Annotated in this window: 79 protein-coding genes; 45 read left to right on the plus strand and 34 right to left on the minus strand. The window is 46.1% G+C overall.

All coding sequences use genetic code 11. The annotated features are described in order from the left end of the window. Positions 1 to 224: 224 nt before the first annotated feature. Positions 225 to 10340 (plus strand): LPD38 domain-containing protein, encoded by a 10116-nt coding sequence (locus tag L5M28_RS13605; protein WP_263203611.1) that lies wholly within the window; start codon positions 225 to 227, stop codon positions 10338 to 10340. Between the two features lie 78 nt (positions 10341 to 10418). Here the strand turns inward: L5M28_RS13605 and L5M28_RS13610 are convergent, their stop codons facing one another. Beyond that, the gene (locus L5M28_RS13610; protein ID WP_263203612.1) at positions 10419 to 10640 is read right to left on the minus strand and encodes a hypothetical protein; all 222 of its coding nucleotides are present in this window, start codon (positions 10638 to 10640) and stop codon (positions 10419 to 10421) included. Positions 10641 to 11223: 583 nt separating this feature from the next. Between L5M28_RS13610 and prfC the strand changes: the two genes are divergently transcribed. The 9 genes from prfC to deoD all read left to right on the plus strand — a co-directional run bounded on the left by prfC (position 11224) and on the right by deoD (position 21258). Continuing rightward, entirely contained in the window at positions 11224 to 12795 is a 1572-nt protein-coding gene (prfC, locus tag L5M28_RS13615; protein ID WP_263203613.1) for a peptide chain release factor 3, read from the plus strand. 91 nt (positions 12796 to 12886) lie between these two features. Further along, positions 12887 to 13090 (plus strand): hypothetical protein, encoded by a 204-nt coding sequence (locus tag L5M28_RS13620; RefSeq protein ID WP_317630014.1) that lies wholly within the window; start codon positions 12887 to 12889, stop codon positions 13088 to 13090. Positions 13091 to 13100: 10 nt separating this feature from the next. Beyond that, positions 13101 to 13865, plus strand: a complete 765-nt coding sequence (locus L5M28_RS13625) for a TatD family hydrolase (protein WP_263203616.1) — start codon at positions 13101 to 13103, stop codon at positions 13863 to 13865. Positions 13866 to 14041: 176 nt separating this feature from the next. Beyond that, the gene (locus L5M28_RS13630) at positions 14042 to 15337 is read left to right on the plus strand and encodes a NupC/NupG family nucleoside CNT transporter (RefSeq protein WP_131523244.1); all 1296 of its coding nucleotides are present in this window, start codon (positions 14042 to 14044) and stop codon (positions 15335 to 15337) included. A gap of 347 nt (positions 15338 to 15684) precedes the next feature. Beyond that, positions 15685 to 16524, plus strand: a complete 840-nt coding sequence (locus L5M28_RS13635) for an outer membrane protein OmpK (RefSeq protein WP_113939307.1) — start codon at positions 15685 to 15687, stop codon at positions 16522 to 16524. A gap of 421 nt (positions 16525 to 16945) precedes the next feature. Continuing rightward, positions 16946 to 17716, plus strand: a complete 771-nt coding sequence (gene deoC, locus L5M28_RS13640) for a deoxyribose-phosphate aldolase (RefSeq protein ID WP_219234627.1) — start codon at positions 16946 to 16948, stop codon at positions 17714 to 17716. A 184-nt stretch (positions 17717 to 17900) separates the two neighbouring features. Further along, positions 17901 to 19232, plus strand: coding sequence for a thymidine phosphorylase (gene deoA, locus L5M28_RS13645; protein ID WP_263195675.1), 1332 nt, complete (start codon positions 17901 to 17903; stop codon positions 19230 to 19232). Positions 19233 to 19241: 9 nt separating this feature from the next. Next, entirely contained in the window at positions 19242 to 20456 is a 1215-nt protein-coding gene (locus L5M28_RS13650; protein ID WP_212599321.1) for a phosphopentomutase, read from the plus strand. Between the two features lie 91 nt (positions 20457 to 20547). Beyond that, positions 20548 to 21258: a purine-nucleoside phosphorylase gene (deoD, locus tag L5M28_RS13655; RefSeq protein WP_113939310.1), complete on the plus strand. Its 711-nt coding sequence runs from the start codon at positions 20548 to 20550 to the stop codon at positions 21256 to 21258. A 189-nt stretch (positions 21259 to 21447) separates the two neighbouring features. Here deoD and L5M28_RS13660 read toward each other — a convergent pair whose 3' ends face one another. Further along, positions 21448 to 22482: a YtjB family periplasmic protein gene (locus tag L5M28_RS13660; RefSeq protein ID WP_263203618.1), complete on the minus strand. Its 1035-nt coding sequence runs from the start codon at positions 22480 to 22482 to the stop codon at positions 21448 to 21450. Between the two features lie 79 nt (positions 22483 to 22561). On the opposite strand from L5M28_RS13660, the gene serB reads away from it, so the two are divergent. Then, on the plus strand, positions 22562 to 23542 hold the full coding sequence (serB, locus tag L5M28_RS13665) for a phosphoserine phosphatase SerB (protein WP_263195677.1): 981 nt from the start codon (positions 22562 to 22564) through the stop codon (positions 23540 to 23542). A gap of 115 nt (positions 23543 to 23657) precedes the next feature. Beyond that, on the plus strand, positions 23658 to 24644 hold the full coding sequence (locus tag L5M28_RS13670; RefSeq protein WP_263195678.1) for an alpha/beta fold hydrolase: 987 nt from the start codon (positions 23658 to 23660) through the stop codon (positions 24642 to 24644). Here the strand turns inward: L5M28_RS13670 and L5M28_RS13675 are convergent. Continuing rightward, positions 24641 to 27022, minus strand: a complete 2382-nt coding sequence (locus L5M28_RS13675; RefSeq protein WP_263203619.1) for a PilZ domain-containing protein — start codon at positions 27020 to 27022, stop codon at positions 24641 to 24643. The genes L5M28_RS13670 and L5M28_RS13675 overlap by 4 nt on opposite strands. 100 nt (positions 27023 to 27122) lie before the next feature. Here L5M28_RS13675 and radA point away from each other — a divergent pair, with 100 nt between their 5' ends. Then, entirely contained in the window at positions 27123 to 28487 is a 1365-nt protein-coding gene (gene radA, locus L5M28_RS13680; RefSeq protein ID WP_006082696.1) for a DNA repair protein RadA, read from the plus strand. Between the two features lie 75 nt (positions 28488 to 28562). Here radA and L5M28_RS13685 read toward each other — a convergent pair whose 3' ends face one another. Then, entirely contained in the window at positions 28563 to 28934 is a 372-nt protein-coding gene (locus L5M28_RS13685) for a PilZ domain-containing protein (protein WP_173243387.1), read from the minus strand. Between the two features lie 697 nt (positions 28935 to 29631). Between L5M28_RS13685 and L5M28_RS13690 the strand changes: the two genes are divergently transcribed. Further along, positions 29632 to 30984, plus strand: coding sequence for an NCS2 family permease (locus tag L5M28_RS13690; RefSeq protein ID WP_131523249.1), 1353 nt, complete (start codon positions 29632 to 29634; stop codon positions 30982 to 30984). 62 nt (positions 30985 to 31046) lie between these two features. Here L5M28_RS13690 and L5M28_RS13695 read toward each other — a convergent pair whose 3' ends face one another. From L5M28_RS13695 to L5M28_RS13705, 3 genes are all read right to left on the minus strand, one after another. Then, a complete protein-coding gene (locus tag L5M28_RS13695; protein ID WP_028761428.1) occupies positions 31047 to 31478 on the minus strand; it encodes a CBS domain-containing protein in 432 nt (143 codons plus the stop codon). 115 nt (positions 31479 to 31593) lie between these two features. Next, on the minus strand, positions 31594 to 33480 hold the full coding sequence (locus tag L5M28_RS13700; protein WP_263203620.1) for a lysophospholipid acyltransferase family protein: 1887 nt from the start codon (positions 33478 to 33480) through the stop codon (positions 31594 to 31596). Next, positions 33470 to 34567 carry a UDP-2,3-diacylglucosamine diphosphatase gene (locus L5M28_RS13705; protein ID WP_263203621.1) on the minus strand — a complete coding sequence of 366 codons (1098 nt, stop codon included), beginning with the start codon at positions 34565 to 34567 and terminating at the stop codon, positions 33470 to 33472. The genes L5M28_RS13700 and L5M28_RS13705 overlap by 11 nt, the downstream gene beginning before the upstream one ends. Before the next feature lie 647 nt (positions 34568 to 35214). Between L5M28_RS13705 and L5M28_RS13710 the strand changes: the two genes are divergently transcribed. Next, a complete protein-coding gene (locus tag L5M28_RS13710) occupies positions 35215 to 35871 on the plus strand; it encodes a hypothetical protein (protein ID WP_263180342.1) in 657 nt (218 codons plus the stop codon). A gap of 440 nt (positions 35872 to 36311) precedes the next feature. Beyond that, positions 36312 to 38204 carry a hypothetical protein gene (locus L5M28_RS13715; RefSeq protein ID WP_263180340.1) on the plus strand — a complete coding sequence of 631 codons (1893 nt, stop codon included), beginning with the start codon at positions 36312 to 36314 and terminating at the stop codon, positions 38202 to 38204. A gap of 516 nt (positions 38205 to 38720) precedes the next feature. Here the strand turns inward: L5M28_RS13715 and L5M28_RS13720 are convergent. Next, complete coding sequence (locus L5M28_RS13720) at positions 38721 to 40079, minus strand: YjiH family protein (RefSeq protein WP_173243401.1); 1359 nt, start codon at positions 40077 to 40079, stop codon at positions 38721 to 38723. Positions 40080 to 40785: 706 nt separating this feature from the next. On the opposite strand from L5M28_RS13720, the gene L5M28_RS13725 reads away from it, so the two are divergent. Continuing rightward, entirely contained in the window at positions 40786 to 41499 is a 714-nt protein-coding gene (locus tag L5M28_RS13725) for a hypothetical protein (RefSeq protein WP_263203622.1), read from the plus strand. A gap of 36 nt (positions 41500 to 41535) precedes the next feature. Here the strand turns inward: L5M28_RS13725 and L5M28_RS13730 are convergent, their stop codons facing one another. Both L5M28_RS13730 and L5M28_RS13735 read right to left on the minus strand, forming a co-directional pair. Further along, complete coding sequence (locus L5M28_RS13730) at positions 41536 to 42423, minus strand: U32 family peptidase (protein ID WP_173243404.1); 888 nt, start codon at positions 42421 to 42423, stop codon at positions 41536 to 41538. A 37-nt stretch (positions 42424 to 42460) separates the two neighbouring features. After that, positions 42461 to 43471 carry a peptidase U32 family protein gene (locus L5M28_RS13735; RefSeq protein WP_263203623.1) on the minus strand — a complete coding sequence of 337 codons (1011 nt, stop codon included), beginning with the start codon at positions 43469 to 43471 and terminating at the stop codon, positions 42461 to 42463. A 138-nt stretch (positions 43472 to 43609) separates the two neighbouring features. On the opposite strand from L5M28_RS13735, the gene L5M28_RS13740 reads away from it, so the two are divergent. Beyond that, positions 43610 to 44143: an SCP2 domain-containing protein gene (locus L5M28_RS13740; RefSeq protein WP_219234640.1), complete on the plus strand. Its 534-nt coding sequence runs from the start codon at positions 43610 to 43612 to the stop codon at positions 44141 to 44143. A 109-nt stretch (positions 44144 to 44252) separates the two neighbouring features. Here L5M28_RS13740 and L5M28_RS13745 read toward each other — a convergent pair whose 3' ends face one another. From L5M28_RS13745 to yegQ, 3 genes are all read right to left on the minus strand, one after another. Further along, on the minus strand, positions 44253 to 46142 hold the full coding sequence (locus L5M28_RS13745) for a S8 family peptidase (protein ID WP_263203624.1): 1890 nt from the start codon (positions 46140 to 46142) through the stop codon (positions 44253 to 44255). A gap of 521 nt (positions 46143 to 46663) precedes the next feature. Further along, positions 46664 to 46915, minus strand: coding sequence for a YfhL family 4Fe-4S dicluster ferredoxin (locus L5M28_RS13750; RefSeq protein ID WP_006082676.1), 252 nt, complete (start codon positions 46913 to 46915; stop codon positions 46664 to 46666). A 4-nt stretch (positions 46916 to 46919) separates the two neighbouring features. Then, positions 46920 to 48287: a tRNA 5-hydroxyuridine modification protein YegQ gene (gene yegQ / locus L5M28_RS13755; RefSeq protein ID WP_263203625.1), complete on the minus strand. Its 1368-nt coding sequence runs from the start codon at positions 48285 to 48287 to the stop codon at positions 46920 to 46922. A gap of 328 nt (positions 48288 to 48615) precedes the next feature. Here yegQ and L5M28_RS13760 point away from each other — a divergent pair, with 328 nt between their 5' ends. Both L5M28_RS13760 and L5M28_RS13765 read left to right on the plus strand, forming a co-directional pair. Next, on the plus strand, positions 48616 to 49458 hold the full coding sequence (locus L5M28_RS13760) for an HDOD domain-containing protein (RefSeq protein WP_131523262.1): 843 nt from the start codon (positions 48616 to 48618) through the stop codon (positions 49456 to 49458). A 90-nt stretch (positions 49459 to 49548) separates the two neighbouring features. Beyond that, on the plus strand, positions 49549 to 51042 hold the full coding sequence (locus tag L5M28_RS13765; RefSeq protein WP_263203648.1) for a putative bifunctional diguanylate cyclase/phosphodiesterase: 1494 nt from the start codon (positions 49549 to 49551) through the stop codon (positions 51040 to 51042). A 180-nt stretch (positions 51043 to 51222) separates the two neighbouring features. On the opposite strand, the gene L5M28_RS13770 is transcribed toward L5M28_RS13765, so the two are convergent. After that, on the minus strand, positions 51223 to 51648 hold the full coding sequence (locus L5M28_RS13770) for a thioesterase family protein (protein ID WP_113939326.1): 426 nt from the start codon (positions 51646 to 51648) through the stop codon (positions 51223 to 51225). 351 nt (positions 51649 to 51999) lie between these two features. Between L5M28_RS13770 and L5M28_RS13775 the strand changes: the two genes are divergently transcribed. After that, positions 52000 to 52980 carry a chemotaxis protein gene (locus L5M28_RS13775; RefSeq protein WP_028761419.1) on the plus strand — a complete coding sequence of 327 codons (981 nt, stop codon included), beginning with the start codon at positions 52000 to 52002 and terminating at the stop codon, positions 52978 to 52980. Positions 52981 to 53132: 152 nt separating this feature from the next. Here L5M28_RS13775 and L5M28_RS13780 read toward each other — a convergent pair whose 3' ends face one another. Further along, on the minus strand, positions 53133 to 54389 hold the full coding sequence (locus tag L5M28_RS13780) for an adenylosuccinate synthase (protein WP_173497522.1): 1257 nt from the start codon (positions 54387 to 54389) through the stop codon (positions 53133 to 53135). Between the two features lie 140 nt (positions 54390 to 54529). Between L5M28_RS13780 and L5M28_RS13785 the strand changes: the two genes are divergently transcribed. Then, complete coding sequence (locus L5M28_RS13785; RefSeq protein ID WP_028761417.1) at positions 54530 to 55420, plus strand: LysR family transcriptional regulator; 891 nt, start codon at positions 54530 to 54532, stop codon at positions 55418 to 55420. 28 nt (positions 55421 to 55448) lie between these two features. Here the strand turns inward: L5M28_RS13785 and L5M28_RS13790 are convergent, their stop codons facing one another. Both L5M28_RS13790 and L5M28_RS13795 read right to left on the minus strand, forming a co-directional pair. Beyond that, positions 55449 to 56273 (minus strand): substrate-binding periplasmic protein, encoded by an 825-nt coding sequence (locus tag L5M28_RS13790; protein ID WP_263178740.1) that lies wholly within the window; start codon positions 56271 to 56273, stop codon positions 55449 to 55451. Between the two features lie 327 nt (positions 56274 to 56600). After that, entirely contained in the window at positions 56601 to 57035 is a 435-nt protein-coding gene (locus tag L5M28_RS13795; RefSeq protein ID WP_006086899.1) for a PACE efflux transporter, read from the minus strand. Between the two features lie 90 nt (positions 57036 to 57125). Here L5M28_RS13795 and L5M28_RS13800 point away from each other — a divergent pair, with 90 nt between their 5' ends. After that, positions 57126 to 58013, plus strand: a complete 888-nt coding sequence (locus L5M28_RS13800) for a LysR family transcriptional regulator (protein ID WP_105251732.1) — start codon at positions 57126 to 57128, stop codon at positions 58011 to 58013. A 99-nt stretch (positions 58014 to 58112) separates the two neighbouring features. Here the strand turns inward: L5M28_RS13800 and L5M28_RS13805 are convergent, their stop codons facing one another. Next, positions 58113 to 58730 carry a TetR/AcrR family transcriptional regulator gene (locus L5M28_RS13805; protein WP_198572928.1) on the minus strand — a complete coding sequence of 206 codons (618 nt, stop codon included), beginning with the start codon at positions 58728 to 58730 and terminating at the stop codon, positions 58113 to 58115. Positions 58731 to 59148: 418 nt separating this feature from the next. On the opposite strand from L5M28_RS13805, the gene L5M28_RS13810 reads away from it, so the two are divergent. From L5M28_RS13810 to L5M28_RS13835, 6 genes are all read left to right on the plus strand, one after another. Next, the gene (locus tag L5M28_RS13810) at positions 59149 to 60387 is read left to right on the plus strand and encodes an efflux RND transporter periplasmic adaptor subunit (RefSeq protein WP_263203628.1); all 1239 of its coding nucleotides are present in this window, start codon (positions 59149 to 59151) and stop codon (positions 60385 to 60387) included. A gap of 13 nt (positions 60388 to 60400) precedes the next feature. Beyond that, a complete protein-coding gene (locus L5M28_RS13815; protein WP_263203630.1) occupies positions 60401 to 63559 on the plus strand; it encodes an efflux RND transporter permease subunit in 3159 nt (1052 codons plus the stop codon). A 443-nt stretch (positions 63560 to 64002) separates the two neighbouring features. After that, complete coding sequence (locus L5M28_RS13820) at positions 64003 to 64680, plus strand: methylamine utilization protein (protein WP_263203631.1); 678 nt, start codon at positions 64003 to 64005, stop codon at positions 64678 to 64680. Continuing rightward, a complete protein-coding gene (locus L5M28_RS13825; RefSeq protein ID WP_263203632.1) occupies positions 64670 to 66976 on the plus strand; it encodes a GGDEF domain-containing phosphodiesterase in 2307 nt (768 codons plus the stop codon). Before L5M28_RS13820 ends, L5M28_RS13825 begins: the two co-directional genes overlap by 11 nt. Positions 66977 to 67052: 76 nt before the next feature. After that, entirely contained in the window at positions 67053 to 67934 is an 882-nt protein-coding gene (locus L5M28_RS13830) for a DUF3034 family protein (protein ID WP_263203633.1), read from the plus strand. After that, entirely contained in the window at positions 67931 to 68407 is a 477-nt protein-coding gene (locus L5M28_RS13835; RefSeq protein ID WP_263203634.1) for a group I truncated hemoglobin, read from the plus strand. Before L5M28_RS13830 ends, L5M28_RS13835 begins: the two co-directional genes overlap by 4 nt. 93 nt (positions 68408 to 68500) lie before the next feature. Here the strand turns inward: L5M28_RS13835 and L5M28_RS13840 are convergent, their stop codons facing one another. After that, positions 68501 to 68974, minus strand: a complete 474-nt coding sequence (locus tag L5M28_RS13840; RefSeq protein ID WP_006082658.1) for an NYN domain-containing protein — start codon at positions 68972 to 68974, stop codon at positions 68501 to 68503. 115 nt (positions 68975 to 69089) lie between these two features. Continuing rightward, a complete protein-coding gene (locus L5M28_RS13845) occupies positions 69090 to 69950 on the minus strand; it encodes an AraC family transcriptional regulator (protein ID WP_028761405.1) in 861 nt (286 codons plus the stop codon). A gap of 193 nt (positions 69951 to 70143) precedes the next feature. Between L5M28_RS13845 and L5M28_RS13850 the strand changes: the two genes are divergently transcribed. Further along, positions 70144 to 71067 carry a DMT family transporter gene (locus tag L5M28_RS13850; RefSeq protein WP_263203635.1) on the plus strand — a complete coding sequence of 308 codons (924 nt, stop codon included), beginning with the start codon at positions 70144 to 70146 and terminating at the stop codon, positions 71065 to 71067. A 77-nt stretch (positions 71068 to 71144) separates the two neighbouring features. On the opposite strand, the gene L5M28_RS13855 is transcribed toward L5M28_RS13850, so the two are convergent. From L5M28_RS13855 to L5M28_RS13885, 7 genes are all read right to left on the minus strand, one after another. After that, entirely contained in the window at positions 71145 to 74285 is a 3141-nt protein-coding gene (locus tag L5M28_RS13855) for a multidrug efflux RND transporter permease subunit (protein ID WP_263203636.1), read from the minus strand. Continuing rightward, positions 74285 to 75394 carry an efflux RND transporter periplasmic adaptor subunit gene (locus tag L5M28_RS13860; protein WP_028761398.1) on the minus strand — a complete coding sequence of 370 codons (1110 nt, stop codon included), beginning with the start codon at positions 75392 to 75394 and terminating at the stop codon, positions 74285 to 74287. Before L5M28_RS13860 ends, L5M28_RS13855 begins: the two co-directional genes overlap by 1 nt. 211 nt (positions 75395 to 75605) lie before the next feature. Beyond that, positions 75606 to 76400 carry a substrate-binding periplasmic protein gene (locus L5M28_RS13865; RefSeq protein WP_263203637.1) on the minus strand — a complete coding sequence of 265 codons (795 nt, stop codon included), beginning with the start codon at positions 76398 to 76400 and terminating at the stop codon, positions 75606 to 75608. A gap of 246 nt (positions 76401 to 76646) precedes the next feature. Continuing rightward, positions 76647 to 77849 (minus strand): metallophosphoesterase, encoded by a 1203-nt coding sequence (locus L5M28_RS13870; protein WP_263203638.1) that lies wholly within the window; start codon positions 77847 to 77849, stop codon positions 76647 to 76649. Between the two features lie 296 nt (positions 77850 to 78145). Beyond that, positions 78146 to 78616, minus strand: a complete 471-nt coding sequence (locus tag L5M28_RS13875; protein ID WP_263203639.1) for a nuclear transport factor 2 family protein — start codon at positions 78614 to 78616, stop codon at positions 78146 to 78148. Positions 78617 to 78618: 2 nt separating this feature from the next. Next, positions 78619 to 79311: a DsbA family protein gene (locus L5M28_RS13880; RefSeq protein WP_263203640.1), complete on the minus strand. Its 693-nt coding sequence runs from the start codon at positions 79309 to 79311 to the stop codon at positions 78619 to 78621. Between the two features lie 220 nt (positions 79312 to 79531). After that, on the minus strand, positions 79532 to 80455 hold the full coding sequence (locus L5M28_RS13885) for an MBL fold metallo-hydrolase (RefSeq protein ID WP_263195703.1): 924 nt from the start codon (positions 80453 to 80455) through the stop codon (positions 79532 to 79534). 274 nt (positions 80456 to 80729) lie between these two features. Between L5M28_RS13885 and L5M28_RS13890 the strand changes: the two genes are divergently transcribed. Beyond that, entirely contained in the window at positions 80730 to 81671 is a 942-nt protein-coding gene (locus L5M28_RS13890) for a LysR family transcriptional regulator (RefSeq protein ID WP_263203641.1), read from the plus strand. 138 nt (positions 81672 to 81809) lie between these two features. Here the strand turns inward: L5M28_RS13890 and ettA are convergent, their stop codons facing one another. Beyond that, positions 81810 to 83477: an energy-dependent translational throttle protein EttA gene (gene ettA / locus L5M28_RS13895; RefSeq protein ID WP_028761391.1), complete on the minus strand. Its 1668-nt coding sequence runs from the start codon at positions 83475 to 83477 to the stop codon at positions 81810 to 81812. 189 nt (positions 83478 to 83666) lie between these two features. Here ettA and glyA point away from each other — a divergent pair, with 189 nt between their 5' ends. The 9 genes from glyA (at position 83667) to L5M28_RS13940 (ending at position 91427) form a co-directional block, all read left to right on the plus strand. Next, a complete protein-coding gene (glyA, locus tag L5M28_RS13900) occupies positions 83667 to 84920 on the plus strand; it encodes a serine hydroxymethyltransferase (RefSeq protein WP_105251747.1) in 1254 nt (417 codons plus the stop codon). Between the two features lie 288 nt (positions 84921 to 85208). Continuing rightward, positions 85209 to 85658: a transcriptional regulator NrdR gene (gene nrdR, locus L5M28_RS13905; protein WP_006082643.1), complete on the plus strand. Its 450-nt coding sequence runs from the start codon at positions 85209 to 85211 to the stop codon at positions 85656 to 85658. Between the two features lie 119 nt (positions 85659 to 85777). Then, positions 85778 to 86932 (plus strand): bifunctional diaminohydroxyphosphoribosylaminopyrimidine deaminase/5-amino-6-(5-phosphoribosylamino)uracil reductase RibD, encoded by a 1155-nt coding sequence (ribD, locus tag L5M28_RS13910; protein WP_263203642.1) that lies wholly within the window; start codon positions 85778 to 85780, stop codon positions 86930 to 86932. Between the two features lie 68 nt (positions 86933 to 87000). After that, positions 87001 to 87657 (plus strand): riboflavin synthase, encoded by a 657-nt coding sequence (locus L5M28_RS13915; protein ID WP_263203643.1) that lies wholly within the window; start codon positions 87001 to 87003, stop codon positions 87655 to 87657. 95 nt (positions 87658 to 87752) lie between these two features. Beyond that, complete coding sequence (gene ribBA, locus L5M28_RS13920; RefSeq protein WP_028761388.1) at positions 87753 to 88856, plus strand: bifunctional 3,4-dihydroxy-2-butanone-4-phosphate synthase/GTP cyclohydrolase II; 1104 nt, start codon at positions 87753 to 87755, stop codon at positions 88854 to 88856. A 130-nt stretch (positions 88857 to 88986) separates the two neighbouring features. Continuing rightward, positions 88987 to 89466, plus strand: a complete 480-nt coding sequence (gene ribE / locus L5M28_RS13925; RefSeq protein ID WP_006082639.1) for a 6,7-dimethyl-8-ribityllumazine synthase — start codon at positions 88987 to 88989, stop codon at positions 89464 to 89466. Between the two features lie 11 nt (positions 89467 to 89477). After that, positions 89478 to 89882, plus strand: coding sequence for a transcription antitermination factor NusB (nusB, locus tag L5M28_RS13930; RefSeq protein ID WP_006082638.1), 405 nt, complete (start codon positions 89478 to 89480; stop codon positions 89880 to 89882). 78 nt (positions 89883 to 89960) lie between these two features. Continuing rightward, positions 89961 to 90917 carry a thiamine-phosphate kinase gene (gene thiL, locus L5M28_RS13935; RefSeq protein WP_037392620.1) on the plus strand — a complete coding sequence of 319 codons (957 nt, stop codon included), beginning with the start codon at positions 89961 to 89963 and terminating at the stop codon, positions 90915 to 90917. 15 nt (positions 90918 to 90932) lie between these two features. Then, a complete protein-coding gene (locus L5M28_RS13940; protein ID WP_263140216.1) occupies positions 90933 to 91427 on the plus strand; it encodes a phosphatidylglycerophosphatase A in 495 nt (164 codons plus the stop codon). A gap of 152 nt (positions 91428 to 91579) precedes the next feature. Here the strand turns inward: L5M28_RS13940 and recN are convergent, their stop codons facing one another. Together recN and L5M28_RS13950 are read right to left on the minus strand one after the other, a co-directional pair. Further along, entirely contained in the window at positions 91580 to 93238 is a 1659-nt protein-coding gene (gene recN, locus L5M28_RS13945; protein ID WP_131523581.1) for a DNA repair protein RecN, read from the minus strand. A gap of 128 nt (positions 93239 to 93366) precedes the next feature. Next, positions 93367 to 94329 (minus strand): AEC family transporter, encoded by a 963-nt coding sequence (locus L5M28_RS13950; protein WP_263203646.1) that lies wholly within the window; start codon positions 94327 to 94329, stop codon positions 93367 to 93369. 290 nt (positions 94330 to 94619) lie between these two features. Here L5M28_RS13950 and lldR point away from each other — a divergent pair, with 290 nt between their 5' ends. After that, positions 94620 to 95519 (plus strand): LysR family transcriptional regulator LldR, encoded by a 900-nt coding sequence (gene lldR, locus L5M28_RS13955; RefSeq protein WP_105251752.1) that lies wholly within the window; start codon positions 94620 to 94622, stop codon positions 95517 to 95519. 21 nt (positions 95520 to 95540) lie between these two features. On the opposite strand, the gene L5M28_RS13960 is transcribed toward lldR, so the two are convergent. From L5M28_RS13960 to barA, 3 genes are all read right to left on the minus strand, one after another. After that, complete coding sequence (locus L5M28_RS13960; protein WP_131523583.1) at positions 95541 to 95774, minus strand: DUF3319 domain-containing protein; 234 nt, start codon at positions 95772 to 95774, stop codon at positions 95541 to 95543. A gap of 142 nt (positions 95775 to 95916) precedes the next feature. Next, positions 95917 to 96516, minus strand: a complete 600-nt coding sequence (locus L5M28_RS13965) for a YjaG family protein (protein ID WP_028761381.1) — start codon at positions 96514 to 96516, stop codon at positions 95917 to 95919. Further along, entirely contained in the window at positions 96491 to 99292 is a 2802-nt protein-coding gene (gene barA / locus L5M28_RS13970) for a two-component sensor histidine kinase BarA (protein WP_105251754.1), read from the minus strand. Before barA ends, L5M28_RS13965 begins: the two co-directional genes overlap by 26 nt. Positions 99293 to 99392: 100 nt before the next feature. On the opposite strand from barA, the gene rlmD reads away from it, so the two are divergent. Both rlmD and relA read left to right on the plus strand, forming a co-directional pair. Beyond that, positions 99393 to 100745 carry a 23S rRNA (uracil(1939)-C(5))-methyltransferase RlmD gene (rlmD, locus tag L5M28_RS13975; protein ID WP_028761379.1) on the plus strand — a complete coding sequence of 451 codons (1353 nt, stop codon included), beginning with the start codon at positions 99393 to 99395 and terminating at the stop codon, positions 100743 to 100745. Between the two features lie 152 nt (positions 100746 to 100897). Further along, positions 100898 to 103105 carry a GTP diphosphokinase gene (gene relA / locus L5M28_RS13980; protein WP_263167089.1) on the plus strand — a complete coding sequence of 736 codons (2208 nt, stop codon included), beginning with the start codon at positions 100898 to 100900 and terminating at the stop codon, positions 103103 to 103105. Positions 103106 to 103539: 434 nt separating this feature from the next. Here the strand turns inward: relA and L5M28_RS13985 are convergent, their stop codons facing one another. Then, positions 103540 to 104412 carry a LysR family transcriptional regulator gene (locus tag L5M28_RS13985; protein ID WP_198572906.1) on the minus strand — a complete coding sequence of 291 codons (873 nt, stop codon included), beginning with the start codon at positions 104410 to 104412 and terminating at the stop codon, positions 103540 to 103542. A gap of 99 nt (positions 104413 to 104511) precedes the next feature. Between L5M28_RS13985 and L5M28_RS13990 the strand changes: the two genes are divergently transcribed. Together L5M28_RS13990 and L5M28_RS13995 are read left to right on the plus strand one after the other, a co-directional pair. Then, on the plus strand, positions 104512 to 105123 hold the full coding sequence (locus tag L5M28_RS13990) for a LysE family translocator (RefSeq protein ID WP_198572905.1): 612 nt from the start codon (positions 104512 to 104514) through the stop codon (positions 105121 to 105123). A 409-nt stretch (positions 105124 to 105532) separates the two neighbouring features. After that, positions 105533 to 105673 (plus strand): transposase family protein (locus L5M28_RS13995; protein WP_263203650.1); only part of this gene is annotated, 141 nt, incomplete at its 3' end.

A 105673-nucleotide genomic window follows, 5' to 3' on the forward strand; every position in this document is an offset into this window, starting at 1 on the left:
GCGGTTGATTATTTACTTAATGCTTAATGATCGTGGTGATACCACTCGTAAGCCCGGGCTTCTTTCTCCTGAAACCATAGCTCAACAGCAGGAACGCTTAAAGCAATTAAGAGAAAGTGGCGTGCAGTCAGCTTATGGCGCGGCAATGATGCCGCGTTAAGCCGCTACCCGTATTCAATTAACCCAGCCATCGCGCTGGGTTTTCTTTTTTTGGAGCTTCACAAATGTCACTACTCGGGTTTGATCCAAACAAATATAAAACCGCATCGACTGCACAACCAAAGCCAAACGAACAAGGCCGCTTCGGTGATGTGGTGGATTCATTCCAAGCGGGGGCAGCGTCAGGGCTCGGTGGCATCTTCGACTTTTTAGGTGCAGAGGGTGTTGCTAAATCTCTCTATGGCATTGCAGATGATCAATACGGACAAATGTCTAGCCGTGGTCAAGAAGCCATGTCTAAGCAGATGTTCACTGAAAACGCGCAAGGCGAAACCGAGCTAGGCGACGGTATGACAGACCTCGACACTTGGCTATTACAAATGGCGAACGTGGCGGGGCAGTTTGTACCTACGGCAGTGCCAGGTGCAGGCGCTGCAGGCATGGCAACTAAGGCACTAAGTCTAGGTTCAAAAGGTGCGAAGGTCGCGCAAGCTATCAGCATGGGCGCAACGGGTGGCAGCGCGGCCACAGGCCAAGCGATGGACCAAGCGCGCCAAGAAGTATTAAAGATGCCAGATAAAGTGCTGGCAGAATCTGATTTATTCAAACGCACATTTTTAGAGATTGACGCTCAATCACCTGAGCTTGACGACTTAGGCAAGTGGAACAAAGCGAAAAACCAATTAGCTGAACGTGTAGCCAGTGAAGTGCGTAGCGATCCTAAGGCGTTAATGGCGAACTTTGCAGCCTCTGCGATTGGTGATCCGATTATTGGGCGCGCATTAACGGGCGTTCGCTTGGCTAAGTCTGGTGCATTTCGCAGTGCATTAGCGGGTGGTGTTACCGAAGGTGCCACCGAAGCGGCACAAGCAGGAGTTAGCCAATATGCAGTTGATAACGTGCTATCGCAAATTGACCAACGTGATCCAATGGCTGGCGTTAAATTGGCCGCGCTTAATGAGGGGATTATTGGTGCTGGCTTTGGTGCCGGTGCTGGCGGTATCGGTGGCCTTGCTAATCGCAATGTTGCTGACCGTGAACCTGCTAAAAACCCTGCTGCCGATCCTATTCGCGAAACCAACCCAACCGTAGCCGGTGCTATGGATGCAGACGCACAGCAAGCCGCTGATCGCCGTGCTGATGTTGATAATATGGCACAAGCTAGCCAGCAACCTAATTATGACCAACCCACAGCCGCCCGTCGCGCTGGCATGGGCGACTCGATGAATGCTGGCCGCTTTGGTGATGATGTTATCGCTCGTGACAACGCCATGAAGGGCCGCAGCTTTCCTACTGTGCCAGGACAATTCAATCAAAGCCCATTAGCGCAGGCAATGGATAACGTGCAGGGGCTTACCGACAATCGCCGCGAAGGTGAATGGTTACCGCCAGAAGGACAAGGCCGCAGCCCTGTTACTGGGCTATTAGCAGCGCCATTTATCGACGGAGAAAACCTCAACCGCCAGCGCACGCGCGATACAATGGCAGCGCAGCCAACCAACCTTATCGGTAAGTCAGATACTATTTTTGGTACAGACGGCAGACCTATGCAAGCAGCACAGCAATTTGCCGACCAAGTCACCCGCGATAACGCCAAAAAGCCGCTTGTCATAGAGGACAAGGGTATTATCTTTGCGCCTGATAACTTCTCACCTCAATCGCAGGGCGTTAATGTTAAAACCAATAACACGCCATTTGCGTCAGCTAAAGAGGCGTTGGCCAGCAAGAATGCGCGCATTGCTAAGCGAGAAGGTGCGCAGGTTGAAGCGGTTAAGCTAGATAGCGGCTTTGGTTGGCGCGTAGTGCCAAAGCGTGATTCTCAGAATGCAGATCAGGCAGCTAATAAGGAATACGACGGTGCAAGTCCTGAACCTGTTACGGCCTCGCCAGTGGCAACGGACGCCAAGGTGCAGCCAGCAAAAAAGCCTGACGCCGATACCCCTGACGCCGATACCGAAGAATCACCAACCAAGCGCAAGGTGTTGGGGTTGGCCGTGGATGAAGCCAGCATTGATGAATTGACCATTAGTGATGATGTGCCACAATTTAAATCAGGCGCAAACAGCAATGGTGTGGTTGAGCCGCTTGGTGGTAAGTTTGAGCGTACCGGTGTGGCGCCTATTCAAGTATGGGTGCGCAGCGATGGCCGCAAAGAGGTGATCAGTGGTCGGCATCGTTTGGACTTAGCGCGTCGCAGTGGTGAAAAAACCATTCCGGCGCAGTATCACTATGAAGCGGACGGCTTTAGTCAACTGCAAGCTGCAGCGCTAGATGCCACACTTAACATTAGAGAAGGTCAAGGCAAGGTAAAAGATTATGTCGACTTCATTCAAGCAACAACCCCCACTCAAGAAGAAGCAAACGCACAAGGACTTTTGGCGCGAGCAACGGGAAAAAGGGCTTACTCAATCGCAACTAAAGGATCTGATGCGCTCATTACCGCCCACCGAAACGATGTAATCACTGATGAAGCAGCTACGCGCATTGCCGACGCTGCTCCAAACAATGAAGCCCTGCAAGCCGTAGGCATTAAATCTATTCAAGAAGGTCGCAGCATAGGTGTGGCTGAAAACATGGTGAAAGCGGTCAAATCAATGACTAGCGAAACCCAGCAGCAAAGCGGCGACTTGTTTGGATTCGATGATAGCGCAATGCGTGAAGCAGAAGCTCTCGCCCGTAAAGCCAACAGTAAGCAATCTGATATTCAGCGTACCTTGAGCGCCGTACAAGGTGCCGCAAAACGTCCCGATCTCGCCGCGAAAGAAGGGGTTGATGTTAAAGACCCGAAAGCTGTTAACGCGCGCATTGAGCAGCTTAAGCAACAAAAACAGCAATGGGATAACTGGCACACCAATCCCGCATTGGTGGCCGAGCTCAAGGGTGAGTCATTTGATTTAGCGCAAGAAACCGAAAGCGATCGAGCGCAGCGTGAGTCCGAATCTCAGAAAGAGGCAGAGACTAAACGCCAACGCGACAATGCCAGAACACAGATGTTTGAGGCTGATCGGCAGGTGGATAGTTTTACGCTCACCGGCTCAAATCGTGACGCTGATGTAGCGATGGCTGCTGGCCAAAATGATATGTTTAGCCAGCCGACGGTCAAGCCAACCAAGCCAGAAAGCAAGCTTGATAACTTAGCCGACTCTATCAGCGATAAACAACGTGCTGCAGCAGAAAAGCTAAAAGCATTGCTCGCTAAAAAGAAAGGCACTCTGAATAGTGGCATCGACCCTGAAATCATGGTGGCCGTTGCAGAAGTTGGCGCGTTATCGCTGGCCAATGGCGCGGTTAAGTTTGCACAGTGGGTACGTGATATTCTAAACGTGACACGCGCAATTGGTATACAAGACGAAGATGTTACACCATTTTTAAAAGAAGCTTATGGCGCAATCGCTTACAACCCTGATCGCTATGAGATTAGTGATAATATTGCTGATAATATGGACAGCCCGAGAGCTGTTGCTAAACTTGAATTAAGCCAGATTTTGGCAGAGGTTAACCAAGATGCTGAACGTACCGCAGGAAATCCGCAATCAAATCGCCTTAATAGGTCCGATGCAGACCAGCGCAATGACCAAGATCTTCAACGAGAAGGACGAGGACAAAGCAGATCAGATGTTAATGACCCTAGCACAGCAACAGGCAGGGGAGAAGCTGGCGCCAGCGTGGGCGACAGTGTACCCACTGTTAACCGAAAATCCAGCAATCAGTCGGTTCGCCATGACAAACCCAGAGTATCAGATGCTGTTACCGGAAGTATTGACAGTGCAGCAAGCCTGCCAGATAGCACAGGTGGACTTTTCGCTGAACAAAATCGACATGAAGCGCCTAGCGTTAAGCTTAGCAGCGCGCCTTCCCTAACCAAAAAAGTTAGCCTTAACGCCTTTCAAACCATCACCTCAGCCGATAAGTCACAAATTAAAAACCAAATGCCGTTTTTATCAGACGGCCAAGTTGACGATGTAGTGTTTGCAGAAAAGCGCCTCAGCAAAGAAGATGGCTATGGCGTGCTGTTTACCAACGGCACAGGCACAGGGAAAACCTTTACTGGGCTTGGGGTGGTAAAGCGTGCCGTTGAAAGCGGTAAGGGCCGAATTTTAATTGCAGTGCCAAAGCAAGCCATTGCCGATGCCTGGGTAAAAGCCGGTAAACAATTTTTTGATTTGACGGTTAACCCATTAGAGAGCACCAAGGATGCAGGCCAAGATGTAGTTGTGACTACCTTTGCCAACTTGAGCGCCAATGACGCATTGCTACACCATGACTTTGACATGATTGTGCTCGATGAAGCGCATTATCTATCATCAAGTGCTGACGGCAAAGTGACTGGCGTACTCACGCGGATCAGAGCGTTAGCGAAAAAGCCAGGTTACGGGTCCACCATTGTAAAGGCCACGAATCCAGACAGCATTATGGACCGATTAAACGAGGCGCGTGAAGAACGCGAACGTATTAAGGGCCTGATTGATAGCGGTCGTGCCGATGGCAATATGGTGAGCAGCCAAGATAAAATTATCGATAAGTTATGGCAAGAGTTCTACGCCCACGTTAAAGAAGTCGATGCACGCCTTGCTAACACTGCGCCCAAAGATATGCCGCGCGCATTAATGCTAAGCGCGACCCCATTTGCCTATGAAAAGAACGTCACATTAGGCCAAGGTTTTTTGTTTGACTGGAACGAGGGTAAGGGCGACAACAGCGGCAGCGGTTATAACAGTGGCGATAACTTTGATCAGTTTATGATGCAGCACTTTGGTTATCGCATGCGTTATAACAAGTTGACAGAACCCGACGCGAAAGTAGACCGCTCGTTAATGCAACGCGCCTTTAATGCTTGGCTTAAGAAGCAAGGCGTGCTTTCAGGGCGTGCGCTTGATAGCGATTTTGATTATGACCGCAAGTTTATCTTGGCCGAGAGTCGTATCGGGCAGCGTGTTGATGAAGCTATTGAATGGCTATGGGACAAGGCCGCTAACATGCAGGTTGACTCGCCAGACGATGACAGCTCAGGCAAGTTTCGCGATCTCATTATCGGCAAAAACTTCCACTACCAATCCCGCATGTACTTTCTTGAAGCCATTAAAGCAAGAGAGGCCATTGCGACCATTCAGGCGAATTTAGATCTTGGTCGTAAAGTCGTCGTCATGCACGACTTTAACAAAGGCGGCGCAGTTAACCCGTTTAGAGTGAATGTGCCAGAAGAAATGCGTGCCATTCATAATGAGTTCAAGCAGCAATTTGCAGATCTTATTAATGCCTTTGACTCTTTGCCGTCGGCTATCGAAACCTTAACAGCCGCATTCCCTGATGCGTCAGTGTATAACGGCAGCGTATCAGCAAAAAATCGCATTAAGATGCAAGACGACTTTAACCGTGACACAGCAGATAGCGCCAAGCTATTGATTGCTCAAGGGGATGCAATGCGCGAGGGGGTATCTATTCACGATACCAGCGGCAAGCACCAGCGCGTGTTGATTCATTTAGGTATGCCAACAAAGCCAACCGCCGCCATTCAGCAAGAGGGCCGCATTTATCGGACAGGTCAGGCGAGTGACGCGCTGTTTAGATACTTAACCATTGGCACAAACTGGGAGCGGTTTGCGTTTGCGAGCAAGATTGCCACACGCGCGTCGACTGCAGAAAACTTGGCAATGGGTGACGGAGCTCGCGGATTGAAACAGGCATTTATTAGTGCTTACGAAGAAGCTGATGCTTACCCGCCAAGCGTTGATGAAGGTAAGGGAGGGAAAGCCGCCGATGCAGCAATGGCTAATGTGTTAACTCCATGGGATTTAGCTAAGGCGCTATATTTTGGTACTAAAAAGTATGGTAGCGGACGCAGTTCAGCGCGTGAAGGGACGGATTACTTTGCGACGCCTGAGCCGGTTGGCCTGAAAATGGTGGCATTTTTGGATCCAAGAGGGGGCGATAAACTGCTAGAGCCTAGCGGCGGCCATGGGGCAATAGCACGCTGGTTCCCTGAAAATACCGAAAACCGATCAATTGAACAGTCCTCTGAGTTGGCAAGTCGATTGTCACTAAACTTTGACGGCGATGTGATAACCGGCAGCTTTGAAAATCACAACATCATTAACAAATACGATGGTATTGCCATGAACCCGCCGTATGGCGTGGGTGGCAAAACGGCGGCAGAACACGTTGAGAAAGCCATGAACCATTTGCGCAATGGTGGCCGCATTGTCGCGCTGATCCCAACCGGACCCGCTGCAGATAAAAAGTTTGATAAGCTGCTGTATGAGTCAGACGCCGCCAAAGATATTTATCAAGTCGCTAATATCATCTTACCAAAAAGCACTTTTGAGCGTGCAGGCACCAGCGTTGCTACACGTATTCTTGTGCTTGAGAAGCAAACCGATCCAGACAAAGTAAACAAGATACACACTCATAGCACGATGGATTACTCGAACCTAGAAAGTAACGAGGCATTGTTTAGCAGGCTAGAGGATCTTGATCTAGGCGAGCGTACTGCACCGCGCGCAGAGGAAGTTTTTGCAAGCACTAATGATACCTTGAGTGCTGACAAGCAAAAAACCATTATCGCGCCAGGCGACGCAGTGGCAAACGATAGTGTGCATAAGATGAACTCGAAGCATACTAAGTCAGGTGATGATCTGTTTGTGGTGAACTTTGACGCCGACATGGGGGATAACTACAACGCTTACAGTGAGCTGGCAAAAGCGAATGGTGGCTTTTATGTGCGCGCCATGATGCGCCATTATTATAAGCCCGCAGACGGTAAATCTGTGCCAGGTAAGCCGACATTTGTATTTAAGAGCGATTTGGATCGTGAGGCGTTTATGCAGGCTATCGCACCCGCGAGTGAAAGCAACGCTAAGCCAGACAGCGATATTACCGATGGTTTACTGTTTAGCAAAACCAACAGCAAGGGTAAAAACAAAGGTGCGCGCTTATTCAGCCAAGCCGAAGCCCAACGCGCGGTTGATGATGTGCTAAAACGCTTATCCGGTGCTGCTGGGATCAGGGTAAACCTGTTCACCTCACAGGATGAATTTTTATCACGCTTCAACGTGCCAGCCATGGCAATGGAGGGACAAACCATTTACGGCGCCTATGATGACAGGCGCAACTCAGCGTATTTAATTTTAGATAACTTCAGCTCGATTGATGAATTACGTTCAACGCTAGTGCACGAGGTTTTAGCGCACGGTGGCTTGCATACCGTGATCGGCGCGCAAAAGTACCAGCAGTTTATTAATAAGCTTAACTCTAGCCGCAGCCGCAAAGAGTTTAAGGAGCTTTGGGCCCGTATCGATAAAGATTACGCTGGCGCAAGTGATGCCGTGAAAGCAGAAGAAGTTTTTGCCAACTTTGTGCAGAACCAACCGGAGCGCGGAACGGCTAAAGCGTGGTGGTTCGAGTTAACCAAATGGCTGCGCCGTCAGCTTGAAGGCTTTGGGATCATCAAGTCCAATATCACCCGCAATGAAATGGAAGATATGATGGCCTCGATTGTGCGTGGCTTCAAGAATCGCAAATCACGTATGGATAGGGCAAATAAAGTGCTTGATGCACGCGATGAGGCACCTACTGATATTCTATTTAGTAAAACTACCACGGCACCAGATGATCGCACCGCTAAGCAAAAGCTGGGACTAGAGGAAGAAGCAGCGCAAACGCTCAAAGAGAAGATCACCGAGAACTACCGCAATACCGCCGACACGCTTAAGCAATCCAGCTTTTGGAGCCGCTTAAATGAGGGCGTTTTTGACGGGCTACACGGTATCAAAAAAGCCGAGGAAGCGGCAGGCATTACCGATCCAAATAAGATGGGTTATGTGTCTGCCCGTTTAGCGTCTGGCTTATCGGATGTGCTGCATGGCGTATTTCACTACGGCGCGCCCATGTGGAAAGACGGCATCATTCAGCGCAAGAAGGACACTAAGGGCTTGCTTGAAGTGTTCGGCATGTTGCCAGATGGCGAGCTTAATAACTGGCTTGCATGGATGGGTGCTAACCGCGCCAAGCAACTTAAAGCGCAGGGTCGCGAGAATAACCTATCTCAAGCCGACATTGACGAACTGCTAGCCCTTGCCGATGGTAAAGAAAAGCTATTCGAAGAAGTGCGCACCGAATACAACAAGATTAACAGCGCTGTGCTCGATGTGGCTCAAGGCGCGGGATTAATCAGTGAGGCCCAGCGCAGTGGCTTTGATGAAGAATATTATGTGCCGTTCTTCCGCGAGCAAGATGTTGATCCAGAAATGCAAGATATTGCCTCGATGGTAACTGCGCCATTCACCAAGAAAGGCATTGCCGGCCAGAGCGCGAAAATCAAAACGCTCAAAGGAGGCAGTCAGTCCACTAAAGACTTGCTCGAAAACATTATCTTGCGCCAATCAACTATGCTCGACGCTGCCCTTAAAAATAAGGCAATGCTTGAAGTGTCTGACAATTTAGACGGCACTCAGTTTATGACGCAAGTGGATAGCCCTGAGTTTGCCAAGCTTTCGCAACGCGAGCTTAACAGTATTCAGCGAGTTAAAGTGATGCGCGACGGCCAAGCTGTGGCCTATGCCGTTACTGATCCGGCATTATTGCGCGGGTTAATTGCGGTGAATGATGTGGGTAGCCAAGCGTTATTTAATCGCATGGGCCGGAGCGCCAAGCGTTTCTTAACTACTGGCGTTACGCTGTCGCCAGACTTCATCTTTAAAAACTTTATCCGCGACGCGGCGCATGCGTGGATGATCAACAAGGATGATTTTAAGTTTGGCACAGACTCAATCAAAGGTTTAAAGAAAGCCTTTAAAGAAGATGAAGCCTATCGGGACTTGATATTCAGCGGCGCAGCGTTCCAAGGCGGGTATGTTCACGGCGCGGATCCAGAAGCAGCAGCACAGCAAATACGCCGCGCACTGAGCAAGAAGGGCTTAAGTGATAAGCAAATCAACAGCTATATGGGAACATTGGTAACGAGCGGCAAAGCGCTGATTGAAAAGTACCGCAACGCCAGTGATAAAGTAGAGAACGCCAACCGGCTATCAACTTACGAGGCGAGTTTAGCCGCGGGCAAGTCGCGCCGCCAAGCCGCCTTTGAAGCCAAAGATTTAATGGACTACGCGATGAAGGGCAACTTTGCCTTAATCAGTACCATGATCGACTTTTTACCCTTCTTCAATGCACGCTTGCAAGGTATGTACAAATTAGCCAGGGCATCGGCTGCTGGTGAAAATGACAAAGTGCTTAAAGTGCTATCGGCAAATTTGGCGATGAAAGGCATTAAGGTGGCCGCGTTCTCGCTGGCACTTGCTGCGATGAATGATGACGATGACCGTTATAAAGAGTTACCGGACTGGGACAAGGACGCTAACTGGCATTTCTGGGTAGGTGAAGATCACTTCCGTATTCCTAAGCCGTTTGAACTCGGCGTGGTATTCGGGACTTTACCGGAACGTTTATTCGGCTTTGGCACTGGCTCGCAAACGGGCAGCGACCTAGGCCGAGCCACAGCTCACGCCGTGTTTAATACCATGGCGTTAAACCCCATACCGCAAATCGCTTTGCCAGTCGTTGAGGTAATGACAAATAAGTCATTCTTTAAAGATGCACCTATTGAGGGAATGGGCGACGAGCAGCGTATGCCAGGTGATCGCTATAACGCTTACACCAGTGATATTGCTCGCGAGTTGGGCCAACTGTTCAATGTTAGCCCTAAGAAGATTGAACATTTGGTTAATGGCTATGCCGGTACGCTCGGCGGCTATGTGCTGGCTATGTCAGACATGATGGCGCGCCAAATGCTTGGCATTGAAAAAGCAGAAACGCCTATTAGCCGTTACCCTGTGATCAAGGCATTTTACGGTGGCGATGCGCCGGCTGGTAGCACTTATTATCAAGCTGAGTTTTACAAGGCGCTCGATGCCGCTAACCAAGCCTATGGCAGTTATAAGCGCGCAGCCGAAGAACGAGACTCAAGCAGGATCATGGGCGTTCTTGAAGATAACCGCGATAAGCTGGGTGTGCGCATTGCGCTTAACCGCGTGCAGCGCCAAGTTTCGGCGCTGGGTAAGCAAGCTGAAATGGTCAATAACTCGAGTATGAGTGCCAGCGAAAAACGCGAAAAACTGGATGCCATTACCCGCCAGAAGAACGCGATTTATCAAAGAGCGTACATTGGTTTTAATTTAAGGGAATGGTAAAACAAAAAAGCCGGCACGCTATTTAGGCATGCCGGCTTTTTATTTGCAGATGGAAAAAAAGAAAAGTTTTGTTCCACATTACCAGCCTAGTGCCGTTCCTATAACGAGCAGCACAAGTGCAAGCAGTCCAATCCCTGCAAATAAACCTTCCTGATCCTGCCTCCATCCCCGCGCTTTCTTACCGCCCACATCAAACATATAAAGCCCGATGCAGATGATCGGCAGGCCAAGCAGCCAGCTAATATTCTCGCCAGCGGCATAACCTATGATAACTAAAACTAGCATGGCGATTAGGTGCATAGAGTCCCTTAAAAATAAAACCCGCCTAGAGTATAGGCGGGGATCGGTTGGTTATGTGCCGCCATCGTCTAGGCCAATTACTCGCTGACGGGGGAGTTTACCCCCTTTGTGGCTTTCGCCAGACACATTCGGTTGGTTACTTATGAGCCATGGTTTCGAACCATGAGATAGCTTCTATGGTCTGCTAGGCTATCCTCTGCATATTTCCCGAGTCCATTTACCCACAATGGCAGTATCACTCATAAATAACCATGCGAATGCTTGCAGACCTTCCAGCCTGCGTGGTGATTTCGTGTTGCTAGGAATCAACCTTAAATCACTAGGCGGGATCGACTGCTACGGAGCCGCCTCATTATTCCGTAACAATCAGACCGATTCACTCCGTCACCGAGTCACGCCGACATATGTACAATAACAAGTTTGCCTTTACGAAAATCTATTGCAAGGTGATTTTTGCGCGCGATTTTTTTAGAGTGATTCTGCTATACTCCGCGCCAAGCAGTTAAATGAAAAATCATTACTTTTAGTTTTGTGTACAAGCCTGTGTACAAACTATCTGAATCACGAGTAAGACGAACTAAATATGTCTAATGAAATCAATAAGCGCCGCACTTTTGCAATCATATCGCACCCCGACGCGGGTAAAACAACCATTACCGAAAAAGTGCTGTTATTCGGAAACGCTTTGCAGAAAGCGGGTACGGTTAAAGGCAAAAAATCGGGTCAGCATGCTAAGTCTGACTGGATGGAAATGGAGAAAGACCGTGGTATTTCTATTACTACGTCTGTCATGCAATTCCCCTATGGTGGCGCCCTTGTTAACCTACTCGATACGCCTGGTCACGAAGACTTCTCTGAAGATACTTATCGTACTCTGACGGCTGTAGACTCCTGTCTGATGGTCATTGACTCTGCAAAGGGTGTAGAAGACCGTACCATTAAGTTGATGGAAGTGACACGTCTGCGTGATACGCCGATTGTGACCTTTATGAACAAACTCGACCGCGATATCCGTGATCCTATTGATCTAATGGATGAAGTCGAAAGCGTGCTGAATATTGCCTGTGCACCTATTACTTGGCCTATTGGCAGCGGTAAAGAGTTCAAAGGTATTTACCACATACTGCGTGATGAAGTGGTCTTGTATCAAGGCGGTATGGGACACACGATCCAAGAGCGTCGTGTAATTAAAGGCATTAATAATCCTGATCTTGAGAAAGCGATTGGCAGTTATGCCGCTGATTTGCGCAATGAGATGGAATTAGTGCGCGGCGCGTCGCATGAATTTGACCATGCGGCTTTTTTGAAAGGTGAGTTGACCCCAGTATTTTTTGGTACTGCTTTAGGTAACTTCGGTGTGGACCATATTCTTGACGGTATCGTTGAGTGGGCACCTAAGCCACTTCCTCGCGAAAGCGATGTGCGAGTGATCATGCCTGACGAAGAAAAATTCACCGGTTTTGTATTTAAGATCCAAGCAAACATGGATCCTAAACACCGTGACCGTGTCGCCTTTATGCGTGTTTGTTCAGGCCGTTACGAGCAAGGCATGAAAATGCACCATGTGCGTATTGGTAAAGATGTTAACGTTAGCGATGCATTGACCTTTATGGCGGGCGATCGTGAGCGTGCTGAAGAAGCTTACCCTGGCGATATCATCGGTTTACATAACCATGGCACTATCCGTATTGGCGATACGTTTACCCAAGGTGAAAAATTCCGTTTCACTGGCGTACCTAACTTCGCCCCTGAAATGTTCCGCCGTATTCGTCTGCGCGATCCGCTTAAACAGAAGCAGCTCTTAAAAGGCTTAGTACAGTTATCTGAAGAAGGTGCTGTACAAGTATTCCGCCCAATTGATACTAACGATTTGATTGTTGGCGCTGTGGGTGTACTGCAGTTTGAAGTGGTTGTTGGTCGTCTGAAGAGTGAATATAACGTCGAAGCTATTTACGAAGGTATTAGCGTGTCGACAGCTCGCTGGGTTTATTGTAAGGATGAGCGTAAGCTTGAAGAGTTCCGCCGTAAGTGTAGTCAAAACTTAGCACTCGATGGTGGCGATAACCTAACCTATATTGCACCAACTATGGTTAACCTTAATCTTTCGATGGAAAGATATCCTGATATTGAGTTTGCGAAAACCCGCGAACACTAATAGGGTTCGGTTTAGAATAGTTGTTGAAATGGCGGTGAATTCACCGCCATTTTTGTATCTAATGAAAACTAAAAATCGGTTCTGGATGTAAATGATGGCGAATTGGATCACAAAAACATGGCAGGCTTATATTCATTGGTGCGACCGAATGGGGCTGACACCTGAAAATCGTCGCTGTTGCATGCCGCGCCTTGAAGATCCTCCATTAGCGGTAAAATGCGCTAAAGCTTTGGTGGTTGACGCAACGGTATCACCACCCGAACTTCATTCAATTGGTAAATCGACCGCAGAGTGAGGAATTTGCTGTGATTGATACCCACGCCCATTTGGATTTTGCTGAGTTTGATGTTGACCGCGACAATGTGGTGTTGCGAATGCACAGTGTTGGCGTAGATAATCTGATTATTCCTGGTGTGTCCCCGCGGCACTGGCACAAACAGCTTGCCGTTGCAGAACAATACCAAACTTATTTTGCCCTCGGTATTCATCCTTGGTTTTGTCCAGAGGATGTTGATGCTGGGATCTTAGCATTAACATCTCAAGTTTCGGCGTTACTAGAATGTCCTCGCTTTGTTGCTATTGGTGAATGTGGCTTAGATAAGCTCTATTCCTCAACCTGGTCTCAGCAGCTCGCATTTTTTGAGGCACAATTAGCTTTAGCTAAGTCCGTTAATCTGCCAGTTATTATTCATAGCGTAAAAGCACATTTAGAGGTTTTAGGGTGTTTGAAAAAGTATCAATTGCCTAGAGGCGGTGTGATACATGCTTTTTCTGGCAGTACTGAAATTGCACTGGAATATATCAAATTAGGTTTTAAGCTGGGAATTGGTGGTTTGATTATGAACCCTAATGCCAAAAAATTGCTCAAAACTGTCAGCGAATTACCACTTCAGCACTTCATACTTGAGACTGACTCTCCTGCAATGACACCGATAAATGTTACTGAAAAACGTAACCAGCCTGCTAACCTTGTTCTTTTTATAGACAAAATTGCCAATTTGCAAAAAAAATCAAGTGTTCTAATATCAGAACACTTGGTGTCGAATGCAATGCAACTGTTTGACCTTTAGCTGTTTTTAAATAAACAGGTGTAGGTCGCACTAGCATTCTGCACTAAGCGATTGAAATTAAACTCCAAAAATATGATCAAAACGACGATTTTCGACTTTGCCTCGGGTATAATCTGACTCGGAAATAGGTTGATTAACAACATAATTAAAAAGTGTTAACAATAGGGTGATGGTTAATGGATATATTAATGAGTTTAGTAGGGGTGGTCACCCTACTTGCGATAGGTTTCCTCCTATCGAATAACAAAAAAGCAATTAATTTACGTACAGTGGGTGGCGCGTTAGCTATCCAAGCTGCCTTCGGTGGTTTTGTACTGTATGTTCCAGTTGGTAAAGACATTCTGAAAGGGATGTCTGATGCGGTTTCTAGCGTTATTGGTTACGCACAAAACGGTATCGGTTTCCTGTTTGGTGATTTAGCTAACTTCAAACTTGGCTTTATCTTCGCAGTTAACGTGTTACCCGTTATTGTGTTCTTCTCTTCTCTGATTGCGGTTCTATATTACTTAGGCGTTATGCAGTGGATCATCCGTATCATCGGTGGTGGTTTACAAAAGGCATTGGGCACAAGCCGTACTGAATCTATGTCAGCAACTGCTAACATCTTCGTTGGTCAGACTGAAGCCCCATTAGTGGTTCGCCCATTCATTCCAACTATGACGCAGTCTGAACTGTTTGCGATCATGGTGGGTGGTTTGGCATCAATCGCGGGTTCAGTATTGGCTGGTTACGCGCAGATGGGTGTACCTATCGAATACTTAGTTGCCGCTTCATTCATGGCAGCACCAGGTGGTCTATTAATGGCTAAACTGATGCACCCTGAAACTGAAGCTGCTAAAAATGACATGAGCGATTTACCAGAAGATCCTGACAAACCAGCTAACGTATTAGACGCCGCTGCTGCAGGTGCTTCATCTGGTATGCATTTAGCCTTAAACGTAGGCGCTATGTTGTTAGCCTTCGTTGGTTTGATCGCTATGGTCAACGGCATTATTGGTGGTGTGGGTGGTTGGTTTGGCGTTGAAGGTTTAACACTTGAACTGATCCTTGGCTATGTGTTTATGCCATTAGCATTCCTTATCGGTGTGCCTTGGAATGAAGCATTAGTAGCAGGTTCTTTCATCGGTCAAAAGATCATTGTTAACGAATTCGTTGCTTACTTAAACTTTGCTCCATATATCTCTGATGCTGCCACTACTTGTACAGCGGTTGCTGCTGAAGTTGTTAAAGGCCTGCCGTTATGCGTTGCTGAAACTCAAGCTGTGATGACTCATAGAACACAAGCGATTATTTCGTTTGCTCTGTGTGGTTTCGCTAACTTGTCTTCAATCGCGATTTTGCTTGGTGGTTTAGGTGCTATGGCTCCTAACCGTCGTCATGATTTAGCTACAATGGGTATTCGTGCGGTTATCGCCGGCTCTTTAGCTAACTTAATGAGCGCAACGCTTGCTGGTTTGTTCTTAGCTATCTAAGTAGCAACAGCTGGGGGAAACCCCACTAACTGGGTCCTGACCATGCAGGGCAGGGCCTAAGTTAATTCAACCATTTTCCAGTAGTGATTCCTGTAGTGAATAGTTTCTCCAATTGAAAAACACAGAATGCAACTGAAGTGTAGCTGTCATTCTGTCTTAAATGTCGTGAGCCTACGGTTACGTTAATTAATCGTAATGCAGAAGTCGCGACTTTGTTCACAATTAAGAATTTTGTGTTTGTGATTTTACGCTAGATTATTGAGATTTTTTTTAATCTAGGTAGAATGCGAACGCCACAAAAAGAACGCTACCCTCGATGGTAGCAAACAAGATAAATGGGGTTGATGATGAAAAACGTTAAAACTTTAGCTTTAGCCGCTACTGCAGTAGCAGCAATCTCTGGCAACGCATTTGCTGCTGATCGTACTGATCTTCACGGTACTGATTACAAGTGGATGCAGTTCAACGCTATGTACTCTATTGGTGAAAAGCCAGATAACCCAGCAACAGGCGATCAACACAACTACTTAGAAATGGAATTCGGCGGTCGTTCTGGCGTATTCGATCTATACGGTTATGTTGACGTATTCAACTTAGCAAACCAATCAAGCAGCAACGGTGACAAGAACCCAGGTTCTGGCACAAGCAAAATTTTCATGAAGTTTGCTCCACGTGTGTCTATCGATGCTTTGACTGGTAAAGACTTATCTTTTGGCCCAGTTCAAGAAGTTTACTTCTCTACTCTGTTCAACTGGGACGGTCTGAATGGTGAAGGCGTTAACTCTTCATTCTGGGGTGTTGGTGCTGATGTAAACGTGCCTTGGTTAGGCAAAACAGGTATGAACCTATATGGTTTCTACGACCTGAATGCTAAAGAGTGGAACGGATATCAGTTCTCTGCTAACTGGTTCAAACCTTTCTACTTCTTTGATAACAAGAGCTTCCTGTCATTCCAAGGTTACATCGATTATCAATTCGGTGCAGATGAAGACCAAGCTGCTTTCGTACCAAAAACGTCAAACGGTGGTAACATCTTCTTCGGCCTATACTGGCATTCAGATCGTTATGCTCTGGGCTATGGCTTGAAAGGCTTCAAAGACGTTTATCTGTTAGAAGATGGTGCTGGTGCTCTAGCTCTAGAATCAACAGGTTGGTCACACTACCTGTCAGCAACTTACAAGTTCTAATCTCTTGTAATTATTGCTTGTTGGAGCCGCATTATGCGGCTCCATCTTTAGTTTTACCATGAGTCTTTATCTAAGCCTATTAGGCTAACAAGTGGGTTTATATAAAGGTTTGTGTTTTTCTCGCGCTAAAATGGATTTTTCGCGGAAAAGTAGGAGCAAGATTTTATTCGTATCCTCTCTTCCGGTCTTCAAGGATTCAAGTCGTGGTCACTTATAAGTTATTTTAAGTGTCAGGATGCCTATTGCTCTTTATGACTTAGGCAAGATTGAATACCTACAACAAGGTAGTTTGTACAAGCAAATTACTCGGCACCGCCTGAAGGCCCGGCCATATAAAAATAATCAAAATAATGCCACCTCTCAAGCGTTGCTTTTATGCGACTGATTTCTATTCATTTAATTTTTATTTTGGAGAGCTATTATGACTGATTTAAAAAAAGCAGCACAACGCGCCATTGAGTTAATGGACTTAACGACTTTGAATGATGACGACACAGATCAAAAAGTGATCGACCTGTGCCACAAAGCGAAAACGGCTGCGGGCAATACTGCCGCTATCTGCATTTACCCACGTTTCATCCCGATTGCACGCAAGACGTTAGATGAAATCGGTGCTGAAGATATCCAAATCGCCACTGTGACTAACTTTCCCCATGGCAATGATGACATTGCCATTGCTGTGTTAGAAACTCGCGCCGCCGTTGCCTATGGTGCTGACGAAGTTGACGTGGTATTCCCATACCGCGCACTGATGGAAGGCAATGAAACAATTGGTTTTGAATTAGTTAAAGCCTGTAAAGAAGCCTGTGGTGAAGTCTTGTTAAAAGTCATCATCGAATCTGGCGTGTTAGCTGATCCTGCACTTATCCGCCGTGCATCAGAGCTTTCAATCGATGCAGGTGCTGACTTTATTAAAACCTCTACTGGTAAAGTGCCTGTAAACGCCACACTTGAAGCCGCTGAAATCATGTTAACTGTGATTAGCGAGAAGAATACACAAGTAGGCTTCAAGCCTGCCGGTGGTGTGCGTGATGCTGCACAAGCGGCTGAATTCCTTGGTGTTGCTGAGCGTATTTTAGGTGCTGAATGGGTTTCACCACGTACCTTTAGATTTGGTGCTTCAAGTTTACTAAACAGCTTGTTACACACACTAGAATTAGCTGATGCGCCTAAGCCGACTCAAGGCTATTAATTGCAAACTATCGCTGATTAATACTATCAGCGTATAGCGAGCCTAATTAAGTGTGACCTAAATCTATTTGGCAAACTCAAAACTTCGATAGTATGAACTTGTAATATTGCTACAGTTTTGATGTTTCATTGCAAAGATAAGCACTAGCGACAGGGTTGTTAGTGTCTATCTTGGAGGCAGTATCATGTTTCTAGCTCAAGAGATTATTCGTAAAAAACGTAATGGTTTAGCGCTAAGTTCCGCAGAAATACAGTTTTTTGTTCAAGGTATCACTACTAACGCAGTGTCCGAAGGCCAGATTGCCGCATTAGGCATGGCTGTGTACTTTAATGACATGAACATGGATGAAAGAATCGCTTTAACAACAGCGATGCGTGATTCTGGCACTGTACTTAATTGGCAGTCATTGGGACTCAATGGCCCTGTTATCGACAAACACAGCACTGGCGGTGTGGGTGATGTGATTAGCCTCATGCTTGGCCCTATGGCTGCGGCTTGTGGTGGTTATGTGCCTATGATTTCTGGACGTGGCCTAGGTCATACGGGCGGCACGCTCGATAAGTTTGATGCCATTCCGGGTTATCAAACTGAGCCATCAAGTGAATTATTCCGCAAAGTGGTTAAAGAAGTCGGTGTTGCGATTATTGGTCAAACAGGCGATCTCGTTCCTGCCGACAAACGTTTCTATTCTATCCGCGATAATACCGCCACCGTTGAATCCATTTCCCTCATCACAGCGTCGATTTTGTCTAAGAAATTAGCCTGTAATTTAGATGCGCTAGCGATGGATGTGAAAGTCGGTAGTGGTGCTTTCATGCCAACCTATGAAGCATCGGAAGAATTAGCTCGCAGTATTGCAGCTGTTGCTAATGGCGCGGGCACTAAAACGACAGCTTTGCTTACCGATATGAATCAAGTGCTTGCATCTTGCGCCGGTAACGCGGTTGAAGTGAAAGAAGCCATCGACTTTTTAACGGGTGCTTACCGTAACCCGCGTTTATATGAAGTCACTATGGGTCTTTGCGCTGAGATGTTGCTTCTGGGCGGTCTTGCAAGCAATGAAGCCGATGCTCGCGCTAAACTGAATCGTGTACTCGACAATGGTCGCGCTGCAGAACTCTTTGGCAAGATGGTGTCGGGTCTTGGTGGTCCAGTCGATTTTGTTGAAAACTACAATAAATACCTACCGCAATCACAAATTATTCGTCCAGTTTTTGCCGATATGAAAGGTTATGCCTATAGCATGGATACCCGTGAATTAGGTTTAGCGGTTGTGACCTTAGGTGGCGGCCGCCGTAAGCCCGGTGATGCACTAGACTATAGTGTTGGCTTAACTCAAGTGTGTGCTTTAGGCGATAAAGTAGATTCATCGACTCCGATTGCCGTTATCCATGCACAGTCTGAAGCCGCCTTCGCGGAAGCTGAACTTGCGGTGAAAAAAGCGATTCACATTGGTGAAACCGCTCCAGAAAAAACACCTGAGATCTATGCCTATATTCGTGCATCGGATCTTTAAGGAAGAATTATGAAACGTACCATTATTATGATGTTGGACTCCTTTGGAGTCGGTGCTTCTGCTGATGCAGCAAGCTTTGGTGATGTCGGTTCCGATACTTTTGGTCATATTGCTAAAGCATGCGCCGAAGGCAAAGCCGATATTGGCCGTGAAGGTCCGCTGAAATTACCTAACTTAGCGCGCTTAGGTCTAGGCCATGCGGCGATGGAAAGTACTGGCGCCTTTGCACCCGGTTTTGGCGATAATGTTGAGCTGATTGGTGCTTATGGTCATGCACAAGAGTTAAGTTCGGGTAAAGATACGCCGAGCGGTCACTGGGAGATGGCGGGCGTGCCCGTACTATTCGAGTGGGGTTATTTCAGCGAGCATCAAAATTCTTTCCCTAAAGAACTGACGGATAAGATCTTAGCCCGTGCAGGTCTGGATGGATTCTTAGGTAATTGCCATGCCTCAGGTACAACCATTTTAGAAGAGTTAGGCGAAGAGCACATGCGCTCTGGCAAGCCTATTTTCTACACCTCTGCTGATTCAGTATTCCAAATCGCTTGTCATGAAGAAACCTTCGGTTTAGACAATCTCTATCGTCTTTGCGAAATAACCCGTGAAGAGTTAGAGCCTTACAACATAGGTCGCGTCATTGCCCGTCCATTTGATGGTACTGGTCCAAGTGATTTTGCCCGTACCGGCAATCGTAAGGATTATTCGCTCGCGCCACCTGCAAAAACTGTACTCGATAAGCTGAAAGAGGCTGGCGGTGAAGTGGTGAGTGTAGGCAAGATTGCCGACATTTATGCTTACTGTGGTATCACTAAAAAAGTGAAGGCGAACGGCTTAGAAGCACTTTTCGATGCGACCTTAGCCGAAGTGAAATCTGCGGGTGATAACACTATCGTGTTTACTAACTTCGTTGATTTCGACTCTCACTACGGTCATCGCCGTGATGTTGCTGGCTACGCCAAAGGGCTGGAATATTTTGATGCCCGTTTGCCTGAAATGCTCGCATTATTAGGTGAAGACGATCTGCTGATTTTAACGGCGGATCACGGTTGCGATCCAACATGGCAAGGTACGGATCATACTCGTGAATATGTGCCAGTATTAGCCTTTGGCGCTGGATTGAAAGCAGGTTCTTTGGGGCGTCGTAAGAGCTTTGCCGATATCGGTCAATCTATTGCTAGCCACTTTAAGCTTGAACCTATGGCCTATGGTGAATCTTTCCTTTAGGCAAATTAGCATTTATTTCGATTTGGCGGCTGACATTTGCCGCCAGTAAACAAAGACTTAAGTCTTAATAAAATAAACAGGGGTTATTTCGATGGCAACACCACACATTAATGCTGTAGAGGGCGCATTCGCTGAGACAATGCTGTTTCCAGGCGATCCATTACGTGCAAAATATATTGCTGAAACATTCTTAGAAAATGTTGAGCAAGTGACTGATGTTCGAAACATGCTAGGTTTTACTGGTACTTACAAAGGTAAGCGTATTTCAGTAATGGGTTCTGGCATGGGTATTCCTTCATGCTCTATCTATGCAACTGAATTAATTCGTGATTACGGCGTTAAGAACCTGATCCGTGTGGGTACTTGTGGTGCGATCAGCACTGACGTTAAAGTACGTGACGTGATCATCGGTATGGGTGCATGTACTGACTCAGCGGTTAACCGTTTACGTTTTAAAGGCCAAGATTTTGCCGCTATCGCTAACTATGAGCTGATGAATGCGGTTATCGAATCTGCGAAAGCTCGTGGCACTAAAGTTCGCGTAGGTAACATTTTCTCTGCGGACCTGTTCTACACTCCTGATCCACAAATGTTTGACGTGATGGAGAAGATGGGCGTATTAGGCGTTGAAATGGAAGCGGCTGGTTTGTACGGTGTTGCCCATGAGTTTGGTGCGCGTGCCCTGTGCGTTGTGACTGTATCTGACCATATCCGCACCGGTGAAAAGACTTCTGCAGAAGAACGTCAAACCACATTCAATGACATGATTATCATGACATTAGAAGCGGCGATTACACTGTAACTGTGATTCTGTAAGAGTGTGCTACTGAAAAAAGGGTTCGCAATGCGAACCCTTTTTTATGCCAATTTTTAGCGGCTGTTCTATTCGACTTTGTTATTAATGGTTTGGTTATTAGAAATTGCTTGTTTAAGGCTTATCTAGAGCTTAGCTATCTAGGTGTAGTGATTTTCCTATCTATTGAGATCGAGATTAACCTGTTGAATCTGTGTCGAGATCGCTTGGCTCATTGAGCGTTTTTGGCGTCGAGGTTTCGGCCGCAGCGGCTGTCGCTTTAGTCGCATGTTTTACCCGGCGGACACTTTTAACTTTAGGTTTCATCTTTACAGGTGCCGCTTGAACCGCATCGTTTGTCGCGTTTTCAACTGCTGTATTATCCTGTAATTCCAATGATTTTTTTGACGTTTTTTCGGCCTTAGTTTGCACGCTGGTCTGAGTGAGCTTATCGGTATTTGCCTCTGTCACTGCTTTTGGCGCCTTAGTGGGTTTAGCCGCTTTTTCTTGTGGATTATCAGTGGTCGACACCAGTTGATCTTCGGTTAGCACTTGCGTCAAACCATCATTAACACTTTCTGATGGCTCTTCAGCTATGGATCGTTTCTTAGGTTTTTTCGGCGCTTGACGCAACTTAACCCTAAAGCGGCGGCGGTCGAAGTCGGCACGTTTGAAAGACAAAGAGCGTGAAAGCAACATACCAATCAAGCCTGCAACCAACAGCATGATTTGTTGTTGCTCCATGTTTAAATTATGGGCTTCTTTGATTTCATTGAAAAATAACTTGGTATCAAGCCTGACTTCGACATAACCTAGATTTTTCCCTTCTTGGATCACGGGCTCTACATAGGGAGGATATTTGCTTAGCAGCAAATTCATTTCTTCCGAGTCAGGATCAACTACATCCTTAGTGATGCTTTGAGCGAAGGATAGCCGCATGCCTTGGTCACTGAAGATGGCGGCGGACATCACCTTAGGATCTTCGACTAAAGCGCTGGCGAGCCATTGCAACTGCTCGTCATTTTGCAGTTGTAGCGCGGGCGCGGCACCATAAGCGGTTTGCTGTACCAGTAATCTGGCCATCTTTTGAGTTTGGGACTTTAGAAGCAGCTGACCTTGTAGTAGGCTTGTTTGCCACAATTGTACTAAGCCGAATATCAAGGCGAAGGCGGCGGCAATTTGGATCAGTCTACTGATTTTATGGCTTTTCTTTAGCCCTTTAAGATATAACACTTTGACCCTTAAAATGTAGAGCGCTTGCCTAATCATAATTGATTCTGAGTGAGCCCGATAGTTGGAGAATTTAAGTCCGATGGAAAGCTTGAACCAAGATGCGCTTTTTTTGTGGTTAGTCTCTGACCATTCCCCAAGGTTTGAACGCCAAGGGCAAGTGTTTGAACGTTATCAAGAGTCAGCAAACCCCGCTGGTGTTTCACGTGTGCGAATTATTTATCAAGATGCCGCGGTAGAGGCGACAATATCGGCCTGGATAGCGCAATTGCCTCAGTCTAACGTTATCGGTATCGCCCATATCGAACGCCAAGTTGGTTTACATTGTATCGAGTTGGCACTGGTAAATTTGCCTTCTCAGGCGCAGTTAGCGGCATTCCCGCAGTCTTTAGCTGAATTGCATGTCATCAATTTTGATTTGCCTTGCTTGAATCATCCCGGTTTATTAGTGATGGACATGGATTCAACGGCGATTCAGATTGAATGTATTGATGAATTAGCGGCCATGGCAGGCGTTGGCGAGCGCGTGGCGGCGATTACTGAACGTGCTATGCAAGGTGAGCTAGATTTTGAGCAGAGTTTGCGCCAGCGCGTGGCACAGCTTAAGGGCGCTGATGCCAGTATTATCACGACCTTGTGCGACAACTTGCCTTTGATGCCAGGGCTTGAGCCTATGCTTTTAGAGCTTAAATCCCATGGCTGGCGTTTAGTGGTGGCATCTGGCGGCTTTACGCCTTTTGTTGGCCATTTAAGGCTGCTGTTAAACTTAGATGCGGCCTTTGCTAATGAGTTAGTGATCACTGACGGTAAACTTGCGGGTGAAGTAACGGGTAAAGTTGTGGATGCGCAGTTTAAAGCAGATGTGGTTGAGCGTTGCAGTGAGCAGTGGCAAATTCCAAAAGGCCAAAGAGTCGCGATCGGCGATGGCGCGAATGATATTCCTATGGTGATGGCAGCGGATTTTGGTATCGCTTTCCATGCCAAACCTAAGCTGGCTGCGGCGGCGGATGCCAATATTCGCCATCTCGACCTGCGGGTTCTACCTTATCTGCTACAAATCTAGGTTATTCATTTATTTAAATATAAGTCTGGATAGAGACTGAGTTAGAGCAATGACTCTTGTCTTTTATTGATGAGCTGGTAGTTTAGGGATATTGATAAACTACCAGTGACTTATTTTGACTCAGCTCGCCCAAGGCTCAATTTCGACCATTTCACAGTCTTCAATCTACCTGCCGTACCGCGATGGTCAACTGCATCTACGCCAGTTATTACCGGCTGCGCCTGATTTTTCTAAGACGCCTATCCTCATGCTCCATGGCGCTATGTCTAACGGTCGGGTGTTTTATAGCCAGAGTGGCCGTGGTCTTGGTTGTTATTTAGCGAAGGCGGGATTTGTGGTGTATGTGCTGGATACTGCAGGAAGAGGGCTCAGCTTGCCTAAAATTGATCGTGATTTTACCTTAGGGCAGGGTGAAGTGATCCGCGAGCAGTTACCTTTAGTGCAGCAGGCGATTCTCGATTTACATCAAAAAGTCTGCCAAGAGCAGACGACTCATAAAGCCGTGGCGCCTTCGCAGGTGCATTGGTGTGCCCATTCATGGGGCGGTGTGTTGATGGCGAGTAGTTTGGCCCGATATCCTGATTTGCAGCAAAGCGTTCGTTCACTGCTTACTTTCGGTAGCAAACGGACAATTCGGGTTAAATCCTTCAAAAAGTGGTTAATGGTTGATGTTTTTTGGAATCGTTTAGCGCCAGGTTTAGCGATGGGACAAGGTTACCTCGCCGCCGATAAGCTGCGCATTGGTATGGACAATGAGAGCCGCGCCTCATTAGTTCAAAGTATCGATTGGGTGCGGGGCGATTGGATCGATCACGATGATAGATTTGATTATGCGAAAGCGGCAAAGCATGCTCATTGGCCACCGGCTTGGTTTATCTCAGGGCAAAACGATACTGTGTTGGGGCATCCAGAAGATGTGGCGGATATGGTCGTAGAGTGTGGTTTTAAACGGGTTAAATCGACGCTTCTCTCTAAGGATAATGGCTTTAAGCATGACTATGGTCATGCAGATATGCTGACGCATTTAGATGCCACCAGTGATCATTTTCCTAAGATAAGGGATTGGTATTTAAGTTTTGATCTGGCGGTATTGAACAATTAAGACTGCTTTTTATGAAGTACTGGGTATCTTAATTCGACTTCTTGGGTAATATCTAACAGTTCGCCGACACCAATCACACGCCATAACTGTTCTTCTAACTGCTTAGCTTTATGGTTTGCATGAATATTAATGTATTCCAATTCACGGCGTAGGTAGTTCATGTCTGGCTTCTCTGTCGCGCCGCGATAAATGCGTAGGGCGAGGAACCTGCCTAATGCTTTGCTCTGATTGATAAAGGTTATCTGTGCTTCGACATCACCGATTTCAGTTGCAAGAGTGCACTTTAAAAAGATTTTTCCGCGAGATTGACGAATTAACTGAATAAACACTTCAATAAAATCCATGTCCTGTTGAGGTTTCATTTGACGGATAGGTTCGAGAATATCTTGCTTAAAAAAACCGTCTTTTAGCAGTGGCGCTAAATTATATTGCAGGGTATCTGAGGTGCCCGCGGCAAAAATATCGCTGATCTCATCCTGTTGTGTACCAACGCCTAAACAAGCGACTTGGGCAGATTTTGTCGTTTTTTCAACAAAATAGGGCACAGAATGTAAATCATGCATCAAAATATTTTTTAAACCATCGGCAAGTTCTTTGATTTCACTATTGTTTTCGGTGAGTTGCTCTAATTTTTCTTTGTTATGGGCAATAAGTTTATTTAAAAATTCGACCCCAACATGGGGCGTATGGCCCATAACGGCGGTTAAATGCAAGGTTACACCATTCTTGCGGGTACGCACTAAGCGGTAGGGGAGGTTATCTAGCTGTGTTTTGCCTGCTATGGTTTGGAGCTTTGGGAAGCTTAACAGTAGTGGTTTATTTGATGAAAAATCGGCAGGATTATCCAAGGTTAATTGCATGCCTCGGCTAGAAATATCTAAAGTAATGCCCGTGGCTTTGTGCTTGTCTTGAGTCACATTAACTAAGGTTTTAAAGGCGAAACGCGCCTCTTGGCGTCGCTCGCTAAACTGCATGGAAACTAACTTAATTTGATTGGTGGTCAGTCTTTGTTGACCAAAGGTTTTTAGGGCGTTGGCATTACTATCGTCTTGCCAAGCTTTGTAATGGCCTCTGGTATCTTCGTTGCTGATTTCGATGAGCTGAAGCAAATGACTAAATTGTGATAATTGTTGTTCGACCAATGGGCTGAATTTAGCCTCATCGCCCGGCAGGGTTGCGCGGCGATAGCCCTTATCATGATAAATTTTATCTTGGGTAACTTTAAAGATCCGCCAGCTAGGTTTGGTCGATGCAAAGCCTAGGAATAAAGGCATCATGCCCTTAGCTTTAAGCTCTGCTAAGGTGGCAGAGTAAAAATATAAGCAACCTTGAGCATTATAGGTAAAGCTAAAAAATAGTCCATGGTCGGGATTTTCAGGATGATTAAGTAGCGCAGATAAACGGCTTGGTGTCAGCATAGCTGGTAACTGGCTCACATCATTTTCATCTTGAAAATAATGTACTATCTGCTGGTTGTCTCGGCTGAGTAGCATGTGGCTCAAACCTTGCGTTTGAGTATTGAAATATAAAGGTAAGTGCGGTAAATGGGGTAAATAATGACGCTCAAATCCAAGCCCTGTTGCTGTGACTATCACATCATTCACATCTACTTTGTAACGCAGTTTGTAGCCGCGGATTAAATTGCCAAGCATTTCACTTAAGGCTTCGCTGCCCCCAATACGCTTGAGTCTTAACCAAATATATTCGCCATTGGTTTGGCTATCGACAACCTCATAGTCAACACCGAGCTGGAGATCGGGATAGTAAAATTCCTCACTGAGTTCCAGTAACTTTATTTTTAGGGGATGGTCGAGATCGAAGGGATGGTTGGCTGCAAGACGAATACGGGCACCACCTACGGATAAATCTGCAGTTATTCCTTGTACTTCACCACGACCGGTTTGCGATGCTGCGATGCGAATACTGTAATTCATCCGCTCTTCTGTGCGGTTGAAATAACTGCCTAATACCACGCCTGGCACCATAAAAGGCTCTGATTCTGCGGCCTCTACCTGCGTGACACTTTGGCGCAACTTTAACCGACGTTGTTGGTGAGCATTGAGCACATACTCGTATACTCCCAAGGTATATTGGTTGCGAAACAGTGACATGGCCTCATGCATACTGTTTTTGGCGGGTTCATCTAAAAAATGTCGCTGTTGACCTAACATCACTTCAACACAAGGAAGCTCAGATTTATCCCTGAGATCGATAATTCGCGTGCATGGTGAAGCCAAACGACTGAGTTCCATTTTCACTAGAAAACGGGTCGAATTGGTTTCATCTATCGTCAGCTGCTGGAAAATCTCATGGAAGTTAGGTTCCATGAGCAATGGCTTGAGCTGTTCGATGAGTGCACTATGGTTATCTAGACTCATGTAGGGTTCTTTTTAATGCTTATTTTGTATTGGGCTGTTAGTCTTATGTCGGCAGTATTCGCAGTTACTTAAATTGATTTTATACAGATTTTAATGAGTTATGGCAAAGAATAAAACGGCGTACGTATGTAATGAGTGTGGACAAGACTTTCCCCGTTGGCAAGGGCAGTGTAGCGCTTGTCAGGAATGGAATACGATCACTGAGGTGAGGCTCGGTGCAGCTTCGCCTGGGCGCAGCACTAAGTTTGTCGGTTATGCCGGAGCAAGCAGCAATGAAGTGAAGACATTAGATCAAATCGATCTTAATGCCTTACCGCGGATCTTGAGTCATTTTGGCGAATTAGATCGAGTGCTCGGTGGTGGGATTGTACCAGGTTCTGCCATTTTGATTGGCGGACATCCAGGCGCAGGTAAGAGTACGCTTTTATTGCAAACTCTGTGTCATCTGGCCGAGCAAATGCCTGCACTTTATGTCACGGGTGAAGAATCGTTGCAGCAGGTAGCGATGCGCGCCCATCGCCTTGGTTTACCAACCAATAAATTGCGGATGTTGTCTGAAACCAGCGTCGAGCAAATTTGCGAAGTTGCCCTTAAAGAATTGCCTAAAGTCATCGTTGTTGACTCGATTCAAGTGATGCACATGAGTGATGTGGCATCGAGCCCTGGCAGTGTGTCGCAGGTGCGTGAATCCGCTTCTTACTTAACCCGTTTTGCGAAAGAAAATGGCATTGCCGTGATTATGGTCGGCCATGTAACCAAAGATGGCAGTTTGGCTGGGCCCAAGGTATTGGAACATTGTATCGACTGCTCTGTGATGTTCGAAGGGGATAGCGATAGTCGTTACCGCACCTTGCGCTCCCATAAAAATCGTTTTGGCGCGATCAATGAATTAGGCGTATTTGCCATGACAGAGCGCGGCTTAAAGGAAGTCGCCAATCCTTCGGCAATCTTCCTCTCTCGTGGTGAAGAAGAATCATCTGGCTCGCTTGTCATGGTGGTTTGGGAAGGCACGCGGCCCTTGCTGGTGGAGCTGCAAGTGCTGGTGGATAACTCGGCCATGTCTAACCCGCGCCGCGTGGCTGTGGGTATGGATGCAAACCGTTTGGCCATGTTGCTTGCCGTAATGCACCGCCATGGTGGTTTGCAGATGTCGGATCAGGACGTGTTTGTTAACGTGGTGGGCGGCGTGAAAGTGACTGAAACCAGTGCCGACTTAACGTTACTCTTGGCTATGGTATCGAGTTTTCGCGGTGATATTTTACCTAGCGATTTAGTTGCCTTTGGTGAAGTCGGGCTGTCCGGCGAAATTCGTCCTGTGCCCAATGGGCAAGAGCGATTAATCGAAGCCGCTAAGCATGGTTTTAAGCGAGCAATCGTGCCCAAGGCCAATGTGCCGAAAAAGCCTCCTGCTGGGATGGAAGTGGTGGGTGTTTCTAAGTTATCCGAAGCGCTAGAAGCGATTTAGCATCAAATGCTCGCGAGTGAGATTAACACCAGCAAGCAAAACAGCGCCATTAGGCGCTGTTTGTGAGCGAGTGTCTTAATCTGTGATATTGTGTTTTTCGATAAACAACATGAGTTCACGATTTAGCAAAGAAGCATCACCTAGGTTCAGTTCCACCATACGTTTTAGGTGGCTGATACTATCAACATCGATAAAGTTACACTTCAAACCTAATTGGGCATTTTTTTGATGGACCAACTCAGTTTCCATACGGATCTCAATGTCAGATTCTGGTAAGGCAAAACTGAGGGTAATAGCATCACCCGAATTAATAAAATTTTGCGGTTCTTCAACCAAGGCACCATTTAGACTCAAATCGAGAATGGTCGTCTCCCACTGTGCTCCACCTTGTTGTAGATGTGCGCTCGTGGCAAATAGAATCCGCGAAAACTTACGCCTTTCGTCCATACCCAATCCTTTTTCTTTCATAGTCAGCTAAGTGTAGTCCCATCAGTGCCTCTAAGCATAAGTCATATTGATGTGGCTGTAAAAGCAGAGTAATTTTTTGTTCAATAAAGCTACCAAGATCGCATATTCACGCAGGCTGTGTGAATGACGAGGTGTTCGTTACATAAAGCGTAAGTGTGGCTCCTTGTACAACAACCCCTGAAACGTTAATACGCCAAGTATCAATACACTAAGTATCAAGGTTTGGTTGACTTGCCATATTCTAATATTGGGAGATGAAGGAGGGGGGGGAAGTTAGCGTACGTTTACGCGGCACTGGCAGACTCTTATCGTGATTAATGTGATATTAAGTAGCAGTTATTACATAAGTTTAGGCGTTTTTTTTAAACAACAGATTTCAGTTTTTGCCGCTAATTTTTTATCGAAGTGTAGGCGATGTCTTAGCTATCTTTGGGAGATTCCAGTATCATCCGCGGCCAACAACGGCTGCGTCTACATGGTTAATGGCTTTTTAATCATCGCGAGGCATCACTGCTTGCAGATCATGGATTTTTCCCACAGTAGGAAAATGATGTGGATCTCTCACCCAAGTCTGATGGATTTGGGGCTCTAATCTGCCGCAGCCAGCGTCGCCAATTGCGTTTTAGGGTAATTGGTACCGACCCCATTTTAAGAGATCACAAGGTATAACAACATTATGTCTGAGCAATTGAGTTCAACAGCCGTACCCTCTGGTTCGTTTCTGGACCGTTATTTTTCTATTCAACAACGTGGCAGTACAGTTCGCCAAGAAGTGATTGCGGGATTCACAACCTTCCTCGCTATGGTCTACTCAGTGATTGTGGTGCCTAACATGTTAGGCCAAGCGGGATTTGATCCCGGCGCCGTGTTTATCGCCACCTGTTTAATTGCTTCATTTGGTTCTTTGCTCATGGGTTTATGGGCTAACTTACCTATGGCGATTGGCTGCGCTATTTCGCTCACGGCCTTTACTGCGTTTAGCTTAGTACTAGGTCAGGGAATGTCGATTCCAGTCACCTTAGGCGCTATTTTCCTAATGGGTGTGACGTTCACACTTGTGAGTGTGACAGGTATTCGCCAGTGGGTGCTGGCTAATTTACCAAAGGGCATAGCCCACGGTACAGGCATAGGTATCGGCTTGTTTTTACTTTTGATTGCGACTAACAGTGTGCAGTTGATTGTGGCCAATAGCGCAGGCTTACCGGTGAAGTTAGGCGACATTAACAGCTTACCTGTTATCGCTACCGTTATAGGTTTAGCGGCGACAATTGGTTTAGAGCGCCGCGGTGTACCAGGCGGTATTTTGTTGGTGATTATCGCGCTATCGGTATTTGGTTTAGTGTTCGATCCGAGCGTTAAATACCAAGGTTTGTTCGCCTTGCCTGATTTTACCTCAGAGCATTCACTGATTGGACAGCTCGATATTATGGGTGCTTTTAATCCTGTGGTATTGCCTATCGTATTAGCGTTAGTGATGACGGCGATTTTCGATGCGACCGGCACTATCCGTGCTGTGGCTGGGCAAGCGAATTTACTCGATAAAGACGACAATATTGTCGGCGGCGGTAAAGCCTTAACCTCAGACTCAGTCAGCAGTATGGTGGCAGGTTTAGTCGGCGGTGCACCAGCGGCTGTGTATATCGAGTCGGCGGCGGGGACTGCAGCGGGCGGTAAGACAGGTTTAACGGCTACCATAGTTGGCGTACTGTTTTTGTTGATGATGTTTTTAGCGCCATTAAGCTACTTAGTGCCTGCCTATGCGACAGCGCCTGCTTTGATGTATGTGGGTTTGTTGATGCTGAGTAATGTGGCGAAACTCGACTTTGACGATAAAGTTGATGCCATGTCGGGCTTAACCTGCGCTGTGTTTATCATCTTAAGCTGTAATATCGTTACCGGTATTATGCTGGGTTTTGTGACACTGGTGGTAGGCCGTATTTGCAGTGGCGAATGGCGCAAACTGAAGTTAGGCGTGCTTGCCATCACTTTAGGTTTAGTGGTGTTTTATATGGGTGGTTGGGCGATTTAAGTTAGGCAAACTGAGTGATTTGAACTGAGTTATTGAGAACAGAAGCGAGTGCAGTCTTAGGATTAGCACTCGCTTTGATTTTGTGTCCTGTATTCACAATAGGCACGTAATAAGTCTTTCCAAGTAACAATCCCAACCAATTTACCGTCCTCTAACACGGGTAAGCAGCCGATATCGTTATCTAATAACATGCGGGTGGCCGTATCTAAATTGATGTGGGGTGCGACGGTAACCGGATTACGCGTCATCACTTGATGTACACGTTTTTGTAGAGTTTCTAAGTCTCTTGCGGTTTCCGCGCTACTGCCCAAGTTCGGGCTAATCGCGCGCAATAGATCCCGCTCCGATAACACGCCTTCAAGTTGGTACTCATCGACGACCAACAAGTGATGAAAGCTCGCTTGGTCGAAGATTTCCTTCGCCACAGTTAATCGATCGTCCATTTCAACCGTGACGACTCGGGTACTCATAATATCGGCGATAATGATCGGCATGATGATCCCCTGTTAAGCTTGCGCATCCTAGGATGCGCTCTGTTAATGCGCTGCATTACAGTTACTTATAACAGAGTGGTGCAAGTTTAGCCAACACCCATTACAAAGTTTTAACTCAAAGATCTTGGACCTCTGGCTCATCATCCGCTGTTATTGGCATCCGCTCCGATTCGGGCAAGTGTGCGCCTATGTAGCGTTGATACTTTTTACCTTTCAGTTTGTGGGTGTCCACCAGTACTAAGCCATCGATACAATCGCCAAAGTCGGCGTCGATACCAAAGGCGAGAAACTTAACCCCATCGGTTTTACACAGTTCACCATATTGTTTGTAGAGCGTAGGTACGGCCGCTCCCATACTCGCGAGCACTTGTTTGAGTTGCTTAAAGTTACTCTGATAATCCTCGGAGAAATACAAGTCATCTAACTTAGCTTTTTGGGATTTAGATAAGCCAAAGGGTGACATGGAAACTGCCATCTGCTGCGCAGGTGCAAATTCCCGCGCATAAAAGTGCACTAGCATTTCCCTAGCACTTCCAGGCAGTTGATTACTGATGGACACAGGGCCAAATAGATAACGATATTCAGGATGCTTGGCGAGATAAGCCCCAATGCCAAACCACAGATAATCTAAACTGCGTTTACCCCAATATTTAGGCTGCACAAAGCTGCGACCGAGTTCTAACCCTTGCTTCACAAAGGGCATAAAGCTGTCGGCGTATTGGAATAGGGATTGGCTGTAGAGTGCGTTGTCGCCATATTTTGCTAAGACTTGCTCACCACTGGCAAAACGATAGGCGCCGATAATTTCAAACTGCTCTTTATCCCACAACACTAAGTGTTGGTAGTAGGAATCGTATTTATCGATATCGCGGCGCTTGCCCGAACCTTCGCCTACGGCGCGAAAGGCGATTTCCCTCAGGCGGCCAATTTCCCGCATGATGGGATTACTGTCGTGGTGTTGGTAGAGATAAATCAACTTGTTATCTTGCGTTTCCCCTAGAAGTTCACATTGTTGCAGTGCCGCTTGCAGTTCACGGCGCGATTCGGGGTGGGCGATAGCGCTCTGGGTGATAAACAGTGGATCTTTATCTTTGCCGATACGATACAAGTGATTTTTAAGCAGTTTTATCTTTGTCTTGAGTGGAAAGTCCATTGAGCGTACGGCTTCATTGGGAATGAGCTCGCCAATGCGGATCGGCATATTACGTTTAGCCTGCTTGAACATTTCCTTCACTAGCAGCAGTGTCGCAAGTGGCTTGTAAATCATAGATGCGCCGTAGAAAGTGGCAGAGTTTTTGGCATCTAAAAATATTGGCAGTAGGGGCGCATTGCAGGAAATCGCCATCTTTAAAAAGCCTGAATGCCATTGGGTATCACGCACGCCGTTAGGGCGCAGACGCGAGACTTCGCCCGACGGAAAAATCAGCACTGCGCCTTCGTTACGCAGGTGCTGGTGGATTTTTTCTAAATGTTGTTTCGGTGTGCCACCAGTCATATTGCGTACCGGCAGTAGGATTGAGTGCAGCGGTTCCAGCGCCATCAAGAGTTCATTCGCGACGACTTTAATATCAGGGCGAACTTCACTGATGAGTTTGATGAGCGCTAATGCATCGAGTGAACCTATAGGATGGTTCGCGAATATGACCACTCGGCCTTCACAGGGAATATTTTCTATCTCGTTGGCGGGCACGGTAAAACTAAAGTCAAAACTCGTCAGCATTTGTTCGACAAAGTCTACGCCCTGTAAATAGGTATATTGACTGGCGATATCGTTGCACTGTTTTTCATTGAGCAGGTAACGCAGCATGGCCTTGGCAGGTTTAGCGAGCCAAGGTTTGTCATTGATCGCTGGCAGATTTTGTTCAACCACATTATCAACGGTAAAAATCATGTTATTCGCCTTAAACGGCACAGCATGCTTTTTGTGGCTAAGGTTGCTGTTTAGCATTTTTTCATTGTATTCCATAGCATTATGTAATTGATTCATAGTGTTAGGCAACATCCCTTGGGCGAGTTTCGCCGGTGTTTATGTCTGGCATTTGCTGCGCTGCCGTTTTTTGTTGCTTGTCTTTGTGCGTCTCAGGCGGCTGTTGTACCAGCGCTATACTGTTGAGAATATCGAGCTTGAGCGTTTGCTCGTTCCAGCGGCAAAGTTGTAATTCGCCGCTTAAGGTTTCTGTGATTAAACTGCAGTTTTCGACCCAGTCACCGTCGTTGGCGTAGATGATCTGCCTCTTTTCTGGGGGACTGAGTGGTGAGTAATATTGGGCGGCTCTGGGGTGAGTCGAGAGTTCGGGCTGATGGATATGACCGCAGATCACACCGTCAACATCAAAGTGCTGGGCATAGTTGAGTACTGCTTGACGGTAATGTCCAATAGCGGCTTGAGCCTTGCCCACTTTGGACTTGATATAACTTGCCAGTGACCAATAGGGGTAACCTAAGCGTTCCCGCAAGCTATGGAGATTGCGATTGAGGAACAATAATAGGTCATATAAATGGTCGCCCAATATGGCGTAGAAACGGCCGACACACACATCGGCATCAAACTGATCCCCGTGGAGCATCAAGAGTTTATGGCCGCCAATTCCGTGGTGAATATGTTGGCGGGCAATTTTAATATTCCACAGGCTTAGCTCGGCGTAGGGTTTAATCAGTTCGTCGTGGTTGCCCGGCAGATAAATCACTTGGGTGCCGTTTTGTGCCAGTTCAATGAATTTCTGCAGTACCTTATTGTGGCTATCGGGCCAGTGCAGCTTACGTTTCAACGCCCATAAATCGACTATGTCACCGACCAGATACAAGTGCTGACAACGCACGGTTTCAAGCAAGCTGAGCAGGTAGTCAGCCTTGCAATCCTTACAGCCTAAATGGATATCTGACAACCAGAGGGCGTTAACTGTGATGCTTGCTGTATGGGCTGAAGTTAATGCGGATGGGGTAATCGCGGCACAATTGAATTGATTTGAGGATGTTGGTGCTAATGTTGGCGTTTGTGTTGAGCGATTAAAGATGGGAGGAGAAAGGCTGGGGTCATTTATCTCTTCCCGCGTAGACCTCTCAAGTTTCCTGAAATTAAATCCTGTCATCTCGTATTCACCCCATTAGGCTGTTAACGAATATGAGCTTAGTGGGGGGCTTTGACCGAATGATGAAGTTTAGATGACATGCAGATGACAAAAGGTGAATTAGCCTGGACTGAACCTGCAAGATTCACATCTGGATACAATTAGATCCGATAGGTTGGTTTAACTTACTTCTGCCCCAAAGCAAGATAACTTTGTTGTCAGTTTGCAGCATGAATTGTCATTGTTTCCCCAGTGACTCGCCGTCTTTTTATTTCATAAGAAGTATCCCTATAGGCTCGACGGCGGCATCCATGCCGCCAACGGTCACTGTTGCAACAATGCCAATCCTCACTGACCCTTTCGCTGTTCGTTTAGCTAAAAAGCCTATGCCCCAAAACGAGTTAGATGAATGAATCTAGACAAGCATAGGCACCCATGATGGATTAAATTTTAGTAATGTTAAAGTGGCTATGCCCTGCAGTGGTTGAGATAACGTTTATGCTCAAAAAAACCTTTTTTCTTATCACAAAAGCCAAGCTGGCTGCCTGATCATATGACGGGGTAGACGTCCATATATGGCACGGTTAATTTAACTATGAGAAGGATTGGCGTTCAGATATCATTCGCGGCTTGAAATCACGTGGCTAGCATAACAAAGGAACAATCAATTGAGCGTAAAAGAAACCTTAGATGTTTGTCAGATAATCATCGAGACAGAGAGTTCTGGTGCTGCCATTCTCACTTCATACCTAGCACCAGTAGCGATTGTGTTATCAGCATTTATTGCTGCTTTAGTTGCAACTTCGAGTAGCAAAAGAACACACCTATTGGATAAAAAAAGAGATGTAATTCTTGAGATTACAAGTGAAATAGCCAACTTACGCATGTATGTAGTAGAGAAAGTGCTTATAAAATCACAAGAAGACAATGATGAATACACACTGCACGTCAGAAGGGAAATGCTTGAAATTACTAAAAAATTAGTTCTAGCAACGGATAAATTTTATGTAATAAGCTCAGACTCGAATAGTGCTCGATTAGAAAAGCTATATTTTCAGCTTATTGAAAAATTGCGCGAAGGAATAGAGTATCACTACAACCCAAAAGAAAATATAATACCAATTGATTACCTATGTAGTTTCAATGATTTAAGGGCTGACGTAATAGAGGTGCTTAACAACGAATTGAATGACTCTAATAAGACTTTAAAGACTTTCAAAAGCGCAATTAAAGCTACAAATACCTCAGCCACTAAGATGTTAAAACCAGAAAGTAAGACAACAGATGTACAGCTGGATGATGAACTGCAGTCACATAAAACGTGACCGTTTTCAGGCGTAATGCTCTGCTAGGATCAAACCGACGGTTTAATCATTCCTGACTACGAGCGCACTATACAAATGTTGAACTAAGCCGCTACGCGGAGCCAAGTGCCGGTTCAACCGATAGTATTTACCTCATTGAGTCCGTTAGACTTTAAAAAATGTGATGGAACACCACAATGACAAAGGAATTTCAATGAAACACATACAAACCAAGCCATATTACCAGTTCAAAACAGCTCTGCAGCCCCTAGCCAGCATCAAAAAAAGCAAATTCCCATAGCATAAAGCGTACCAATTAACCTGGACTCGGCATCGGCCAAATCAAACAAGTGGCTTGTGCCATGCAAACAGCGCATCGCACAAATACTAAAACGTTAAATGGTCAGCGTACAAGCTATAACCACAATTGATAATTTAATAAACAAGGAAATCGAATTCTAATGAGAGACCCTAAGGTACTTACATCAGCAGCGCTATTTAGAGCCCTTTATGATAATAATAAAGACATATATGATGTAGTTTCTGAGTTTATCCGATCCACTGTGATCCTGAATTCAACATGGTCATTTAATGTTACGGAATGCACTGCTAATCTATATAAAGACTTTGGCTTTCAGCTCCCTGATGCAATAGTAAATACCTGTTTAAGAAGTCGGTTGGTAAAATCTGGTGAGCTCACGGTAAATCATGGTGTTTACTCCGTTACAAATAATTTTGAACATTCAAGCAGTATTCAAAGTGAGTATGAATCTACCAAGGGAGAGTACGACGAAATACTGAAGGAATTAGTTCGACATGTAAAAGGCCGATCTACTATTCTTGTAGATGAAAGTAAGTTAAGGTCAGCATTTAATGACTTTTTGCTGTATGAAAACTATACAAAAGAATATGCTGAATACATAAGCCACTTTCTTATTGCAAATCAGGACAATGTTCTCTTTAAAGAAAAGCTAAATCGGATCGAAGAGGGGTTGGTTCTGTATACTGGAATACGGTATACCTCTGATCTATCTACTCTTGGTAATTGGAGTGGCAATCTTACAATATTCCTTGATACAGAACATCTGTTTAGTGCTATTGGGTACAATGGTATTTTGCATAAAAGAGTATTTGATGACTTTTTCTCATTGGTAAAAGAGGTAAATCAGAAGAATGGTGGAAGAATACTTTTAAGATACTTCTCTGAAACTGAAAGAGATGTAATTGATTTTTTCTATGCTGCAGAAAAAATTCTCGAAAATAAAAATCAAGTTGATCCATCAAAAACTGCAATGCTATTTATTATTAATGGTGCTAATAGCAAGAGTGAAATTATATCTAGAAAAACTATATTTTTCGATAGCCTAAAAAAATGCAGGATACTCCTTGATGATAATAACAATTATTACAAAGAAGTGGACTATAACGTCGAAAGTCAAACTACTATAGATGCTTTAAAAGAAAGATTCAATCATCATACTGAAGCCAGTAAATATGCCGATATACTCAAAAGATTTACAAAGATAAATTGCTTGAGAAAAGGCGTTAGCAATACTGGAATAGATAAGGTTGCGGCAATTTTTATGACCGAAAATGGGCTGACACAAACAGTTGCGTTTTCAGATCTTGTGAGATCAAATGGCGGTATACCTTTTGCTACAAATATTGAGTTTATGACTGAGAGATTGTGGTTCAAGCTAAACAAAGGTTTCTCTGGTGATGTCAGTCTGCCAGTATCATTTGACATAGTAACAAAAGCGAAGATTGTATTCTCATCACAGCTTAATAATGCAGTTTCGGATAATTTTAGAAAGTTAAAAATCGAGCATAGGGAGGGGAGGTTAACCGACGAGCAAGCAGCGCTTCTTATAGCTGAGTTAAGAGGTAAACCTTCAAATCCGGATGATTTTACCGAAAATGATTTTGATGACTCTATTGATTTCATTGGATCAAAATTCATAGAAAAAACGCTTAGAGAAAAGTCTGTGCTTGAAGAGTCGTCACGGAGAGGTGAGGCGGCTGTTGAAAAATTGAGGCTGTATGAGCATGATAAAAAAATCGCTACAAACAAGCCTATTAAGGCTGTTGCACGGAGACAATATCGGCTAGCCCAATTATTACTTTATATATTATTGCCAATATTCCTAATTTTTAAGCTAATAGATTCTTATTTTCAGAATGATACTACGTTGTCGCTAGTATTTGGCTTGTGTAGTTTAGCTAGTCTCATTTATCCATTTGTAAAGTTAAAATGGATAAATAAAAGGCTTTGGAGGCTTTCAGCCTTGGTCTATAAACAATCACTTAAAAAGGCAAAGCACGCAGACACCAAAAAATTACATGAAAAACAGTAAATTTTTTGGTGCTGGTGTTTGTGGCGTTAACCCATAGAAATTTTAATCCGAAACTTACGAGTTAGAGCAAAGGGTCTATCACGCTTTTGTCCAAAAGCGTGCTGGGTATCTCCTTCATACAGACTGGTTACACTAGTGCCCAAAAGGTGAGCAATGGTGATTGGCGAGACGACCGTCCGCCCCATGGATGGGGCGGTCGAGCATCCACGGACGGACTAGCTGCGTGTCGGAGAGTGAATGCCATGGCAAGCCTATATGATTGAATACCAGCCAACACTTAGATCCCTGTGACTGAAATAGCAGGTCACCCAGTACAATTTGCCTACACCTTCTGTCCAAAAGTGAGTTGTGTGGTGTCGAGTGGAGATTGTACGATTAAGTCACGCTATATAATCAAAACAGCCAGTTCGTGTATGAGTTAGTGCAAAAAGGGGAGTCAGTTAATCTGACTCCCCTTTTTTAGAACGTTTGTTGGACTTACATTAAAACCTACGTTAGGCCCAAACTAGCGTAATGTTAGAACAATAAATGGGCTACACCTGCGATAACAGGCAGTGTCACTAAAGTGCGTAGAATAAACACCACGAAAAGCTCAACGAAGTTGACGGGAATTTTACTGCCGATAAGCAGTGCACCGACTTCACTCATATAGATCAACTGAGTCACAGATAAGGCTGCAATTACAAAGCGGGTCATATCTGATTCAATTGAGCTGGCAAGGATTGACGGAATAAACATATCCGCAAAACCGACCACGATTGTTTTAGAGGCTTCAGTGGCTTCTGGAATATGCAGTAATTCGAGTAATGGAATAAACGGCATCCCCAGATAGTTAAATATGGGCGTGTGCTCGGCAATAATCAGTGCCAGCGTACCAATGGCCATTACCACAGGGATAATACCAAACACCATATCGACAACGTTTTTAATACCTTCATTTAAGACCGCTTTTATGCCACCAGCACTGGCGGCTTTTTCTAAGGCTTTATCAAAGCCCCAAGATAAGGCGCCATGTCCTGCTGGGATCAGCTCATCATCTGGCATGCGTGGTGTGTCATCTATGTAGTTGTCTTTCTTCCACGATAATGGTGGCAACTTAGGTACAATCACAGCGGCGGCAAAACCCGCGAGGCACACAGTCAAATAAAAGGGCACAAACATATGCTCTAACTTAACTTGAGAGATCACCACTAAGCTGAAGGTAATCGATACCGCCGAGAAGGTTGTACCAATAACTGCGGCTTCTCTCTGGGTATAAAAACGGGCTTCGTATTGTTTGCTGGTCAGCAAAATGCCGACACTGCCATCACCTAACCATGAGGCCATACAATCGATAGCACTACGACCCGGTAGATTGAACACGGGACGCATGACTTTCGTTAAGAGTGTGCCAAAGAGCTCGAGTAGGCCGAAGTTCAGCAGCAGCGGCAGTAACATACCCGCAAAGATAAATACCGAGAACAACACAGGTAATAAGTCGTTTAAGACTAATGCGCCAGTGCTCGAGGAGTTGATGATCTCTGGACCTAAACCTAAGTAAGTCAGTACGATAAACACTGCACCTAAGATCCGCGTCGTCAACCACATAGGGCTGACATTCAATAAACCATTAAGGAAGTGATTTTGTGTAACGAATGTGGGCTTAAACACTTTTGACAGCAAAGAGGCCAGCGCCGTAGTCACAACAATAATAGTCACTATGAGGGTTAGCACACCGCTCAATGCGCCTTGCAGTGCTTTAGATATGATAGCGATAGGAATTGTGATCGCATCGTTGTAGCTGATAGGGGTCATAAATAACAACAGACCAATCAGCGAAGGGACGATAAAGGTGAGTATCGTCTTAATGTTTCGGTTTTTATTTTCAGTAGCCAATGTTGTACACCTTAAAGTACGAGTCGTACATGGTAAATTTGAATAAATAGCCGCACGTAACAAGCTGTCGACGCTAATTAAGGTGCATTTAAATTCAACTCAAAAACGAGAATGGGGAAGATTACTCGCTTAGCTTCTCTATGTAAAACGATTCGCTAGTTAGTTTGATATAAGCAGCAAAACAGCATAGTTATTTTACTTCAGTTGTCGATAAATTAAGAGTGGCTATATTGGCTTGTATTACTGTAAAAGCATTATTAAACATGGTCTTACCATCAATTACCTTAGGTTGGTTAACGACTGGTTAATTACTTGTTTACTGATGTGTGTGAAACTATCTAGATGTTATTTCTGCACAAAAAAACATCAGCAACTTTAGCGCTACTGCCATGTTGGCTGGTTTTCTGTTCGATTTGAAAGTGCAATAGAGATAACTCTGGCTATATAGCGTTGACGAGAACCTGTTGTGCATATCGCGGTAATGTTAAGGAGTCTTGGGCACTAGGACACATTTTTATGCGATAAGCCTTTAAATCGACCTATCTCTAAAAGTGACCTTCTCCATTATCTTGATGCTTTTGTGATTGACTAAAAAGTCGCAAATAACGATGAAAGTAAAAATATTATTCATAAAGCGGATACCCGCCGCTTTAAATCTTCTCATTTCCATGTAAGTTAGTATTACTCCCATCCAGCTCTAGTATTCATGATCGCAAAAGTACAGAAGGTTACGATTAAAGGCGGCTCAACACTGGCCATTAAGTTTGGTTTTTTGGGGATCTTTGGGCTTTTAATTGGCATTGTTATTACTGTTTTGGGGTTCGATGATTCTGAATTCCATCGCTTCAATTTTTTGAATCACACCCTAAGTGAATTAGGGACTTATGGTCATTCGTCTTTCGCTGTCATTCTCAACGGTGGGTTGTTTTTTGGCAGTTTAAGCATCGTTTTCTATTGTTTGTCTTCTTTGCAGCAGGTGACTTCTTGCTGGGGATACCCTTTCTTTATCAGTTTGGCTCTCACTTTTCTGGCTTTAGCGAGCGTGGGATTATTTCCGGTGAACGTGTATCACTTGCATGTTCTTGGGCTGAAATGGTTTTTCTATCTGGGGAGTTTGAGTGCGATCTTCTATTTAGCCTTGGTCTGTTTCGGCAAGTCTAACTTTGGCCGTTGGACTGGGTTGTTGGCGTTAATAGTCTTATGTAGCATGTTGACGTTTCTGTATGCGCCACAGCTCAATTTAGGTTTGACCGAAGGCGATAGACCGTTTTATCAGGAGATGGTATTGCAACTGCCGCGTCCTACTTTGTGGTGGCCAGCCCTACTAGAATGGATTGGACTGGGAAGTTTATTGTGTTGGACAAGTGTGCTGCTTTTTAGCCAGTTAAGCTTCAGCCAAGATCCCAAAATCATTGGCTGAGTTATCTTTAAATTTAGGCTTAACTTCAGCTCTAGGCTATGGATTCACATGCACAGCAAGGCCCGCTTCACCAAACCAATAACCGTTGCACTGGGTTATATCAAGGTTGCTATTCATTGAGAAATCCTGAGTATTTTTAGTCGCTTGAATCGTATCGACCAAAGTATTGGCTTTAGTGATGCAGTCAAGACTACTGGGTGATACTCGAAACACATCGACCCCCATCTGTGTCATTGCCGCTATTTCACTGCGTAAATCTAAACAGCTAGCGGATTGGGTTTGAATTCCATTGAGCCTGAGTAAAGGCTGCTGCTCTTGGGTTTGTGCGAGTAGTCCTTTACTGTATTCACGGCATACCGTTTCGCAATGATCTTTCGTGAGCTGTTTGTGTCTAGCGGTAAAGCAGCGCGCCGAATGGGCGAGTGGTAAATAGCCGTGGCCGAGCACTTCCACCTCAAATGATGGCTGTTCTTGAATTACTTGTTGTAACCAAGCCTTAGATAGCTCCACTGGCATGACAAATCTTTGCATTCCAAACCGCTGCAAGATGTCTAAACTAGCACGATTGTAGTTATTGATACTCGCGCCGCAGACAAAGGGTAACTTACGCTCTTTGGCAAGATACACTGCCGCCATATCGTTTGCTTCGACGATAAATTCACCGTTATCGACCTGGCGTTTGAGCTCAGTATATTCAGATGGCGCTTCGATTAAGGCCAGCGTCGAAAGCACGACTTCTTTACCCGCCTGCTTGAGCATTTGCGCCAGCTCTAGATAATCGCCCCACTTGAGTTCGCGTCTGCGGCTACAAACCGCCTCACCTAAATATACTAAGGGAATTTGACTGGCGGCGACTTGCTGGTAAAAGTCAGCGACTTGCTGTTTCTGCCAGCAATACAACAGTGGTCCTAGGGAAATCTTCATAAGGTGTCCTTTGTCAATCTTGCTCTCTATTTACCTTTTATTGCCAATCGCGCTCGTAGGCGCCAAGCGTAGTGATCTGACCCTCGGATACTTTCGCTAGGGCTTGTTCCCAATGGGGTTGATTTTGGCTTTGTGAGTACAGCGCTGGATTATTTAGATAGGTGTCTATGGCTTGACGCCATACTCGAGTGACTTGTTCAACATAGGCGGGGCTGCGTTGACGTCCTTCGATTTTCAGCGACACTATGCCAGCTTTGGCTAGCTCTGGAAGTAAGCTTAAGGTATTCAAACTGGTTGGTGATTCGAGTAAATATTGCGGTGAATCTTGATCTGCTGTGATGTAACGGCCTTTGCATACCACGGGATAACCCATTTGTTCGTCGAGGGCCGATTTATCAATTAACACATCGTTGAGCCGGGTTAATCTGTTCTGTCCTTCTTCTTGCCAGCGTACGTGTTTTGCTGGTGAACAAGATCCACCGGTGTTGGGCGATTGGCCCGTTACATAGGATGACAGCTGGCAACGCCCTTCGGCCATAATGCACAGACTACCAAAGGCGAATACTTCCAAATCCACTGGGCTGACTTTAGCAAGATCCCGTACTTGTTTCATGGATAACACCCGTGGCAATACTACTCGGGTGATGTTAAAGGCTTCTTTATAAAAGCTCAGCGCCCCCAGATTGGTTGCACTGGCCTGCACCGATAAATGCAGTGGCAGGTTTGGATAGTGCCTATGGGCATAATCGAGTAAAGAAAGATCGGCGACAATTAATGCATCCATACCCAGTTTTGCCGTTAAATCGATAGCCTGATACCAACGATGCTCTTCACCGGGCTTTGGAAAAGTATTTAAGGTCAAAAAGATTTTTTTGCCGTGCTTTTGCGTCAGCTCAGTGGCTTCTTGCAATTTTGCGGGGGTGAAGTTTAATCCTGCAAACGAGCGCGCATTGGTGTCGTCTTTTAACCCTAGATACACAGCGTCGGCTCCGGCATGTAATGCCAACTTTAGCGAGGCCAGATTTCCTGCTGGACACAACAGCTCCATAGTGATGCTCCCGATAAAATGATAGCCGCTGAGTGTAGGTAAGATTGAATGGCGATGAATTGATTTAAAACAGGTTTAAGATCATAAAATCCCGATAAACTGGGATATATCATGTTTTATTCTTGTAGGGTTCCCACCATGTCCGCTGTTTTTTTCGCAAAATTTGCTCAGCAACTTTTAGAGTTCACCCCAAAAGCCATCGGCTTTCCACTTGCTAAGATGCCGTTTAGCCTCAAAGCAAAAGCCATCAGCCAATTGCTTGAACTCTTACTTGCCGAGCAAGCTGCTGACGATGAGCTTGGATTTTTGACGGATAAATGGGTCGCGATTCGAGTGGAAGATATAAACTTAGCCTTCGAAGTCAGTTTTAATGGAAAATGGCAAGTCAGAGAGCTCACCGATGCGCAGGTGACCTTTAGTGCCAACTCTGCCGAGCTAGTGTTAGTGGCGGCGGCGAAGGAAGATCCCGACACGCTATTCTTCCAGCGTAAGCTGAGTATTCAAGGTGATACTGAATTAGGGCTCGAAGTGAAAAACCTGCTGTTAAGTATCGAATTTGCCAGTATGCCAGCCCCAATTCGTCTTAGTGTTGAAAAGCTTGCCGCTGTGATTGAGCGTCTGCAAATTGAAGCGAAACCGACAATTATTCTCGCCAAATCCCCAAGCTTTTAACGTTATGTAGTGAGACTACACACTGCTAATTCCATAAAGAAGCCCGCTAAGTTGTTATCTTAGTGGGCTTATTTTTATTTAAACTTTACTGTATGGTTTGGTCAATGAGTTAGTAGCTTGCACTCAGTTGTAGTCCCGAGTAGCTCGAATAAGCGCGTAACATCACATGGTAAGTTCCCGCTTGAGTCACGGTAATCGAACAGCTTTCATTGTTCCCGTTTTTATAGGGACGGCAATCATAGCTGGTGGTCGTTGGGGTAGTGCCTGCTTTAACATACAGGTCTACATCTCCAGTTCCGCCACTGGTGGCAATGTTGAGTTGGCTATTGGCTGGAACCACTATCTTATACAGTTTCTCTGTTGCCGTTGCCCCGCTTAAATTCGTGACAGGTACGCCATTGGTTAAGCAGTTTGCATCGGTGCAGCTTCCGCCGCCATTCAGGTTATAGCTGGCTGTCAGTTGGGCATTGGCGTAATTATTATAGCCTTGCACCATCACATACCACCGACCCGCCATAGGTGTGGTGAAGTTACAGCTCTCGTTGTTGCCATTTTGATAGGGGCGGCATTGGTAGCTTGTTGTCGTCGGTTTTTGCCCTTGGCTGACATAAATATCCGCATCACCAGAACCACCCGCTAGATTGATCCCTAAACTTGCCGCATTGACTGGGACATCGATGTAGTAATACGTCGCAGAACCTGTGGCACCACTGATTGCGACACCCACATTATTTTGCAGCGGTGTTTCATCGACGGGGCAATTATTGCCACAGCCACCATCATCGCCTGCGAGTGAAAAGAGTAATTTATTGGGTGAACCTGTTTTAGCGTCTGTAACTTTATTTGACGTGGCGCGCGTCGTAAGTAAGTTTGTCACCTGTGCGGGAGAGAGATTTGGATTTTCATCTAAGTATAATGCGGCAACGCCTGCCACATGTGGGGCAGCCATTGAGGTACCACTTATGGTATTAGTCGCTGAATTCGAGTTATACCAAGCGGACGTAATGCTCGAACCAGGCGCATAGATATCAAGGCAAGTCCCGAAGTTAGAAAAACTCGAGCGGGAATCGTTACTGGTGGTTGAACCAACCGTGATGGCATTTACCGCCCGTGCGGGTGAGTAATTACAAGCGCTGCTGTTGTCGTTACCCGCCGCCACTACGAAAGTGACCCCTGCGGCAACTGCGGCATTGACTGCATCATCAGTTGCTTGGGAGGCTCCTCCTCCTAAACTCATGTTTGCGACGGCCGGGCCGGAAGCATTGTTTTTCACCCAGTTTATCCCTGCAATCACGCCAGAGTTACTACCTGAACCTGAACAGTTGAGTACTCTGACGCCCACAAGATTGACGTTTTTAGCCACACCGTAGGTAGCGCCGCCAACGGTTCCTGCCACATGGGTACCATGGCCGTTACAGTCAGTTGCATCGTAATCATTATCGACAAAATCATAGCCACTGCTGGCGCGACCACCAAACTCATTGTGAGTATTAAGCACACCAGTATCGATCACAAAGGCGGTTACACCAGAGCCGTCGAAATCCGTGTGATAGTTACTATCCAATGGCAAGTTTCGTTGATCGATTCTGTCTAAGCCCCAGGTCGGACTCGGTTGATTGGCATTGGCTTCAACCATAGGCGTTACTGACATGATTTGATCTTGTTCTATGTATTTCACATTTGGATCTTTACGCAGTGCTTTAATCTGTTGGGTGCTGGCCTTGATGAGTACACCATTGAGCACATTGCCAAAGTTTTTCATCACAGTGACATCATATTGGTTGACTAAACTCTCGGCTTGTTTCGTCGCGAATTCAGCTATGGTGTTGTTATTACTTAGATTAAGAACGCTTGGGGTATTGAATACAACAATGTAAGTATCTTTGATGGCTTTAGATTGCGGGACACTTACCATACTCGCTTGGTATTCATTAGCGTTAACAGGGAAGTAAGCAAGTCCAGTTGCGACCGCGACTGCAATTAAATGTTTCTTATGCATGTTGAACTCCATTTTCTTTTTATGTCTCCACGGACTTCGAGACATAATTCAATGTAGAAGGTATTTTCAACCTGCCCAGTCCGATGCTTAAGGTATATCTAATTTACAAGGTTAAAATGTAACACTTGATTTACAATTTGACCGCAAGTGACTTTTTACTTAGCTAAAGAGTGAGGTGTACAAATAAGCGTCAAAATAATAACTATTAGTCTATTAAAACAACCGAGTTTGTAAAAGCGGTGATTTATCAAGCGACATTTTGTCCGAATCACAAACTGTGAAGCAGCGATAAATTCCGTCTGCTACTTTTTTGACATTCACCGCTGAAAAGAAGTCAGTCTAAAGTAGTGTTTTGACTAATACTGAAATAAAGGCTTGGATTTAAGCGATTTAAAGGTTTTCCATACCGTTAAATGCATCTTTATTGTGATTTTTTATGCGGATTGTTTTGCGCAGGTTATGGCAGGTATTAGAGCAGATTTGACCGAGAGGCATTATAGCCACTCGGTCAGGTGACGTGATTAAGCTTTTTGCGTTAACACGGCAAATTTCACTAACAATTCGTCGTTAGATTCGACACGGTTTGGATCTGGGTCGATGCAATCAATGGGGCAGACAGACACGCAAGTCGGTTTGTCGTAATGCCCCACGCATTCGGTGCAGCGGTCGGGATCGATTTCATAGATCTCTTCGCCCATAGTGATGGCCTGATTAGGACACTCAGGCTCACACATGTCGCAGTTGATGCAGCTATCGTCGATCAGTAATGCCATGACCTTAACCTAGTTCATGTGGGTTGCGCGTATCCTGACTTTGGGGCAGGTTACGCAGCAAAATACCGTGGCTCAAATCGACTTCTTTCGGCACGGGTAGATACACAGTGTGCCCCGAACCTAAACCGGCTTCAACCGCTTCAGCTTTGCGATTTTCGAGTTGTTCAATCGTCAAACTGATATTGCCCTGCGGCGTCATCAGTTCAACACTGTCGCCAACGGAGAACTTGTTTTTTACTTCAATTTCGGCCAATCCTGCAAGATTACGTTTGCCCGTCAGTTCACCTACAAATTGTTGGGTGTCACTAACTGAGTAGCCATAGTCATAATTTTGGTATTCATCATGCACATGGCGACGTAAAAAGCCTTCGGTATAACCACGGTGGGCTAGGCCTTCTAATTGATTCATTAGACTGCGGTCGAAATCTTTACCCGATGAAGCATCTTCAATCGCGCGGCGATAAAGTTGTGCGGTACGGGCAACGTAATAGAAGGACTTAGTGCGGCCTTCAATTTTGAGCGAGTCTATGCCCATTTTAGTCAGGCGCTCAACGTGCTGAATGGCCCGTAAGTCTTTAGAGTTCATGATATAAGTGCCGTGCTCATCTTCGAAGGCGGGCATGTATTCGCCGGGGCGATTGGCTTCCTGTAGTAGGTAAATTTGATCTGTGGGAGCGCCTGCGCCTAAGGTCGTTGGCGTTTCAATTTGCACCGCATTTGGCATGGCAATGATGTCACCGCTGTCATTTTGCTGCGCTTCGTGTACATCGTATTTCCAGCGACAAGCATTAGTGCAGGTACCTTGGTTAGGATCGCGTTTGTTGATATAACCCGAGAGTAAACAACGGCCTGAATACGCCATACACAGGGCGCCGTGCACAAACACTTCAAGCTCGATATCGGGGCAGCGCTGACGAATTTCTTCGATTTCATCTAAAGACAATTCGCGTGACAGGATCACGCGTTTGATGCCTTGGGTTTGCCAAAACTTTACCGAGGCCCAGTTGATGGCATTCGCTTGCACGGATAAATGCACCACTTGATCAGGAAACGCTTCACGCACCATCATGATTAAACCCGGATCGGACATGATCAGTGCGTCAGGCTTCATCGCCACTACGGGTTCCATGTCCTTGATATAGGTTTTTAGCTTGGCATTGTGGGGGGCGATATTGCTCACCACATACAGCTTTTTACCGAGTGCATGGGCTTCTTCAATCCCAGTGGCAAGGTTTTCCATTTTAAAGTCATTGTTACGTACCCTTAGACTATATCTTGGCTGACCGGCATACACTGCATCTGCGCCATAGGCAAAGGCGTAGCGCATGTTCTTTAAGGTTCCAGCTGGAGACAGTAGCTCAGGTTTAAACATAATCACTCTCAAATGGGTTAATAAATGACGCGGTGCGCGGGGGCGGCATTTTACACAATGAAAGTAGGGGTATGCAAATTGCCTTAGCTAACTTTAGCAGTACTTCACATTTTACGAATATAGTGAGTTTGGCTTAGATCGACTGGAGCGGAATATTTCAACTTGAGTGATGATTGAGGTCGATGATCAAGACAGATAAGTAAGGCAAAATTGATAACGCAATCATACAAATTATTAACGTCTGCTGTTTTTTCTACGCATCTAATGACAGCCAACTGATATACTCCAACAATCCAATGTTGATGTTTACAGATTGATGGGAGTTAAGATGTCTACCGAACATCTACTGTTAGTCAGTTTATTAAAAAAACTAAAAGACGATGCCTTAGTACTACCGACCTTGCCTGAAGTGGCGATGCGGGTGCAAGAAGTGGTTGGACGCTCCGATGCGAGCCTTAAACAAGTGGCAGAAGTGATCGGCCAAGATGCTGCGATTTCTGCGCGTATTATTAAGGTCGCCAACAGCGCGCTATATAGCCGAGGCGTACCCGCTGAAAGTATCAACAGTGCGGTTTCTCGTATTGGTTTAATTCAGATTAAAAGCATTGCCACTTCGGTGGCGATGGAGCAATTGTTCATTTCCACCAATGAAATGGTGTGGGAAGTCATGGACGAAGTGTGGCGTACCTCAATCGATGTAACCGCTGCGTCTTGTGCCATGCTGCAGATGTACAATAAGCGTCATTCAACCAGTCGGTTAAATTTTGATACCTTAACCTTAGCTGGACTCGTGCATAACATTGGCGCCTTACCTGTATTAACAGAAGCGGAGGCGCATCCCCATTTATTCACTAGCATTGATCAATTACGCGCGCTCGTACGTAAAATGCAAGGGCCTTTGGGTCGTGCTGTTTTGAAAAGTTGGGATTTCTCTACCGAAGTGATGGAAGTGGTTGAGCGTTGGGCTGATTTACCTTATCTACCCGATCATGTCACCTATCTTGACTTTATTCGTGCAGCGGCCTTTTATACTGGTGAATTGCGAGCGGGCACTGAACTAGAGCAACGTCTCGGTGTGTTTGTCGCCCGTGGATTACCTGTGACGACCGATGATTTAGCCAGTGATGAGTTTATGGATAAATTCCATTCAATTAGAGAAAGTTACCAATAATCGTTAGGCCTAAATGGAATTCAAATGGCGCTGATATCTTTTATCGTGTCATTTGAGAAAAAGCTTACGTGGTATGGCAGAGGCCAAGGTATGTTCGTAATCGGGTTAGTTGTCGCTTCTCTCGCTTTATTGATATTTTCATTGTATATCCTGCAGGCAAAATACAGATCTTTACGGTCGCAGCAAAAATTCTTAGCACAGCTTTGTACCCAGCTAGAGCAGCAAAAGGTTGAACGCCAAGCTTTAGACATTGGCATCGTCCCCCAAGCGTTTGCTCCTCTCTACCATACTTTAAATGAATTATTAAAGGCGTTACCGGCAAGTGTGGGTAAGGATAAGCTAACAGGACTAGTTAATCGTGTCGGCTTGAAACGTACTCTTACTGGCATGATGCCGCTGACTCAAGGGACATTAGTGCTAATTGATATTTATCGATTTCGCTATGTGAATGATCTCTTTGGTTTTGTATTTGGCGATATCCTGCTGAAGCAATTTGCCGAACGCTTAAACAGCTTAAGTTTATCCCCGAGATTAATCGCACGCCTCAATGGTGATGAATTTTGTTTGTATTACGAGCAAGCGTTGACTGAGGAGCAATTAGTCCACTTAAGAGGGCGGTTGCAAGTGCCTTTTAACATTAAGAACACGCCAGTCAGCGTTAAGCTTCAAATCGGCTGTCTGCATTTACAAGAACACCATGCCGACACGAGTCAGATGCTACGTCGAGTCGATTTGGCGCTGAAGAAAGCCCGCCATTCTCGTAGCGCGATTGCATACTATGCCCAAAATGATGATATTCGTCAGTTAAGGGAACTGAAAATTATCGATAGTTTGCCTAAAGGTTTGCAACGTAATCAAGTATATATGGTGTATCAAGCTAAACAGGATATTGCCACGGGTCGATGTTTTCAGGTTGAAGCCTTGATGCGTTGGGAGCATGACGAACTTGGCATTATTTCTCCGGGAGAATTTATTCCCTTAGCTGAATATGCTGGCATGATTGATTTAGTCAGCCAATGGGCACTCGATCAGGTTTTAGTACAGCAGGCAAAATGGCGCGCGGCGGGGATACAATTGTGTGTTGCAGTTAACCTGTCGACACGGGATCTTGACAGTGAAACCTTACCCCAAGAAATTGCTGCAAGATTAGCCTATTACCAGCTCCCACCCGAATCCTTGATGATCGAAATTACTGAAAGCACTTTAATGGCGGATTTAACTAAGGCGGTTGAGACGTTAGGAAAGATACGTGCCTTAGGGGTTAGACTTGCAATTGATGATTTTGGTACGGGTCATTCTTCCTTAGCTTATTTAAAGCATTTACCCGTTAATGAAGTCAAAATCGATAAAGCCTTTTTAAAGGATCTAGAGCAGGATAAACCGTCGGAATACATCCTCGAAGCCAGTATTAATATTGCCAAAAAACTCGGTTATGAGGTAACTGTTGAAGGAATTGAAACGCTTGAGATTAGAGATAGGTTAGTGGCTATGGGGGTTGATACTATACAAGGCATGTATTACGCGAAGCCCATGAGTGCCGCTGAACTCGAAATGAACTGGGCCCAACTACATAATACAATCTAAACTTTGTGCTCATTAAAGTAAGCGCTCGTTAAATCAAATGCTCGTTAAATCAAGAGTATTAAGGCTTGCAGTTGAGCCTTAATACTGTCCAGTTATCGCTTGAGTGATTTTTGTTGCCTTTGCTTATGTCGAAATAAGCTCGGGAAATCGCGCGTGTACTTGTATGTAAGAGTATTAGCTTTATTCGCTTGATGTGAAACCAAGACTTAATATGGCGATTAACTCTGCCGGCATAGGCGCTAGTTGGCGGGCTTGATTCATACACACCATTTCAATTGTTGCCGTGACCGCAGGCTTTTTACCCTGTGGACGCCAAATCTCCTGCTGCCACACAGTGCGGTACTTACTCTCAAAGTAAAACTTAGTGCGAACATCGATAATATCGGCAAATTCCACCCCCTCATGGCACAACATATCGCTACGATACACAGCAAAACCCAGTTGGTTTTGTTGCCATAATGCACTTAAACGCTCAGCACCAATCACATGCTCACGGGCGCGTTCGAAGTATTTCAAAAAGTTGGGGTGATACACCACGCCAGAAAAATCAGTATCTTCATAGTAGATTTGCACTGGGAAAGAAAAGGTCGGGCTAAATTGCGGCATGGGGTACGGCTATTCTAGATAGTTTTATTGCGCAATAGTTTAGCGGCTTATCTCTTAAAACAAAACCTCTAATGCGGAGAGACAAAATCGCTGTTAAGTGAAATGTGCAGACTACTTTAGGTCGGCAACGGTGATGCTTAATCTGGCCATGATTGACAATGTGACGACTGAAATCGTCATTAGATTCGATTATGTGACGCTTTTCTGCTTATAGATAAAATGCTTGTTACCCAAAAATATCACGCTAATCAGGCAGTAAAATCACACTATCGTGCCTAATTCATTAATCCCTTCCTATACTGATAACTGCAATCCCTTTCTTACGTTGATTTGCTAGGTTGAGAGCTTTATATGAGCGAAATTAAAAAATCAGAAATATTGACAGAGAGTGGCACAAATGAACTCGAAATTATTGAGTTTCATCTACATAAGACACTTCCTAACGGTGGCCATAAGGTGTGCCATTACGGTATTAATGTCGCCAAAGTGAGAGAAGTGATTAGGGTGCCAGAAACGTCAGATTATCCCAATGCCCAGCGGCACATGGTTGGGGTGTTCTCGCTGCGAGAAAAGTTGATCCCTTTGGTCGATCTAGCCGGATGGCTCGGAATATCGACACCTGAGGATTTAACCCACAAAGTGGTCATAGTGACTGATTTTAATAAGATGATTAATGGGTTCTTAATCGATAGTGTTCGTAGCATCCATAGAGTGTCGTGGGAGCAAGTTGAATCGCCGAGTCAATTTTTAGAAGCGGGTGAAAATGATTGTGTCGTTGCCGTAGTGCGCCGTGATGGCATGCTCATTATGATATTGGATTTTGAGAAAATTATTGCTGACATTAATCCTGAACTGAGTATGGATAAGTACGATGTCACGCTCGATAGAAGTGTACTGATCAATGATAAAATGCTGGCGAAACGTGAAGCGAAAACGATTTTAATTGTCGATGATTCCGCTTTTATTCGTAAGATGATCGAAAATACCCTTCGCAGCGCAGGTTACAACATTATCACAGCCAAAGATGGTGGTGATGCCCTTGAAATGCTAATGGAATTTGAGAATCTTGCTGACCAAGATAATGCTTCTATCTCTGATTTTGTCAGCGCCATTATTACGGATGTTGAGATGCCTCGCATGGATGGCATGCATTTGGTGAAACGCTTAAGAGAATCCAAGGCGTATCGACAAATGCCCATTGTGATGTTTTCCTCTTTAATGAGTGAAGATAACCGCGCAAAGGCGATGGCATTAGGTGCTAACGATACCATTACTAAACCAGAAATTGGTCGTATGGTCGGTATGATAGATAAATACGTATTCGAAGAGTAATGCTATTTCACTTAGCGGCGATATTTGAATATGGGGTATTCGAGTCATTGCTATCAACGTCTTGAGTGATTCTTCAATGACAAACCATATCAAAGTAAAAAGCCATATTCACCGAGGCGAATATGGCTTTTTTGTAGGGTAAACGTTGTTTACTAGCGAATGATCATTTGATCGCGCTCTGGTCCAACAGAAACCATGCTAACGCGTACACCCATTAGGGCTTCAATACGTTCAACATATTGTTGTGCGGCGACAGGCAGGCTTTCGAAGGTGCGACAACCAGTAATATCTTCGCTCCAGCTTGGCATTTGCTCATACACTGGGCTTAACGCAGCAGTTTGTGGCCAAATTGGGTTCTCAGTGTGTTCACCAGCATAGGCAACACAGATTTTCAGATCTTTCATGCCAGAAAGACAATCAATCTTAGTCAGGGCAATTTCGGTTGCTGCTTGTAGCTCAACACCATTACGGGTGGCAACAGCATCAAAATATCCCATGTCACGTGGACGGCCTGTCGTTGCACCAAACTCGTTGGCATTTTCGCGGAAGGCGTCTTGCTCTTCCATTGCGGTCACTAAGGTGCCAGTGCCGACTGATGAGCTAAAGGCTTTCGCGACAGCAATTACGCGCTCTGGACGCAGAGCTGGTAAACCGCTGCCGATACCCGCGTAAGCCGCAGTCACGTTTGAAGATGTGGTATAAGGATATTCGCCGTAGACTAAGTCGCGGCCAGCACCTAATTGCGCTTCAAACAGTAAGCTCGCATCTTGTTTTTGTAATGCTTTTAATGGCTCTGTCACGTTACAAATAAACGGACGCCAAGGTGCCGTCACTTCTAATAACCATGCGGTCATTTCGGCGGCGGTTTGATTAAAATCGCAACTTGGATAAAGTGCTTTTAACTGCGGTAATTTCCAGTCGAGCATAAATTGAATGCGCTCTTGCAGCACTTCAGGTTGGTTTAACCAACCGACTAAAATGCCTTTTTTCATCACGCGATCGCCATAGGCTGGCGCAATCCCTTGACGGGTTGAACCATAGGCGAGGTCGCCAAGACGTTGTTCTTCTAAGGTATCTTCTAATGCATGTAGAGGTAAGCACAGGGTAGCACGGTCAGAAATGCATAATTTGACTTCTATGCCAGCCGCTTGCACTTCAGCAATTTCTACACTGAGTTTTTCAGGGCTGATCACCATGCCAGGGCCTAAAACTGCAACGCAGTTAGGGTTGAAAATGCCACTCGGTAATTGGTGTAATTTAAAGGTGCCATAGTCGTTGACGACGGTATGGCCAGCGTTGTTACCACCTTGAAAGCGAATACTGGCAGCGGCATCCGCGGCTAAATAATCTACGATGCGGCCTTTGCCTTCATCACCCCAATTTGCACCCACAACCACGATCGACGGCATAACAACATCTCCTCATTGATTAAGACGCTATGCTAGACCCGTCATTTGAATAAGAGAAATTAATTATGGTTATCATCCCAATAAGAATTTCATATATCATTGGCTATCATTAACTCTAATACTTTGCAAAAGGTGGCGTTATGCTCGATATCCATTGGTTAAAGACCTTCGTGACTTTAGCTGAATACAAGCATTTTGGGAAAGCGGCCACAGCGCTGCACATGACGCAGCCCAATGTTAGCTTGCATATTAAGCAGTTAGAGCAAAGCACTCGAGTCAAGTTGATTGACCGTAATCCCTTTCGATTAACGCAAGCGGGATTTCGCCTGTTAGAGAGCAGTCAGAAGACGTTAATGGAGCTGCAAATTTGTCAGGCGGATCTCAATGCGATTAATGACCTTAGCCAAGGCACCTTGACCATTGCCGCCAGCGATATTATCTCGCGGTTATTGTTGATCCAGCCGTTTCAGCTCTTTAAGGCGGAGTTTCCGGGAATAGATTTCTCACTGCTCAACACAACCTCATCACAAGCCTCTGAATTGGTGAAAAATGCCGAGGCAGATTTAGGGTTTGTGATTGCGCAGAAGGAAAGTCAGCCACTGCATTTTACTGAGCTACAACAGATTAAATGGTGTGCAATCGGAGATAATTTACAGCAATGGCAGCAGGCAAAACCCTCTGTGGATACGCCCTTAGCCGAGCAACCGACGTTGATTTTATTAGGACACGATACGCGAACCCGCGAATTGCTCGATCCCGCATTGCCGTCGCTGAACTTATCGAATTACAGAATAATGGAAGTCGGTAGTGTTGACGCGCAAATCGATTGGGCTGAGGCGGGATTTGGTGTGGCTATCGTACCGGAGTTTTCGGTTTACACTAAGGCGAATCTCACCACTAAAGTCACTCCTCTACCGCAATTCCCTACAACGAGTTTAGGTTATATTGTGCGCCAGAATCAGATCCTGTCGAAGGCTATTAAGCAGCTGTTATATTGGGTGAATCAAGAGATCATTCGCTCGCAGCGGTAATCTATCATTCGCTCGTAGTAATAGGCGATTAGTCAGCGACTAAGAGCAGTTTGTCGTATTGGCCTGTGGCTTTTAGCTGTGATAAGCCAGCGTCGAGTTGGGTCGCTAAGGTTTGTGCTTGCGGATTTCCTTTCGAGAAGGCCAAAAAAATATCGCTGCTGTGGTTAGCAAATGCAGGAATAATCTCATCATCTACCCCCATTTTTTTCAGGTTTTCCTTCGCGACTAAGTCGAACATCAAGGCGGCATCTATGCGACCAATCAACAATAAATTGATGAGCTGTTGTTGGTTGGCGACGGTGACGATATTGAGCTGTTGCTGTTTAACTAATGTGGGAAACTCATCGCCATATTCATAGCTTTTAATCACGCCGATAACGGTGCCTTTAGGTAGCGCCCATTTATTGTCTGCCAGAATAGGTTTTTGTTTCTTTTGATAAAAAGAAGCCGTGGCGATAAATAATGGGGTGTTTCCAAAGATGAAGCGTTGCTCAGTACTGTTCTCGCGGGTGACGTTAAACACCCCATCAACTGCACCTTTTTCCGCCATCATTAAGGCGCGGGAGTAGGGCACAACTAAGCTATTCACTTCAATATGCGACTGTTTAAATGCGGCTTGGATTAAACGATGGGAAATACCTTGACCAAACTGATTGGCGAAAGGTGGCCAACTGTCTTCTGCAGCTAAGGTTATGGCTTGAGGTTGCGATTCTGCTGGTATTGCATTGCTTTCTTTAGCGAGTGCCATGTTACAAATAATGGATACGAGCAATAAAACGATGCTAAGTATCAATGCTGACGGCAAATTTAATGCCTGCTGCATCCTGAGCTTCATTCTGTTCCCTGCGCGCATTTTGCTTCCATCTCCCCGCTTAATATATGGCTTTTATAGCATAAAGAATTATATCTAGACTAATGATTTGAATATTAATTACTGATAGTTAGTCCTTTTGTGATGTTAATAGGATATTTTAACAACCTCAGTTTACTGTGTGCGGGTCTATTATTTTTATGTACTGTGTTTAAGGGGAATTTTACGCTGGGTAACACATGAACTGGCTTAGCTTTCTTGCTAAGTAGAAGAAATTGAAATGGATAAGTTTCAATGTTGCCATCAAACGAATCGCTAAATTGTTTAGTGAGGTTCGTTTGATGGTGATGTGTGTTGATCTTAGCTGCGCTATTTGACCTTAGTGGCTTGCATAGTAAACCAAGTCTTGTAGGGCTGATATTTGTCATAGCACCAATGGAATAGGGTGCTGTAGAAGAAGAAAAAGATCAAAAAAACCGCTTCTAAGCCCATGGCTGCCAACCAACCTATCTGTAGAAACCAGGCGATGGTCGGTATGCTAATGAAAATAAGTCCCCCTTCAAATCCAAAGGTATGCAGTATTCTGGTTTTCAAAGTGCGTTGCTCTCGATTTGCCCCAAATACCCTGTCGAATCCTAGGTTGTAGAAGTAGTTCCATACCACGGTATAAAGACTCAAAGCGATACCTACTATGACAAGTTCACTGGTTCCCTTGCCTGATATTAGGGCAGAAACGGGGATAATAATAGCGAGTGCAATCGCTTCAAAGAGTAAGGCGTTAAAGATACGTTCTGTCGTTTTCATGGCTATTTCCCATTCATTTAATGTGACTATGGCCATAATTTTATCTAGTATAAGGATAAGTTATAGTTAGATAGTATCGGTAAAAACGATATGTTTAGTCTCGAACAACTCGAAGCCTTTATGGAAACCGTAGAATCTGGTTCATTTTCGAATGCTGCAAGGCAACTTAAGAAAGCACAATCCGTGATTAGCCAGCATGTGATGAATCTTGAAATTGACTGTGGGGTTGAGTTATTTGACCGTTCGGGTCGTTATCCAGTATTAACGGCCGAAGGTAGTAAATTACTGCCCTACGCAAGAGCGACGATTCTTCAACATCGTAGGCTCAAACATACCGCCTTATCGCTCTTCAGTAGTCAATCTTCAGAAGTGTGCCTTGCGATGGATGAAGGCATTCCGATACAGAGAATATCTGAAATTATTCGGTTGTTAGAAGGTGATTTTCCTAATATCGAACTCGAGTTTCTCAGTGCCTCAAGTATAGACATTATCGACATGGTGCATTCGGGAAGAGCATCTACAGGATTGATTTTTAGTGAATTATCTATGCCAAGTAGTATAGATTTTGAGAGTATTGGGGTGATTCAATTCGATCTTTATGTGGCGAGTTCGCATCCCTTAGCAAAATCAGTTGCACCGAACATGGACTCATTGCGACTGTATCGACAATTACTTATCCGCTCACGGAATACTAAAACCAGTAGTTTTCAGCAGGCGTTCAGTCCTGATGTTTGGTATGCCGATAACTATTACGTGTTATTGGAGCTCGCATTACAGGGCCATGGTTGGTGTCTATTGCCCGAGCATATGGCGTCCAATTTAGTTTCATCGGGTAACTTAACTCGCGTCCCCATAGAATTTGAGCAGATAGGCTGGCATGCAAACGTCGATGTGATCCAGCATCAAGATAAAAGCAGCCTGCCATTATTGAAACGACTCAGACAACTGTTTAGAGAACTCTTGGTTGGACAGAAATAAATGGTTGGACAGAAATAAAGCAAAGCATAAATAAAACCCCAGTTAAGTGAGTATTCTACTGGGGTTTAGTTTTTGTGGATCAGGATTGGTGAATCAGGATTAATTATTACGCGGAAAGTTAGCCAGCACTAGCTCGGCCACTTTGCGCAGTTCATTCGGGCAAATTCCACTGGTCGCTTGTACGGCCATACCTTGCAATACAGTGCCTATATAACGGGCAAGCAGCAAGGGATCGGCGTCAGCGGGCAAATCACCTTCATCTTTGGCGCGTTGCAGTCGTTCGCACAGGGCTATTTCACCGTCACGGCGACGATTAATCAAAGTGTCTTTAATCGCTTGTCCTGCTTCACTACAGGTGAGTGCCCCTTGAACAATCAAACATCCCTGTGGATGGCTTTTATCCACCAAAGAGCTTGCCGCACCGAGTAGCATTGACTCGATAACCTGATAGGCGGTTTTTTGTTCCAGTGCCGGGTAGAAAAACGCACAGGGGCGCTGTTCATACAATTCTATCGCTTTGAGAAATAACTGTTCTTTATTACCGAACGCGGCATAAAGGCTAGGTTTATTAATGCCCATAGCTTGGGTGAGATCGGTTAACGATGTACCTTCAAAACCTTTGAGCCAGAAGACTTCTAAGGCTTTTGCTAATGCATCGTCAGTGTCAAAAGCTCGTGGGCGACCAACACAGGGCGTCTGGGTGACGGTTGACATCATTAGGCTCCTCAATTCTCAATTGCCCCTAGGATAGACATGGGTTTAGTCCCTGTCCAGCCACACTTGCCACTGATGACGGACTTAGGGGGATATGTCTACTTAGTCATTCAAGGTGTCACCTAAGTTCAGCATGTTATCTGCGTTAGTCAGTGTTTGCTTCAATATTCATCAAAATGCTTTGCAGTTCAAACTCGTAGCCTTTTGCCTCTGGACGCATTGCCTGCCTAGGGTAAGTGCACACTTTTAATTAAATACCGTTCGGTACATAAATTTGTTGACAGCATCATTTTACGCTATATATTACCGCCCAGTACAGAATATTTTTTACCAGTCGGTATTTAATTGGTTTGGTTTGTAACACAGCTGCATGTGTGTGGTTCGAACAGCGTGAAATGCCCGCCACTTTGAGGATAGTAATATGATGAGTAACAAACCTTTACGAATAATGATGTTAACGGCTGTGGCTGCTTTCGTCCTTTCAGCTTGTGGTGAGCAAACAGCGCAGCAGGGACCTGCACCGAGTGCGCCTAAGGTGGATGTCGCTCAGGTATTATATGAGCGAGTCACCGAATGGGATGAGTTTACCGGTCGTTTACAGGCGCCAGAAAGTGTCACCCTTATCCCGCGGGTGTCTGGTTACATTGAATCAGTGAATTTTAAGGAAGGCGCTTTAGTGAAGAAAGGTGACGTACTCTTTCGCATCGATCCAAGCGTGTTTGAAGTGGAAGTGGCCCGGTTAAAAGCGGATCTTGCTAGCGCTATTTCTGCAGAGCAACTGGCCACTAATGATTTTGAACGGGCACATAAGTTATTTGACCAAAAGGCGGTCTCGGCCGAATTACTCGATACCCGTGAGTCGAATAAACGTCAGACTGCAGCGGCGGTTGCGTCGGTGAAAGCAGCACTCATGCGCGCCGAGCTTGATTTAGCTTATACCCAAGTACAAGCGCCGATTGATGGCCGAGTATCCTACGCCAACGTCACTGCGGGTAACTATGTCACCGCAGGGCAGAGTGTGCTGACCAGCTTAGTCTCTACCGCCAGCATGTATGCCTATTTTGATGTGGACGAGCAAACCTACCTTAAATACGTGAAGTTAACTGCGCAGAACAAACGTAACGATCCCCGTGCTGGCGATAATCCTGTTTACATGGCTTTAGCCAATGAGCGCGATTATCACCATATTGGCATGGTCGACTTTGTGGATAATGCGATGGATAAGCAGACGGGTACTATTCGAGTTCGTGCGACTTTTGACAATGAAGACAATAACCTATTGCCAGGCTTGTTTGCGCGTCTTCGTACTGCGGGCAGTGGCGCCTATGAGGGGATCTTGATTGACGATAAAGCCGTTGGCACAGATCTCAATAATAAGTTTGTGCTGGTCGTCGGTCATGATGGCACGGTCGAATATCGCGGCGTGACCTTAGGCGAAAAAGTCCAAGGACTGCGCATTGTAACCCAAGGCTTGATGGCCGAAGACAAGATCGTCGTCAACGGTATGCAACGCGTACGTCCTAAGATGCAAATTGAGCCAAACATAGTGGACATGGTCGACAACGACAAGCTCGAAGCACTGCGCCAAGCCCAGTTAATACTCGATAAAAACCAAGAGCATTTGACGGCGCAAGCGGTCGAAACGGCGAGCCGCGGTTAAGGAATCACACACTATGTTGTCGCAATTTTTCATTAAAAGACCGATATTTGCAGCCGTGCTGTCATTGCTGTTTCTTATCACGGGGGCGATTGCCGTTTGGCAGTTGCCTATCACCGAATATCCAGAGGTAGTGCCACCAACGGTAGTGGTCACTGCTAATTATCCTGGCGCAAATCCTAAAGTGATTGCCGAAACAGTGGCTTCACCGCTGGAGCAGGAAATCAACGGCGTCGAAGACATGTTGTACATGTCATCGCAGGCGACGTCCGATGGACGTATGACCTTGACTATCACCTTTGCGATTGGCACGGATGTGGATAAGGCTCAAACCCAAGTGCAGAGCCGAGTCGATCGTGCTATGCCCCGTCTGCCGCAGGAAGTACAACGTCTTGGTATAGTCACCGAAAAATCATCGCCGGATCTCACCATGGTGGTGCATTTGTTATCGCCGGATAACCGTTACGACATGTTGTATCTGTCTAACTATGCGGCGCTAAACGTCAAAGACGAGTTAGCGCGGATTAACGGTGTCGGCGCGGTACGTTTGTTTGGCGCCGGCGAATACAGCCTGCGAATTTGGCTCGATCCGAATAAAGTCTCGGCGCTGGGTTTATCGCCAGCGGACATTATTGCCGCCGTTCGTGAGCAAAACCAACAGGCAGCAGCGGGCAGTTTAGGCGCGCAGCCCAGTGGCAGTGCTGACTTTCAACTTTTAATTAACGTGAAAGGCCGTTTAACTGAACTGTCTGAATTTGAAGATATCATCATCAAAGTTGGTCAGAATGCTGAAGTGATCCGCCTTAAAGATGTCGCGCGGGTGGAACTCGGGGCAACGAGTTATGCGCTGCGCTCTTTACTCGATAATAAGGATGCGGTCGCTATTCCTGTATTCCAAGCATCGGGCTCTAACGCGATTCAGATTTCCGACGATGTGCGCGCCAAAATGGCAGAGCTGTCTAAAGGATTCCCTGAAGGACTCGAATATGAGATCGTTTACGACCCAACAGTGTTCGTGCGTGGCTCGATTGAAGCTGTGGTAAAAACCCTGCTCGAAGCCGTGTTGCTGGTGGTGTTAGTGGTGGTACTGTTCCTGCAAACTTGGCGCGCATCGATTATTCCGCTGGTGGCCGTGCCTGTGTCTTTGGTCGGTACCTTTGCCTTTATGCATTTGCTCGGTTTCTCGTTAAACGCCTTGTCGCTATTTGGGCTGGTGCTCGCCATCGGGATTGTGGTTGACGATGCCATCGTGGTGGTGGAAAACGTCGAGCGTAATATTGCCGCAGGATTAAGCCCAGTTGCGGCAACACAAAAGGCGATGAAGGAAGTGACTGGCCCGATTGTGGCAACCACCTTAGTGCTGGCGGCGGTGTTTATTCCAACGGCCTTTATGAGCGGTTTAACCGGGCAGTTCTATAAACAGTTTGCCTTGACTATTACTATCTCGACCTTTATCTCGGCGATTAACTCACTCACTTTGAGTCCGGCATTATCGGCGCTGTTACTCAAGAGCCATGATGCACCTAAGGACGGCTTAACCCGTCTAATGGATAAGTTGTTTGGTGCTTGGTTATTTGTGCCTTTTAATCGTTTATTTAACCGTGCATCCGATGGTTATGGCTGGTTAGTGCGTAAGGTGATCCGTTTTGGCGGCATTATTGGCCTAGTGTATTTAGGCATGGTGGCGTTAACGGGTGTGCAATTTGCCAATACACCAACGGGTTATGTACCCGGCCAAGATAAACAGTATTTAGTGGCCTTTGCTCAGTTGCCCGATGCGGCATCCCTTGAACGTACGGATAGTGTGATCAAGAAGATGTCTGAGATTGCGCTAAATCACCCCGGAGTAGCGCACTCGATTGCCTTCCCTGGCCTTAGCATCAACGGTTTTACCAATAGTCCTAACTCAGGCGTGGTGTTTGTTGCGCTCGATGATTTTGACTCGCGTACCAGTCCTGAACTGTCGGCGAATGCCATTGCAGGACAATTGAATCAGCAATTTGCTGCTATTCAAGACGCGTTTATTGCCATCTTCCCGCCGCCACCTGTGCAAGGCCTCGGCACCATAGGAGGGTTCCGTCTGCAAATTCAAGACAGAGCCAACCTTGGTTATGAGGCCTTGTATCAGGTGACCCAACAAGTGATGTACAAGGCGTGGGCCGATCCTCAGTTAGCTGGCGTTTTCTCTAGCTATCAAGTGAACGTGCCACAACTTGAACTGGATATCGATCGGACTAAAGCGAAACAGCAGGCAGTGTCGCTCGATCAAATTTTCCAGACATTACAAACCTATATGGGCTCGACTTATGTCAACGACTTCAATCGTTTCGGCCGAACCTATCAGGTGAATATGCAAGCTGACGAGGCCTTCCGTCAAAGTCCGCAACAGATAAGTCAGCTAAAGGTGCCGAATCTGAATGGTGACATGATCCCGCTAGGTTCGTTCATCAACGTCAGCCAAAGTTCAGGCCCAGACAGAGTGATGCACTATAACGGTTTCACGACCGCTGAAATCAACGGTGGTCCAGCGCTCGGAGTGAGTACAGGCCAAGCGCAGGCGGCGATTGAGAAAATTTTGGCTGAAACGTTACCTAATGGTATGACTTATGAGTGGACCGAGCTGACCTATCAGCAAATTCTCGCGGGCAATACGGGTCTTTTGGTTTTCCCGCTGGTGATCATCTTAGTGTTTATGGTGCTAGCCGCCCAGTACGAGAGCTTAAGCCTGCCATTGGCGATTATCTTAATCATCCCAATGACACTGCTCTCGGCGCTCAGTGGTGTGCTGATTTACGGTGGCGATAATAATATTTTCACCCAAATTGGCCTGATAGTACTGGTGGGGCTGGCGACTAAAAACGCTATCTTGATTGTCGAGTTCGCGAAAGAGAAACAAGACCATGGTATGGCACCTATGGAGGCGATATTAGAGGCAGCAAGATTACGTTTACGTCCTATCTTGATGACATCTATCGCCTTTATCATGGGAGTGGTGCCTATGGTGTTCTCCACTGGCGCGGGCGCCGAGATGCGCCAAGCCATGGGCGTGGCAGTATTCGCTGGTATGATTGGGGTGACTGTATTTGGTCTTATCCTAACGCCGCTGTTTTACTATGCCTTAGCAAAGAGAGGCGGTAAAAAAGCCGATGAGCATAAAGAGATAACAGTCGGTTAAGCTTGTTTTCTAGTTGAAAAATACATGAAAGGTCTACATTGAGTAGGCCTTTTTTGTTTATTCACGGCGAGAGCGATTAGATTTGACTATCTTTAGCTGGGGTTAAATAACATTAGGTCAATTGATGCTTAGTGATGGTATTGCTCACTAGGTTAAAACTAAAACCAGAAATGAGGAATATCGTTGGTATTTTCTGGATCATCAATAAGAAACAATGAATAACTATTACCAGACCATTCTGTTAGCTTATAACTTATTGCCACTTGAGCGCGTCATTATCACAGTATGATTAGAATGGTTACTGTTTTACGACTTTTCTATATATTTTGATGATTATTCAATATATTAGTAATGTACAATGCTAGATGAATCTAGATCGTTTTTTTACGCAGAACTCAGCTAAGGTACTTGTTGACCTTGCATCACTATGCCCGAGGTAACGGATGATCCTATATCGCGTTTTATATGCGTTAGTACTTTGCGTTTTGATCTATTTCACGCCTCAAGTCATGGCTGCTGAACTCAATATTAATGTTGTAGATCTGCAACAACAGGCCATTGCCGATACTGTTGTGGAGCTGATCCCTGCTGTAATGCCCGATAATGCGATACCTATCGAGCATTATGAAATGTCGCAAAAAAATCGAACCTTTATCCCCTTTGTGCTGGCGGTGCCTAAAGGTGCAAAGGTGGATTTTCCCAACTTAGATCGTACTCGCCACCATGTGTATTCTTTTTCAGAAGCTAAACCTTTCGAACTTAAATTGTATGTGGGTCAGGCCGAAGCGCCGATTCAGTTCGATAAACCTGGTTTGGTCGCGCTTGGCTGTAATATTCACGATTATATGCAGGCATTTATCTATGTGGCTGATAGCCCTATTGTCGCTGTGACGGACGAAAAAGGTGAGATCCAGTTTAAGGGACTTACCGCCGGTCAATATAAAGTTAAGCGCTGGCATCCATGGCAGAAGGCGGCATCAGAGCCAACGGATTTACTGATAGTTAATGGCCCTAATCAACTCAGCCTGCCCTTAGACATTGAGCGTCAAGCTAAACCGTCGGCTCCGCCGTCGGGATTTGGTCACTACGATTCTGAAGGTAAGCCATTACATGCTAAATAGTTTTCGCGCTCGGCTGATTTTAGTTTTCTTTATTGTGCTGACGTTGGTGCAATTTGCCACGGCATTTTCCGTGTTGACAGCGACCGAAAAAGATAACTTTTTACAGCAACAGAAAAGCCTCGATATTGGCGCGAATGTGTTTCTTGAAGTGTTATCGAATCGCGGTATTCAGCTCAGTCAAAGTTTGTCCGTACTCAGTGCCGATTTTGGTTTTAAGCGCGCGATTGCTACTGGTGAGCAAGAAACCATTGAGTCAGTGTTATCTAATCATGGATCTCGTATTGGTGCCGACGCCGCTGTATTGCTATCACCTAAAGGGGAGCTCTTGACCTCGAGTTTGCCTGGACTCACTCAGGATGATATTCAATCCTTATTTAATATGACCACCAGCAATCATAATGCGTTAGCTATCCTTAATTTTGATCATGCTAGCTATCAGTTTGTGCTGCAGCCGGTGAAGGCGCCGACCTTAATCGCTTGGGTTGGCATGGGGTTTCTATTAGATGAGAAGGTCGCCCAACAAGCTAAAGCCATTACGGGCATCGATGTGAGTTTTGTCAATCAGGCAACGGGCCGCACTGAAATTGCTTCAACCTTATCAGATAATGAAAAGTTAAGCGTAATTGAGCAGGCGAGCTTATTGCCTAGCTTGCTGAAAATGCCTAGTGAAAGTATTCCCGTAGATCATCTGTCTATGGGCATCAAACTTTATGATCACAACGGCAGCCAATTAGCACTACTACATCAATCAAACCTTAAGTGGCAGCAAAGTTATCAGCAACTACGCAATAATATGCTGCTGATTTTTGCTTTGACCTTAGCACTGGCGATTGCGATTGCGATTTGGTTGTCGGGCAGTTTGACTGAACCCGTGCATCAACTTGTGAATTATGCCCGCAAAATCGGTCAAGGTAAGCAGCCTGCCAATATTCAAGGTGCGCCAGCAGAACTGCGGGTGTTGGCCAAAAGTTTGTCCTTAATGCGCGATGATATTGAAGCGCGGGAAAAGGATTTAGTCTATCAATCCCGCCACGACAGTTTGACGGGATTACTCAATCGTTTTGCGGCAAAACAGCATTTGGCGGATCTTAACGATAAATTATCCGGTGCTATGGTGTTGTTAGATATTAAACATTTCCGTCATATCAACGATATTATTGGTTTTGCCAATGCCGATACTTTGTTACTGCTTTTTGCTCGTCGCCTAGAGCAATTAGCACCGACACCGGATTTACTGGCGCGTTTAGATGGTGACTCATTTTTACTCCTTTACAGTCAAGGGATCCGCCCCGAGCACTTGCTGAAATCATTGGATATGTTGGAGTCTCCCTTTCCAATCCAAGGCTCAAACATTTCTCTTACCGTGCGGGCGGGATTACTCGAAATCGATGGTAATGGTGCTGATATCGATGTATTGGTGCGCCGCGCCGAAATTGCCCTCAATCAAGCCTGTCTCGAAGAGCAACGTATTGTCAGTTATCGTCAAGGCGCCGATGAAAAGTATCAGCGTGAGCTGACGATTATCCGTGATTTGCCTATAGGTTTAGCGCAAAACCAATTGTATTTAGTGTTCCAACCTAAAGTGGATTTACGCCTAAACCAGTGCACTGGCGCCGAGGCATTGATCCGCTGGCAACATCCTACGCTAGGGTTTATTCCGCCCGATGAATTTATCCAACTGGCTGAAAATTCAGGCAACATTGATATTGTTAGCCAGTGGGTATTGAAGCAGGCAATTCAGCAATTAGTGACATGGCAGCGGCGGGGTATAGTGCTAAAACTGGCTATTAACCTGTCGGCCCATGATTTAGTCGATACTCGCTTACCGAATCAAATCGCCATTTTACTGAAAGATAATAATCTGCCAAGCGGTGCACTCTGTATCGAAGTCACTGAAGGCGCCGTGATGAAAGATGCACAGACTGTGGTGAGTGTATTACAGCGATTCCGTGACATGGGTGTGTCTGTTGCCATTGATGATTTTGGCACAGGTCATTCATCATTAGCCTATTTGAAAATTTTACCCGTTAATGAGGTGAAAATTGATCGCAGCTTTATCAAAGACATGCTCACGGATAGCCAGGATGTGATGATAGTCGATACGAGTATTAAATTGATCCATGGCTTAGGTTTTACCGTAGTAGCCGAAGGCGTTGAAGAACAAGAAGGTGTTGAGATATTGCGTAATCTTGATTGCGATATCATTCAAGGTTACGTGTTTTCGAAACCCTTAAAAGCGGCTGAATTTGATCTGTGGTTCGAGGCGTTTAACCATCCAAATACCGCTGATGCATAAGCGCATTTACTCAAGTCAATATGCAAAGACGCTAGACTAACGATTCATCGTCGACAGAATTAGAGCGGAGCATCAAGTGAACATTTCCATAAATGCATTGAAGTTGAATTCATTAACTTGGACTTATGTTAAGGCTTTGTCTTGCCTATTTTTACTATTGAGCACTGTTCCTACGTTTGCTGAAGGTAGCCGTGTGGTCGCGACTGGCGGCGGGACGATGATTGAAGGCAGTGCTGGCGGTGGCATAGTGCCATGGGCTGTGATCAACGGTTATGGCAGTAGCGGTGAATGGTCGGCAACGGCGATGGCGACGGGTGTCTATGTCGATGATTTTACGCTGAAAGTGATCGGTGCTTCTTTGAGTTTTGATAATCGATTCGAGCTGAGCGTTGCGCGGCAAACCTTTGATTTGGATACTATGGGCGGCGAGTTAGGCCAAGATATCTTCGGCGTAAAATACAAGCTTGCCGGAGAGCTGCTTTATACGGCTATGCCGCAAATTACCTTAGGTGCCCAGTATAAAAGAGTCGATGACTTTGCGATTCCTCAGGCAGTTGGGGCGCGGGATGATTGGGGTTTAGATGTGTATATTGCTGCCAGCAAAGTATTTTTTGATGCGATAGCGGGACGAAATGTATTACTCAATGGGACCGTGCGCGCGACCAAGGCGAATCAAACGGGTTTATTGGGTTTTGGTACTCAAGCCAATCATGATTACCAGTTTGTGCTCGAAGCCTCTGCCGCGGTATTGCTGACGGATAATGTGGCACTGGGTATCGAATATCGCCAGAAACCCGATGAGTTAGCTTTTGCCCAGGAGGATGATTGGCAAGATGTGTTTTTAGCGTGGTTTATCAATAAGCATTTTTCCGTGGTTACGGCCTATGCGAATTTGGGCAGCATTGCGGGGTTTGAAGAGCAACGGGGTTGGTACCTGTCGGTGGAGGGGGCGTTATGAGGCGTTTACGGGTGAAGCTAATACCTTTCGTCGCAGTGTTTTTTTTCACTGGCTGTGCGGTGCAAACGACCGAAACCTCAGCATCACAAAATCTCTTGAGTCGCCAAACCGCAAGCCATCAAACCTTATACCAAGATTTAGGTGGTAACGCAGGCGTATCGGCGATAGTCGATGGTTTGCTGGCACGTATTGCCACTGATCCACGCATAGTGCATCACTTTCAAGAGACAGATATTGCGTTATTTCGTGAGCGTGCCATTGAACATTTCTGTCTGGTTGCCGATGGCGGCTGCGTGTATCACGGCGAAAGTATGCAGCACAGTCATAGAGGCTTGAATATTACTCAAGCGGATTTCGATGCCTTAGTCGGCCATTTGATTGAATCGATGAAAGAGCAACATATTCCGCTATCTACCCGTAATGCCTTTCTAAAACGTCTCGCCCCTATGTATACGGACATTACCTATCATTAGTGTGTTGTTTGTATTATCAAAAAGTGGCCTTTAAATATGGCGAAGGTGTTTGATGCGGTTAGTGTGATGAATCGCCTCATTTTTGTCTTGTGACTAGAGCAATAACGCCTCATCTATGGGATGAAATTGAGAGGCTGCATCCCTTAAGGATTTAGCCGTCAGGGTAGGGACGCCATAGACTTGGGTTTCAACGCCATATTTTTGATGGATTTTTTGCAGCAATAAATCGAAATCGCCATCCCCAGACAATAAGATCACAGTATCCACTTCACTCGCCGCTTCCATAATATCTATCGTGATCCCCACGTCCCAATCGCCTTTGGCCGAACCATCACTACGTTGGATGAAAGGTTTTAACTTCACCTCAAAACCTATGTGCTTTAACGCGTCTTGAAATTTCAATTGCCCATCGTCGCCCTTATGGATGGCATAAGCCACGGCCAACGCTATATCACCTTCATAACCTAAGTGTTGCCACAGTTTACGATAATTAAATTGGCGACCATAGGCTTCACGGCAGGTGTAATAGATGTTTTGTACATCGACAAATAAAGCGATTTTTTTCAAGGCGTTTTCCAGCGGTTAGGGGAGTAAGGGCACTATAGCATATCGAGGCAATGGGGTTTTCAAGGATGTTAGAGTGTTGGGTTCAGCCGTCGAGATTGTGAACCCAAAGCGTATGTTAGCTTCTATGGTATTTTTGATATTCGCCCGGTGACATGCCGCAGAGTTTTTTAAAGTAACGCCCCATATGACTTTGATTGGCAAAGCCATTATTGAGGGCGATATCGGTCAAGGATTGCGTTGAATGGCTCAAGCTTTGTTTGACCTTTTCAATGCGCACTTGCAGCAAATACTCCTGCGGCGTCATCGCAAATTGGCATTTAAACATGCGACAAAAATGGTACTCGCTAAGTTGGGCAAGCTCGGCCAACTCAGACAAGTAAATCTGCCTATGGGAATGGCAATGAATAAACTCTTTGATCGCTTTGGCCACTTTAGGTGCGAGTCCACCCTTAATTGGCCCCACCGACAAATTAAAGCCTGAGCTTTGCAGCAAAGTCACCAGCACAGTGTCGGTTACTTGTTCCATCATCAGATGGTGATCACTCGTCTGCCAATCGAGCCCGGCAACTTGGTGCCGAAACAGCGCCTCTAATCTCGGATTATCGACAAAGGTCAACTCAGGTAAACGCACTTGGCGTGGATCTTTATCAAAGACTCGCACCGCCAATTTTTTAAGATGTTCATCGCTAAAATACAAATGCATAAACTGCTGCGGTTGTCCCAGTTGCCAATGGCTTTGGCAGCCTTGGGGCATAAGGCAAAACTTACTGGGCGCGCCATAGTCGGCCTTGATATCGGTTCTGTGGGTTTCGTAGCCGCCATCCAGATACATGCTCAGCGTATGTTGTGCATCGTTTTGGTAATACAGACGCTCGCCCGCATTTTGATAATGGGCCCAAGATAAATCCTCCGTAATCGCTTGCTTACGAATACAGGTTTTGGCGGATTTATCAAAACTGATGTATTTGGGCTCCATGGGTTCCTAGTGATCTCACTGGCTAAGCATTTTGTCTTTCCAAATTATCGCACTTATGGGCGTGGCTCAACGTCCGCTCGCGATTAAAACCGCAATATCGTGTTATGACCAACAAGATGGTGACATAAGGACGAAAGCCATAGTTGTATAGTTTGCCTCATTAAGCATTTTATGAAGGTGTAGGGGACTCATTATGGCTGCTGTGATGTATTTGCTGATGATTTTTGTGTGGGGTTTTTCGTGGATTGCCATTAAGTGGCAGCACGGTGAGGTGGCGACGGAAGTCTCGATTTTCTATCGGTTTGCGATTGCGAGTCTCTTGATGTTCGCCATTGGCTTTGCCTTTAACAAGCTGCAAGCGGTAAAGCTTAGGCAGCATCCTTGGTTTGCACTACAAGGCGTGTGTCTATTTTGTTTGAACTTTATCGCGTTTTATACCGCAACCCATTATATCGCCAGCGGTTTAACGGCGGTGATTATGGCCACTGCCCCCATTTTTAATGCGATACATGGCCGCATTTTTTACGGTACGCCAACTAGTCGTAATTTTTGGTTAGGCGTCGGTGTCGGTCTGGGGGGCATTAGCTTACTCTTTGGTGCCGATTTGCTCGCGACTCAGTGGTCACAAAATTTAGTTTGGGGCTTATTGTTTTCGCTGCTAGGTACGTGGTTTTTCTCGATTGGTAACATGATCAGTATGCGCAACTCGCGCGATAATGTGTCGCCCTTTACTTCAACAGCGTATGCCATGTGCTATGGCAGTGCGGCCTTATTGCTCATCATTTGGTTTAAAGATTTAAGCTTTAGTTTACCGCTGACAACCAGCTATCTTGGCAGCTTGTTCTACTTAGCCGTTATCGCCTCTGTGGTTGGCTTTACCGCTTATTTGATCTTGGTTGAGCGAATTGGCGCTAATGCCGCTGCGTATCTGTTGGTGATTACCCCTGTGGTGGCGTTAAGTGTATCGAGTGTGTTTGAGGATTATCAGTGGACTTGGTATTCAAGCGTGGGACTCTTGCTAGTCGCGCTCGGTAACATGTTAACCCGCCGTCAAAAACCGCTTGGTGCTGGTCTCGGTTTACTTTTAGGCTTAGCCAATAAAGCAAAAAACGCTTAAAATGTTAATGAGAAAAAAGCCAAGGCACTGAGTACCTTGGCTTTTTGTTATTCGATTATCAAGAGCTATGATTCGCGTTAGGCTTTAGGTGCGAGTTCCTGCTTTGCGGCCACCTCTTGGGCCGCTAACTCTTGCGCTTTAATCGCCGCTTCGAGCTTAGCTTCAACATAACCCGGTGAATGGGTCGCTGCCGAGATTAATCGATACATGGCAGGGATGACGAGTAGTGTCACAAAGGTGGCGAATGCCATACCGAAGAACACTACAGTACCCACAGCGATACGACTTTCTGAGCCTGCGCCCGTCGAGAAAATTAACGGCACAGCGCCCACTAAGGTGGTGAAGGCTGTCATTAGGATTGGCCGCAAACGACGGGATGACGCATCGATAATAGCTTTATCGAGTTCAAAACCGCGGTCACGCAATTGGTTAGCAAACTCTACGATAAGGATACCGTTTTTAGTTACCATACCAATCAACATGATCATGCCTATCTGGCTGTAGATGTTGATCCCTTGGCTGGTGATCAGTAGTCCTAAGAAACCACCGAATACACCCATAGGCACAGTAAACATCACCACTAACGGGTTGATAAAGCTCTCAAACTGTGCGGCTAATACTAAGTAGGCAACCAGTAAAGCTAAACCAAATACGATAAAGATACTGCTTTGGTTTTCTTTAAAGTCTTTGGATTCGCCCGTGTAACCAATCGAAATATCTTTAGGTAATAATTCAATGGCTTTAGCGTCAAGGAACTTTAAGCCTTCACCTAAGGTGTAACCTTCACTGACGTTAGCCTTGAGGGTGATCGATTTTTGCTTATTGGTGTGGCTTAATCTTTGTGCCGAGGCAATTTCTTCTATATGGGTGACAGTATCGAGAGTGACTAATTCGCCCTTAGCTGACCGCATGTAGATTTGGCTCAGATCACCGACATTGTTGAAACTGTTTTCATCACCGCGTAAATACACATCGTATTCTTCGCCTCGATCAACAAAGGTCGTTTCGGTGCGGCCACCCAGCATGACTTCTAAGGTTTCCGATACTTGGTCGACACTGATCCCCAGTTCTGCGGCGCGCTCTTTATCGACAGTAACAATGAGTTCTGGCGTTGTTTCTGCGTAGTCTAAGTCAGCCCCTTCCATCATAGGGCTAGCGTTAGCCTCTTCTTTCAATATCTGCGCCCACTTAAACAGTTCGGCATAGTCCGAACCACCAAGTACAAATTGCACGGGTTCGCTCGATTGCCCCCTAAAGCCTGGCATCATAGGGCGAACCATTACATCTGGAATATCCTTTAAGGCATTGCTAATAATTCCAAGGGCTTGCTGCGCTGTCACATCGCGGTGTTCCCAATCTTCTAGCTGCATGATGACAAAGCCAGTTTGATCGCCAGCACGGCCACCAAAGGCGGGAGCTTGTACGCTGAAGGATCGCAGCACACCTTTACCTAGCAAGGGCATGAGTCTGTCTTCGACTATGTCCATGTTGGCTGTCATACGGTTATAACTGGTGCCTTCGGCGCCTTTAATAAAGGCGAACAACACGCCGCGGTCTTCCTGCGGCGCAAGCTGTGACGGTACTTGTTGCATTAACCAAGCGCTGCCGCCGATACAAGCGAGTATGACTAGCGGTGCGAGTAGACGAAATTTAATCGCTCGTGTCACGGCGACACGATAAACGCTTTCCATGCGAGCAAAGCCGCTGTCGACCCAACGATTAAAGCGATTCGGTTTGACGTTGGCTTTGAGTAATTTACTGCTCAGTACAGGCGTAAGTGTGAGTGCCACTAAGGAGGAGAACAGCACTGACACCGCCAGCATCACGGAGAACTCGGTAAATAGTAGCCCGACCATGCCCTCCATAAAGGAAATAGGGAGGAATACCATCACCAGCACCGCCGTAGTGGCGATAACGGCAAAGCCCACTTCGCGAGTACCTTTATAGGCGGCGAGTAAGGGCTCTTCACCTTTTTCGATATGGTGGAAAATGTTTTCAACCACCACAATCGCATCATCCACCACTAGACCGATGGAGAGAATTAATGCCATCAATGTCAGTAGATTAATCGAATAACCTAGCATGTTGGCGGCGATAAATGCCGAGATCAAAGATACTGGAACCGTCACCGCTGGGATTAACGTTGCTCGTGCTTGTCCAATGAAGATATACAGCACGAGTACGACCAAGGCGCCGGTGACATAAAGTGTGCTATACACTTCGTTAATCGAGCGGTCGATAAATACGGTCGAGTCGAAGTCGACCACTAGGCTAGTGCCTTCGGGCAGGAAGTCTTGTACGCGATCAACTTCTTTATGCACTTCTTTGGCAACGAGCAGAGGGTTGGCATCGGACTGGGCAATAATGCCTAAACTGATGTTAACTATGCCGTCGCTTTTGAAGGTCGAGTTTTCGTTTTGTGCTCCAACAGCTACATCCGCCACATCTTTTAAGTAGATAGCCGTGCCATCGCTGGCGGTACGCACCACAAGATAGTCGAAATCCTTCGGCGTGTAGTACAAGCGTTTGGTACGCACCGACATCACTGTGGTGTCGTTGCGCACTTGGCCGCCGGGCGTTTCTATGTTCTCTTTACGCAGGGCGTTAATAATATCCGTGGCTGTGACATTACGTCCTGCCATTTGTTCGGGTCTGAGCTTGACGTACATGACCTTATACAAGCCGCCGGAAATGCTGATAGAACTCACGCCGCTGATTAAGCTGAATTTGTCCTCGAGTACTCGCTGGGCGTAGTCCGTTAATTGAGTACGGTCCATCACACTCGAGCTTAAGTTCACATAGACTGAGGGTTCGCCGGAGCCGTTGTCTTTTGAGACGACGGGGTCTTTTGCATCTTCTGGGAGTCTGCGTTGGGCGCGGGCCACTGCATCGCGCACATCGCTGACCCCTTCGGTTAAGTTCCAACCGAGGAGGAATTTAACTGTGATACGCGAGCTACCGTTACGTGTGGTCGAGGTGATTTCGTCAATACCACTGATCCCTGTTAGTTCATCTTCTAAAGTCTTAGTGATCTGGCTTTCCATAATCGCCGCCGACGCACCCGAGTAACTGGTGCTGATGGTGACCACAGGGCTTTCGACGTCGGGCATTTCCCGTATCGACAGTTTAGTGAACGACACTATGCCAAATACACACAGCAGTAAGCTTAAAACGATGGCAACGACAGGGCGTTTAACCGAAACATCGGATAACCACATTATTTCGTCTCCGTTGCTTTAGGACCTGAAAGCTCTGTCGCACGGGCTGAGGCTTTATCATCGAGCGTGACTTCATTGATTTGCAGGCCATCGCGCATATTGACTAAGCCCTGTACCACGACTTTGTCACCTATGTTTAAACCGCTTTCGATTAAGACTTGGTTATCGATACGTGCCCCGAGTGTCACTTCTGTGCGGTGGGCAATGTGGTCGGCGCTAACTACGTATACGTAACGTTTAGTTCCTGAATATTCAAGAGCTTGTACTGGCACCATAGGTGCTGAAATCGCTGGGAAGGTGATGGTTGACGACATCATCATGCCCGGTTTTAAGCGTTTCTTCGGATTATCGAATAGCACTCGTACTTTGAGGTTTAAGGTTTCCTCATTGACGCGGGGATCGATAGCTACCATTTTGCCAGTAAAGATTTCATTCGGCCAAGCGCGACTGGTGGCTGATACTTGCATGCCAATACTCAGTTGCGATAGGAAATGCTCAGGCACTTGTAAGTCGAGACGCATGCTGGACAAATCATCTAGCGACATCAACTCAGTGCCCATGCTGACCATCTTGCCTTCGCTGAAATTAATCAGGCCAGTATTACCCGCAAAAGGCGCTATCAGCGAGTGGTAATGTAAATCTGCTTGGGCGGAGGATAAGCGTGCTTGGGCGATATCAACACTGGCTTTTTGTGCGTCAATCTCGGTTTGGGTAATGGCGTTACGGCTGATCAGTTTTTCAAATTCTTTGAGTTTACGTTTTTCATCATTGAGGAAAGCATTGGCCTCGGCGACGGCGGCTTGGGCTTTCATATCATCGAGTTCGATCAGTAACTGGCCTTTTTTCACCGCTTGGTTTGAGGTCACTGCGACTTGTTTAATCTTACCTGTGACTTGCGGTGCAATGATCACTGCACGTTCAGCCGCGAGTTTGCCGATAAGAGAGATAGATTGCGCTAATGGATATTCAATCACTTCACCCGTGACCACAGGAACGGTACGCATAAGATGTGGCGCGTTCTCGGGTTTAGCCGCTTGAAGGACATCACTAAAACTCACCGCTGTGGCGATAATCGCAAGCAGGGCAATGGCAATAATGGTTTTTTTCATTGTAATTATTATCTCGCGCAAAGGCAGTTTAAAAAGGTAATCGCTCTAATGGCGCTATTCTAGTGAATAACGTACGCCAGTTGGGTAAAAGTTTGTAAAGGTAAGCGAACGAAAATGAAAGAAATTGTGTTTTTTGAGCATTGAGCACAATATCAACGAGGGTTTTGCTGTTTTTTTGTGCTGTTATTGCTTTTTAAAAGCTGGACGGACTTTAGGGATGGATTTCAGTTCGCGTTTTTTTAATCGGCGCTTGAGTCGTTTCAATCTGAGGATATTGGCTTAAAATTGCCGCTAATCGTCCATCGCGTCGCATACTCTCTAAACCTTGATTAAAATCCGTCACTAACTGCGGATGATCCGCCACAGCCAAAGAGATCCCTAAATGAAATACCTCAGTCGCTATGGGGTGGCCGACTTGCTCAAAGGCACCCTCATATTCACTTGGTCCTTTTTTAATTAAATACCTCGCTAAGTTATGGCCAATCAAGACTAAGTCAATACGCTTTAAAAACAGCTTTTTGAGATTCATCTCATCCGAATTTCCTTCCTCTGTGGTGAGTCCCGCGGCGAAGATTTCTGGTGGATTAGCGTAACCGCGACCTATACCGATAGTGAAAGGTTTAAGATCTGAAAGTTGACTGAAACTCAGCGGTGAATCTTTACGTTTATAAAATACAATTTGTACGGGTTGGATAGGCGCAGAATATTGGGCCCATTGCTCGCGCTCTTTACGATACCAGAGCCCAATGATGCCATCAGCTTGGCCTGTTTTAACGAGTAAAGCTGCGCGGGCGAAGGGATAAAACTTGAGACTTGCAGTGTAACCTTGGCGTTTAAAAGCTTCTTTGACGACTTGCGCAACGCCGCCCTGTTCAGGTAAGGCATCGGCATAAAAAGGAGGATAGTTAGTGGCGACTAATTGGAGTTCTCTGCCCGCAAATGCTGGGGGATAGAAGCTGAATAGAAACAAGCAAAAGCTAGATAATCTGAGTAATTTCTTCCCCATTTCTACTCCAGTACTTAGGTGAGTCGCACTTGGCTTGAGTATAGTCAGAGTTAATTAAAACTGGCGAACTTATGGATATTAAGATGAGCGTATATTGAGAGCATACGATTGAGTGTTATGCCGATTTAGATCCATGGCGGGCGCCCGTTTTACCCTTGCTTATTCATGCCTTATTGCCCCAGCGCATTCGTGGATTAAGGCGCTAGCTCATGCACGTATTGGGGCAAAAGATATTAGTGAGGCAGGTTATAGCGAAACCTGCTCACCCTGATACAAACCTCGGCGGAGTTTTCCAGCGTCGATAAGTAACAGCTCACCTGATTTACCATTCTTAATGCTGCTATCTATCGCAATGATTTTATTATGATAAAGCCCAATAACTTGTTCCTGCGATGTGTGCCCTACGACGATATGATCGACCTTGAAATAGCTCAGTATGCTATCGATATCTGACTCTTTCAGTTCATCTTTAAAGTAGCCGCGATACCAAGTTGGACCATTGGTAAAAAACAAAAAGTTGAGTAAATCATTTTGCTTTAAATCGGATTTTTTATCATCTAAATGCTGCCGAAATAATTGGTTAGCATCGTTGATATTTAATTTACGCTCGACCCATTCAGGGCTGATGCCGCCGTGCATAAACAAGATATTATTGATTTTGACTAAGGTATGTTTGCTGCGAAGCCATTGGCCGATTTCGGTGTCTTTGTTGTAGAGCGCATCGTAGCTGCGTTTGAGTAAATCGGCCGCGACTTGATAGCGTTCGTTGACGTAGCGTAAGTCGCCGCGAAACACCATTTGCTCGTGATTGCCCATGAGTAGATGTAAGCGTCCGCCCGCAGCTTGGGCTTCTTGGTCTAAGGAATATAAAAACCACAATACTTCATTGACTTGATGACCACGGTCAAACATGTCGCCCGTCATCACCATATGACCGTCACCAAAGGCCCAGTGGTTATCTTTGTTGATAATCTGATGGGCTTTTAGCAAGTTAATCATTACATCAAACTGGCCGTGTACATCGCTAAGGGCGACAATTTTGCTGACATGGGTGAAGGTATCTGGCTCAACCGTGACAGCTTGTGTATGAAGGTGCGGTTGGGGTAATTCACCGCAATTGGTAGGGCGAGTTAACTGCGCCTTCGCAATCGGCGTTTGTTTTAGTTCACTCTGGCAAATCCAATAGGCTGTGTCTTTTTGAGCATCATCTAAAAACACATAAGGGCCATCGGTGACGCTGCTTTCTTGAATTTTTAGTTCTGGCTCGGCTTCACTGGTATTGGCCGCGAATGAGTTAAAGGAGAGTGAGACAAAGGGAAGCGCGGTAACAAACCATAACAGGAGCGTGAATTTTCTCTGTTGCTTGAGTATCCATTGGCTGGCTCGGCTAAGTCGCGTCATAGATAGCATGATTGGGTAAGCCCCGACTGGCATCGAATTGATTTGCATTAGACCGCATCCTTGTTCTTGTTTTAGTTATTTATTTTGTCATTTTAGACACTTGAGTTGATGAGTATTCGAACGTGCAGCTTGACGAATTCAATTTCAAGCGCTTAATCGCAAGTGCTTAATCTTAAGTACTTAATGTCAAGTGCTCAATCTATTGAAAACACTAAATCATACGGATAAGGCTTAACATCGGCAAGTCGTGGGGCGGGCTAAATTAAACTTGCCCGCCTCGTGATTCAGTTATTCCATCATTGCATGTCTATAAGTGCATGACTGTCGTTACATGGTATTGGCAGTTACATGGCATTGACGACGGTATGACTATCGACAAACTGCTCGAAACTGACGATTTTTCCGCTGTGTATCTTCCATAAATGGGCGACTCGAGCGGTAAAATGTTTGCCCGTTTTGACATAAGTACCTGAATAAGTGCCAAAGGCAAAAACCTTATCACCCTGCGCCACATAGTCTTCGATATCGACGCGATAGTTATCCCATTCTTTTTCGAGGCGGGCGAACACATTGGCGGCTATCGCGCTAAAACCTATGTAAGTGCCCGCATAGGGAAAACCTACCGCCTCTGTCCAGCGAGCGTCATTTGCCAGTGCATGCTCAAGATTTTTAGCATTTTCGGCTGAGCTGTGTCCCTCGTAAGTACTTTTGACAAGAGCAAGATTCGCATCAGTTTGCCTTGCTGTTTCAATGAGATTTAACTGAGCAGGCTCACTCACTAAAGAGCTTGTTGGAACACTATTAAGCGTTGGCATGATTACGACTCAAACTGTGCTTCAAGATGGCTTAACCACTGGGCGGGTTGGCCATAAAAGCGGTTGATATTAATGGCGGTTATGTTGCCGTCATCATCCTCTATAGCCATTGAAGGGAAGCCTTGGGCACCCATCAGATTCAGTAATGCTCTGGATTCAACAATATGCTCATATAGCTTGTATTCACCTTGGGCATAATGCTGCGCAAAGCTCATAGGGTCGAGCCCAAGTTCAGCGGCTAACTTTGCCAGATTACCTTCATCACTGGCGCTGTGACCATCGCGGTAATGGGCCAGTTGTACTGAGTGTAGATAGGCCAAACTGTCGCCACCCATAGCATCGACTGCGAGCATGGCTTTAATGGGGGGCGCCGAGTCGAGTACGACTGTTGTATCGCGCAGCAGACCATCAAAGTAGTTTTCACCAAAAGGCTGGCCAGTTAGCTCGCCAATACGCAGATCGTGGGGCATAACATAATCGCGCCAGTTAGCATCGATTTGTTTACGTCTTGGGCCCGTGAGCATACCGCCGCCGTGGAGCTTAATGGTAAAGCCTGCTTTTGCGGCGGCATCGAGTAAAGGCGCAGCGGCATAACACCAACCACATAAAGGGTCGATAATGGCGTGCAGAGTGCGCTCTTTGGCCGTTGCTGTGCTGCTGGTTGTGCTAGTTGGATGAGTTGTTGGCTGAGTCATAGTGTTAAACCTTTTGGCTTAAGTTCGTCGCGACATTAGCGACTTAAGCCCTTTGAGAACATCGATTAAAATAGTTAGGTTGGTACAGTTATTTAGGTGAAGTCATTAAGCTAAAAAAGTGGCACGCAATCGAATACGTGCCTGTCTTTAACTGTTTGCACTTAACTATCTTTTGCACCTAACTAACTGTACCTAATCGCCTAGATAGATATGGCTGGGCTTACATAGGCCAGGTCATTTCGCCCATGTAAACTTTGGCGCTGATCTCAAGCCCTGCATCGGCTGGCATTTGTGGGTATAGCGCCAGCATCTTTTGGATTAATTCGGCTGAATCTTTCGAGGCTTTTGCCGCGATTTCAAAGGCTTTTACATATTCACGGGTAAAACCGATGGCGTGGGTATTAAATCGCGCTTCGCCTAAATAGTGCCCTGGGATCACTGTGGTCGGCAGCAGTTTTTCCATTGCATCTAAATGGGTTAACCATTCCTGACGCTCAGAGGCAGTTTGAGTGTCAGCCATCCAAACATGCGTGTTATCAAATACTTCTACGCCACCTGTAATGGTTTTTGCCGATGGCACCCACAGGAAAGTGTGTTTAGGGTGTTTATCATTAAAACCTTTGATAATCACTTGCTCACCGTCGATAGTAAAAGTGTCACTGTGAATCGCCTTAGGTAACACTAATTCGCTTGGCGCATTATCTTTTAAAATCGGCCCCCAGTAGGCGAGTTTGCCTTCCATTGAGGCTTTAATAGCATCGACTGTGGTTTGAGTCGCGACGATTTGTGCATCGGGGAAATTCTTTTTAATCACGGCTAAGCCGAAATAGAAATCAGGATCGCTATGGCTGATATACACCTGAGTCAGCTTTTTACCGCTAGCCTTAATGGTGTCGACCAATGTTTGGGCATCGTTATTTTGAAATTGCGCATCGACTAGCATCATTTCACTCTCGCCGCTGATAAAGCTCGATGACACGGCAAAGATGCTGTTTTCGCCCGGATTAAAATGGCTCACTTGCAATGGCGCTGCATTGACCGCGCTAAGCCCTGCCAGCAACAAGGTGGCGGCTAGGCTGATTTTAGACGAGGCCTTTAATGTGGCATTAACTGTGTTACGTATTGCATAGGTCGATGTGTTCATTTGGGGCTCACTTATAGTCACAGGGTGAAAGAGTAAAAGGTTCGATTTAGCATTCATTGATTTGCAGCTGCTGCAAAAAGTGAGTTAAGTATAGGTTGCAATAATCAATAGATAAATGCGAGTATCTGCCCATATTTGTTGCATTAATCGGACGAATAGCCGTATGTACTCTTAGTTATTATTCATGTGGTGACGTGAGTATGTGAGTGAACCTTCGAGTGATTTGAAAGTGAGTGATTAAACGTTATTGATTTAACGCGAGTGGAGATAAATCATGGATAGACTCGAAGCGGCTAAGGTGTTTGTGACTATTGTTGAGCGCGGCAGCATGATCAGCGCCGCCAATGCCTTAGATATGTCGCGTTCTATGGTGACCCGTTACTTGAGCGAAATGGAAGAATGGTCTGGTGCTAGGTTGCTGCATCGTTCGACGCGTAGCCTCAGCTTAACGCCCGCGGGTGAGCAAGTGCTGGACTATTGCCATCGGCTGCTCGAACTGGCTAACGAAGTGCCTGCGGTAAGCCACGCCGCTGTGGCGATTCCGCGGGGCTTGTTGCGTATTAGTTGCTCCCAGTTTTTGGCGCATCAGATTTTAGCGCCCGTGGTACAGCAATATTTAGCCAGTTATCCGCAGGCGAGCGTGAATTTCCACGTGAGCAGCCAAACCGTCGATTTAGTCGCCGAGCGTATTGATCTGGCTATTCGCATCACCAATGAACTCGATCCCAATCTTATCGCTAGACGCTTAGGGGAGTGTGAGTCTGTGGTGTGCGCCGCACCGAGTTATCTTGCCGCGCGCGCCGCCGTGCTGCATCCCGAGGATTTAACTCAGCATAACTGTTTAACCTATTCTTATTTTGGCGATGTGATGTGGCGCTTTTATAAAACCGATGTAGGGGCGAATCAGGCTCAGGCGCTTAACTCCGATCCTAAGTCAAACCAAGGTCAGGTATTTAACGTGCCGGTGAATGGGAATTTCAGCGCCAATGATTCCATGGTGGTGCTTAATGCCACGCTGGCTGGTGAGGGAATTGCTATGCAGCCGGTTTGGGCGGCGAAACCCTATTTAGACTCGGGTCAGCTAGTGCCTTTATTAACTGAGTTCAAGCCTCAGTCCCTCGGTGTGTATGGCGTGTATCAATCCCGCAAACACATGCAGCCTGCACTTAGGGTGATGATGGACATGCTGGTGGCCTACTTTGCCAGCTTGAATTGAAATAGTGTTAGTTTGAAATAGCACCTTTGAAATAGTGCCAAAGTCTACAGCACTCATAGCGTAATTGGATGCCATAAAAAAGGAGCTTAACCCTTTCGAGTTAAACTCCTCAGATTTACACTTGCCTAGATTCTAGATTTACTTAATCATCCGCTTGTATTTCAAGCGGTGTGGCTCAACCACATCGGCGCCATAGGTGTTTTTCAACCATGCCGAGTATTCTGTGTAGTTACCTTCGTAGAAGTTCACTTGGCCTTCGTCACGATAATCCAGAATGTGGGTCGCGATACGGTCGAGGAACCAACGGTCATGCGAAATCACCATAGCGCAACCTGGGAATTCCAGAATCGCTTCTTCCAGTGCGCGCAGGGTTTCAACGTCTAAGTCGTTGGTGGGTTCGTCGAGGAGTAATACGTTACCGCCCGCTTGCAGCAGTTTGGCTAAATGCACGCGGTTACGTTCACCACCAGATAAAGTACCGATGACTTTTTGCTGATCGCCACCACGGAAGTTGAAGCGGCCTACATAGGCGCGGCTCGGAATTTCCATGTTGTTGATACGCATGATGTCTTGACCACCGGAAATTTCTTCCCAAATGGTGTTCTTATCATTCATCGAATCGCGGAACTGCTCAACCGAGGCCAGTTGCACAGTATCACCCAGCTCAATGCTGCCGCTGTCTGGCTTTTCTGCGCCGGATAACATGCGGAACAGGGTTGATTTACCCGCGCCGTTGGCACCGATAATACCGACGATCGCACCCTTAGGTACAGAGAACGACAGGTTGTCGATCAAAACGCGGTCACCATAAGATTTGGTCAGGTTATTCACTTCAATAACCTTGTCACCTAAACGAGGTCCGGGCGGAATAAACAGCTCGTTGGTTTCGTTACGTTTTTGGTAATCGTTAGTGTTCAGCTCTTCAAAGCGTGCCATACGGGCCTTGCCTTTAGACTGGCGGCCTTTCGCGCCTTGACGTACCCATTCCAATTCCTTGGCAATGGTCTTTTGGCGAGCGCTTTCGGTAGCCGATTCTTGCTTCAGACGGGCATCTTTTTGCTCAAGCCATGAAGAATAGTTACCTTCCCACGGAATACCTTCACCGCGGTCGAGTTCTAAAATCCAGCCAGCAGCATTGTCGAGGAAGTATCTGTCGTGGGTAATCGCGACCACAGTACCAGCATATTCCTGCAGGAAGTGCTCAAGCCACGCCACAGATTCAGCATCCAAGTGGTTAGTGGGTTCGTCCAGTAACAGCATTTCTGGTTTTTCAAGCAGCAAGCGACAAATCGCTACGCGGCGACGTTCACCACCGGATAACACTTCGATTTTTTCATCCCAATCTGGCAGACGCAGTGCGTTGGCGGCGCGCTCAAGGACGTACTCTAAGTTATGGGCATCTTGAGCTTGAATAATGGCTTCGAGTTCGCCTTGCTCTTTTGCAAGGGCGTCGAAATCGGCATCCGGCTCGGCGTAGGCGGCATAAACGGCATCGAGGCGAGTCAGGGCATTTTTTGCCTCTGCTACCGCTTCTTCAATCGCTTCGCGCACGGTTTGATTCGGATCGAGTTTAGGTTCCTGCGGCAGGTAACCGATTTTCAATCCTGGCATTGGGCGCGCTTCACCTTCAATTTCGGTGTCGATACCCGCCATAATGCGCAGTAGTGTCGACTTACCTGAACCGTTGAGGCCGAGTACGCCAATTTTGGCGCCGGGGAAAAAGCTTAAAGAAATATCTTTAAGGATCTGCTTCTTAGGCGGAACAATTTTACCCACCCGCAGCATGCTGTAAACAAACTGAGCCATTTTTCTCTATCTTAAGTGACTAATGATGCGGCTAATTCTACTCGATTGCGCGCCGAACTCAACTCGACAATGAGCCAAGTTCAAGCACTATCTGCAGGAATTTCATGTTTCAAATACTGGGATTGTGACCGCGTTCCGAGTAGAATACCGCGCAACCCTACCTATAAGAATTGGCAGCTGGAGTAAGCAATGCTGAAAAAAGATATGAATATCGCAGATTATGATCCGGAACTGTTTAACGCAATTCAGAATGAAACTCTGCGTCAAGAAGAGCATATTGAGCTGATTGCTTCTGAAAACTACACCAGTCCACGCGTGATGGAAGCGCAAGGTTCACAGTTAACCAATAAGTACGCTGAAGGCTATCCAGGCAAGCGTTACTACGGTGGTTGTGAGTATGTGGACGTAGTTGAAACCTTAGCGATTGAACGTGCTAAACAACTGTTTGGCGCAACTTACGCTAACGTACAACCTCATTCAGGTTCACAGGCAAACAGCGCTGTTTACATGGCATTGTTAAAACCTGGCGATACCGTACTGGGCATGAACTTAGCTCATGGTGGTCACTTGACCCACGGTTCACCGGTTAACTTCTCTGGCAAACTGTACAACATCATTCCTTACGGTATCGACGAGTCTGGCAAAATTGACTACGACGAGATGGAACGTATTGCCTTAGAACACAAGCCTAAGATGATGATCGGCGGTTTTTCTGCCTATTCAGGTATCGTTGACTGGGCAAAAATGCGTGAAATCGCAGACAAAATAGGTGCTTATTTATTTGTCGATATGGCACATGTTGCCGGTCTTATTGCTGCGGGCGTTTATCCAAACCCAGTACCACACGCGCACGTTGTGACATCTACGACCCACAAAACCTTAGCGGGTCCCCGTGGTGGCGTGATCCTATCTGCTGCTGACGATGAAGACTTGTATAAGAAGTTGAACTCAGCGGTATTCCCTGGTGGTCAAGGTGGTCCATTGATGCACGTTATCGCCGGTAAAGCGGTGGCGTTCAAAGAAGCCCTAGAGCCAGAATTTAAAGTTTACCAACAGCAAGTGGTTAACAACGCTAAAGCTATGGTTGAAGTGTTCCTTGAGCGCGGTTACAAAATCGTCTCTGGCGGAACCAGCAATCACTTGATGCTAGTTGATCTGATTGGTCGTGACTTAACGGGTAAAGAAGCCGATGCCGCCTTAGGTAGCGCTAACATTACTGTGAACAAAAACTCAGTGCCAAACGACCCACGTTCACCCTTTGTGACCTCAGGTGTGCGTATCGGTACGCCAGCGATTACGCGCCGCGGCTTTAAAGAAGCGGAATCGAAAGAGCTGACTGGCTGGATTTGTGACATCCTTGATGATGCAAGTAATCCTGCAGTGATTGAGCGTGTTAAGGGCCAAGTACTGGCACTGTGTGCACGTTTCCCTGTTTACGGCTAATTTGCCAATGCATCTACGCTTAGTAGATGAAGGGCCGAGATTGACCGCCGACTGACTTGATACTTATAACATCAGGCACTTAGCATCAGGTACTTAACATCAAGTAGTTAACATTAGGTTGTTAAGCTCAGGTAGTTAACCTCAGCCCATAAATAGGATAAAATCCCATGGCCGCATCTTGCGGCCATTTTTATTGGTAAAATCTTAGGCTTAAATCCATTGCGTTTGACTGAGATTTAACAGGTAAACCCATTAACGCTTTACGACCATTCACTGGCAGGAGGCTCAATGCATTGTCCATTTTGTAGCGCGACAGATACTAAAGTCATCGATTCCCGATTAGTTGCAGAAGGCCACCAAGTGCGCCGTCGCCGAGAATGCACCGAATGTCATGAAAGATTTACCACCTTCGAAGGCGCTGAATTAGTCATGCCTAGGGTGATTAAGCGTGATGGTTCACGCCAACCCTTCGATGAAGAAAAACTCCAAGGTGGCATGTTGCGCGCCGTTGAAAAACGCCCCGTGTCTATGGATGAAATCGAGCAAGCGCTTAGCAAAATCAAGTCAACCCTGCGCGCCACTGGCGAGCGGGAAGTGCCGTCAGAAATGGTAGGTAACTTAATGATGGAGCAATTGATGAGCCTAGATAAAGTCGCCTACATACGTTTCGCTTCCGTGTACCGTGCCTTTGAAGACGTGTCTGAATTTGGCGAAGCCATCGCCAAACTGCAAAAGTAGTCATTGAGTTTTGTCGCCGACAAGGCAGACGTGTACGAGCGATTGGCGTGAAAGCACAAATTTAAAAGACAGGTTTGTAAGACTGGTGAAAGCCGAAACCTTTAACAACAGGGTTGAACATGAGCTTGAACATAAGTTGGTCCGTACTCGATACCCAAATGATGAGCCGCGCGATTCAATTGGCGCGCAAAGGCTTTTACACCACGAGGCCCAATCCCAGTGTGGGCTGCGTTATCGTTAAAGATAATCAGATTGTCGGCGAAGGTTATCATCAAAAAGCGGGTGAGCCCCACGCCGAAGTGCATGCGTTACGTATGGCTGGTGAACACGCCCGCGGCGCAACGGCCTATGTCACCTTAGAGCCCTGTAGCCATTATGGCCGCACGCCACCCTGTGCCTTGGCGCTGATCAATATTGGCGTTAAACGCGTGGTGGTGGCGGTTGAAGATCCTAATCCGCAAGTGGCTGGTCGCGGTATTCAAATGCTGCGCGATGCCGGCATTGAAGTGGATGTGGGATTACATCGCGATGAAGCCTATGCCTTGAATTTAGGCTTTATGAAGCGCATGGAATCGGGTTTACCCAGAGTTACAGTCAAATTGGCTGCGAGTCTTGATGGTAAAACCGCGCTGTCTAACGGTGTGTCTAAATGGATAACCGGTCCAGAATCTCGCCGCGACGTGCAGCGATTACGTTTACGTTCTTGTGCACTGGTCACGGGAATTGAAACCATACTGGCGGACGATCCCTCACTCAATGTGCGTTATCAGGAACTTGGCAGCTTAAAAGAAAGTGTAACCGAGGCGCAATTACTACAGCCATTAAGAGTCATACTCGACAGCCGCGCCCGTTTGCCGTTATCGGCCGCCTGCTTGGCTATCGTATCGCCGATACTCTTGGTCTCGACCGTGGCTTATCCCGTAGAGTTTCAAGCACAATTGCCCTCCCATGTGAGTTGCCTCGTGTTAACTGCAATTGCAGGTCGCGTCTCATTGCCTGAACTATTAAGCTATTTAGGCCAAAGTTGTAATCACGTGCTGGTGGAAGCGGGTGCAACCTTAGCGGGCGCATTTTTAGCAGAGGGGCTTGCCGATGAGTTAGTGCTATATCAAGCGATGAAAATCCTCGGTGGACATGGGCGTAATCTGCTGCAATTGCCCGATTATCAAACCATGGCACACATTCCTGCACTCACTTTGGTCGATGAGCGTAAATTAGGGCCAGATACCCGTTTAACCTTGAGCGTTATGCTTGATAATTCTTTATTTAATTAGGGCAAGATAACCGTTTAACTTTGAGTCTTATGCCTTATTACTTCTTTATTTAATTAAGTGAGTTAACCATGTTTACTGGGATTATTGAAGCAGTTGGCGCCCTGCGCAAACTGGAGCGTAAAGGCGATGATATTCGTCTTACCGTGGCGAGCGGCAAACTGGATTTAAACGATGTGCGTTTAGGCGACAGTATTGCTACCAACGGTGTGTGCTTAACGGTTGTGCAGCAATTAGCAGACGGTTATGTGGCTGATGTCTCTGCTGAAACCGTGAGTCTAACCGGGTTTGCCAACTATAAAGTGGGCACTAAGGTGAATCTTGAAAAGGCCGTTACCCCAACCACACGCTTAGGCGGCCATATGGTCAGCGGCCATGTAGACGGTATTGCTGTGGTTGAACAACGCCTAGTGCGTGGTCAAGCTATCGAGTTTTGGTTAGCCGCCCCCGCAGAGCTTGGGCGTTATATTGCCCATAAAGGTTCCATCACCATTGATGGCGTGAGTCTGACGGTTAACGAAGTGGACGGCAGTCGATTCCGCTTGACCATAGTGCCGCATACCGCAGGTGAAACCACGTTAATCGACCTGCAAGCGGGCGATAAGGTGAATATCGAAGTGGATTTAATCGCCCGTTATCTTGAACGTTTGATGAATTATGATGGCAAAGACAGCAAGAGCGGTGGCGTCACCATGGAAATGTTAGCCCGTGCCGGCTTTGTGCGTTAGTGCACAGGAGCAGATTATTTAACTTAAGCTTATCGGCAGCTTAGGTTATTTAGGTATAGAATTTCATAATAACAGCAAAATCATAAGGTCCTACAATGGCGCTGCACAGTATAGAAGAGATCATCGAAGATATTCGTCAAGGCAAAATGGTTATTTTGATGGATGACGAAGACAGAGAAAACGAAGGTGATTTGATCATGGCGGCCGAAATGGTCACGCCAGAAGCGATTAACTTTATGGCGAAATATGGCCGTGGGCTCATTTGCCAGACCATGACTAAAGCCCGTTGCCAGCAGTTAAATCTACCCTTAATGGTGACGAATAATAACGCCCAGTTCTCGACTAACTTTACGGTTTCTATTGAAGCGGCGGAGGGTGTGACTACCGGTATTTCGGCCCACGATCGCGCTGTAACGGTGAAAGCGGCTGTGGCTAAAGAGGCTAAAGCGTCTGATTTAGTGCAACCAGGGCACATCTTCCCGTTAATGGCACAGGACGGCGGCGTATTAACCCGCGCAGGCCACACTGAAGCTGGCTGTGATTTAGCCCGTCTTGCGGGACTTGAGCCATCGGGCGTTATCGTTGAGATTTTGAACGAAGACGGCACTATGGCACGTCGCCCAGATTTGGAGATTTTCTCCGAGTTGCATGGCATCAAAATCGGCACTATCGCGGCTTTAATCGAGTATCGCAATACCAAAGAAACCACGGTTGTGCGTGAAGCTAAATGCAAATTACCGACCCGTTTTGGTGAGTTCGACATGGTGACCTTCAGAGACACTATCGACAATCAACTGCACTTTGCCTTAGTCAAAGGTGAGGTGAAAGAAGATTGTTTGGTGCGCGTGCATTTGCAAAATACCTTCAACGATTTACTCCACTCAGAGCGCGATCAGCAACGCAGTTGGCCACTCGAAAAGGCGATGGAGCGTATTTCTGCAGAAGGTGGTGTATTGGTTTTACTCGGGAATCAAGAACATCCCTGTGAAATCCTCTCTAAGGTGAAAGCCTTTGAAGCCGAAGATCAAGGCCAAGCGCCTGCTTCTGCAAAATGGCAAGGGACGTCGCGCCGTGTGGGTGTGGGCTCGCAAATTCTCGCCAGCCTTGGTGTGACTAAGATGCGCCTGCTCAGTTCGCCTAAACGCTACCACTCACTTTCAGGCTTTGGCCTTGAAGTGACTGAGTATGTGGCGGACTGAAACCCAAAGTTACACTGAAGTAAAATTAACAATTTCTGATAATTTGCATAGGGCTCTGGGCAATTGGCTGTGATATCATGTCGCCACTTTTCGCCCCGAGCTGGGTGCTTTAGCTAAATTAGGTAAGATAATGAACGTAGTTCAAGGTAATATCGAAGCGAAAAATGCCAAAGTTGCGATTGTAATTTCGCGTTTCAACAGCTTTTTAGTTGAGAGCTTGCTTGAAGGTGCACTTGACACGCTGAAACGTTTTGGCCAAGTCAGCGACGACAATATCACTGTTGTCCGTGTACCAGGTGCGGTTGAGTTGCCACTAGCTGCGCGTCGCGTAGCTGCCAGTGGTAAATTCGACGGTATTATCGCATTAGGTGCGGTGATCCGTGGTGGTACTCCTCATTTTGATTTTGTTGCAGGCGAATGTAATAAAGGTCTAGCTCAAGTTGCTTTAGAATTTGATCTGCCTGTTGCTTTCGGTGTTTTGACCACTGATACCATTGAACAAGCGATTGAACGTTCAGGTACCAAAGCGGGTAACAAAGGCGGCGAAGCTGCTCTAAGCCTGCTTGAAATGGTCAATGTTCTGCAAGAACTTGAACAACAGTTGTTATAGTAGGAAAAATAATGAAGCCTTCTGAGCGCCGCAAGGCCCGCCGTTTAGCCGTTCAAGCCATCTATTCATGGCAACTAAGCGGGAATAATATTGCCGATGTCGAGCATGAGTTTTTAACTGAACAAAGTCTCGATGGTGTTGATGTAGCTTATTTTCGTGAGCTATTTTCAGGCGTTGCAACGAAGAAAACCCAATTGGATGAGCTGATCATCCCGCATCTGGAACGCCCGATTGATGAAGTGTCTCCAGTAGAGAAAGCCATAGTTCGTTTAGCGACCTATGAGCTGACTTTCCGTAAAGATGTGCCATACAAGGTCGCGATTAATGAAGCGATTGAGTTGGCAAAAGCTTTCGGTGCGGACGAGAGTCATAAGTTTGTGAACGGACTGCTCGACAAACTGGTTGCACGCAAGTAATAAAGACAAACGGTATCTTAGGATACCGTTTTTCATTGCTAACAAAGGTGGCCGATGTAAGTCGTGCCAAACTGTACAGTGAAAGAATTCCAATTAATTGAATGTTATTTTAGCAACCGCGGCCCCACTCGCCGTGATGTGAAGCTTGGCATCGGTGACGATTGCGCTTTAGTGCAACCCGCAGAAAACAAGTCGATCGCTATCTCCTGTGACACCTTAGTTGAAAATGTCCATTTCTTCCCCGACATGCCTCCCGCTGCCTTAGGTTACAAAGCTTTAGCGGTAAATTTATCTGATCTGGCAGCCATGGGCGCTGAACCCGCATGGATGACGCTTGCCTTAACGCTACCCGAAGTCGATGAGACTTGGCTAAGTGGCTTTAGTGAAGGTTTATTTGAAGCGGCCGATTACTATGGCATCGCCTTAATTGGCGGCGATACGACTCGTGGTCCACGGGCGATTAACATCACAGTGCACGGCCAAGTCCCACAGGGTAAAGCACTCACGCGTCATGGTGCTAAAGCGGGTGATTGGATTTATGTCACGGGCACGCTCGGAGATTCGGCCTTAGGTCTGGATATTATTCGAGGCGCGCAACAGGCCAGAGCCGAGCATAAAGAATTCCTGATTAATCGCCATTATCGTCCAACACCAAGAGTTTTAGCGGGCCAAGCTTTGCGTTCGCTTGCCTCTAGTGCAATCGATCTTTCCGACGGGTTTATCTCGGATATCGGTCATGTGCTTAAGGCTTCGGCAGTTGGTGCTGTGGTGGACGTTAATTGCATCCCGCTTTCACGCGCGATGCAAGATACCGTCAGCGAGGAGCATGCCTTAGGTTATGCGCTTACAGGGGGCGAAGATTATGAACTGCTGTTCACCGTTCCTGAAGCGCAAAAAGGCGCGCTTGAGACGGCATTAAGCCATGCAGGAGCAAAGTTTGTTCGCGTTGGACAAATTTGTGCAGGCAGTAAGCTCAAGTTGCAACTCAATGGTGAGCCGTTTACACCGCCGTATCACGGTTTCGAGCACTTTTAAGCGAAGAGCATGTTAATGAAATGGTTGTCAAAGGATCAGGTGCTAACGCGCCTGTCATTAAAAAATCCTGTCCACTTTTTGGCACTCGGTTTTGGTAGCGGACTCGCCGCTAAAGCACCCGGTACTTTCGGTACCTTAGCAGCCATTCCCCTCTACTTATTGATGGCGCCATTACCGCTCACTTGGTATATCGGCTTAACCTTATTGAGCGCATTTGCGGGATTTTATATCTGCGGTAAAGCCGCTCAAGATATGGGGGTACACGATCACGGTGCGATTGTGTGGGATGAAGTGGTTGGGCTACTGATCACTATGATAGCGGCACCAGCAGGTTGGGGTTGGTTGTTAGTCGGCTTTGGTCTATTTCGCTTTTTCGACATTATCAAACCTTGGCCTATTCGATGGCTCGATGCCAAAGTTCATGGTGGCTTTGGCATTATGATTGACGATGTCTTAGCGGGCGTGTTTTCGTTTATTTGTCTGCAAGGGCTAGTCTGGTGTGTTAGCTAACATTATCGCTAACCTAACATGATAGTTAACCCGGCATGTTAGTTAGCATGGCCAACAACTTCCCTTAGTTTTTGATATAGCTCCTTAGCTTTTTATATTGCGTGTGTAGATTCAAGCGTTTAGCGACCTCATTCGTTATTTGAACCATACTACTATTGCAGCAGTTCCCTTGCGTTCGCTAGGGTATTGCTGGTGATAGTATCACCACCTAACAGTCTTGCAAGCTCTTGGATACGCTGCTCACGATCGAGCGATTTCATTGTGGTCTCAGTACTGCCTGCCTTATTAAATTTATCGACGAACATGTGTTGATGACCATTGCCCGCAACTTGCGGCAAGTGAGTCACGCACAGTACTTGGGTCGATTCCCCTAAGCTGCGTAACATGCGGCCCACCACTGCTGCGGTGGGGCCGGAAATCCCGACATCCACCTCATCGAAAATTAATGTCGGTGTGGCAACTTTCTTCGCGGTAATCACTTGGATCCCTAGCCCTATCCGTGAGAGCTCACCGCCAGACGCGACTTTCGAAATCGGTTGCAAAGGTTGGCCAGGGTTAGTGGTTACCATAAATTCGATATTGTCACTGCCATTGGCTGACATTTGCTCGGGGTGGAAATTGACTTCGATCGTAAATTTACCCTTAGGCATATTCAGTTCGTGGATTGACTGAGTCACCAGTTTGTCGAGTTCTTTAGCATAGCGGGCTCGGCTTTGGCTGAGCTTTTGCGCATTGCTAAGATAAGCGGCTCTACTTGCCTCGACTTGAAGCTGAATTTCTTCAAGTTTACTTTCATCACTGTCTAAGGTGCTTAGCTCAGCCTTTAATGCTAAATGATGCTCGGCCAGTTTATTCGGGCTAACATGATGCTTACGCGCCAGTTGCATGGCTTTTGATAGCCGTTCTTCTAAATAGGCAAAATGGGTCGGATCGAGTTCAAGCTTACTCAAATAGTGCTGCAATTCGCCGGCACTTTCTTGCACTTGGATTAAGGCATCATTGAGCATAGTGTTGATATTGCTTAATGCAGGATCGTAGCTTTGCAGATCTTCGGCGAGGGAAACGACTCGATTGAGCAGCGACTCTATATTGTTCTCTTCGCCCTCTGTGAGTATATCTAAGCTCGCCTGACAGGTATCAATCAACTCAGTGCCATTGGCCAGACGTTTGTGCTCTTGCTCAATCTCATCGAACTCATCAACTTTAAGATCAAACTCATCGAGTTCTTCTACTTGATATTGTACTAATTGCTTACGGGCAATACGTTCATGCTGGGAGGCTTCGAGTTGCTTTAGATCGGCCTCAATTTGCTTGCAGCGTTGAAAGCTAGCGGCAACCGTATCGATAAGCAATCTGTGGTTGGCATAACTGTCGAGCAGGGTGAGTTGATGTTCACTTTTTAACATTGCATGGTGGGCATGTTGGCCGTGAATACCAATAAGCAACTGACCCAGTAATTTTAGCTGCGTCAGCGGCACTGGATTACCATTGATGTAGGCGCGTGAACGGCCATCGCTACCAATAGTCCGACGTAGAATGCACTCATCATCGAGTTCAAGATCGTTATCTTCTAACCAACGTTTTGCCAGTGGAATATCATCCAAGGAAAAGCGGGCGCTGACCTCGGTTTTATTGGCTCCGGGACGAACACTGCTGGCATCGGCGCGATTGCCTAGGCATAGGCCTAGCGCATCGATGGCAATCGATTTACCCGCACCGGTTTCACCTGTGATGCTGGTCATACCGGGGCGAAAATCCAGTTCTAAAAAACGGACGATAGCGAAGTTATTAATGCTGAGTTGGCAAAGCATAGTGAATTCCTGTCGAAAAACATACCAAACCACTGTATTGATAAACAGTATATACTGATTTTATATACAGTAAAGTGGCTTGGGTAAATAATCGGCATTATTGGTAGTAAATATTTTTAATTAACTGATTATGCATAGGTTCTTACTAAGCTTTCTAAGATAGGTAAACTGAAGAAAGTGACTAAGGTGCCAAATAGAATGCCTTGAGCACTGGTTGAAGCCTGAGTGTTATAACGCTGGGCGAGTAAGTACACGCTCGCCGCAGTGGGCAGTGCGCTCAAGATCACGCCCATGATCAGGTAGTCACCACTTACGCCAAAACGGTTAAGCATAAAGTAGACGAGTGCCGGTTGGATAGCCAGCTTGAAGAGGTTGATAAGGCTCAGTTCGATAAAATTCTTGGGGCTAAATACGCTGCTATCTTTCTGGTAGCGCATCGCTTTGGCGAGTACCATGCCGATAGCAAATAGGGCGCAGGGGCTTGAGGTATTGCCTATTTGCTGGATCATTAGCGCCAGCCCTGACGGTAGTTTTATTTCTAGCGCCGAAATGCCGACGCCAATTAAGCTACCAATAACAATAGGGTTTTTACCGACCGCCATTGCCATTATGATTAAGGCGTGGTGTTGTCTTTGGGTGTTAGTGGCCAGTTCCATCGAGACTAAGGCGACGGCAAACATCAGCACGGATAATAAGCTGGCAATTGCCGCGGCGACTAAGGCACTTTGCTGCTGCGGAAAGAGGATGATTAGCAGTGGAATACCAATAAATGCCGTATTGCCAAAGGTGGCATTGAGGGCTCGAATGGCGGCAACCGCATGCTGTTTAGGGTTAGCGATCAGCGATAGCCCAAGGCAGACAAGATAAGTGATCACCATAGCTGTGCTGTAGCCCGCAATAAATCCCCATTGCAAAATCTCGCCAATCGGCTGCTGCGCGAGGGCGATAAGCATGATTGCAGGGAATGCAATATAGTAGACATATTGGTTTAGCACTTGGTCCGTATCGACGGGCAAGAGTTTTAGTTTTTGCACTAGTGTGCCGAGCAACATGATCCCGAAGACGGCAAACAGAGGGGTTAAAATGGTCATTTCCCTCACTCATCCTTACGATTAAATTTGAATAAACTCGCCCACCGTCATCATTTTACTGTTGCTATGATTCTTGGTGGCCAGAGTTACAGCACTTGCTTCTTTTTATGTCACTTTAGAGCCAGATTTAGCGCCAGCGCAGTAAAACTCACCACAAAATAACATACCATTTCAATCTAAGGCTATTGCGCTATGGTCGTATAAGTGAATAATTCAAGGTTTAAAACACAATCACTTAGTGAATTTAGCGTTTTAACGTCAATACCCAATATGTGAAATTAGGATATGCAATGAGTGATGATTTAGGCGCTGAACTACAACTTGTCTATCTTTTTGTGCATTTAGTCAATGCGGGCAGTTTTTCGCAGGCGGCGAAGGAGCTTGATATGCCCATTGCCACAGTGAGCCGCAAGTTAGCTAAGTTGGAAGAGAAGCTCGATAAACAGCTTTTTATGCGCAGCACCCGCAAGTTGCGACTGACAGAGGAAGGGCTGGCGCTCTTTCAACGTTACCAGAGCGTGGTTGCTCAATTCGATGAGCTGAGTGGGTTAGGCAGCGATAAACCCGAGGGTACCCTGCGCATCGCGGCGCCGATTTCGATTATTTCCATCGTGTTTATTCAAGCATTAAATGAATTTGGCCGCCTATATCCCGATATCCGTTTACACATTTCCCAGAGCAATGAGTTAGTCGATTTGATCGACAAAGGCATAGATGTGGCGATTGTTGGCGGGGCTCAGCCTGATTCTTCTTGGGTGTCGAGTACCTTAGGCGAGCTCGACTATTGCCTGTTTGCCACACCAGAATATTTGGCTCAGGCGCCTAAACTTGAGCATCCCGATGATCTTGAAGCCCATCAACTGATAAAAGTCTGGCCGCTGTTTAATTGGCATTTAAAGCATCCAAGCGGCGAGTCTTTTTATTTTAATGGCCCGACTAAGCTCACCCTCACGGACTTACACGGAGCGATTCAGGCTACTTTAGGCCATGGCGGGATCTTGTATGGTCCTGAACTATTTGTAAAACAGCAGATTAAAGAGGGGAAACTTAAAGTATTACTGCCGGAATGGATTGGCGAACAGAGGCGAATTTCGATTTTATATCATCAGCGCAGCCAGCAGCCGCTAAAGGTAAGAGTCTTTATTGAGTTTATGCAGTCAAAGGCGCCAGAGTTATTTTCTATGCGTTGATTTATTGAGGAGAACTGATTTTTAGCGTCTTTTAGGTTTTACGGTGTTTTTGCTCATGGTGTTTTGAGTTTGTTTTGCATCTTGCAGGCTGGAGCGTGTCGCGGGCAGTATGCCGAGTTCTAAGAAGTATCCCACTAAACGCCGCAGTTCGAATAAAGAACCGATACGCTGTTGATCTTTGATGGTCAGTTTCCAACTGTCGGTGCGTCCTTCGCTATTGGTTAAGATAAATCCTTGATAAACAATCTTTCTCATTGGAATAACTCAATCTTTATTGATGCTATTTATAGCAACTGGATATCTTTGACGGGATTCGTTGGTGAGGGTGTAAAACGATGATCCCTTTCTTATTCTGCATGGATAATAGGTGCTTGAGTAACCCCAAGCACCTCATCAGTTAAGCGACGCTGATACCGATATTTGATACGCCAGCTTCGATAATGTCTTTGCGTAAGCCTTTGACCAGTTCCGCTGTGATCTTCGGATTTTCTTCAATAATTTCCAGCAGAGAATTTTGTAATTCTTTCTCTTCTTCCATGACTTCATGGGCGAAAACGAAATCATCTAACGCTTCATCCACCAAATCGACATCGCTGATCGCTTCGATATAGTTAGCCACTGTGCTGGATGACAATTTGCTGATATTGACTATGTCTTCTTCAATTTTGCCTTGAATCGCACCCAGTAAGGTCGATATGGCGACCACTGCATCCATAGCAGGGTAGACGCCATAGGCTTCAAAATCAGCAGGATCTGGGGTGTTATCTTCCAGGCGTTGCAGATGCACATCGACATTGAATTTGAGCTTGGAGTCGTACTGGGATTGCCACAATAGTTCTAATGCGGTACTCAACACAGTAGGATCGCCAAACTCACAGACTTCGGAAAACAGTTGATAGTTGGGCAACATACGTTGGCAAAGTGCAGTGGCAAAGAGTTGTTTTTGTGGCAGTGTTAACGCCTTGAGACGTTTAAAGAAGCCCGTTTTTTTGGTCATCTGTTATTTCCGCTGATAGCTGTGATATCACTTGATTTGCCGCAGATTCTACCTTAGTTAACTCATCAAGTAACTCTAGTATTTCGGGTTCGAGATCTTCAACCGATGTTTCACGTTTTAGTGCCGATTCAATTTCTTGGCATAACCTTTGTGTGGTGGGCACGCCGCAGTAGCAGCTCGCACCATGCAGCTTGTGGATAGTACTGAGCATGACTGGGTGATCGTTTTGACTTAGCGCCGTTTGAATCGTCGCCACGGTTTGCGGCAATGAGTCGAGCAACATTCTAAGCATATCTAAGGCGAGATCGGCCTTGTGATTGGCTTGGGTTAAGCATAAATCCCAGTTCAGCGTATGCAGGTCAAAATGGGTGAACTTAGGTCGAGTGATCCAGCGATGAATAATGTCTTTGAGCGCCGCTTCATCAATAGGTTTAGGTAAATATCCGTCCATACCACTGCCTAAAATCAGTTCGCGTTCTTCGGCAATGGCATGGGCTGTCACGGCAATTATCGGCGTGTTGCGGTTCATCGAGCCTTGGCGAATTTGCTTCGTGGCGCTAATGCCATCTGTGCCAGGCATTTGGATATCCATAAAGATCAAGTCGAAGGTGCGAGTCTTCGCCTGTTTAACTGCCTCATCACCGCTGTTGACGGCAACCACAGTCGTCACTAATTCGCTGAGTAAAGTATCAATCAGTTTTAAGTTGGCAAAGTTATCATCTACCGCTAGCACGGTTAAGGATTGGCGAGCTACCGGTGTGGATATTGTCGCAGGGGCTATGATGTCGTACTCCATCGGTGGATAGAGTAAGTTGCGCGCAAGCTGATGCTCACTGACTGGCAGAGACAAGACCACATCGGCATTCGGGCGAATAAATTGGGTTAAGGCATCCTGTTCTTGGCAATCGTATAGCACTATAAGGCAATCTGTTTTGGTCTTCGCTAAGTTTAGTGTACTTACCAGTTGTGCTGAATCGCTAAACCCATGGCAACTCAGGAGAACATAGTCGTATGGCGCTTCAGCCGTGGTGAGCGTAGTCAACAAGCTTGGAATATGCTGATGATGGGTGACTTTTGTATCCCATTGATTCAATTGGCGGCTTAATACTGCGTGGGTGAGTACTCGCGGTTCGTAAAACAGTATGGTTTTGTCTTTGAGTTTTTCGAGCGGCAGTGAGTCACCGATTTGGAATTGGCCTAAGCCGAGCGGCAAACTGAACCAGAAGTTTGAGCCTTTTTCTGGGGATGAAGTAAAGCCGATTTGGCCGCCCATTTGATTCACTAAACGTTTAGTGATCACTAAACCTAAGCCGGTGCCACCAAAGCGGCGCGAAATCGACGAGTCTGCTTGGCCAAAGGCTTGGAATAAAAAGTCCTGCTGGCTTTCATCGATGCCGATACCTGTGTCGACCACATCACAGCGCAGTACCACTTGTTCATCCGATTGGCTCTGCAGTTCGATTTTGACCATCACGCTGCCAGAGTCAGTAAATTTAATCGCGTTACCAACCAAGTTATTGATGATTTGGCATACGCGCATGGCATCGCCATTGACATTGTCGGGCACGTTGGGGGCGATATCGACGACGAGTTCTAGGCCTTTGGCCTGTGCGCTGCCCGAGATCAAGGTAATAGTATCGCTTATGGTTTCCCTAAGGCCGAAGGGCATGTTTTCTAACACCATTTTACCGGCTTCGAGTTTAGAAAAATCGAGAATGTCGTTGATGATACCCAGCAGGTTAGTGGCACTGCGTTCTATGGTCTTGATGTAATCGACTTGGCTCGAATGCAATGGTGTTTTGACTAATTGCCGCGCAAAACCGATAACGCCATTAAGCGGCGTACGTAACTCGTGGGACATATTCGCTAAGAATTCTGATTTAATTCGGCTGGCTTCTAGGGCGCGTTTTTTAGCTAAATCCAGCTCGACGTTTTGGATTTCAATCTGCTCTAAGGTTTCCCGCAGATCCGACGTAGCTTGGTCGATATTTTGCTGCATCTCATCATGGTATTCCGATAGCGACCCCGCCATGGCATTGATACCGCGTTTGAGTAAGTCCAGCTCACCAATCAAGTTGCCATCTAAGCGGGCGTCTAATTTACCTTCACGGATTTTAGCGACGACGCGCACCATTTCAGTAATGGGCTGAGTGACGTTTTTCACTAGCCGGAAAGTAAATAGCAGGTTTAACTGCACGCCGATCAACACGATAATAAAGGCGGCGACTGCGGCTCTATGCTGCTCTAACAAGGCGCGTTCTTTATTGATTATTATCGAGATATAACCTAAAAGATGACCATCGTCTGTCTGGATATCGTAATTAGCGGGAGCAGCAATGGGGCCTGTGGCAAAAATGGGCGTCCGTAAAATAAGGCTGTCGTCCACATGTTCAATTTCGGTTTTATGCAGCGTGTTGAGGGCTTCTTTGTAGCGCATAATCTCAAAGTCTTTGTGATAGTGGGAGGTCACAAAGAGTTGATTATTGGCATCGAAAATCGCGATGGATTTTACTAAGGTGGATTTGTTGAGCTGCGCCGCCGCGAGTAAGCGTTTGGTCGCCTCGCGATCATTCGCCACTAAGCCGATCTCACTGGCAATCGACAGGGGCTCGATAATATTGCTGCCCTGTTCGACGAGCGTATCTTCGAGCTCATAAAAACGGTTTATGGTAAAGTAGCTGCCCAGAAGGATACCGACCAAGATTGTTGGCGCGAGCGCCAGCACAAGAACCCAAGAACGTAGGCTGTATTTGGTCATGTTGTTGACAGGGTTCATAGCAGCGGCGGTGTTTCCTGTGACAGAGACTAAGATAATTTTATAAGACTGCCAGAAAGAGGGCGGTCTTTGCCAGTATTTTATTGATTTAGAGGCCGAAATGGCGCAATTTTTTAAAGCAAAACCAAATAGTTCCAAACAGTTGTCGGCTAAGTTATCACTGAGCGTAGAACAGCTCGATCACTTAGGTGCTGGTATAGCACAACATCAAGGTAAAGTCGTGTTTATCCCTGGCGCTTTGCCCGATGAAACCGTGACGGTACAGCTCACCGAGCAAAAGAAAAATTATGCCCGTGCCAAGTTGATTAAAGTCGATTCATCAAGTCCTGAGCGCGTTGAGCCTGAGTGTCCACACTACCACACCTGCGGCGGCTGCGACTTACAGCATATGTCATTATCGGGTCAGCGTGAGCATAAAGAAGCCGCGTTGCTGGATATTATGGCTAAGTTTGCTGGCACTGAAGGCGGTGCTTTATCGCCCGCACTCACGGGGGAAGGTTGGCATTATCGTCGCCGCGCCCGTCTTGCAACTTTATTTGATAAAAATACCAAGCACTTAAGTTTAGGCTTTCGCGCCGCTAGTAGCAGTAATGTGGTACCAATCAGCCAGTGTCTGGTGTTAGCTAAGCCGTTATCGGACTTGATCGTCCCCTTTGCTAAGTTGCTGAACCAATTGTCGGCTAAAGCCAGCTTAGGCCATCTTGAGTTGATTGCCGCTGATAATGGTCACTTTGCCGTGCTGCGGATCACTAAGGCGTTAAACGATAAAGATCTTGCTAAGTTGTCAGTCTTTGCTGAGCTGCATCAGATCCATATTTGTCTGCAGGACAACGAAGGGCAATTCCAAGGCGTCGGCGCTGAGTTAGTGTTACCTGTTTATCAATTGCTAGATGAAAATGCGCAGTCGGATGCGGTGAGCTTAAGTTTCACCCCTGGTAACTTTGTGCAAGTGAACGGACAGATTAACAAGGCCATGGTCGCTCAAGCGATGGATTGGTTAGCGCCAGCACCTGATGAGCGCATTTTGGATTTGTTCTGCGGCATGGGTAATTTCAGTTTGCCCTTAGCGAAAATGGGCGCGGATGTGATTGGCGTCGAAGGGGTTGCCGAAATGGTGACTCAGGCACGGGTGAACGCGAAAGCTAACAATCTGGATAAACTGACCTTTTACCACGGCGATTTAAGTGCGGATTTATCCCTTGAGCCTTGGATGGGCAAGATTGATAAATTACTGCTCGATCCCGCTCGTGCGGGGGCATTTGAAAGCTTGCAATGGCTAAAGAAAATGAAGCCGCGCAAAGTCGTGTATGTTTCTTGTAATCCTGCGAGCTTGGCTCGCGATAGCGCTGTACTGTTAGAGCGCGGTTACCGATTACAGCAATTGGGACTTATCGACATGTTCCCACAAACACACCATATCGAAGCCATGGCACTGTTTGAATTAACCAAGTAATTTGCGCTGGCAAAGTAAGCAAAGCGTTTGAATAACGTAAAAAATGTGATTATTACGTCGGTTGGGTTTGACAAGTTCGCGCCAATGCTGAAGATAGGAGAGCTGAAGTGGTGCCCACTTTCTCTCTGAGCACGGATAAGGAAATAAATTAGATGGTCTCTGTTCGCGAAGCGCACTTTAATGATCCCGATTTTCACTTAGAAGATTGGGTAGCTCGCTATGTTGGTCATGCCGATGAAGCGCAGATGCTGCTCTCTTTGATAGGGCAGATTGACGCCTTACCAGCCAAGAGTCCTGCGGCGAAGAGAGAACTGCTTGAACGTGCTCGAGAGATGATTGAAATCCTCGCACCGCTAAACATGGACATTGAAACCCTGCAGGCGGCAATTTTGTTTGTGGTGCTCGATGCTGGGTTACTGACCGAAGAAGCCATCCAAGAGAAATTTGGTGAGCCGCTGGCGCGTTTAGTCGCGAGTGTCGTGACCATGAATGCGATTGGCGCCTTGAAAATCAATCCTAATAGTCGTTCAACCGAGCCTCAAATCGACAATATCCGCCGCATGTTATTGGCTATGGTTGAAGATGTGCGCGCCGTGGTGATTAAGCTTGCCGAGCGTGTGTGTTTGCTACGGGCGGTGAAAAATGCCGACGAAGAAACTCGCGTGCTGTTGGCCCGCGAAATTGCCGATATTTATGCGCCGCTGGCTAACCGTTTAGGGATTGGACAATTGAAGTGGGAGCTGGAAGATATTTCTTTCCGCTATCTACATCCAGATACTTATAAAGACATCGCTAAGCAATTAGATGGTAAACGACTGGATCGTGAAGTCTTTATCGACAAGTTTGTCAGTCAGTTGCAACAAAGATTAGATGAAGATCAAATTCGCGCTAAGGTCTACGGCCGGCCGAAACATATCTACAGTATTTGGCGCAAGATGAAGGGCAAGCACCTCAAATTTGATGAGTTGTTTGACGTGCGCGCCGTGCGTATCGTGACTGAGCGTCTGCAGGATTGTTATGGCGCGTTAGGTGTGGTGCATACGCTCTGGCACCATATTCCACGGGAATTTGACGACTATGTCGCTAACCCTAAGCCTAACGGGTATCAATCGATTCATACCGTGGTGGTGGGGCCTGAGGGCAAAACCGTTGAAATTCAAATTCGTACCCAAGACATGCATGAAGATGCAGAACTGGGTGTGGCCGCGCACTGGAAATACAAAGAAGGCAATCATTCCGGTAAGCAAAGCGGCTACGAAGAAAAAATTAACTGGCTGCGTAAAATTCTGCAATGGCAGGAAGACGTGGTCGAAAGTGGCAACTTGGTCGAAGAAGTCCGCAGCCAAGTGTTTGAAGATAGAGTCTATGTGTTTACCCCAAGCGGTGAAGTCGTCGACTTGCCACTGGGCTCAACCGTGCTCGACTTTGCCTATTACATTCACTCCCAAGTAGGGCATAAATGTATTGGTGCTAAGGTCGATGGCCGTATTGTACCGTTTACCTATCAGGTTGAAACGGGCGAGCGTATCGAGATCATCACCTCGAAACAGCCCAATCCTAAGCGCGACTGGCTTAACCCTAACTTAGGTTATATCCGCACCTCGCGTGCGCGTTCGAAAATCCAGCATTGGTTTAAGCAGCAGGACAGAGACAAGAATATTGTCGCCGGCAAAGAAATGCTTGAATCCGAATTGGCGCGGGTGAGCCTTAAAATTAAAGACGCGGCTATCGCGGTCGAGCGCTTTAATATGGCGAGCATGGATGACTTACTAGCGGCGATTGGTGGCGGTGATGTGCGTCTGCATCAAGTGGTTAACCATATTCAAAGCCGTCTGCGACTCGACGAAGTGTCAGAAGAAGATGCGGTCGAAGAATTAGTTAAGAAAGGCCAACATAAGCCGACCGCCAGTGGACGTGGTCAGGTTGAAGTCAACGGTGTGGGTAACTTGCTTAACCATATCGCCCGTTGTTGCCAGCCCGTTCCCGGTGATGAAATCTTAGGTTTTATCACGAAAGGCCGTGGCATTTCTGTGCATCGCGCTGATTGTGAACAAGTTAAAGAGTTAATGCGGGTTCACCCAGAGCGCGGTGTCGATGTGGTCTGGGGCGAAAATTACTCCGGCGGTTATCGAATGCGTTTACGGGTATTAGCCCACGATCGCAGTGGTTTATTGCGCGACTTAACCTCAGTGCTGGCTGCTGAAAAATCCAATGTACTGGCCATGAGTTCGTCATCGGACACTAAAAATCAGACAGCCGCGATTGAGTTGGAACTGGAGCTTTATAACCTCGATGGTTTATCGCGAGTGTTATCTAAACTGACCCAAGTCGATAGTGTGATCGAGGCAAGACGACTTTAAGACTAGCAACGCCTTTCGAAGCGAGCGATATCTAGAAGTCATCTAGAAGCAAGAGATAAAGGATTGGGGCGGTAGGGAGTGTTCATCGTTCTGAGCCATGGTTTGCGATGGCATTTGCTCCCCGACGCGTAGTCACTCCGTCCTTGGATGCTCGACCGCCACGTCCATGGGGCGGACGGTCGTCTCGCAAATCACCATGGCTCACCTTTCAAGTATTAGTGTAACCCGTAGGTTCAAAAACTAAGTCATAAGTATTCTGTTAAATTGTTCAACCTGATTAGACTTGAGCGAAGTCATTCGATTGAACATAAGAAACTTTTGGATATTTTCGTGTTACTACGAGATGGAGAGCCCTCTCTTTCAGATAACTTTTTCTACTCCAAACCACGCGAGTCGCCTACAAATAGCAGATCAAATTCACTAACCCACTACAATTACGAACTAAGAGTTTCAGGCTGGCATAAGGACATTGTCTTTTCTAACCAGTTTAAAAACTCCAATTCATTGCTTCCCAGCCTTTCTGTGTGGCTGAGCAGTACATAACGATGTCCAGATTGAGTAAATCCAAATGGAGCCACCAGTCTCCCGTTTTTCAAGTCATCGATTATCAGAGGATATGACCCTATAGCAGCCCCTAAACCGTCAACTGCCGCCTGTAAGCAGAAATAAAAATGCTCAAAGGATTTAGACTTATTGATATTAAAGGCATGTGTTGAACGTGATGACCAATCTGACCATGCAGAAGGTCTCGTTTCACTATGAAGCAAAACGATATCATCTAAGTTGTGCTGAGCTTTGTTCCAATATTCAGGCGAAAAAACAGGGCCAACCCACTCATTGACTAAGTTGTGTGTCGTATATTCTGGGCTAATATCGAAGTCATCACGCCGGATGGCTAAAGATAATCCTGTTTCACATAAATCCACAGGCCCTCCTGCTGTTGATAGTCGAACATCAATACCCGTAAGCTGGAAAAAACTGGCCAGCCGAGGCATCAGCCAGCGCATAGTTAATGTGGGCTCACAGGAAACTTCAAGATGCTTATTGCTTTCCCTCGTTAGCTTCTTAACTCCATTATCTAGAGCATTAAATGCAATATCAGTGTACAGCTTGAGTAGCTCACCTTCTTGCGTGAGACACATTCCTCTACCTTGTTTGTAAAACAGTAACTTCGACAAATGGCTCTCTAGCAATTTAATTTGCTTACTCACTGCTCCGTGAGTGATATGAAGTCTTTCTGCTGCCTTACTGTAACTCGATGACTCTGCCGTAATATGAAATACATAGAATGCTTTTAAATGTCTCATCTGTGACTTTTTCTCACATTTAGGATGCCTTTTTTTCGATTATAACTTACCAATAAATCTATACAATTATTTTAAAATCATGAACAGTTAGGATAGAAAATGGAGTTAATAAGTTTTGCAGTATTTGGGCTTTTAATCGTAGTAAGCCCTGGTGCTGACTTTGTTTTAGTATTTAAAAACAGTGCAATTTTTGGCAGAAAAGCGGGCATATTAACGGCTCTTGGGATAGGGATTGGTGTTTGTGTGCATATTACCTATTCAGTGATAGGGATTAGTCACTTAGTTTCTCAGAATGCGGTTTTATTTAGCATAGTGAAGTACATTGGTGCGGCGTATTTAATTTATCTCGGTGTAACAGGGTTAGTCAGTTCTAAGTTGAAATTAGACTATGAAAACTCAACAGACCAACCCACACATACTCGAAAGTACATATTTCAAGGTTTTTTGTGTAATGTATTGAATCCTAAAACAATGCTTTTCTTTCTAAGCGTCTTTAGCCAACTAATCTCAGCCAATAATGAAGGTATGTCTTTCGTTATTAGCTATGGCGTTTACATTGCACTTCTACATATGGCTTGGTTTTGTATAGTCGCTTACCTAGTCACATCTGTACAAGCGAGTCACATAATTCAAAAGTTTGGTCATAGAATTAATCAGGCGTGTGGTTTGGGTCTAATTGCTTTTGGTGCAACATTATCAATAAAAGCCTAAATTCCAACTCTCACATAATAAGTAAGTATTGTACTGGTACGCTAAATTTAGTCACTTAGATAGAGGTGTAATCTGTCTTTACTTCCATATTTTTGGAATGACTAAATGTAAGTCAAATTATCCTCTGCGCACTGAGTGATTAATCGGTCATAGCTCACAATGATGCAATAGCTTTTTAGCTAAACGAGCAGCGAGAGGGTTAGTTAAGATTGGCATTGTTGCACCAGTGACCTACTAAAACATGTTTTAGTAGAGCCCTCAGGGATGCTTCTTTTAAAATAAATAGGCGGCGAGTCACTGGGGCACAATGCAGGGCAAGATCACGAACATTTAACGCGCACTTTAACATAACTGATTGACCGCGATCTTCCGTTGTGATCAGATACTGGCTTTTACGCGGAGCCAGTTTATGAACATCGATATTTTTGCAGAGCACTTTTCAGAATTAGAAGACCCAAGGCAAGCATCTAAGGTCGTTTATCCCTTGTTTGACGTGGTGTTTTTAACGCTGTGTGCAGTTATCGCAGGCTGTGAGGGCTGGGAAGATATT

Source organism: Shewanella sp. SW32 (assembly GCF_025653365.1).
In the GTDB taxonomy this organism is placed as follows: domain Bacteria; phylum Pseudomonadota; class Gammaproteobacteria; order Enterobacterales; family Shewanellaceae; genus Shewanella; species Shewanella oncorhynchi.

Excerpts from the sequence above, each read along its gene's own strand:
- L5M28_RS13605 (WP_263203611.1), top strand. The coding sequence starts at position 225 with ATGTCACTACTCGGGTTTGATCCAAACAAATATAAAACCGCATCGACT.
- L5M28_RS13610 (WP_263203612.1), bottom strand. The coding sequence starts at position 10,640 with ATGCACCTAATCGCCATGCTAGTTTTAGTTATCATAGGTTATGCCGCT.
- prfC (WP_263203613.1), top strand. The coding sequence starts at position 11,224 with ATGTCTAATGAAATCAATAAGCGCCGCACTTTTGCAATCATATCGCAC.
- L5M28_RS13620 (WP_317630014.1), top strand. The coding sequence starts at position 12,887 with ATGATGGCGAATTGGATCACAAAAACATGGCAGGCTTATATTCATTGG.
- L5M28_RS13630 (WP_131523244.1), top strand. The coding sequence starts at position 14,042 with ATGGATATATTAATGAGTTTAGTAGGGGTGGTCACCCTACTTGCGATA.
- L5M28_RS13635 (WP_113939307.1), top strand. The coding sequence starts at position 15,685 with ATGAAAAACGTTAAAACTTTAGCTTTAGCCGCTACTGCAGTAGCAGCA.
- deoC (WP_219234627.1), top strand. The coding sequence starts at position 16,946 with ATGACTGATTTAAAAAAAGCAGCACAACGCGCCATTGAGTTAATGGAC.
- deoA (WP_263195675.1), top strand. The coding sequence starts at position 17,901 with ATGTTTCTAGCTCAAGAGATTATTCGTAAAAAACGTAATGGTTTAGCG.
- L5M28_RS13650 (WP_212599321.1), top strand. The coding sequence starts at position 19,242 with ATGAAACGTACCATTATTATGATGTTGGACTCCTTTGGAGTCGGTGCT.
- deoD (WP_113939310.1), top strand. The coding sequence starts at position 20,548 with ATGGCAACACCACACATTAATGCTGTAGAGGGCGCATTCGCTGAGACA.
- serB (WP_263195677.1), top strand. The coding sequence starts at position 22,562 with ATGGAAAGCTTGAACCAAGATGCGCTTTTTTTGTGGTTAGTCTCTGAC.
- L5M28_RS13675 (WP_263203619.1), bottom strand. The coding sequence starts at position 27,022 with ATGAGTCTAGATAACCATAGTGCACTCATCGAACAGCTCAAGCCATTG.
- radA (WP_006082696.1), top strand. The coding sequence starts at position 27,123 with ATGGCAAAGAATAAAACGGCGTACGTATGTAATGAGTGTGGACAAGAC.
- L5M28_RS13685 (WP_173243387.1), bottom strand. The coding sequence starts at position 28,934 with ATGGACGAAAGGCGTAAGTTTTCGCGGATTCTATTTGCCACGAGCGCA.
- L5M28_RS13690 (WP_131523249.1), top strand. The coding sequence starts at position 29,632 with ATGTCTGAGCAATTGAGTTCAACAGCCGTACCCTCTGGTTCGTTTCTG.
- L5M28_RS13695 (WP_028761428.1), bottom strand. The coding sequence starts at position 31,478 with ATGCCGATCATTATCGCCGATATTATGAGTACCCGAGTCGTCACGGTT.
- L5M28_RS13700 (WP_263203620.1), bottom strand. The coding sequence starts at position 33,480 with ATGTTGCCTAACACTATGAATCAATTACATAATGCTATGGAATACAAT.
- L5M28_RS13705 (WP_263203621.1), bottom strand. The coding sequence starts at position 34,567 with ATGACAGGATTTAATTTCAGGAAACTTGAGAGGTCTACGCGGGAAGAG.
- L5M28_RS13715 (WP_263180340.1), top strand. The coding sequence starts at position 36,312 with ATGAGAGACCCTAAGGTACTTACATCAGCAGCGCTATTTAGAGCCCTT.
- L5M28_RS13725 (WP_263203622.1), top strand. The coding sequence starts at position 40,786 with ATGATCGCAAAAGTACAGAAGGTTACGATTAAAGGCGGCTCAACACTG.
- L5M28_RS13730 (WP_173243404.1), bottom strand. The coding sequence starts at position 42,423 with ATGAAGATTTCCCTAGGACCACTGTTGTATTGCTGGCAGAAACAGCAA.
- L5M28_RS13735 (WP_263203623.1), bottom strand. The coding sequence starts at position 43,471 with ATGGAGCTGTTGTGTCCAGCAGGAAATCTGGCCTCGCTAAAGTTGGCA.
- L5M28_RS13740 (WP_219234640.1), top strand. The coding sequence starts at position 43,610 with ATGTCCGCTGTTTTTTTCGCAAAATTTGCTCAGCAACTTTTAGAGTTC.
- L5M28_RS13745 (WP_263203624.1), bottom strand. The coding sequence starts at position 46,142 with ATGCATAAGAAACATTTAATTGCAGTCGCGGTCGCAACTGGACTTGCT.
- L5M28_RS13750 (WP_006082676.1), bottom strand. The coding sequence starts at position 46,915 with ATGGCATTACTGATCGACGATAGCTGCATCAACTGCGACATGTGTGAG.
- yegQ (WP_263203625.1), bottom strand. The coding sequence starts at position 48,287 with ATGTTTAAACCTGAGCTACTGTCTCCAGCTGGAACCTTAAAGAACATG.
- L5M28_RS13760 (WP_131523262.1), top strand. The coding sequence starts at position 48,616 with ATGTCTACCGAACATCTACTGTTAGTCAGTTTATTAAAAAAACTAAAA.
- L5M28_RS13765 (WP_263203648.1), top strand. The coding sequence starts at position 49,549 with ATGTTCGTAATCGGGTTAGTTGTCGCTTCTCTCGCTTTATTGATATTT.
- L5M28_RS13770 (WP_113939326.1), bottom strand. The coding sequence starts at position 51,648 with ATGCCGCAATTTAGCCCGACCTTTTCTTTCCCAGTGCAAATCTACTAT.
- L5M28_RS13775 (WP_028761419.1), top strand. The coding sequence starts at position 52,000 with ATGAGCGAAATTAAAAAATCAGAAATATTGACAGAGAGTGGCACAAAT.
- L5M28_RS13780 (WP_173497522.1), bottom strand. The coding sequence starts at position 54,389 with ATGCCGTCGATCGTGGTTGTGGGTGCAAATTGGGGTGATGAAGGCAAA.
- L5M28_RS13785 (WP_028761417.1), top strand. The coding sequence starts at position 54,530 with ATGCTCGATATCCATTGGTTAAAGACCTTCGTGACTTTAGCTGAATAC.
- L5M28_RS13790 (WP_263178740.1), bottom strand. The coding sequence starts at position 56,273 with ATGCGCGCAGGGAACAGAATGAAGCTCAGGATGCAGCAGGCATTAAAT.
- L5M28_RS13795 (WP_006086899.1), bottom strand. The coding sequence starts at position 57,035 with ATGAAAACGACAGAACGTATCTTTAACGCCTTACTCTTTGAAGCGATT.
- L5M28_RS13800 (WP_105251732.1), top strand. The coding sequence starts at position 57,126 with ATGTTTAGTCTCGAACAACTCGAAGCCTTTATGGAAACCGTAGAATCT.
- L5M28_RS13805 (WP_198572928.1), bottom strand. The coding sequence starts at position 58,730 with ATGATGTCAACCGTCACCCAGACGCCCTGTGTTGGTCGCCCACGAGCT.
- L5M28_RS13810 (WP_263203628.1), top strand. The coding sequence starts at position 59,149 with ATGATGAGTAACAAACCTTTACGAATAATGATGTTAACGGCTGTGGCT.
- L5M28_RS13815 (WP_263203630.1), top strand. The coding sequence starts at position 60,401 with ATGTTGTCGCAATTTTTCATTAAAAGACCGATATTTGCAGCCGTGCTG.
- L5M28_RS13820 (WP_263203631.1), top strand. The coding sequence starts at position 64,003 with ATGATCCTATATCGCGTTTTATATGCGTTAGTACTTTGCGTTTTGATC.
- L5M28_RS13825 (WP_263203632.1), top strand. The coding sequence starts at position 64,670 with ATGCTAAATAGTTTTCGCGCTCGGCTGATTTTAGTTTTCTTTATTGTG.
- L5M28_RS13835 (WP_263203634.1), top strand. The coding sequence starts at position 67,931 with ATGAGGCGTTTACGGGTGAAGCTAATACCTTTCGTCGCAGTGTTTTTT.
- L5M28_RS13845 (WP_028761405.1), bottom strand. The coding sequence starts at position 69,950 with ATGGAGCCCAAATACATCAGTTTTGATAAATCCGCCAAAACCTGTATT.
- L5M28_RS13850 (WP_263203635.1), top strand. The coding sequence starts at position 70,144 with ATGGCTGCTGTGATGTATTTGCTGATGATTTTTGTGTGGGGTTTTTCG.
- L5M28_RS13855 (WP_263203636.1), bottom strand. The coding sequence starts at position 74,285 with ATGTGGTTATCCGATGTTTCGGTTAAACGCCCTGTCGTTGCCATCGTT.
- L5M28_RS13860 (WP_028761398.1), bottom strand. The coding sequence starts at position 75,394 with ATGAAAAAAACCATTATTGCCATTGCCCTGCTTGCGATTATCGCCACA.
- L5M28_RS13865 (WP_263203637.1), bottom strand. The coding sequence starts at position 76,400 with ATGGGGAAGAAATTACTCAGATTATCTAGCTTTTGCTTGTTTCTATTC.
- L5M28_RS13870 (WP_263203638.1), bottom strand. The coding sequence starts at position 77,849 with ATGCAAATCAATTCGATGCCAGTCGGGGCTTACCCAATCATGCTATCT.
- L5M28_RS13875 (WP_263203639.1), bottom strand. The coding sequence starts at position 78,616 with ATGCCAACGCTTAATAGTGTTCCAACAAGCTCTTTAGTGAGTGAGCCT.
- L5M28_RS13880 (WP_263203640.1), bottom strand. The coding sequence starts at position 79,311 with ATGACTCAGCCAACAACTCATCCAACTAGCACAACCAGCAGCACAGCA.
- L5M28_RS13885 (WP_263195703.1), bottom strand. The coding sequence starts at position 80,455 with ATGAACACATCGACCTATGCAATACGTAACACAGTTAATGCCACATTA.
- L5M28_RS13890 (WP_263203641.1), top strand. The coding sequence starts at position 80,730 with ATGGATAGACTCGAAGCGGCTAAGGTGTTTGTGACTATTGTTGAGCGC.
- ettA (WP_028761391.1), bottom strand. The coding sequence starts at position 83,477 with ATGGCTCAGTTTGTTTACAGCATGCTGCGGGTGGGTAAAATTGTTCCG.
- glyA (WP_105251747.1), top strand. The coding sequence starts at position 83,667 with ATGCTGAAAAAAGATATGAATATCGCAGATTATGATCCGGAACTGTTT.
- nrdR (WP_006082643.1), top strand. The coding sequence starts at position 85,209 with ATGCATTGTCCATTTTGTAGCGCGACAGATACTAAAGTCATCGATTCC.
- ribD (WP_263203642.1), top strand. The coding sequence starts at position 85,778 with ATGAGCTTGAACATAAGTTGGTCCGTACTCGATACCCAAATGATGAGC.
- L5M28_RS13915 (WP_263203643.1), top strand. The coding sequence starts at position 87,001 with ATGTTTACTGGGATTATTGAAGCAGTTGGCGCCCTGCGCAAACTGGAG.
- ribBA (WP_028761388.1), top strand. The coding sequence starts at position 87,753 with ATGGCGCTGCACAGTATAGAAGAGATCATCGAAGATATTCGTCAAGGC.
- ribE (WP_006082639.1), top strand. The coding sequence starts at position 88,987 with ATGAACGTAGTTCAAGGTAATATCGAAGCGAAAAATGCCAAAGTTGCG.
- nusB (WP_006082638.1), top strand. The coding sequence starts at position 89,478 with ATGAAGCCTTCTGAGCGCCGCAAGGCCCGCCGTTTAGCCGTTCAAGCC.
- L5M28_RS13940 (WP_263140216.1), top strand. The coding sequence starts at position 90,933 with ATGAAATGGTTGTCAAAGGATCAGGTGCTAACGCGCCTGTCATTAAAA.
- recN (WP_131523581.1), bottom strand. The coding sequence starts at position 93,238 with ATGCTTTGCCAACTCAGCATTAATAACTTCGCTATCGTCCGTTTTTTA.
- L5M28_RS13950 (WP_263203646.1), bottom strand. The coding sequence starts at position 94,329 with ATGACCATTTTAACCCCTCTGTTTGCCGTCTTCGGGATCATGTTGCTC.
- lldR (WP_105251752.1), top strand. The coding sequence starts at position 94,620 with ATGAGTGATGATTTAGGCGCTGAACTACAACTTGTCTATCTTTTTGTG.
- L5M28_RS13960 (WP_131523583.1), bottom strand. The coding sequence starts at position 95,774 with ATGAGAAAGATTGTTTATCAAGGATTTATCTTAACCAATAGCGAAGGA.
- L5M28_RS13965 (WP_028761381.1), bottom strand. The coding sequence starts at position 96,516 with ATGACCAAAAAAACGGGCTTCTTTAAACGTCTCAAGGCGTTAACACTG.
- barA (WP_105251754.1), bottom strand. The coding sequence starts at position 99,292 with ATGAACCCTGTCAACAACATGACCAAATACAGCCTACGTTCTTGGGTT.
- rlmD (WP_028761379.1), top strand. The coding sequence starts at position 99,393 with ATGGCGCAATTTTTTAAAGCAAAACCAAATAGTTCCAAACAGTTGTCG.
- relA (WP_263167089.1), top strand. The coding sequence starts at position 100,898 with ATGGTCTCTGTTCGCGAAGCGCACTTTAATGATCCCGATTTTCACTTA.
- L5M28_RS13985 (WP_198572906.1), bottom strand. The coding sequence starts at position 104,412 with ATGAGACATTTAAAAGCATTCTATGTATTTCATATTACGGCAGAGTCA.
- L5M28_RS13990 (WP_198572905.1), top strand. The coding sequence starts at position 104,512 with ATGGAGTTAATAAGTTTTGCAGTATTTGGGCTTTTAATCGTAGTAAGC.